The following is a 113,583-nucleotide window of genomic DNA, read 5'->3' as shown; positions in this document are numbered from 1 at the left end:
AGTGCGTGGCATCATCGCGGGCAGCGGGTTCGCCCCGCGCATCGCGGTCTACCCGCCCTGGTTCGCGCACGAGTAGTAGTCGGCGCGGTACACCGGCACCGTAGACTGGGCGACCCCAACCTTTGGAGGGCTTCATGGCCGCCATCTCCCGCTCCCGTCGCGCTGCTGCCGGCATCGCCTTCATCGTCGCGGGTGCCGCGATGCTGTTGATGGTTCTGCTGCCCTACGTGAACCTCTCGCTGCCGTTCCTGGCCGTGATCGCCTTCGCTGCGGTGGCCGCCGGGCTCGTGATCCTCGCACTGGGCGCGGTCAACAACACGCTCGCCAAGGTGGCACTCTTCGCGGGCGCCGTCGGATGGCTCATCCTCGCGATCGCGTCGGTCAGCGCCATCCTCCCCGCCGTTGCTGTCACGATCGGTGGATTCCTCGCAGCCCTCGGATTCCTCGTGGGCGCGATAGTTCTCTACACCGGTCGCGAGATCGTGCAGGTCTCGGGTGCGGCATTTGTCGCGTCGGCGATTCTCGCGGTTCTGTTGCTCCTGCCGCGTCTCGGCGTGGTGGCCCTCGCGGGCTTCGGCACCTTCTGGACGATCGCCCTGGGTGTGGCGCTCGTGATCACGGGCATCTACTTCCGCCGCACCGAGCGCACCCGGCGACGCTAGTCCTCGTCGAGCGCTTCCTCGAGGGTTTCGCCCGTCGGGTCCTGCGCGTCGTCGTCAATGAGATCGGATCCGCCGATCGGCGTGCCCTGCCACGCGAGGAGGTTCCATCCTGACTCGGGCGTGCCCTCGAGCTCGATGATTCCGGTGTTCTGAATGTCGTGCTCGCCCGCGTACGAGGGCGGAACGTTGATCGCGCTTCCAGCCACCCACACGCGGATCGCCGCACCGTGACTGACCACGACCGCGGTGCCGACGCCGGATGCCGCGACCTCAGCGATCGACGCATCGAAGCGTTCGAAGAACTCGTGGCCGTCCTCCCCACCGGGCATCCGTGGCGACCGGTCGCCGAGACCCCAGGCGAACACAGTCTCGAGATAGACGCGCACCGCCTCGTGGTCGCGGCGCATCTCGAGCTCGCCTGCGGCGATCTCGTGAAGGCCGGGGAGTTGCACCGGTTCGAGCCCGAGGGAGGCAGCAAGGGGGGCGGCTGTCAGGTGGGTTCTCACGAGCGTGGAGACCCAGATTCCGCCGATGTGCTCTGAGCTCAGGGCATCCGGAATCTCCGCAGCCTGACGATGTCCGAGCTCCGTGAGCCCGGGACCGGGCGCGGCGGTATCGAGCAAACCCTGGACGTTGCTCGGGGTCTGCCCGTGCCGGATCAGAAGCAGCCGCATCAGCGGGTGAGCAGCGAGGCGCGCTCGGGATGCGCTTCGAACCAGTCGGCAACGTACCAGCACATCGGCACGATGCGACGGGTGGAGTTCTTCTCCACATCGTCCACGGCGAACTCGACGACCTCCCCAGCGAGGCCGCGGCCGCGGAGGTTGGGCTGCGTGAACGTGTGGTGGAACGAGATCGCGTCCCCGCTGATCCGGTAGTCGGCCACGGCCGCGAGCTGGCCGTCGATCACCAGGGTGTAGCGGCTGGCGTCGGGCTCGTGGGTGAGCTGCTTACTCACGGGAGCGACTCCTCGATCACCGACACGATCTTGGGGTCGGTGGGAACGACATCGGGACGGAACCGGTGCACCTCACCGGCTGGCGTGATCACGAACTTCTCGAAGTTCCACTTCACCTTGCCGGCCTTGCCTGCCTCATCCGGGGTCTGGGTCAGCTCCTGGTAGAGCGGATGCGCCTTCTTGCCGTTGAGACGAACCTTCTCGAACATCGGGAACGTGACGCCCCACGTGGTCGAGCAGTACTCCTTGATGGCATCCTCGCTGCTGAGCTCCTGCAGGAACTGGTTACTGGGGAATCCGAGAACAGTGAATCCGCGGTCACCGTAGGTCTTCTGCAGCTCCTCGAGCTGGGCGTACTGGGGCGACAACCCGCAGCGAGAGGCGACATTGACCACCATCAGTACCTTGCCGTTGTACTCGGCGAGCGTCGTTGGCTCGCCATCGATGGTCGTGAGGGGGATCTCGTTGATTGTGGTCACGTCACCAATCTACGACCATCCGCTGGGGAATGGCCGGGCGTGGTTGGGTATCCTGAGCCGATGCCCGAAAGTCCTCTCGACCTGAGCCCCTACGAGGTGCTGGGGGTTGCGGCATCCGCCTCGCAGGAGGACCTGCGCAGGGCCTTCCGCAGGGCGCTTCGGGAGACGCACCCCGATACCGGCGGAGATCCGCATCGCTTCACGGCCGTGCAGCTCGCGTGGCAGCGCGTCGGAACCTCGGAAGCTCGAGCGGCGTACGACGCGGGCCGCCGAGCGGATCCGACGGCAACCTTCGGGGCGCGGACGAGTTCACCCCGCACGGACTCACGACCGAAGGCGCGATCGTACGGTCACCCCGGCGGATGGCGACGTGAACGCTACCTCGAACAGATCCGCGAATGGGCTGGCAGAGGGGTGACGCTCGACGACCCCTACGACGCTCGCCTGGTGAGGGATGCTCCGCAGCCCATCCGTCGCGCACTCGCGGACGCCCTGGCGGAGGAGCAGACCGCGCGCACGCTGAGCTCCCTCGGAATCGGATACACGATCTGGCACGACGTGGCCACCGGAACACCAGGAGGCAAGGTCGACCACGTCGTACTCGGCCCTACAGGCCTCTGGGCGATGATGTCCGAGGACTTCGGCGGCCCGGTGCGAGTTCGGCGCGGGGAACTCATCGGGGAGTCGCTCGCGGGCGAGCGGCCGGTCCACGAGCTCGCCGTGGGGGCGAAGGCGCTGTCACGTGCGTGGAAGGTGCGCTTCAACGGTCTGGTGATCGTGGCTCCCGATTCCGCGATTGAGGAGCCGAGCATCCAGCTCGGATCCATACGCGGAGCGCGAGTCGTCGTCACGCGCCAGTCGACGCTGTCGATGCTGTTGCGCACCGGCATCCCCGGCACAACACCCATCGGGGGCAACGAACTGTTCGATGTCCGCACGCGCATCGCCGCTGGCGTGCGCTACATCTAGGAGTTAGCCCGCAGTCTCGGTGTCCGGGTTCTCACCGAAGTCGGAGATGTCCAGGTCGGCGTCCTCGAACGGATTCTCCGGGGCCTTCTCGTCGCCTTTGCGGTGCTTTGGTGTTCCCGCGCCCGCTGCACTGTCGCTCATGGTGCCTCCTTCGATCGGACTTCAACGCTACCCCCGCTCCGTTCATGCGGCGTTAACCCGGCGACAGAACGTCAGCGCTAAGGTGCCGCTATGACCCCGGGCCCGACACTCGCCCGCCGACTCGGAACCGGGGATGCCACGGTCATCGGTCTCGGTTCCATGCTCGGTGCGGGGGTCTTCGCGGCGTTCACGCCGGCAGCCCAGGCGGCAGGGTCCGGTCTTCTCGTCGGTCTCGTCGTTGCAGCCGTCGTGGCACTCGGCAACGCGACGTCGACCGCGCAACTTGCAGCGGCCTACCCGAGCTCCGGCGGCGCATATCTCTATGGCCGCGAGCGTCTCGGGGCGTGGTGGGGTTTCGTCGCCGGATGGTCGTTCGTGATCGGAAAGATCGCGAGCTGCGCTGCCATGGCCCTCACCTTCGCGGCCTACGCAGCGCCGGAGGGGTGGGAGCGGCCCGTCGCCATCGTGGCCGTGGTGGCGCTCGTATCCATCAACCTGCTCGGGATCACACGGACGGCACTGGCGACCCGCGTCATCCTGATCGTCGTCCTTCTGACGCTCGCTGTCGTCGTGTCGTCGGGGGTTGCGTCTGGCCTCCCGCAACTCTCACAACCCCTGGATCTGCTCTCCGGTGGCCCGTACGGCATCCTGCAGTCGGCCGGACTGCTGTTCTTCGCCTTCGCTGGCTATGCCCGTGTTGCAACCCTGGGGGAGGAGGTGAAGGATCCGGCCCGGGTGATTCCCCGCGCAGTGGTCCTCGCTCTCGCGATCGCGATGGTGATCTACGCGGCGGTCGCCGTCACGCTTCTCGGGGTGCTGGGCCCGGCTGGACTGTCCACCAGCGCAGAACCGCTCAGTGAAGCGGCTGCTGCTGCTGGGTGGGGATGGGCAACGCCGCTCGTCCGTGTGGGGGCGGCCGCGGCATCCCTCGGCGCACTGCTCGCCCTCATCGCGGGTATCGGTCGTACGAGCCTGGCCATGGCCCGTCACGGCGACCTCCCGCGCTGGCTCGACGCGGTGCACCCGCGCGTGCACGTTCCACACCGCGCCGAGATCGCGGTGGGAATCGTCATCTGCGTCCTCGTCGCGCTCGTCGACCTGCGCTGCGCTGTCGGGTTCTCGTCCTTCGGGGTGCTCACCTACTACCTGGTCGCGAATGCGGCAGCTCTCAGCCAGCCCCGAGAACAACGACGATTCCCGAGGTTCCTCGCCGTGACGGGAGCCATCGGATGCGTCGTGCTCGTCGTGACGCTTCCGTGGTTGTCCATCGTGGCTGGCGTCGCCGTCGTCGCCAGTGGACTTGTCGTGCGATCCATCCGCGTCGCCGCGTCGAAGAACCATCGTGCGGACGCCTAGGCTGGTGTCCTGTTTTGGGAAGAGGTCTCGTCACCCGTGATTCGTGTCATCAGCTACAACCTTCGTAAGCACCGTGCAATCGGCGAACTCGCGGCCCTGGCTCAGACGCCCGACCTCGACGCGATCTGCGTGCAGGAGGTCATATCCTCCGACCTCCCCGCCGAGATCGGTGGCCTGACCCTTGCCGGGTCGACCCGCAACAACCGGCTCGGTCTTGCCGTCTACTACCGCAAGGAGCGGTACGACCATCTGGAGAGCCGCGCCTACGAGCTCAAGAAGTCGTTGCACGACCTGATCTTCTCCCCAACGCCGGAACGCCTCGTGGGGTCGCGCCTGGTCGACAGGGAGACTGGCCATGAGCTCGTGCTCGCGTCGTTCCACGCCGCTCCGCTCACAGCACTCAACTCGCTGCGGCGTGAGCAGATCAAGGCGGCCCACGAACTGCTCCAGGAGCTCGGCTCCGGCGCGCCGATCATCATGGTCGGGGACTACAACTACCCGCTGTTCAAGGACAACCTGGGGGAGCGCGTGGCCAAGACCGGCTACGACCTGTCCCTGAGCGACCGCATGACTTACACGGCGTACAAGTTCTTCCGCGGGCACTTCGACTTCGTGACATCCCAGGGCTTCACGATCGAGAGCGTCGAGACTCTGGCGCGCGGGTCCTCGGACCACATCCCGATCCTCGTGACGGCGACGTACGGCGACCCCGACTACAAGCGCGCAGGCAAAGAGCTCTAGCGGCGGCGCCGGCCCGGCCCCTGCAGCGGGTTGAGTAGCCGCGGCGAAGCCCGGCGTTATCGAAACCTCACCACCGTGACACGTCGGTGCGCGAAGGGGGACTTGACTCCCCACCGAGCCGCCAGCCCAACCTGCGGTTGGTCTGGACTGCGCGGCGTGGGCCCACGAAGAGTTCGCGCGCACCTACACGCTTAAACGACTGAAGGCGCCACCTTACGGTGACGCCTTCAGTCGTTTGTGCGCGAAGGGGGACTTGAACCCCCACGCCCTATACGGGCACTAGCACCTCAAGCTAGCGCGTCTGCCATTTCCGCCATCCGCGCGCAGGTCGTCCAGATCAGGACTACCGAGGTAAGACAATAGCACGCTGATAGCGTGGTCGGATGACCCAGCCCGACGAGCTCGACGCAACAGCTCGGATCGCCCAGGATCTCATCCGCTTCGATACCACGAACTACGGCGAGGGTCGCTCCAATGGCGAGACCGATGCCGCGGAGTATCTCGGCGCACATCTCGAGGCATTGGGTCTCACCACGGAGTACGTGGATGCCGCGACCGGCCGGACGAGCGTCTTCGCCCGTGTACCGGGCACCGACCCCACCAAGCCAGCCCTCGTGCTTCACGGGCACACGGACGTCGTTCCAGCCGATCCCACCAACTGGAGCGTCGATCCCTTCGGCGGCGTCATCCGGGACGGCATGCTCTGGGGCCGCGGCGCCGTGGACATGAAGAACATGGACGCGATGATCGTCGCGTCCCTCCAGGACATCCTGGGTTCAGGTCGGCAGCCGGCTCGCGACGTCGTGGTCGCGTTCTTCTCCGACGAGGAGAACGGGGGAGTGTTCGGGTCCCACTACGTCGTGGATAACCGCCCCGACATATTCGCAGGAGCCACGGAGGCGATCAGCGAAGTGGGCGGATACTCGGTCCATCTGAACGGTCAACGCTCGTACCTGCTCCAGACGGGCGAGAAGGCCCTCGTGTGGATCAGACTCATCGCCAGGGGCCCCGCGGCCCATGGCAGCCGGATCGTGCGCGACAACGCCGTCACGAAGCTCGCACGGGCCGTCGCCACCCTCGGTTCGCAGGAGTGGCCGCTGAGACTCACGGGCACCACGGAGTACCTCATCGCGGAGCTCGCGCGGATCATGGGGGTGGATGCAGAGCGGGTCGGCCCCGATGAGCTCGTGCTCTCCACGGGAACCGCGGCGGGTTTCATCCAGGCGACCCTCAGGACCACGAGCAACCCCACACTCCTGAAGGCCGGCTACAAGCACAATGTGATTCCCGACACCGCCGAGGCGCTCATCGACATCCGGACCCTCGCGGGCGACGAGGACGCCGTGCTGGCGGAGGTCCAGGCACTCGTCGGTGACGACATCGAGATCGTCGTCATGCACCGTGACATCGGCCTCGAGAACGCCTTCGAGGGCCCACTCGTGACCGCAATGGTCGACGCACTGGGCATCCACGACCCCGGAGCGCCCGTCCTGCCCTATTTGCTTTCGGGCGGAACCGACAACAAGGCGCTGTCCCTGCTCGGCATCAAGGGCTACGGGTTCGCGCCGCTGAAGCTGCCTGCCGACCTGAATTTTCCCGCGCTATTCCACGGCGTGGACGAGCGGGTGCCCCTCGACGCATTAGTCTTTGGCAGGCGGGTTCTGACCGACCTGCTTCTGACCTACTAGGGGGAGTCACGCATGGGTTTTCTCGAGGCCATCATCCTCGGGCTCATCCAGGGTCTGACCGAATTCCTCCCGATCTCCTCGAGCGCCCACCTGCGCATCGCGGGCGAATTCCTCCCCTCCGCGACGGACCCGGGCGCCACGTTCACCGCCATCACCCAGCTCGGGACCGAGCTCGCCGTACTGATCTACTTCCGCAAGGACATCGGTCGCATTCTCACCAAGTGGTTCCAGCAGTTCGGCCGCAGCAAGGGCGCCCACTCCGAACCGATCGACCGGCGCGACCCCGATGTGCGGCTGGGCTGGCTCATCATCATCGGCACGATCCCCATCGTGATTCTCGGCTACTTCGCGCAGGACTACATCCGCTCGACCTTCAGGTCGCTGTGGCTCGTGGCGATCGTGCTCATCGTCTTCGGCATCATCCTCGGACTCGCCGACCTCCTCTCCAAGCGCGTCCGCGAGATCGAACAGATGACCTACCGCGATGGCGTGATCATCGGACTCGCCCAGATGCTCGCCCTGATCCCCGGGGTATCCCGCTCAGGATCAACGATGACCGCAGGTCGGATCCTGGGCTACACGAGGCCAGCCGCCGCGCGATTCGGGTTCCTTCTCGCGGTGCCCGCCGTGTTCGGCAGCGGCCTCTACGAGCTCGTGCACAGCTTCGGCGAGCCCGAGGGCGCCTACGGGTATGCCGAGACCGCGGTGGCCACCGTGGTGGCCTTCGGAGTGGGCTACGCGGTCATCGCCTTCCTGATGCAGTACATCTCGAAGCACTCGTTCCTGCCGTTCGTGATCTACCGCATCCTGCTGGGAGGCACGCTCATCGTGCTCCTGGCACTCGGCATCCTCAACCCGCTGTAGCTCCGGGCTCTACTCCTTGCGCCAGGGCTCCTCGCCGGCCGAGCCGCCGTCCGGCTTGTCGCCGCGGCGAAGGTAGCGCTCGAACTCCTGGGCGATCGCCTCACCGCTCGCCTCGGGGGAGTCGACGGTGTCACGCGCCTGCTCAAGCTGCTCGATGTACGAGGCCATATCGTCGTCATCCCCGGCGAGCGCGTCGATCCCGCTCTCCCAGGCCGCGGCCTCGGTCACGAGGTCTCCGCGGGGAATGACCACGTCGATGACCTCCTCGAGCTTGTCGACGATCGCCAGGGTCGCCTTGGGCGATGGCGCGTTGTGCACGTAGTGGGGGACGGACGCCCAGATCGACATCGTCGGGATGCCGGCCTTCTCCGCCGCATCGGCAAGAACCGACAGGATGCCGACGGGCCCCTCGTATGAACTGCGCTCCATGCCGAACTCGGCTCGGACGGCAGCGTTTTCGCTGCTCGTGAAGATGGAGATCGGCCGGGAGTGCGGAACGTCGGCCAGCATCGCGCCGAGGAAGACGATGGCCCGGATGTCGTTGTCCTCCAGTACCTCGAATACCTCCCGCGTGAAGGTCTTCCACCCGCGGGAGGGCTCGGTCCCGAGCATGAGGAAGATATTGGCCTCGTTGGAGGCGCTGACCTCGAGTTCGGCGTCTGCGGCGATCGACACACCACGCCCCGCGTTCGGTCGTACCGGACCGTAGATCGTCACACCGGGCCAGAGCAGCATCCGGTTGCCGTCATCGCCGATCGCGACGGAGGGTCGATTGAACTGGTAGTCGAAGTAGTCCTCGGGATCGACCTCGGCCACCGGGTAGAGATCCAGAGCATCCTTGAGCGTGCGCACTGCGCCACTCGCCGCCTCACCGGCATCGTTCCAGCCCTCGAAAGCGACTACCAGGAGCCGCCCGGACGCAAAATTCGCTTGATCGGGCATCTTCCAAGGATAGAACTACGATGGTCGGTTGTGACCTCATCCTCTCCTGCCGCCGTTTTCTGGGACATGGACGGAACCCTCGTCAACACTGAGCCCTACTGGATGGCAGCCGAAACCGAGCTGATCGAGTCGTTCGGAGGGCAGTGGTCGCACGAGGAGGCCCTGGAGCTGGTGGGTGCCGGCCTATGGCACTCAGCGCGCATCATCCAGGCCAAGGGCGTGACTCTCTCCGAAGAGGAGGTCATCGATGCCCTCACCGACCGCGTCCTCGAGAAGCTCGACACCGAGGGGATCCCGTGGCGCCCGGGTGCACGCGAACTCCTCACCGAATTGCGTGACCAGAAGGTACCGACCGCTCTCGTGACGATGTCGATCGGCCGTATGGCTCACTTCGTCGTCGATCGGCTCGGGTTCGACGGGTTCGACCACGTGGTCTCGGGCGATGACGTCACGCATTCCAAGCCGCATCCCGAGCCCTACCTGCACGCGGCCGGGCTCCTGGACGTCGACCCGGCTCTCTCCGTCGCGATCGAGGACTCGCCCCCCGGAGTCGCCTCCGCAGTGGATGCAGGAATGGTCACGATCGGCGTCCCCTTCATCCTCGATCTCAGCGACTCCGCCGCAACTCACCTGTGGCCGACCCTCGAGGGCCGAACGGTCGCCGACCTCGCCGCACTCGTTCCCGGAGGCACCCCGTGACCCCTCGTCCGCGCAGCGGTCCCTTCTCCGCAGGGGACCGCGTACAGCTCACCGGCCCCAAGGGCCGCATGAACACGATCACGCTCAAGACGGGTGGGGAGTTCCACAGCCATCGCGGAGTGCTCAGTCACGAGCTCATCATTGGCCAGCCGGATGGTTCGGTCATCCAGTCCTCCGATGGCACCGAGTACCTCGCCCTGCGCCCCCTCCTGAGCGATTTCGCCCTCTCCATGCCGCGGGGGGCGGCGATCATCTACCCGAAGGACGCCGCGCAGATTCTTGCGCAGGCGGACATCTTCCCCGGCGCCACCGTCGTCGAGGCAGGGGTCGGCTCCGGCGCACTGTCCCTGTGGCTCCTGCGTGCGATCGGGCCGCAGGGCAGGCTGATGTCCTTCGAGCGTCGAGAGGAGTTCGCGGAGGTCGCCAAGGGCAACGTCGAGACGTTCCTCGGCGAGCTACCGGACACCTGGTCGGTGGGCATCGGTGATTTCCAGGATGCCCTTCCCAGCGCCGCGGAACCCGGCACCGTCGACCGCATCGTGCTCGACATGCTCGCGCCGTGGGAGTGCCTCGACGTCGCCGCGACCGCGCTGACCCCCGGAGGTGTGCTGCTCTGCTACATCGCCACCGTGACCCAGCTGTCCCGCGTCGCCGAGGCAATCCGGGCGACGGGGGAGTTCACCGAGCCGGTCTCGACCGAGACCCTCATCCGTGGCTGGCACGTCGAGGGCCTCGCCGTGCGCCCGGACCATCGGATGGTGGCCCACACGGGCTTCCTCCTGACCGCTCGGCGTCTTGCGCCCGGAACTGTCCTCCCCGCTCTCAAGCGCCGCGCGTCTAAGTCGGACTTCAGCGATGAGGACGTCGAGATCTGGACACCCGGCTCGGTCGGCGAGCGCCCGCTCAGCGAGAAAGGCCTCCGCCGCGCGGTTCGTGAGGCGCGCATCGCGGCCGATGCCGCGAGCGCCAGCCCAGAGGCTGGCGGGCAGTAGAGTGGTTGCGATTTCAATCCCCCCGAGGAGAACAGTGTCAGTGCGCAAGATCGCCAGCATCGCCGTATTCGGAGTCCTGCTGGTGTCGATTTCGGCCTGTTCGACGCCCGGAGCCAACTCCGCGTTGTGTGATGCCACGGGCAACGCGGACCTCGTGACCGCCGCTGGCGAGTTCGGTGCGAACCCGGATGTCACGTTCCCGACCCCGCTCGTCTCGCCGGATCTCGGTGTCACGGAGTCCATCACGGGAGACGGCAAGCCCGTACGTGCTGGCGGTGTTGTCGGTGGAACGCTCTTCATCTACGACGCGGAGACCGGCGATCCCATCGTCGCGGCGGATCAAGCGGTGCTGCTGCCTACCGAGAACTACGCTTTCCCCTTCACGAAGGTCCTCCAGTGCGGATCGGTGGGTTCACGCGTGATCGCGACGGGCACCGCTGATGAGCTCTTCGGTGACCGCGCGTCTCAGTTCCAGATCGAGCCGGAGCAGAGCCTTGTGCTCGTCGCCGACATCCTGCATGCCTTCCTCGGCCGGGCGGATGGCGCGGATCAGGTTGCACGGGCTGGCATGCCCGCGATCGTGACCGCACCCAGCGGCCAGCCCGGTTTCACCTTCCCGGATAGCGCCGCCCCCACGGAGTTGACCGTAGACCTGCTCAAGAAGGGGTCAGGATCAACGACCTCGGCAGGTGACCAGGTGATCGTGAACTTCTCCTCGATCAACTGGAAGGGCGAGCAACTCAAGGACACGACGTGGGAGACAGCCCCGGCAGCGGTTGTCCTCGATGAGAATGCGCAAGGTGCCAGCCTTCCCCCTGAGGTGATCACCTCACTGGTCGGACAGACCGTCGGATCGCAACTCCTCATCGCGGTTCCCGGAGACCAGACAGTCGTCTACGTTATTGACGTACTCGGCATCGCGGAGTAGCCAGAACACCAGCATCACGACACAGGCCGGATGTCGACGAGACCTAAGGATTGATTCGTGTCGAGTTCCCCACAGAGAGTTCCCGTCGAGGAGCGGCTGTTCAGCCTTGTGCTGGCCCTGCTCGCGACGGATAACGGGCTGACCAAGAACGAGATCCTCTCGACGGTCCAGGGCTATCGCCAGCGCTACTCCGCCTCCGGTGACAACGCGTCGCTCGAGCGGCAATTCGAGCGCGACAAGGACGACATCCGCGAGCTCGGCGTTCCGCTGGAGACCATCGAGACGCCAGGTGAGGCCGGCAACAACCAGAACCTGCGTTACCTCATCCCGCGCGGAACCTATGAATTACCCACCGATGTTCGTTTCTCCCCGGAGGAGAACACGCTCTTGTCACTGGCTGCGATGGTCTGGCGAGAGGGATCGCTGTCGGGGGAGTCGCGTCGTGCCATCCTGAAGCTCAAGGCACTGGGGGTCGCCACCACGGAACCAGTTCTCGGGTACGCACCGCGCGTCCGCGTTCGCGAGGCTGCGTTCGATCCTCTCGGTGAGGCTCTCGAACGCCACGTCATCGTGCGGTTCTCGTATCTCAAGCCGGGCGAAGCAGCTGCGCGAGTGCGGACCGTCGCGCCGCTTGCCCTCGTCCAGCACCAGGGACGGTGGCACCTCTTCGCCGACGAGCCGGAGTCCGGGGTCACCAAGACGTTCCTCCTTCGGCGGATCGTGAGTCCCGTCGAGCTCACCTCGAAGAGTTTCGAACCGCCAGTGGGCGACCAGAGCGCCCGCGCCCTCGCAGAACTCGACCGGGTCTGGGCCTCACGAGTTGCCGTCGTCGAGGTTGAACCCGGAACGGATGCCGCGATCCGCCTGAACAACCGCCGTGGGACGTCTCTCCTCCCCGACGGCTCGCTCCAACTCCACCACACCGACGCGAACATCCTCGCTGACGAACTAGCCGGTTTCGGTCCCGAGGTCCTCGTGATCTCCCCGCCGGAGCTGCGCGAGGCCGTCCGCTCGCGCCTGCAGAGAACGGCGGCAGATCATGGCTGAACGAGTTCCTTCGCAGAAGGCTCAACCCCAGCGCGCGCAGGACAAGCTGGCGTTCCTCCTCTCGCTCGTGCCGTACCTCATCGACCGTGATCGCGTGAGCGTTTCCGAGGTGGCGACGCATTTCGGGGTTCCCGAGCAGCAGATCCGCGACGCCGTACAGCTCCTCGCGGTCTCCGGCATTCCTGGGGAGACCAACTCGTACCAGCACGGTGACCTGTTCGACATCGCCTGGGATTCCTTCGAGGACGACGACGAGATCGTGCTCACGAACCTGGTCGCCATCGACGATTCACCGCGCTTCTCGGCACGCGAGGCCGCTGCCCTCATCGCCGGGCTCCAGTACCTCTCGTCGTTGCCGGAGCAGGCCGACCGGGCCGCGATCGCGAGCCTCATGTCGAAGCTCTCGCGCGGGGCATCCGCCGAACCGAGCGCCGTCGCTGTCGCGGCGAGCGAGACCGATGAGACCCTCCAGCTGGCACGGGACTCCGTCGAGCGCGGGGTGCAGCTCGAGTTCACCTACGTGGACTCACGCGGCGAGCTCGAGGATCGCAAGGTCGACCCGCTTCGCGTGGAATCGATCGACTCCGACTGGTACCTCAGGGGATGGTGTCACCTGCGCGAGGCCATCCGCACCTTCCGCATCGACAGGATCTCCCGCCCGCGAATCACCGACGAGCCCATCTCGCACGAACCCAGCGATGTCACGCTGCCCGAGACCCTCTTCGAGGGCTCTGACGATGATCTCTCCGTCACCATCGAGGTCGATTCCGCGGCGTTGCCCCTCCTCGCCGACTATGCACCGGAAACAGTCTCCGCGGACGCCTCGGACGGCAGGATGACGGTGAGCCTCCGTGTCTCGCACTACCACGGGCTCAAACGCCTCATCGCGAGCATGCCCGGCGCCGTGACCGTGCTCGCTCCCGCGGAGGCCCGCGCCGTAGTGCGCGAGTGGGCTTCGGCGGGTGCCGCGCGGTACGAGGCCTGATCGCCATGATGCCCTGGTGGAGTTGGGTGCTGATCTGGACCGGTCTCGTCGTGCTCCTGCTGGTCGTGCTCGGCCTGGCTGTGTGGTGGCTTTTCCGCAAGTTCCTTGTTCTGCTCGACGACGTGGCCTCGCTCGCGGATCGCGCCTCACTCATCGACCCGCCGGATGCCGAACTGGTGCGGCCGCAGCTCGCGATCCTCGCGGAGGTGAGCGCGATCCACGCCCGTGAGGATGCCCGCCGCACGCATCGTGCCCAGCGGCGCGAGAGTCGACGAGCGGCACGCCTGGCCAGGGCAGCGCGGATCACCGCAGTGGACGCATCCCGGGTCCAGTGGCCGGCCCGCTGGTACGCCAGACACACCTTCAAAGCCAAGTCATAGATGAGCGGGCTAGAATCGAGGCACCTTCCCGCACAGCATAAGGAGCAGCCATGTTCGGAAACCTGACCGGATGGCACCTCGTCGCCATCCTCGTGGTGGTCCTGGTCCTGTTCGGTGCACCCAAGCTCCCCGGTCTCGCGCGCAGCATCGGGCAGTCCATGCGGATCTTCCGCAGCGAGGTCAAGACGATGAAGGACGAGTCGTCGGCCGACGCTGAGTCGGACGCTGACGACGAGCCAGAGGCGGCCAATGAAGCCCCGTCGGCGAAGAAGTCCTCCGCCAAGGGCGCCAGCAAGCCGAAGTCCTAGGGACTATGGCCACCCGTTCAGGGCGGTGGCGCAACAAGAGCGACGAGCGCATGTCGCTCGGGGAGCACCTCCGCGAGCTTCGTAAGCGCCTGGTGATCTCGGCGGTCGCCATCCTCGTTGCCGCTGTCGCCGGTTTCTTCCTCTCGCCGTTCGTCATTGACGCCCTCCGCGTGCCGATCAACCAGATCGCCGAGGAACGCAACGCCGAGATCATCTACACGACGGTGACGGGCGCTTTCGACCTGCGTCTCGCGATCTCGCTCACGATCGCGATCGTGATCGCCAGCCCGGTGTGGTTGTTCCAGATCTTCGCCTTCCTGGTGCCTGGGCTCACGTCGAAGGAGAAGCGGTACACCTTCGGGTTCTTCTTCTCGGCCGTGCCGCTCTTCTTCCTGGGCGCGGCGGCCGGATGGTTCGTCTTCCCGCACATGGTCGAGCTCCTGACGTCCTTCTCCGCGCAGGAGGACGCCACCTATCTCGACGCGAAGATCTACTACGACTTCGTGATCAAGCTCGTCCTCGCGATCGGTATCGCGTTTGTGCTGCCGGTGTTCCTCGTGCTCCTGAACTTCGTCGGGGTGTTGTCTGCGGCATCCATCATCAAGGGATGGCGCGTGGCGATCCTCGTCATCGTGCTGTTCACTGCCATCGCGACCCCTGCCGCCGACGTCGTCTCGATGTTCCTTCTCGCGATCCCCATGGTGCTCCTCTACTTCGCCGCCTACGGGGTGGCCTGGGTCCACGATCGCCGGGCGGCCCGCCGTCAGGCCGAATTCGAGCCAGCCACCGCTTAGGCTTGAGGGGATGACAGATCAGCTGTCCCCGGCAGAGCGGTTCGCAGCATCCCGACGCCGTAGCGGGCACCCCGTGCTCGAGGCCTTCCGCGCGAGCCAGAGGTTCGATCTCGACGCGTTCCAGATCGAGGCGTGCACCCAGCTCGAGGATGGCAAGAGCGTTCTCGTGGCCGCCCCAACGGGTGCGGGCAAGACGATCGTCGCCGAGTTCGCGATCTTCCAGGCCATGCAGCGGCCGCGCGCTAAGGTCTTCTACACGACGCCCATGAAGGCGTTGAGCAACCAGAAGTTCCAGGAACTCACAGCCGAGTACGGCCCGGAATCGGTTGGTCTGCTCACGGGCGACAGCAACGTGAACTCGGGCGCCCGGATCGTCATCATGACGACCGAGGTCCTGCGCAACATGCTCTACGCCGACTCCGATCTGCTCCGCGACCTCGAGTACGTCGTGATGGACGAGGTGCATTTCCTCGCCGACCGCTTCCGGGGTGCGGTGTGGGAGGAGGTCATCATCCACCTGCCGCAGTCGGTGCGTATGGTGTCCCTGAGCGCCACGGTCTCCAATGCCGAGGAGTTCGGTGACTGGCTGCAGGCCGTGCGCGGCGACACCTCGGTGATCGTGTCCGAGGAGCGCCCCGTGCCCCTTGACCAGCACATTCTCATGCGCACCAAGCTCGTCGACCTCTTCGACTCTTCCGGCACGATCGGCACGAATCGGGTGAACCCGGAGCTCGTGCAGCTGTCTCGGTCCGGCTCGCGACCGAGCGGCGGCCGGGGCGGTGGTCGCGGGGGAGCGCGGCATCACTCGTATGGCGGGCGCCCCGAGACGCAGCGGATGCAACGCCCGGATGTGGTGCGCCTGCTCGAGTCGCGCAATCTCCTCCCCGCCATCTTCTTCATCTTCAGCAGGAACGGATGCGACCAGGCGGTCGCGCAGGTCCTCCGCGCCGGGCTCCGCTTCACGACGACGCAGGAGCGCGACGAGATCCGCGAGATCGTCGAGGAGCGCTGCCGCACCCTGCTCGACGAGGATCTCGCCGTGCTCGGGTACTGGGACTGGCTCTCCGGTCTCGAGCGCGGTGTCGCCGCGCATCACGCTGGCCTCCTGCCCGCCTTCAAGGAGGTTGTGGAGGAGCTCTTCCAGAAGAAGCTCGTGAAGGTCGTCTTCGCCACCGAGACCCTCGCGCTCGGCATCAACATGCCGGCCAGAACCGTGGTCCTCGAGAAGCTAGAGAAGTTCAACGGCGAATCCCGGGTGCCCATCACACCGGGGGAGTACACGCAGCTCACGGGTCGAGCCGGGCGTCGCGGTATCGACGTGGAGGGTCACTCGGTGATCCAGTGGGTCGATGGGCTCGACCCGCAAGCCGTGGCATCCCTCGCCTCGAGGCGCACGTACCCCCTGAACTCCAGCTTCCGGCCGACCTACAACATGGCGGTCAACCTCATCGAGCAGTTCGGGCGACAGCGCACCCGCGAGATCCTCGAGTCGAGCTTCGCCCAGTTCCAGGCCGACAGGGCCGTCGTCGATCTTGCCCGCAAGGTTCGATCGCAGGAGGAGTCGCTCGCGGGCTACAAGCAGTCGATGACCTGCCACCTCGGTGATTTCGGAGAGTACTCCGGCATCCGTCGCGAACTCACCGACCTCGAGCGCAAGGGCATCTCGAACACAGCCAGTCGGGCTGAGCGAGACAAACGTCAGCGCCACCTGGGTGACCTCCGCAGGCGCATGAAGCAGCACCCCTGCCACGCCTGTCAGGAGCGCGAAACTCACGCACGGTGGGCTGAGCGCTATTGGAAGCTCAAGCGCGAAACCGATCAGCTCTCCAGCCAGATCCGCAACCGCACCGGTGCCGTCGCCCGCATCTTCGACCGAGTCACCGAAGTTCTCGTCGAGCTCGGCTATCTCCACTCGACCGAGTCAGGCGAGTTCGAACTGAGCGAGACCGGTCGGATGCTGCGGCGCATCTACGGCGAGCGAGACCTCCTCGTTGCCGAGAGTCTCCGCCGCGGATACTGGAACGACCTCGACGCGCCCTCACTCGCCGCGATGGCCACGGCCCTCGTCTACGAGCCGCGGCGCGAGGAGGGCGAACTCGGCGACCGCCACCTGCCGCGAGGCCGGTTCCGCGAGGCGCTCGAGCTCACCGGCAACCTGTGGGCCGAGCTTGACGATATGGAGCACGCGCATCGACTGCCCGGCAGCCAGCCGCTCTCCACCGGTCTCGCCCTCGCCATGTGGCGGTGGACCAACGGCACGCCCCTCGACGCGGTGCTCCGCGAGGCGGACATGGCCGCAGGCGACTTCGTGCGCTGGTCCAAGCAGACGATCGACCTCCTCGACCAGCTTTCGGTCGTGGCGGACGGCGAGGTCGGCCGCACGGCGCGAGCGGCGCTCGACGGCATCCGTCGGGGCATCGTGGCGTACAGTTCCGTCGCATGATCCCCGCCTAAGCTCATACCGTGAAGCCCGTCTTGCCGCTCTGGGCGGCCGTCATCGTCGCGGCCGCGTCCGGCCCGGTGATGGATGCCGGCTTCCCTGACAAGTACCTCTGGCCGCTGGCTCTCGTGGGTGTCGCCCTGGTGCTCGTGACCCTCATCGGGCGGCGCATTGGGGGCGCCATCCTCGTCGGTTTCGTAGCCGGGATCACCTTCTACCTCACGCATATCCAGTGGGCGTCGCTCTTCCTCGGCCCTCTCCCGATGTCGGCCCTTGCTGTTCTTGAGTCGCTGTTCTTCGCGGCGGGCGCGGTCGCGATCACCCTTGCGTACCGGTGGGTGCCGCTGGCCTTCCCCACGCTGCTCGGGCGGCTGGGACTCCTGCCCGTGATCGTCGCCGGACTGTGGACGGCCCGGGAGGCCTGGGCGAGCGTGTGGCCGTACGGTGGTTTCGCATGGGGGCGCATCGGCATCTCCCAATCAGAAGGCCCTCTCGCCCCCCTGTACAGCTGGATCGGCATCTCGGGCATGTCGTTCGTGCTCGTGTTCCTCGTCGCGATCAGCATCGAAGCCATTCGCGTGGCAGAACTCCCGACCCTGGCGCGAATCGCTGCTCCCGTGGGTGTCGCGGCCGCACTGCTGGTGTTTCCGGCCTTCCCCGTTTCCGCCGACGGAACGATGACGGTCGCCGCCGTCCAGGGCAACGGCAAGGCGGGGTACTTCGACGGGTCGAGCGCCGACGACCTCCTGCAGGCCCAGCTGGATGCCAGCCTTCCACTCTTCGGGGAGGACGTCGACGTCGTCGTCTGGCCCGAGGGCACCACCTATCGCGATCCCCTGAAGGATCCGTACACCACGAGTGTGTTCGAGTACGTATCGAGCGAGATGGACGCACCTTTGGTGGCCCAGGGGGTGAGCGAACGCGACGGGCTGTTCCACAACACGGCGATCCTGTGGCAGGCGGGGGAGGGCGCGCTGGACTTCTACGACAAGAAGCATCCCGTGCCCTTCGGTGAATACATCCCCGATCGCGCATTCTGGCGACCGTTCGCGCCGGACCTCATCGACCTCATTCAGCGCGAATACACACCAGGGACCACTGACAACGTGTTCGATGTGAACGGCGTGATCGCCGGCATCAACATCTGCTTCGACATTGTGGACGACCAGATCCTGACGGAATCGGTGGAAGAGGGCGCCCAGATCATCTTCGCGTCGTCGAACAACGCGGACTTCGGGCGCACTGACGAGAGTGTTCAGCAGCTGGCCATCGCACGCGTCCGCGCGATGGAATTAGGTCGTACCATCGTGAACATTTCGACCGTGGGCACGAGCGCGATCATCGGGCCGGATGGGTCGACCATCGCCCAGCTTCCCTGGTACGAGCCCGGAGCCATGGTCGAAACGGTGCCGCTGGCATCGACGATCACCCCTGCAGTCGCCGCCGGCCGACAGGTCGAGTGGTTTGTTGCCGGGCTTGGTCTCGCCGGGCTGCTGATCGCGGGCACGGCTCTCCGCAGACGCAACCGCTGATCGGGTGGGGCAACTCGTCCCAGAAATGCGGGAAGCCCCGCAACCGTCATCCGGTAGCGGGGCTTCTCCACGTTCGAGTGGTCAGGCGCCGATCTTGTCCTGGCTGCCCTGTCCGCGACGCGCGCGGAGGTACTCGAGTCGCTCCTGGAGGAGTTCCTCCAGCTCGGGGCGGGTGCGCCGCTCGAGGAGCATGTCCCAGTGGCTTCGCGGAACCTTGGTCTCGGTCTCATCGAGCTCGACCGGTTCGCCATTGCTGCCGAGCAGCACGCCTTCCTGGCCTGACTTGGGTGACTCCCATACCTGGGGAATCTCAGCGTCCGCCGCAAACACCACATCAAACGTGGTGCCGTTGGAGGCGCGATATGTTCTCTTCACACGCGGGGAAAATTCGACGCCCTCTTCGCTCTGTAAGCTCTGGGTGCCCAATCTCATGCCGCGCAAGCTCCGGTCTGCCATCGTGTGGCCCTCCTTGTGTTCGCGGGGTTAGCTCACAGTTATAAACCCCCAAGCTGGGCAAAACCTTTCAGCCCTGCGAGCCTCACAGGTGGTTCACAGTAAATCCTCGGATCAGCGACGGTTCTTCACTATCTCCAGTGCGAGATCGGCGCGATCGGTGACGATTCCATCGACGCCGAGATCGAGCAATGACAGCATCACGCCGGGATCGTTGATCGTCCAGACATGCACTTCGACGCCCGCCCGGTGGAGGCGTTCGATCATCGGGGGAGTGGTCACCCGGAGCCCGAGCGCTTTCTGCGGCACCTGCACAGCATCGATCCCACGCAGCGCCCTCGACATGGCGAGCGGCGAGCCGACCTTCCCTGCGAGGAGGGCCGCGACGAACGGTCGGGCCGACGCCGATGTTGCTACCCCGGGCAGCTCAGCGATCGCCGCGCGACGCCTGCTCTCCCCGAAGGAGGTGACGAGAACTCGCCCGAGTGCGTTGAGCTTGCGGATCGCGTCGACAGCCGGGGCCACGACATCCGCCGATTTCAGGTCGATGTTGAAGCGGGTCTCGGGGAAGGCGTCCAGAGCCTCGGCAAGGGAGCAGAAGGTCTGGCCGAAGCCCAGGTCGATCCTTCGGAGTTCGGCAAGGGTGAGCTGATCGACGCGGATGTCACGCCCGGCGACCCGCGACAGGTCAGGGTCGTGGCACACCACCGCCGCGCCATCCAGGCTCGCGCGCACGTCGGTCTCGACGTAGTCGACGCCTACCGCGACGGCCTTGGCGAAGGCCAACATGGTGTTCTCGGGCGCCTCGATCGCCAGCCCGCGATGCGCGAAGACGCGCGGTCGTGGGGGAGCGAAGTACGAGGCGGCCGGACTACTTGGGCGCTGGACCCTTGCCACCGAGGAATCCCTCGCTGATGCCCTTGAGCGCCTCCGTCAACTCCGAGGGAATGATCCACATCTTGTTGGAGTCGCCCTCAGCGATCTTCGGCAGGGTCTGCAAGTACTGGTAGGCGAGAAGGTCCGCGGAGGGACCACCGGCGTGGATCGCCTGGAACACCGTGGTGATGGCCTCGGCTTCACCCTGCGCACGGAGCACCTGCGCTTTGGCGTCACCCTCGGCTGAGAGGATCGCGGCCTGGCGGGCGCCCTCCGCCGTGAGGATCGCGGATTGCTTGGTCCCCTCGGCGGTGAGGATGAGCGCACGGCGATCCCGCTCCGCGCGCATCTGCTTCTCCATCGAGTCCTGGATCGATACCGGCGGATCGATCGCCTTGAGCTCCACTCGTCCCACGCGGATACCCCACTTGCCGGTCGACTCGTCGAGTACGACGCGCAGCTGTCCGTTGATGTTGTCGCGGCTCGTGAGCGCCTCCTCCAGGTTCAGTCCACCGACCACGTTGCGGAGCGTGGTCGTCGTGAGCTGTTCGACGGCGCCGAGATAGTTGGCGATCTCGTAGGTCGCAGCACGAGCATCCGTCACCTGGAAGAAGACAACGGTGTCGATCGAGACGACAAGGTTGTCCTCGGTGATCACGGGCTGCGGGGGAAAGGACACGACCTGCTCGCGCATATCGATGAGCGGACGGAGACGGTCAATGAACGGCACGAGAATGTTGAGACCCGGCATGAGCGTCTTGTGGTACTTGCCCAGCCGCTCTACGATTCCTGCGCTCGCCTGCGGAATGATCCGGATGGAGCGGAACAGGATCACCAACACAAAGATGGCGATCACGGCGATCAGGATGACCAGGAACACCTGGCCGATGAGTCCTCCGTCGAACATGGGCTAGTTCCTTTCCACGGTCGAGACCACCGCGGTGGCCCCATCGATTGCGGCGACCACAACGGTGTCGCCTTCGAGCAGGGGAGAGCCATCGAGGTCCCGGGCTGTCCAGACATCCCCATTGGCGAGCTTGACATTGGTGGGGTTGCCCGCGAAGTCGGTGGTGACGACTCCCGAGAGCCCGATGAGGGCATCGACGTTGGTGGGGGCGTCGTGGGCACCTCGCCCGAGTGCGCGCAACAATGCGGGACGCACGATGAGGAGGAGGAGAAGGGAGAGGATGGCGGCGACGATGATCTGTGCCCACCACGGCAGGCCGAACAGGCCGGAGACGAGACCTCCGAGGCTGCCTACGGCGAGCATGAGGAACGTGAACTCCAGCGTCGTGACCTCGATGATCACGAAGATAAGGATGAGCGCGAGCCAGACAATCCAGGCGTAGCTCTCCAGGAATTCCAGCAGCATGAGCACGCACCTCTCGTGGTTCGGTTCGCTATCGAAGCTATCACCTGCCTCCGCTGCGCCACCGTGTTGGTAGTGTCGGATGCTGTGAGCGACACCCCCACTAACCCCCTTGCCCCCGGATCTCTCGCCGGCAAGCGCGTACTCGTAACTGGATCGTCCCGCGGCATCGGTGCCGACACGGTGACCTACTTCGCCGAAGCGGGCGCGCGGGTGGCGATCAACTACCGCAATAAGGAGGCGCGAGCCCTCAAGCTCGTCGACAAGCTCATCGCCGGCGGCGCTGAGGCCATCGCGGTGGGGGCCGACCTGACGGACCCCGAGTCCGTCGCGGCGCTCGTCGAAACCGTGCGAGCAGCCTTTGGCGGTCTTGACATCCTCGTGCTCAACGCGTCGGGGGGCATGGAGAGCGGCATGGAGGCCGACTACGCCATGAAGCTCAACCGGGACGCCCAGGTCAACTTCCTCGAGGCGGCTCGGCCGCTTCTTGAGGCAGGATCACGCGTGGTCTTCGTCACGAGTCACCAGGCGCACTTCATCAAGACCGTCGAGACGATGCCGGAGTACCTTCCGGTGGCACTGAGCAAGCGTGCCGGTGAGGATGCCCTCCGCGAACTCATCCCCGGGCTCGAGGCCGACGGCATCTCGTTTGTGGTCGTCTCCGGCGACATGATCGAGGGGACCATCACGGCCACCCTTCTCCAGCGCGCGAACCCCGGTGCGATCGAGGCCCGCAAGGAGGCCGCTGGTCGCCTGTACAACGTGGGGGAGTTCGCGGCCGAAGTGGCACTCGCCGCTGTGGAGCCGATCCCCGACGACAACACGCGATACGTCGGCGACGTCTCAGACTTCCTGAGCAAGTAGGCACTCCGTGACCGTGAAGGGTGTGCATCGGCTCACGAGCCGCGTGCTGCTCTTCGACAGGGAGAACCGCATTCTGCTGTTCCTCACGAAGGCGCCAGACACGAGCGGGATCGCGCGTTGGCTGACGCCAGGCGGGGGAGTGGACCCGGGCGAGACCCAGCACGACGCCGCAGTCCGGGAACTCTACGAGGAGACCGGGCTGAGGATCGACGATCTGGGGGAGCCAGTGTGGTCGCACGACTTCGATGTGGTCTGGGATGACGCGGACCACGACACCGGTCATGCCGAGTTCTACACCGCCGTTGTCGACACCTTCGAGCCGTCGAGCGAACACTGGACCGAGGAGGAACACGTGGACGTTCTCGCCCACAAATGGTGGACGCTCAGCGAGCTGATCGGCACCGACGAGCCCTACGAGCCGAAGGAGCTGGTGAATCTCGTGCGTCGCCAGTTGCCGTCCTGCTGATGACCGAGCTTCCCGTATTCACCATCGAGGACATCGAGCCGCTCACGCGGATCGATGTCGGATTCTTCGGCACGGACGATGCGCTCGACCTCGGGTTGGCGGCCGTGGAGATCATCACGGAACGCGAACTCGATCTGGCCGTCGATATCGTGCTGCGCGGATACCTCGTGTTCCGCGTGCGCCTGGGGTCGACGGGACGGGACAACGATTCCTGGTTGCAGGGCAAGGCCGCAGTAGCACTTCATTTTGAAGAACCATCACTTTTGGTGCGACGTCGGCTCGAGGCATCCGGTCAGTCACTCGCAGATCTCGGACTCGATCCAGAGCTGTACAAGGCGCACGGCGGATCGATTCCGATTCGTGCATCCGGAGAGATCGTCGGGACGATCACCGTGTCAGGTGAACCCGACGTGGTCGACCACGAGGTGGCCGCCGAGGCGCTCAGGCGCTTCCTGGACGACTGAGCCGTAGGGCCAAGCCCTACGCGGTCGCATTGCTGTATCCGATAATGCACATTATGTCAGTATTTCCGGAAACGCCTCCTCGCTGATTCGTGGCGCTGATGAGCCAGCTCCCCTCGCGTGCGGGCAACCGCGCCTCGGCTTTAGCGGTATTGTCTGGTGAAACACCTTCGATCTCGCAACGCATCATCGGTACGGGATCGTCGGACCTCACGATCTCAGATCACACCCGGGGGGAAACAGTGGTTGCCGATTCGTCTGCCCAGAATGTCGTTCGTCACGAAATGCGGCCCGATCAGCGGGCTCGCCGCAGCTGGGCAATCCTGACCCTCATTGCGCTCGTCGGCGCGTCGGTCTTCGCGGGTTCCGCGCTGGCCACCGCAGCGTCGGCGGATCGCGTCCCGTGCGCACCGTTCGTCCAGCCCTACGCTGGCGATGCGTCCTACGCGAAGGGCGACAAGGTCACCTTTGCCGGGAAGATCTACGAGTCGACCTTCTCCCCCAACTGGTGGTCACCTGCCGCGGTGCCGCAGTACTGGAAGGAATCGACGTGCTCAACGCCAACGCCGACGCCGACGGCAACTCCCACAGCCACGCCCCAGCCAACCCCGAGCCCCACTCCGACGACGACCCCCGCCACCTGCCCTCAGTACAAGCAGCCCTACGCGGGTGACCCGGCGTACGTCAGAGGCGACAAAGTCCTGTTCAACGGCATTGCTTACGAATCGACGTTCGCTCCGAACTGGTGGTCCCCCAGTGCCGCTCCTCAGTACTGGACCGTGACGTCCTGCGACAACGCAACCCCCACGCCGACGCCGACCCCTACCCCGTCTCCCACTCCCCCGGGCGACGACGGTGACCCGGGCGAGACGGGCACAGCCTCCGGACTCGTGTTCAGTCCCTACAAGGACATCGCCCAGGCCATGTACTGGAGCACCGGATACAAGATGGGCACGAGCGCAATCACGGGACACCAGTCGCCGCTCGTCGGCACCGGTGTGACGCTGCAATCGACACTCCCGAGCCTCGACACCATCACACTCGCCTTCGCGACTGGTGAATGCGGCCGGGAGAACTGGGCCGGCATTCCCGGGGCCGACTTTGCCCGTGACAATATCGCCGGTCTCGACTCCGCTGACTACGACTACATCCTGGGGACCGGAGGCGCGGCAGGCAGCTTCACCTGCTCGTCGGCCTCCGGCATGCGCAGCTTCATCGAGCGATACGCCAGCGACAACCTGATCGGGGTGGACTTCGATATCGAGCGCGGGCAGTCCATTGCGGAGATCACACAGCAAGTCGCTTCCGCCGCGGCCGTCCAGGACGACTATCCGGGGCTGCGCTTCTCCTTCACCATCGCGACACTCGGCGCTTCGGACGGAAGCTACGGCGGCGTCAATTCCACCGGTGACGCGGTCATCAAGGCGGTGCTGGCCTCGGGTATCCGCAACTACACGATCAACCTCATGGTCATGGACTACGGGCCGGCGTCGAACCACGTCTGCGTGATGTCCGGCAGCATCTGCGACATGGGAAAGTCCGCAGTCCAGGCAGTCAAGAACCTTCGACACACCTACCCTGCCGTGCCTCTGGCCAAGATCGAGCTCACTCCCATGATCTCGCTCAACGACATTCCCGACGAGATCACAACCCTGGAGGACATCGATGAGATGACCGCCTACGCGGTGCAGAACGGCCTCGCGGGCCTCCACTACTGGTCACTGGACAGGGACGTACCGTGCGGGTCGAAAGCGCTGTCGAACACGTGCAACTCAAGCCCCCTCACCCCGTCTCTTGCCTACACGAAGCGATTCCTGACCGGTCTGGGGAGGCTGTAGCCCAAGCCGCTCAGACCGCGGGCGCCCGGAGCGGGATCGACATCCTGCGAATGCTGAGCACGATGTCGACGAAGAGCAATATCACGAGTGCAGCGAGGCACAGTTTGGTCACGCTGTCAGTGGTGGGCGAAACGAAGATCGGACCGAGTGCGAGCCACGCAATGAGCAGGATGAGCCCTCCGACCGCCGAGAGAAGCTCGATGAGACGCGTGGTGCGCGACCAGCGCCCCGAGACGAGCAACGCTATCCCCAAACCCAGGCTCACCGCCCAGAAAGCGAGGACCCACGGAGCGCGCCACGCCAGGAACCCTGCGTCGAACTCGAAAGCACCGATCAACGGGGCCGGAAGGGCACTCCCCCAGACTGCGAGCGACGGTAGCGCGAGCACGATGGTCGCGCCCAGCAGCCCCAGCGCGATGTACACCACGATGAAGCCTCGCCTGACTTTGTCGCGATCGAGCTCCGCCAGGCGCGGAGCGTTCGAATCCCGCATCTCGCGCCGCGCCGCCACCGCCCCGGCGATGATGCTGAGCGACACCAGCAATCCCGGCCACCAGAACGCCCCGAGCCCCCACGTAACCCACCAGCTGCCCAACAGGCTGAGCCACTCGACACCCTCCGGTCGCGCGGCGAAGGTGGCCACCAGGGATGCCACCCACTGGAGCACCACTCCGCCGAGAGCGATCCTCGCAAACTGGGGTGCATCCGCTGGCTTGATCACCGTGAACCCCGCGGGACGGTAGCGATCGGCCACATCCGCTGGCCTGCCGAAATCCGCAAGCAGCTGGACTGCGAGTTGCGCGTCGGGCTCGCGACCGGATGTCTCGGCCCTCCCCCGGAGCTCCTCCTCCAGCAGCGCACGCAATTCGTAGCCCACATCACGACGGACCTTGCGTGGCAAACGCAGGACGACATCACGAACGTAGTTCTCCAGCAGGTCATCGGTCGTCATTCGTTCGTTCCTTTCACGAGCTGCGTCATCACGGCAGCGAGGGAGTCCCACGAGGTGGTGAGCGATCGGAAGAGTTCGGTCCCGCCCGGGCTGAGTCGGTAATAGCGTCGCGGCGGCCCCCCATCAACCCGCCACTCGGATTCGAGCAGCCCCTGCGACTCGAGCCGTCGCAGCAAGGGATAGAGCGTGCCCTCTTCGATGGGCATCCCCTGCTCTGAGAGCGCCTGCCGGAGCGAGTATCCGTATTGGCTCGACCGCAGCTGCGACAGAACCGCGAGAACCAGAACACCCTTGCGGAGATCCTGCTCGTACTTCGACGCATCCGGAGTTACCATGCCGGACACATTACATAGCGCAGCACAGTAGCGCAATAGAGGCTTGGCACTGCATGCGTGGTCACGAGGGAAAGGGAACCGATCGACGAGTCGCGACATTCTCTTAACGTGAGCATCACTACACCCGACGATGAGTCCGCGAGATGGGATGCGGCTCGAGGAGGCGATCCGGCAGCATTCGGCGCAATCTTCGACCTGCACCGCAATCGCGTCTTCCATCAGGCACAGCGGATGTCGCCCACGATCCACGACGCTGAGGATGTCACCGCGGCGACGTTCCTCGAAGCGTGGAGGCGGCGCGAATCCGTGCGGGTGGTGGACGGTTCGGTTATCGGCTGGCTCCTCGTCACGGCGAATTACCTCGCCAGGAACCTCGAGCGCTCCCGCCGCCGGTATCGAGCCCTCCTCGAGCAGATGCGGGAGTTCGAGGAGAGTCCAGATCCAGCCGACGACGTGGCACGTCGGCTCGATTCTCAGTCGATGGCTGCGCGAGTGCATGACGCTCTCGCGCGGCTGTCGAAACGCGATCAGGACATCATCACGCTCTGCGTCATCCAGCAACTGTCGACAGCCGATGCAGCGGCAGTGCTCGCGGTGCCGCCCGGGACCGTCAAATCTCGGCTGTCTCGCGCGAAACAGCGGCTCGCGGCCGACGTGCTCACGGCCCTCAACAACGAAACCGCACACAACGGAGGTTCTCGATGACTAGACAGGATCTCAACCCAGAGCTCTCAGCGGCCATGCGGCGGATGATCGTCGGTCACGTTAAGACTCGACAGCGGAGTGCATCCGCTCTCCGGCAGGTCGTGCCAGCGCTTGCGGGTGTCGGAATTGTCGCACTCATCGGCTTCGCTGCTTCGACGGGCTCGTTCTGGCCGTCTCCCCCAGCTGGCACACCTCCGCTGGCACCCTCACCTTCTGGATCGTCAGCTCCTCCCACGTCGTCGCCGACTCCCTCAACTCCCCCGGTCACGGAGAACGAGACGGTCAATGGCTACGACGCACGCGCCGTGTATCAGCTCTGTGTTGACGCCACGCCCGACATCACCGGGTTCGAGGTCGAGCCACAGGCCTCGGAGTATTCGTCCGAGAGTGTTCGGCCCGGTGTGGACGCCTACACGCGGGAATCGGTGCCCGAGTCAGACTGGGCCTCCGTCGCGACCGTCAACGTCGAGTGGGTCACTGGATCGTCCCCTGTCGCCCAGGTCATCTCACTCTGCATAGTCTCCGGAAGCGCCGAGGAGCCTGTGGTGACCTTCGTTCGCACGCTGTCCTGAGGCCCAGCCGCCGCACGAGTCTTAGCGCGGGAGTTGAACGCTAGTCGGTACCGCTGTCGAACGCTGAGCCCTCGGACGCGGCATCCGTCGCCCGGTCGAGCGCCTCCTCGGCGCCGGTGTGAGGCGTCACCGAGTCGAGGATGTCGGCGGATGCCCCGGACTCCAGTTCGCCGACCAGCTCCGCGGTCGGTCCACCGATCAGACCGGCCGCTGCGTACTGCTCGAGGCGCGAACGCGAGTCGGCGATGTCGAGGTTGCGCATGGTCAGCTGGCCGATGCGGTCGCCTGGACCGAACGCGGCATCCCCGACGCGCTCCATGGAGAGCTTCTCGGGGTGGTAGCTGAGGTGCGGGCCCGTGGTGTCGAGGATCGTGTAGTCGTCGCCGCGGCGCAGGCGCAGGGTAACCTCCCCGGTGATTGCCGAGCCGACCCAGCGCTGCAGCGATTCACGCAGCATGAGCGACTGCGGGTCGAGCCAGCGACCCTCGTACATGAGGCGCCCGAGGCGGCGTCCCTCAGCGTGGTAGTTCGCGACGGTGTCCTCGTTGTGGATCGCGTTGAGCAGGCGCTCGTAGGTGATGTGGAGCAAGGCCATGCCCGGTGCCTCGTAGATTCCACGGCTCTTGGCCTCGATGATGCGGTTCTCGATCTGGTCGGAGACGCCGAGCCCGTGGCGGCCGCCAATGGCGTTCGCTTCGAGCACGAGTGCGACGGGGTCCGTGTACTCGACGCCGTTGATCGCGACGGGGCGGCCTGCCTCGTAGCGGACGGTGACGATCTCTGTCTCAATCTCGACGTCGTCACGCCAGGCGGCGACGCCCATGATCGGGTCAACGATGTCGAGGCCCGAGCTCAGCTCCTCGAGGTTCTTCGCCTCGTGGGTGGCACCCCAGATGTTGGCGTCCGTGCTGTAGGCCTTCTCGGTGGCATCGCGATAGGGGAATCCACGCGCCACCAGCCACTCACTCATCTCGGTGCGACCACCGAGTTCGCCAACGAAGGCGGCGTCGAGCCACGGCTTGTAGATGCGCAGGCGCGGATTGGCGAGCAGCCCGTAGCGGTAGAACCGCTCGATGTCGTTGCCCTTGTAGGTTGAGCCGTCGCCCCAGATGTCGACGCCGTCCTCCTTCATGGCGCGCACGAGCATCGTGCCCGTCGCGACACGCCCGAGCGGCGTCGTGTTGAAGTAGGTCTTGCCGCCCGACCGAATGTGGAAGGCGCCGCACTGCAGGGCAACGAGGCCCTCTTCGACGAGTGCAGTCTTCGCGTCGACGAGACGGGCGATCTCCGCACCGTACTCGAGTGCGCGCGCGGGAACCTCGCCGATGTTCGGCTCGTCGTACTGTCCGATGTCCGCGGTGTAGGTGCAGGGCACTGCACCCTTCTCGCGCATCCATGCAACGGCGCAGGAGGTGTCGAGCCCTCCCGAGAAAGCGATGCCGACACGTTCGCCGACGGGAAGACTGGAGAGAACCTTGGACATGCCCACAAGCCTAGAGCGCGACAGGGGTGTCGATTTGCCGAGACTAGGGTGTCAGGATGCGTTGTCCCTGCGGCTCCGGGCTCCCCTACGACGAATGCTGCGGCCCGCTCCACGCCGGCGCCGCCTCGGCCCCCACCGCCGAGCGGCTGATGCGCTCCCGCTTCAGTGCGTTCGCCGTGGGCGACGCGGGCTACCTGCTCCGCACGTGGCATCCCTCGACGCGGCCTGCGGAGCTGGAGACGGATGGCGACGTGCGCTGGTATCGGCTCGACATTGAGCGGCGCACCGCGGGTGGCCCCTTCGACACCGAGGGCACTGTGACCTTCACCGCTTGGTTCCGGTCGCCCGAGGGGGCGGGGTCACTCCACGAGCGCAGTCGATTCCGTCGGGAGGATGGCGCGTGGTTCTACCTCGACGGAGTTGTGACGGAGTCCCGATAGTGTCGATGAGCATCACGACGGTGCCATGCCCCACGAAGGAGTGCGTATGAGCGGCTACGTTCTCGCGATCGACCAGGGAACGACGAGCACGCGGGCCATCGTCTTCGATCACGGCGGAACGGTGGTCTCCGTCGGACAGCTCGAGCACCGGCAGCTGTTCCCGTGGGCGGGTTGGGTCGAGCACGATCCCGCGGAGATCTGGAACAACACGCGCGAGGTGATCGGGACAGCACTGTCCAAGGCCGACATCACGCGTCACGATATCGCGGCCATTGGTATCACGAACCAACGAGAGACCGCGGTGGTGTGGGACAGGACCACCGGAAGGCCCGTCTACAATGCCATCGTCTGGCAGGACACCCGCACGCAGGACATCGTCGATCGCATCGCTGACGGTGACCTCGACCGGTTCCGCGAGCGAGTGGGGCTCCCCCTCGCCACCTACTTCTCCGCAACGAAGATCGTGTGGATCCTCGACAACGTCGAGGGCGCTCGCGCGAAGGCCGAGGCCGGCGATCTGCTCTTCGGCACGACGGACAGTTGGGTCCTCTGGAACCTCACGGGCGGCACCCGTGGCGGCGAGCACGCGACGGATGTCACGAACGCCAGCCGCACGATGCTCATGGACCTCGCCACCTGCCAGTGGGACGAGGAGATCACGGCGGAGTTCGGGATTCCGATGTCGATGCTGCCGAGCATCCGGAGTTCCTCCGACGCGTTCGGGGTCGCCGAGGACTCGTCGCTCCTCAGAGAAGTGCCGGTCACGGGCATACTCGGCGATCAGCAGGCCGCGACGTTCGGGCAGACGGCGTTCGACGCCGGCGAGTCGAAAAACACCTACGGCACGGGCAACTTCCTGATCGTCAACACGGGAACCGACATCGTGCGTTCGTCGAACGGGCTCCTCTCCACCGTCGCCTATCGCCTCGAGGGCGAGGAGACTCGATACGCCCTCGAGGGGTCGATCGCCGTCACGGGATCGCTCGTCCAGTGGCTCCGCGACAACCTCGGCATCCTGGAGAAGGCGTCCGACATCGAGGCGCTCGCCGCATCGGTCGACGACAACGGCGGCGTGTACTTCGTCCCGGCGTTCTCGGGGCTGTTCGCTCCCCACTGGCGACCGGATGCCCGGGGCGCGATCCTCGGACTCACTCGTTTTGCCAACAAAGGCCACATCGCCCGAGCCGCGCTCGAGGCCACGGCGTTCCAGACCCGGGATGTGCTCCTGGCGGCCGCCGCCGACCTTGGCATGCCCCTCACGGAGCTGAGGGTGGACGGCGGGATGGTCGCCAACGAGTACCTGATGCAGTTCCAGTCGGACATCCTCGACATCCCCGTCGTCCGACCGGTCGTCGCGGAGACCACCGCCCTCGGCGCCGCCTACGCGGCGGGACTTTCGGTCGGATACTGGGAGGGGCTCCAGGAACTCCGTGACAACTGGAAGGAGGGGTCGCGCTGGCTGCCGGACATGCCGGATGCGGAACGCCAGCAGCGCACGGCCCAGTGGAGTAAGGCGATCACCAAGTCACTCGACTGGGTGTGAACCCCGTCGCTATCGCTGAGTCGCCGCGACCCACTCGTCAAGCTTCGCGAGGGCGGCCCCTGAGTCGACGACGGATGCCGCGCGCTCGAACTGGCCCTTGAGCCGGTCGACGATCGGTTCGGTGATGAGCTCCGGGTCGCGAGAGAGCTCCCACGACACGAGGCCCGCGGCAGCGTTCAGCAGCACGATGTCGCGCACGTGGCCAGGCTCCCCCGCCAGCATCGTGCGTGCAATGGCCGCATTGTGCTCGGGCTGGCCGCCGAGGATGGCCTCGATCGGGGCCCTCGGAATCCCTAGCTCGGCAGGGTCGAGGTCATGCTCCGCGACGAACCCGCGGCTGACCTCCCAGATGTGGCTGTGTCCGGTCGTCGTGAGCTTGTCGATGCCGTCATCGCCCCGGTAGACGAGTGCTGTGGCGCCACGCGTCTGGAACACACCGACCATGAGGGGAACCCGCTCGAGGCTCGCGACTCCCACAGCAGAGGCGTTGGGTCGCGCGGGATTGCACAATGGCCCGAGGATGTTGAAGAGCGTCGGAATGCCCAGTTCCTTGCGGACAGGGCCCGCGTGGCGGAATCCGGGGTGGAAAGATGCCGCGAAGGCGAACGTGATGCCCACCTCGTCAAGAATCTCGGCCGCACGTTCTGGACCGATGTCGAGGTTGAGGCCGAGTGCGGACAGGACATCGGATGCTCCGGACGCCGAACTCGCCCCGCGGTTACCGTGTTTGACCACCGGAACACCGGCCGCCGCAGCGATCACCGACGCTATCGACGAGATGTTGAGGACGGCACCGAACGGGTCTCCCCCGGTGCCGACGATGTCGAGGACGTCGGGCGTGACGGCCAGCGGGAGGGCGTTCGCAAGTACTGCATCCCGGAATCCCACGATCTCGTCGACCGTCTCACCCTTGACCCGCAGCGCCACCAGCAGACCGGCCAGCTGGGCGGGCGTCGCCTCCCCCGCCATCACGGACTGCATGGCCCACTCCGCGTCACCGATCGACATGTCCCTGCCCTCGACCAGTGCAGAAAGGATGCTGGGCCACGTTCTCTGGTTCGCCATGCCGAAATCCTAACGAGGCTGGCACGACTGGCAGCCCCAATGACAAAACCGCCGACGGAAATCGACCATAATGGGAGGGTGACTACAGCCTCACTACCCCGCACGGTCGGGGCCCCAGCCGTCCAGCGCCCCAACGTCGTTGCCGTAGGAACGATCGTGTGGCTGGGCAGCGAGGTCATGTTCTTCGCTGGCCTGTTCGCGATCTACTTCACGCTCAAGGCGACCTCCCCCGGACTGTGGGAGGAGCAGACGGCCAAGCTCAACGTCACGTTTGCGGCGATCAACACCACGATCCTCGTGCTCTCGTCGTTCACTGCCCAGGCCGGTGTTTTCGCGGCCGAGCGTCTTCAGCCCCACCGCACGGGCGGCCTCTTCAACTTCCGTAAGTGGGGAATGGTCGAGTGGTTCTTCCTGACCTACGCGATGGGCGCCACCTTCGTGGTCGGCCAGATCTACGAGTACGCACTTCTCGTGAGCGAACACGTGAGCCTGTCGAGCGACTCCTACGGGTCGGCCTTCTACATCACGACCGGATTCCACGGTCTCCACGTGACGGGAGGACTCATCGCCTTCCTGCTCGTGATCGGTCGAGCCTTCGCGGTCAAGGCCTTCGGGCACAAGGAGGCGACGACGGCCGTCGTCGTCTCGTACTACTGGCACTTCGTTGATGTCGTCTGGATCGGCCTGTTCCTGATCATCTACGTCCTCAAATGAGAATCGGAACCCACAGCACCATGGCGAAGAAGAAAGCAACCGGACGTCGACACCCTCTCGCGAGCGTCGCACTCCTGCTCGTCGGTCTCATCGCGACCGGAGGCGTGTACGCGTTGGCCACTTCCAGCGCGACCGCGGAGACCGAGGCATCCCAGGCTGCACTCATCGAAGAGGGCGGCAAGCTGTTCGCCGCGAACTGCGCCACCTGCCACGGAATGGCGCTCCAGGGAACGTCCCAGGCCCCGAGTCTGATCGGCGTGGGAGCGGCAGCAGTGGACTTCCAGGTCGGAACGGGCCGCATGCCGATGGCTGCCACCGGACCCCAGGCCGAGGTCAAGCCACCCCAGTTCACGGCAGAGCAGACGGCAGCCCTCGCGGCGTACGTCGCCTCCCGCGCTCCCGGCCCGGCCATTCCCGACGAGAGCCTCCTTCAGGGTGACGGCGATGCGGCGGTCGGTGCCGAGCTCTTCCGCATCAACTGCGCCATGTGTCACAACGTCGCCGGTGCCGGTGGCGCGCTGACCGAGGGCAAGTACGCTCCCCCGCTCGTCGGAGTGGAAGCCGCCTACGTCTATGAGGCCATGATCACGGGTCCGCAGAACATGCCCGTCTTCAACGACCACAACATTTCGCCTGAGAACAAGGCGGACATCATCACGTACTTGAAGTTCCTCGAGGACAACCCCGAGCCCGGTGGCTTCGGACTCGGCAACATCGGACCAGTGTCCGAGGGCCTGTTCATCTGGATCTTCGGACTCGGCGCGATCGTCGCGATCACCGTGTGGCTCACCGCCAAGTCCAACTAGTACGCGTCACAGACGGTTGAAGGGATAAGAATGTCGAAGGACCACGGCGGAGACAGCAGCGAAGCTGCGGGCTCGGCGGTCGAGAAGCACGGTGGAGTAGAGCCGTCCCCCGGTACCGGTGTCGTGATTGCTGACAGGGTCGAGAACCCCGGCTTTCCGCCCGAGCGACCGCGTGTCACGGATCTCGACCCCAAGGTCGAGAAGCAGCAGGAGCGTCGTGTGGGCGCCCTGTTCATCGTCTCCATCGTCGGCAGCGTCCTCGCGATCGCCGCGTACATCGCCTTCCCGATCACCGAGGGCAACCTGGGCACGGTACGTCTCAACAACCTGTTCCTCGGGCTCGGCATCACTCTCGCTCTTCTCGGCATCGGTCTCGGCGCGGTCCACTGGGCGAAGGCGCTCATGGACGGCCACGACCTCGTCGAACAGCGCCACGGAACTCGCGGCAGCGATGAGACCCGCGCCAAGGCCGTCGAGGTCTTCGCGCTCGGCAACAAGGAATCCGGTTTCACCCGTCGCAAGCTGATCCGTAACTCGCTCATCGGCGCGCTTGTCGTCAGCCCGCTGCCCGCAGTCGTGCTGTTCCGCGACCTCGCTCCGGCCGAGGACCCGGTTCCGCTGCTCAAGCACACGATGTGGGCGAAGGGAACGCGCCTGACGCGCGATCCGTTCGGCACTCCGATCCGTGCATCCGACGTCACTCTCGGCTCGGCCTTCCACGTCATCCCCGAGGGTCTGAACGAGTCCAGCCACCGACTCGAGGAGAAGGCAAAGGCTGCAGTTCTCCTCATGCGTCTCAAGCCGGAGGACCTCAACGTCTCCCCCGGTCGTGAGGACTGGAACTACGACGGCATCGTTGCGTACTCCAAGATCTGCACCCACGTCGGATGCCCCGTGGCACTGTACGAGCAGCAGACCCATCACCTGCTCTGCCCGTGCCACCAGTCGCAGTTCGACATCAAGGACGAGGCCAAGGTCATCTTCGGGCCGGCAAGCCGGGCACTGCCCCAGCTGCCCATCACCGTGGACGATGAGGGCTACTTGGTCGCTCGCAGCGACTTCACCGAGCCCGTCGGGCCGAGCTTCTGGGAGCGTGAGCTGTGACCACCACGACCGCCACACCCGAGACGGTAACGGAGGCTCCTGTCGAGAAGTCGACGGGTGCCCGCTTCACCGGTTGGGCAGCGAACTACATCGACGAGCGCACCAGCCTGTCGGGCCTCGTCAAGGAGCTCGGTCGCAAGATCTTCCCGGACCACTGGTCCTTCATGCTTGGCGAAGTCGCGCTCTACAGCTTCGTCGTCATCCTGCTGTCGGGAACGTTCCTGACGTTCTTCTTCCAGGCGTCGATGGTCCCCGTCATCTACGAGGGCGCCTGGGTTCCGCTCAAGGGAATCGAGATGTCGGCCGCCATGGCGTCGACCCTCGACCTGTCGTTCGACATTCGCGGCGGGCTCCTGATGCGCCAGGTGCACCACTGGGCTGCGCTTCTGTTCGTGGCATCCATCGGACTGCACATGCTCCGTGTGTTCTTCACGGGTGCGTTCCGCAAGCCGCGTGAGATCAACTGGATCGTCGGCTTCCTGCTCTTCATCCTCGCGATGGCTGAGGGCTTCACGGGATACTCGCTCCCCGACGACCTCCTCTCGGGTAACGGTCTCCGCATCATCGATGGAATGGTCAAGGGCATCCCGATCGTCGGAACGTGGATCTCCTACCTGCTCTTCGGCGGAGAGTTCCCGGGCTTCGACATCGTGGGTCGCCTCTACGTTCTGCACATCCTGCTGCTGCCCGCGATCCTCGTCGCGGCGCTCGGCGTGCACCTCGTGCTCCTCATCGTCAACAAGCACACGCAGTTCGCCGCGCCCGGCAACACCAACGACAACGTCGTCGGCGCGCCGATCATGCCGGTATTCGCAGCGAAGGCCGGTGGATTCTTCTTCATCGTCTTCGGCGTGATCGTGCTGATCGCCTCGCTTGTGCAGATCAACCCCGTTTGGGTCTACGGACCGTACGACCCCTCCCCCGTGTCGGCCGGAACTCAACCGGACTGGTACATCGGCTTCGCCGACGGAATGCTGCGTCTCATCCCGCCGCACCTCGAGAGCGTCCTGTTCGGGTACACGTTCACGTGGTACATCATGATCCCGCTTGTGGTCATTGGGCTCTTCCTCGTCGTCGTGGCGCTCTACCCCTTCATCGAGGCATGGGTCACCGGCGACAAGCGCGAGCACCACATCGCCGATCGTCCGCGCAACGCGCCTACCCGTACCGCGATCGGTGCGGCCGGCGTGACGTTCTACGCGGTCATGTGGGCTGCGGCGAGTTCGGACCTCATTGCGACGCACTTCCGTCTCACGATCGAGGGCGTCATCCACGTCTGCCAGGCGCTGCTCATCCTCGGGCCGATCATCGCCTACTTCGTCGCCAAGCGGATCTGCCTCGCACTCCAGAAGAAGGACCGCGAGATCGCGCTCCACGGCTACGAGTCCGGCCGCATCGTTCGACTGCCGGGCGGTGAGTACATCGAGGTGCACGAGCAGCTGGACGAGTACCAGCGCTGGAAGCTCGTGAGCTACGAGGACTACAAGCCGCTGATGATCCGTCCGGACACGCGCGGGCGTATCACTGCTCGCCAGCGTGTGCGCGCGGCGCTCTCGCGCTGGTTCTTCGAGGACCGCATCGAGCCCGTCACCCGCAAGGAGCTCGACGCCGGCCACGGCGACAGCCACTAGTTCGCACGCAAGAGGAGCCCCCGCCACCCGGAAGGACGGCGGGGGCTCCTCTTCGCTGTGCCCTTCGACGATGACCGTGGCACGAGGCAGGAGATGCCCGGCCTTCCGACGTCAGAGGTGGGTCCCGAGCAGCATCGGTGCTCAATCGATTCGTGAACCAGAGCTCCGGCTTTGTCTGCGAACCACTCGCTGCCGGTCGGCCACATGTGCCCCGCGCAGCACCGCTAGCGGGCGGTTGATCGTCGCGGTTCCGGGGTTCACGATGCAGACCCACCCGTATGGCCCATAGAGAGGATGAGGGAGAAACGTGTCGCTGGTGCTGTAGTCGACACTGGAGCCCTCACTCCGCTCTGGTGGGTATCCGAGGAGCTCTGTGAAGACGGCCGTTCCTACGTGAATGTTCAGTCGCCACCGCCGACCCTCGTCGAGACGAGACCCAGCGTCATCCGGGTAGTCCTTGGTCACGATCGTGGCGTAGGGCTGCCGGTTGCGTGGCACCCGCCCGTCCGGGGCATAGTAGAAAAAGTAGTCGCCCCATGAGATCTCCGGGTGTTCGCTTCCGGGCAGGGGCGCGAGCTCGAGTACCCCGTCGTAGTTTCGGACTTCTGCCAGAATCAGTTCGATAGTCATGCTTCAAGTGTCAGCTTGAAGCGCTGATGGAGGGTTGCGCACGATGATGGCTGCTGCTCGCAGCTCCCAGCGCTACACGACAAGTGGTCTCGCCGCCGTCTCCGGTTACTCAGTTCAGCAAGTTCGAGATCTCGAACACCTCCGCGTGATTCCAGCCGCGATTCGACAGTCCAACGGATACCGACAATTCACCAGCATCCACGTGGCCGCTCTTCGCGCGTACCGTTACCTGGCGTTTGCGGTCGGTCCGGTGATCGCGCGTGCGACGATGCGCGAGATACGTGATCTGCCCGGCGACGAGGCCATCGCCCGTATCGTCACACTGCACGTCGAACTCGCCCGCTCCCGCGACGACACGATCGCCGCGCTCCACGCTCTCGACGGCATCGTGGAAGAACGGAGCCACGACGCGCCCCCAGCACCGGCAGACGTGATGAGCATCTCCGAACTCTCCGCAGCGCTCGGCGTACGCTCATCCACCCTCCGCTTCTGGGAGCACCAGGGACTGCTTACCCCCGACCGAGAAGAACCACTCGCCGCGCGACGCTATCCGCCCGATGCCGTCAGAGATGCCCGAATCGTCGCAGCGCTCCGTGCGGGAGGGTACCGAATCCCGGCAGTCCAGAGCGTCATGACATCGCTACGTGCACTCGGCGACACAGGCAACGCGCGCGAGGCACTTCGCGACCGACTCCAGACGATTGCGTCCCGTTCCGCTGCGCTCCTGCGGGCGGGTACGGACATCGTCGAGATGCTGAAAACACTCGATCCGCATGATGCCATGAATAGCGACCACTAGGCCGCCAATATCCGCTCCAGCGGACTGGGAGCCGTTCTAACGGGCGAAGTAGCCGCGGTAGTACTCGTAGACCCAGCCGACGATCGCGACGAGCAGGAGGCCGACACCGATGAACGAGAGCCAGGGTCCGATCGCGAGCCCAAGAACGACGATCGCAGCCGAGAAGGCGAGAACAATCGGCCACCAGCTCCAGGGGCTGAAGTGGCCCTGCTCTGCGTCACCGTCGTCGATGTCCGCGTCCAAGCGGTCCTCCGGCAGTTCGCCACCCTGGGAACGGACGACGAGACCGAGATAGAAAGCGATCAGGATCGCCAGGGCCCCCGAGAGCAGAATGGCGATGGAGCCAACCCATTCGATCTTGTTGAACCACTCGACATCCTGATGGTTGGCCAGAATCGACCACCCCGTGTACAGCGCGGCCGCGAAGAGGAAGAACCCGGCGAGAATCCAGAACAACCGGACATTGGTACCCATGGGTTACTTCACCTTCTCATCGGCAGCATCGTAGACGGGAGCCTCCGGGGCGTCCTTCAGCGGCCCGATGCCTACTGGAATTCCGGCCTCGGGGTGGTTCAGATCGAACGCAGGAGACTCCGAACGGATTCGTGGGATTGACGTGAAGTTGTGACGCGGGGGCGGGCAACTCGTGGCCCACTCGAGCGAACGCGCATAACCCCACGGGTCGTTCACGGTGACCTTCGGCGCCTTGCGAGCCGTGATGTAGACGTTGTAGAAGAACGGCAGCATCGAGATCGCGAGAATGGCTGCACCAATCGTCGAGACCTGGTTCATCCACGTCACACCATCCTCTTCGAGGTAGGTGCGGTAACGACGCGGAAGGCCCACGACGCCGATCCAGTGCTGGATCAGGAACGTCGTGTGGAATCCGATGAACAGAAGCCAGAAGTGGATCTTGCCGAGGCGATCGTTGAGCATCTTGCCGGTCCACTTCGGCCACCAGAAGTAGAAGCCAGCGAACATCGCGAACACCACGGTACCGAAGACGACGTAGTGGAAGTGGGCAACGACGAAGTAGCTGTCCGAGACGTGGAAGTCGAGGGGCGGCGAAGCGAGGATGACACCGGTCAGTCCGCCGAACGTGAACGTGATGAGGAAGCCGATGGCCCAGAGCATCGGCGACTCGAATGTCACGGAACCGCGCCACATCGTTCCGACCCAGTTGAAGATCTTCACACCGGTGGGGACCGCGATGAGCATCGTCAGGAGCGCGAAGAACGGCAGAAGTACCGATCCTGTGACGTACATGTGGTGAGCCCACACAGTGATCGACAGTGCCGCGATAGCAATCGTCGCAAATACGAGGGTCTTGTAGCCGAAGATCGGCTTGCGGCTGAACACCGGGAAGATCTCCGAGACGATGCCGAAGAACGGCAGCGCGATGATGTAGACCTCCGGATGCCCGAAGAACCAGAACAGATGCTGCCAGAGGATCACACCACCATTGGCGGGATCGTAGATGTGCGCATCGAAGACGCGGTCCGCGCCGAGGCCGAACAGCGCTGCTGCAAGCACGGGGAACGCCATCAGCACGAGCAGCGAGGTCACGAGGGTGTTCCACGTGAAGATCGGCATGCGCCACATCGTCATACCGGGAGCGCGCATCGTGATGATCGTGGTGATGAAGTTGACCGCACCGAGGATCGTTCCGAAACCGCTCAGGGCCAGACCGAAGACCCACAGGTTTCCGCCGAAACCGGGCGAGAAGGTCGTGCTCGACAGCGGCGCGTAGGCGAACCAGCCGAAGGAGGCCGCACCCTGGGGGGTGAGGAAGCCCGCGACCGCGATGAGGCTACCGAAGTTGAAGAGCCAGTAGGCGAACGCGTTCAGACGGGGGAACGCGACATCCGGGGCACCGATCTGGAGCGGCATGAGCACGTTGGCGAAGCCCGCGAAGAGCGGCGTCGCGAACATGAGCAGCATGATCGTGCCGTGCATCGTGAAGAGCTGGTTGTACTGCTCCCCCGTCGCTACGACGGAGATGCCCGGAGCGAAGAGCTGAGCGCGGATGACGAGCGCCATCACGCCGCCAAGAAGGAAGTAGAAGAACGACGTGATCAGGTAGAGATACCCGATCGTCTTGTGGTCAGTGGAGGTGATCCACTTGACGAGTACGTTGCCCTTGCGCTCGGCCGAAGTCGAGATGCCCGGAGTTGCAATGGTTGCTGTGGTCATCGTCGTTAGTCCTCGGTGCCCTCGGTGCCGCTGCCCTCGTTGCCCGGCAGGTTCTGGTTCACGTTGTAGTCGGCGCCGATCTGGCCCTCGCCGCCATAGGGAGCGAAGTCGCCAGCCTTGAGGCGCTCGATGTAGGCGTCGTAGTCCTCCTGCGAGACGACCTCGACGCTGAAGAGCATGAGCGAGTGGTACTCGCCGCACAGCTCGGCACACTTGCCGGCGTACGTGCCGATCTTCGTCGGCGTGAAGTACATGTAGTTGCTCTTGCCGGGAATCATGTCCTTCTTGTAGAGGAAGTCGACGACCCAGAAGGAGTGGATGACATCACGGGACTCGATCTTGACCTCGACGGTCTTGTCCACGGGAAGGACCAGCACCGGAAGCGTCCGCGTGTCGATCGAACCGTCCGGAAGGAAGTCCGCCTGGACACCCGAGTAGTAGGCGTCATCGGTGACGTAGTTGAAGTCCCAGGCCCAGCGCTTGCCGAAGACCTCGATCTGCACGTCGGGATTCGCAGTCGGCTCCTCGATGGCTGCCTGGTCGCGGGCCGTAAAGGCGAAGAACCCGAGCACGAGGATGAGCGGCACGACAGTGTAGAAGATCTCCACCGGCAGGTTGTAGCGCAGCTGCACGGGAAGGCCGGTCTGGCCCTTGCGGCGACGGTACACGACTGCGGCCCAGAGGATGAGGGCCCAGGTCACGAGACCCACCACGAGCAGCACGATCCAGGACGTCACCCAGAGCCCGATGATGCGCGATGTGTGGTTTGTGGTGTCGGGATCACCGGGGAGCCAGCCCTGAAGCTGCTCCTGGGTGCACCCGGCAAGAATGATTGCAACGGCAATGCCAATTGGCACGGCCGCCCATCGAAGATGCTGTTTAGAGCGCACCTGTGACCTCTCGCAGAACTCGGACTTCACTCCCGCCCAGTCTATAACCGCGACGGGCTCCCCCGAACGCACGGCGACCCGTGGACACGCGAAACGGAAGCGAAAAACGCGCCCCGAAGGGCGCGTTTTCGTGGAGAACTGGCGGCGACTCAGCGCCGGGAAGAATCAGTGGAAGCTGTCTCCGCAGGCGCAGGACCCTTCCGCGTTGGGGTTGTCGATCGTGAACCCCTGCTTCTGGATCGTGTCCTCGAAATCGATGGTCGCTCCATCGAGGTACGGCACGCTCATCTTGTCGACGACGACCTCGACACCATCCGCAAACTCGGCGATGGCATCGCCGTCGAGCGCCCGCTCGTCGAAGTAGAGCTGGTAGATCAGGCCGGAGCATCCGCCCGGCTGAACCGCAAGCCGCAGGCGGAGGTCATCGCGACCCTCCTGCTCAAGCAGGCTGCGAACCTTGCTCGCAGCGGCGTCTGTGAGGCCCACGCCGTGGGTGGAGATGGCGGTATCTGTCATGTCCACCATTCTACGCCCGCCCCTCGAGCTTTGCGAGTAGTACGGCCTCGGTGAGAATCGCGCGCCGGAAGACTCCGAGATGCAGGGACTCATTGGGGCTGTGGGCCCGCGAATCGGGGTCCTCGACTCCCGTCACGAGAATCTGGGCTTCGGGAAACACGTCGACCAGGTCGGAGATGAACGGGATGCTGCCACCGATGCCCGTTTCCCTCGCTGGGCGCCCCCACGCCTGGCGCATGGCATCCTCGGCCTCCGCGACGGCCCACCCACTCGTGTCGACGAGAAACGGATTGCCCAAGTCGACGTCGTCGATTGTCACGGTCGCGCCGAAGGGAGCGTTCGCTGCGATGTGTCGCTCGATCGCCTCGAAGGCAGCCCTGGCGACCTGGCCGGGGGCGACACGAGCACTGACCTTCACCGTCACCGACGGGAGGAGTGTGTTGGATGCCTGCTCCACAGTCGGCGCGTCGATGCCGGTGATCGTGATCGCGGGTTGGTTCCACATTCGGCTCAGCACGCTGCCGTGACCGACGGGACGCACCCCGGGCAGGAAGGCTGCTTCTTCTGCCAGGCGCCCCTCCGAGTACTCCGGAGTCGTGGCATCCCGCGAGGTGAGTCCGTCGACGGCGACCGACCCGTCCTCCGCATGGAAGGTCGACAGGAGACGAACCATCGCGAGCATCGCGTCCGGGGCCGCTCCCCCGAACATCCCAGAGTGACTCGCATGGTCGAGAGTCGAAACGGTGAGCTTGAAAGCGACCATGCCCCTCAACGCGACGGTGAGAGATGGGGTGTCGACGTCCCAGTTGTCCGAATCCGCCACGACGATCACATCGGCTGCGAGTTCATCGCGGTGCTGGGTGATGAAGTTGGCGAACGAGCGGGAGCCGAACTCCTCCTCGCCCTCGATGAAGAGGGCGAGACCCAGGTCGAAGTCTGGGCCCACGGTCGCTACGAAGGCACGAAGGGCTGCCACGTGAGCCATGACGCCGGCCTTGTCATCCGCCGCCCCGCGCCCGTACAGCCGATCCCCCCGGACAGTCGGCTCGAAGGGAGCTGACTCCCAGTCCTCGTCCTTGCCAGGAGGCTGCACATCGTGGTGCGCGTACAGGAGGATGGTCGGCCTGCCGTTGCGGGCCGCCCGAGTCGCCAAGACCGCCGGATGCCCGTTCCGCTCGTCGTCGATCGGAGCGGTGGAGACCTGGACGTTCTCGAAGATCTCGAGACCGTCGACGAGCGCCCGGATTGCCTCGGCGCTTGCCGCCACGTGGGCCGGGTCGAATCCATCCCACGACACGGAGGGGATCCTGACCAGCGACCCGAGATCGGATACCGCGCTCGGCAGGCCGGATCTCACCGCCTCATCAAGGGCCGGGAAGAGGGCGTGCTGATCGATTTCGGTCATGCGAGTAATCTTAAGCAGACTCAAGAGGCGAGGATCATCGTGGCCAAGACACCTTCCAGCACACCGTCGACCGTCGAGACTGCTTCCGAGCAGCCCACGGTGGGTAAGGGGCGCCCCACGCCGACCCGTCGCGAGAAGGAGGAGGCGCGCAAGCGACCCCTCGTCTCGAACGACCGTGCTGAGGCCCGGCGCAAGGCACGCGCCGATGCCCAGCTGCAGCGCGACAAGGCGCGCATCGGCATGGCCAACGGTGATGAGCGTTACCTGCCGATCCGTGACCGCGGGCCCCAGAAGCGATACGTGCGCGACTACGTCGATGCGCGCTTCAGCTTCGGCGAGATTCTCATCCCGCTGATGTTCGTGGTGATCATCCTCACGTTCCTCCCCGACCCCAACGTTCAGGCCATCGGCCTCATCGCGCTGTGGGCGTTCTTCATCGTCGCGGCAGCCGACGCGGTATTGCTCGGCTTCCAGGTCACGCGCAAGCTCAAGGCGAAGTTCGGAGAGGACCGCGTGGAGAAGGTGCGATGGTACGCAGCGATGCGCGCCCTTCAGTTGCGGATGATGCGCCTCCCCAAGCCGCAGGTGCGACGCGGCGCTTACCCCGAGTAGCCACTACTCCGCCGGAGCCGTTCAGAGCGACTTCGCGAGCCCTCGGTTGATCGAGCGTGCCCACAGCGGGCCGAGGTAGAGGAACGCCGTGTAGCCCTGGACCAGGGTCGCGCCGGCATTCAGGCGGGCGCGAACGTCTTCAGCCGTTTCGATGCCGCCCACGGAGATCACGCAGAAGTCCTCCGGCACGATCGACCGGATGAGGCGGAGCAGTTCGAGGGACCGCGCCGCGAGCGGGGCACCCGAGAGTCCCCCAGCGCCTGCGGCCTCGACAACGGCCCTCTCGGTCGCGAGACCCTCCCTGGACAGGGTCGTGTTGGTCGCGATGATGCCGTCGACGAGCTCGACCGCGAGATTCGCTATGGTGCCGACCTCCCCGTCGCTGAGATCCGGGGCGATCTTGACGAGCACAGGGGTCTCCCCCGCTGCTGCCTTCACTGCCTCGAGCAGGGGGCGCAGCTTCTCGAGTTCCTGGAGTCCTCGCAGGCCGGGCGTATTGGGAGAACTGACGTTGACCACGAGGTAGTCCGCAAGAGGGGCCAGGGCCCGCGCGCTCACGAGGTAGTCGTCGGTCGCGGCATCCACATCGACTACACGCGACTTGCCGATGTTGATGCCGATAACGGGCCGGTCCGCTCGCCCCGCTGCCTTGGCGATGACCTCGCGCGCGGTCGCTGCGCCGTGATTGTTGAAGCCCATGCGGTTGATGACCGCGCGGTCGGCAACGAGCCGGAACAGCCTCGGACGAGGGTTGCCCGGTTGCGCCTGAGCCGTGATGGTCCCGACCTCGATGTGCCCGAAACCCAGGTCTCCCAAGCCCCTGATGCCCGAACCCTCCTTGTCGAAACCGGCTGCCAGCCCAAACGGGGACGGGAAGGTCAACCCGAGCGCCCTCACCTCCAGGCGACGGTCAGGACGCGTGAATCGAGCGACGAGACGGCCCAGGCCGAGAGTGGGAAGGGCACGGATGACGGCGAATGCGAGGCCGTGTGCCCGCTCCGGATCCATGCGCGAGAGAACGAGGGTGAAGAGGAGTCGATACATGCTGCTGCAAGGGTATCGGTCAGCGGCCGACTGGATCGGTCAGGAGGTCGTCTCGCTCGACTCGTGGTCGACACGCAGCAGCGTGATCGCCGCCTCGAAATCGTCGAGCGAGTCGAACCCCTGGTAAACACTCGCGAACCGCAGGTAGGCGACCTCATCGAGCTCGCGCAGGGGTGTCAGGATGGCAAGACCGATGTCGTTCGCTTCGATCTGCGCGGCGCCCGTGGCACGGATCGTCTCCTCGACGCGCTGGGCGAGAACCGCGAGATCGGTATCCGTGACGGGACGACCCTGGCAAGCCTTGCGCACGCCCGAGACGATCTTCTCGCGACTGAAGGGTTCGACGACACCATTCCGCTTGATCACACTGAGACTCGCAGTCTCGGTGGTCGAGAAGCGTCGCCCGCATTCCGGGCACTGCCGCCGCCGCCGGATCGAGAGCCCGTCATCGCTCGTTCGTGAGTCGATAACGCGGCTGTCAGGATGGCGGCAGAACGGGCAGAACATGGTGCCTCAAGGATACGCCCTCACCGGGCAGTAAGCCGGGACAGCTCACTGCTCGGGGAATCGTGCGGTGACGGCTGCGCCGTGAGCGGGAAGATCCTCGGCCGAGCTGAGCGCGACGATCCGCTGTTCGACCTGCTGGAGTGCGTCCCTGTCGTACTCGATGACCTGTTGCGGGCGAAGAAAGGTGTACGCACCGAGCCCCGACGAGAAACGCGACTGGCCGCCCGTCGGAAGAACGTGGTTGGACCCCGCGAGATAGTCACCGAGGCTCACCGGCGAGTACGCGCCGAGGAAGATGGCGCCGGCGTTGTCGATCTGGTCGAGGAGCGCCCCAGAATCACGCACCTGGAGTTCCAGATGCTCCGGGCCGTAGGCGTTGCTGAACGCCGCGGCCGCAGCAAGATCCGAGACCAGGACGACAGCCGACTGTTCGCCGCGGAGGGAGATGGCTACCCGGTCGGCGTGCGCAGTCTGCTGCGCCAGCCGGGCAACCTCCGCCATGACGGCGGTTGCGAGCTCCTCGGAGTCGGTGACGAGAACTGCTGCGGCGAGTTCGTCGTGTTCGGCCTGGCTCACGAGGTCGGCGGCCACGAGCGTGGCATCCGCGCTGGCATCCGCGATGACCAGGATCTCCGTGGGGCCCGCCTCGGAGTCGATTCCGACAACGCCACGAACCAGCCGCTTCGCGGCGGCCACGTAGACATTCCCCGGCCCGGTGATGACATCGACGGGCTCGAGCGAGAGGTCGGGCACGCCGTACGCGAGTGCGCCGATGGCGCCCGCACCACCCATGGCGTAAACCTCGTCGATACCGAGAAGTCCAGCGGCACCGAGGATCGTCGGATGCACGGCACCGTCGAATCCGCGCTGGGGTGGCGAGGCGATCGCGAGCGATGACACTCCGGCAACCTGGGCGGGAACGACATTCATCACCACGCTCGACGGGTATACCGCCTTTCCGCCCGGCACATAGAGCCCGACGCGAGTGACCGGCTGCCATCTCTGGATGATTCGGGCTCCGGGCGCCACGTCTGTGACAGCCCCCGCGGGCACCTGGGCCTCCGACACGAGACGGACTCGATCGATGGCCGCCTCGAGCGCCTCGCGCACCTCCGGTCTGAGTCCTCGCACGGCAGCCGAGATCTCGTCCGCGTGAACCCGGATGCGCGGCGGACGGACCCCATCGAGGCGCTCGGCTTGCTCGAGAAGCGCCAGCTCCCCGTTCATCCGTACCTCGTTGATGAGATCGTGGGCCGTGCTCGTGGCGACGGAGACGTCGACGCTCGCTCGGGGCACCAACTCCCCGAGTTCGGACCGGGTTGGTTGGAGCTCGCGGAGATCAAGTGTGCGCATCATGGCGTGTCCATGTTAGTTCGTGGCGATTCGACGGATCGCGTGGGCAGGGGCGGCTAGCCGAGGCAGGACGGGCCGAGGAGGCTCTTGAGTTCGCCATAGAGATCGGCGGAGACCGTGACCGGGTACGGCACTTCGAAAACACGGGCACTGTCGCCGCGGATGAGTCTCAGCCTCACCTCGTTCTCGCCGCGGTGCCTGATCAGCACGTCATTGAGTGCCGTGATCACCTCAGTGGTGGCCCGCTGCTCCTGAACGGAGATCACCAGTGGCCCGGAACCGAGGCTCGCACCGGTGTCCGGGGTGAACATGCTCACCGCGTGGAGGTTCATCCCGTCGTCGCGCACACTCACTCGCCCACGAACCACCACAATCGCATCGTTGGTGAGGGCCGGCGAGAACTCCTGATAGGTCTTTCCGAGGAACATGACGCTGATCTCACCGGCGAAGTCCTCGATCGTCGCGATGCCGTACTGGTTGCCCGAATTCCGGGCAACCCGATGCTGCACGCTCGTGATGAGTCCGGCGATCGTGACGTGCTCGCCGTCCTGCGCGACATCACCCCCGAGTATCTCGGTGATGGTCGAACTCGCGTGCTTCGCAAGCTGCACCTCGAGGCCAGCGAGTGGGTGGTCGGACACGTAGAGTCCGAGCATCTCGCGTTCGTAGGCGAGTTTGTCACGCTTGGCCCACTCCGGACGTTGTGGCACGTGGTCAACGGCTTCCGGTTCATCCCAGAGGCTGTCGAAATCGAACCCGACCTGACCGTTCGCTTCATTGCGCTTGACACTCACCGCAGAATCCACGGCATCCTCGTGGATCTCCAGCAGAGCGCGCCTCGTAGCACCCAACGAGTCGAACGCACCCGCCTTGATGAGGGATTCGACCGTGCGCTTGTTCGCGACCTGGATGGGCACCTTGCGCAGGAAGTCGTGGAAGGACGTGAAAGCACCCTTCTCGGTGCGCGCTGCTCGGATCTGTTCGACGACTGAGAAACCGACGTTGCGCACCGCACCAAGCCCGAAGCGGATGTCGTCGCCGACTGCCGCAAAGAATCCGATCGACTCATTGACATCGGGGGGTAGCACGTTGATCTTCATGCGGCGACACTCGTTCAGGTACAGGGCGAGCTTGTCCTTCGCATCGCCGACGCTCGTGAGGAGCGCGGCCATGTACTCGGCGGGATAGTGCGCCTTGAGGTAGGCAGTCCAGTACGAGATCACACCGTACGCGGCGGAGTGAGCCTTGTTGAACGCGTAGTCGGAGAAGGGCAGCAGGATGTCCCAGAGCGTCTTGATCGCGGCATCCGAGAAGCCGTTCGACTTCATGCCAGCTTCGAAACCCTCGTACTGCTTGTCGAGTTCGGACTTCTTCTTCTTACCCATGGCGCGGCGGAGGATGTCGGCCTGGCCGAGCGAGAATCCGGCCACGCGCTGGGCGATCGCCATCACCTGCTCCTGGTAGATGATGAGGCCGTAGGTGGTGTCGAGGATGTCGGCCAGTGGCGCTTCGAGCTCGGGGTGGATGGGCGTGATCGGCTGCAGACCGTTCTTGCGCAGCGCGTAGTTCGTGTGGGAGTTCGCACCCATGGGGCCAGGGCGGTACAGAGCGATGACGGCCGAGATGTCCTCGAAGTTATCGGGCTTCATGAGCTTGAGAAGCGAGCGCATCGGCCCACCATCCAGCTGGAACACGCCAAGAGTATCGCCGCGACCGAGTAGCTCATACGCGGCCGGGTCATCGAGTTCGAGGTCTTCGAGGACGGGGCGGTGCCCGCGGTTGGACTCTATGTTGTCGAGCGCGTCGTCGATGATCGTGAGGTTGCGCAGCCCCAGGAAGTCCATCTTGATGAGACCAAGAGCCTCAGCCGCCGGGTAGTCGAACTGGGTGACGATCTGGCCGTCCTGTTCGCGACGCATGATCGGGATGATGTCGATGAGGGGGTCGGACGACATGATGACGCCTGCCGCGTGCACACCCCACTGGCGCTTCAGGTTCTCGATGCCGAGGGCGGTGTCGAAGACCTTCTTGGCCTCCATGTCCGTGTCGATGACGCCGCGGAAGTCAGCCGCTTCCTTGTAGCGCTCGTGCGTCTTGTCCAGAATGCCCGACAGGGGCATGTCCTTGCCCATGATGGGCGGCGGCATTGCCTTCGTGAGCTTCTCGCCCATGCCGAAGGGGAAGCCGAGCACACGCGAGGAGTCCTTGAGCGCCTGCTTGGCCTTGATCGTTCCGTACGTGACGATCTGGGCCACGCGCTCGTCCCCGTACTTCTCGGTCACGTAGCGGATGACCTCGCCGCGGCGACGGTCGTCGAAGTCGACGTCGAAGTCGGGCATGGAGACACGGTCGGGATTGAGGAAGCGCTCGAAGAGCAACCCGTGAACGAGAGGATCGAGGTCTGTGATGCCCATGGCATAGGCGGCCATCGAGCCTGCTCCCGAACCACGACCGGGACCGACACGGATGCCGTTCTTCTTCGACCACCCGATGAAGTCGGCGACGACGAGGAAGTAACCGGGGAACCCCATCTGCGTGATGACGCCAGCCTCGTAATCGGCCCGCGCACGCACCTCGTCGGAGATGCCGTTCGGATACCGGCGCTCAAGGCCGCGCTCGACCTCCTCGAGGAACCAACTCGCCTCTGTATGCCCATCCGGCACGGGATAGCGCGGCATGAAGTTCGCCGACTCATTGAACGCGACATTGCAGCGCTCGGCGATGAGGAGGGTGTTGTCGCACGCCTCGGGGTGGTCCCTGAAGAGTGAACGCATCTCCGACGCCGACTTGAGATAGAACTCGTCCGAGTCGAATTTGAAGCGATTGGGGTCGTCGAGAGTCGACGCTGACTGGACGCACAGGAGCGCGGCGTGGGCGGTGGCGTCATGGGCGTGCGTGTAATGGAGATCGTTGGTCGCGACGAGCGGCATCCCGAGCTCCTTGGCGAGCTGGAGCAGCTCGGTCATGGTGCGGCGCTCGATGTCGATGCCGTGGTCCATGATCTCGGCGAAGAAGTTCTCCTTGCCGAAGATGTCCTGGAACTCTCCCGCGGCCTTGCGCGCCTCGGCGTACTGTCCGAGCCGGAGTCTTGTCTGGACCTCTCCACCGACGCATCCGGTGGTCGCGATGACGCCTCTGGAGTACCTCTGCAGCAGCTCGCGATCCATGCGCGGCTTGAAGTAGTAGCCCTCGATCGACGCGAGCGACGACAACCGGAAGAGGTTGTGCATGCCCTCGTTGGTCTCGGAGAGCAGAGTCATGTGCGTGTAGGCACCGGACCCACCTACGTCGTCCTGGGTCTGGTGCTGCCCACCCCAACGCACGCGCGTCTTGTCGCTTCGATGGGTGCCCGGTGTGATGTAGGCCTCGGTACCGATGATGGGCTTGAGGCCCGCCGCAGTCGCCTGCTTCCAGAAATCGTAGGCGCCGAACATGTTGCCGTGGTCGGTGACAGCGATGGCCGGCATCCCCTGCTCGGCAGCAGCCTTGGTGAGCGGGCCGACGCGGGCCGCACCGTCGAGCATGGAGTACTCGCTGTGGACGTGCAGATGCACGAACGAGTCGCTGGAAGAGGGCACTGACATCTTTCGGATCGGTGACGGGAATCCAGACTAAGCCCGCCCGCCGACGGCTTCACCTCGGACGCGCCCTACTCGCCGCGAAGCACCTCAAGCGCCGCTTGAAGGTCGGGTGAGTACGGCGATTCGAACGACACGTACTCCCCCGACGACGGGTGAACGAAGCCCAGCCGGTGAGCATGAAGCCACTGCCTCGTGAGGCCGAGCTTCGCCGACAACGTCGGGTCGGCGCCGTACATGGTGTCTCCAACACACGGATGGCGCTGGGCCGCCATGTGGACTCGGATCTGGTGGGTTCGACCGGTCTCAAGCTCTATCTCGAGAAGTGTCGCGGCGAGGAACGCCTCCAGCGTCTCGTAGTGCGTCACGCTGGGTTTGCCATCGGTGACGACAGCGAACTTCCAGCTCGATCCGGGATGCCGCCCCAAGGGAGCATCAATGGTCCCGGCCGTGGGGTCCGGATGGCCCTGCACGATGGCGTGATAGATCTTGTCGACCTCGCGATCGTGGAATGCTCGCTTGAGCTCCGAGTAGGCGCGCTCACTCTTCGCGACCACCATCAAGCCACTCGTTCCGACGTCGAGTCGATGGACGATGCCCCTGCGTTCGGCCGCTCCGGACGTCGCAATCGTGAAGCCAGCCCCGGCGAGGGCACCCAGCACGGTCGGACCGTCCCACCCGATGCTCGGGTGCGCCGCGACACCAGCCGGCTTATCGATCACCACGATGTCATCGTCGTCGTAGACGATTCCCAGGTCAGCCACGATGACTGGCACGATCTCCGGGGCGGCCTTGGATTCCCATTCGACCTCGAGCCAGCCGCCAGCGACCAACCGATCAGACTTGCCCAGGACCCGACCATCGAGGGTCACGCCGTTCGCGGAGACGATCTCCGCAGCGAAGGTACGGGAGAAACCGAGGAGGCGCGCGAGGGCGGCGTCTGCTCGTTCACCGGCGAGCCCGTCGGGCACCGGCATGCTGCGTGACTCCACCGTCGTCATCTCTCTCGTCGTGAGTTCTGGCCGTGCAACAGAAACGGCGGCGAGGTCACCACGTGCCGAAGGGCTCGCAGTGGACCTCGCCGCCGCCTGAGTGCTAGTTGTTGACGAATCCGCCCGGGTAGTCCGTGGGCTGCGCAGCAGGCTGTGCAGGGTACTGGGCCGGAGCCTCGTACTGCGGTGCGTCGTACGTGGGTGCCTCGTACTGCGGAGCGGCGAACTGCTGTGCCGGCGCCGCGTACTGGGGTGCCGCGGGTGCGGGCTCTGCAGCTGGCGCAGCCGGTGCGGCAGCCGCTGCAGGAGCGGGTGCGGCCGCGAGCTCATTCGATGCGTCGAGGTCACGCAGCTGGCCCTCGATGTATCCGCGCAGCTTCTGGCGGTACTCGCGCTCGAAGGTACGAAGCTCCTCGATGCGGTTCTCCAGGGTGGTGCGCTCCTGCTCGAGCGTGCTGAGCTCCGCCCGCTGGCGGGCCTCAGCCTCGGCGACGACGCGTGCAGCTGCAGCGTGTCCCTCGGCGATGAGCGCGTCGCGCTTCTCCACACCCTCACGCACGTGCTCCTCGTGGAGGCGGCGCGCGAGCTGAAGAAGGTTGTTCGTGTTGCCCGGGTCCATTGCCGCGGCGTCGGCCTGCGGGAAGGCGGGGGCGGGTGCTGCGACCGGAGCAACCACCGGAGCGGCTGCAACGGGCTCCGGCTGTGCGAAGCCGCCACCCTGCTGAGCCTGTCGCTGCAGCTCATTGATGCGCGAGTCGCTGGCGATGAGACGCTGGCGAAGTTCTTCGTTCTCCTGGTTCAGGCGCCGAAGTTCCACGACGACCTCGTCGAGGAAGTCATCCACCTCATCCTGGTCGTAGCCCTCGCGGAACTTGGTGGGCTGGAACCGCTTGTTGACCACATCTTCTGGAGTCAGGGCCATCGTTGTCACCTCAGGAACTTTCTTTCAACGTCAACTTAACGTTTAGCTAAGTATCACTCTACCCGGACCCGGTCGGGGGGTGCCGTGAGTTATCCAGAGTAGCGCGGAGCGCGCTAATTCATGAACCCCAGCGTGACCGACATGAGGATGATCACGACGAGCATCACGATGCTCCACGCGAAATCCAGAGCCGCGCCACCCACACGAAGGGGCGGGATGACGCGTCGCACCAACTTGATCGGTGGATCCGTCACGGTATAGGTAAACTCCGCGAGCACGAGGGCGAACCCGCGCGGGCGCCACTGGCGAGCGAGCATCCTCGCAAGATCGAGGACGAACCGAGCCCACATCAGAATGAAGAAAATGACAAGAGCGACGTACACGATCGTCGCGACGATGGAGACCAGGGAAGACACTTCGACAGACTAGCTGGCCCGATGGGGGCAGACGTTCAGGGCGAGCCCAGCGGGCGCTCCGGGTCTTAGCTCTGAGCGAAGAAGGAGGCGTCGACGTCGGTCTCGACCTCGGAGTGGTCGCCACGCACCTCGACGTAGGACGGCGAGAGCAGGAACACCTTGTTCGTCACTCGCTCGATCTTGCCGTAGAGACCCTGCGACAGGCCGCTCGCGAAGTCGATCAGGCGGCGAGCGTCCTGCTCGCTCATCTGGGTGAGGTCGATGATGACCGGGATGCCTTCACGATAGTTCTCGGCGATGACCTGCGCGTCCTTGTAGGCGCGGGGGCGAACGGTGAGGATCTCGTTCATCTCGGGACCGGCATTTCGTGCTGAGGGGCGGCGGAGGGGCGTGACCTGGGCACGACCAGCGGACTGGCTGCTCGCCGGCGCCAGAGGCGCGGCGGGGGCCGCAGGGCCGTCCTGCTCGTACTCATAGTCCTCGTCAGCGAGGCCGAGGTAGACCATGGTCTTGCGCAGTGGATTTGCCATCGTGATCCTCCGAATGTCGAACTCTTCGTTTGAAGGTTAACCAAGGGTTGGTCGGTTCCCCGTGATTGCGGTGCCAATCCGAAGGTGTGTCGCGCCTTCTGCGATGGCTTCCTCGAAGTCGCCCGACATGCCCATCGAGAGCGCGGATGCCTCGGGGATGTCACGTCGCAGCGTCTCGGAGAGTGCTCGCACGGTCGCGAACGCCCGCCGCGGCTCCTCGCCGAGCGGCGCCACGGTCATCAGTCCCTTGAGGTGAAGGCCGGGTGTGGACTGGATCCGCGCTGCAAGACCCTGGACATCGTGCGGTTGCGCCCCACCCCGATCGGGATCGTCGGTGAGGTTAACCTGAAGGAAGACGTCGACAGGGCGGCCGGCGCCACCGAGGGAGGCTACGAGCGACTCCCTGTCCACCGCATGGATGACGTCCGCATACTCGCGCACGTGCCGGGCCTTCTTCGACTGCAGCTGACCGATGAAGTGCCACGTCGCGCCCACCGATGCGAAGTCAGTGCCAGCGAGTTCCGCCACTTTGGCCTGGGCTTCCTGGTGGCGGCTTTCGCCGAAGTTCGTGACGCCCAGCTCCGCGAGCTCGCGGATCAGGCTGACCGGATGGAACTTGGTGACGACAATCGTCGTGATGTCGCCGGGCGAGCGCCCTGCAGAGCGCGCAGCATCAGCAACGCGACCTGCGACACCAGCCAATCTCTCGGCGAGGTCCGGAGACGCACCGGTATCCACGGGCGCTACTTGAGGAAGTCGGGGATGTCCAGGTCGGCGTCGTCGTCGTCGAAGCCACCCCGATCGATCGGGGCGGTGTGGACGAGACTCGGCTCCTGGCTCCAGGCAGCCTCCTCGACCGGCTCTCCAGCGGCTTCTGCCGAGACGGGCTGGTCGTCGGGCGCGACGTAGTTCGCCCGGCGGTTCTCACGGGGCTTGGGTGCGGGCTCGCCCCCGTCGAAACCGGCAGCGATGACCGTGACACGCACCTCATCGCCGAGGGTGTCATCGATGACGGCACCGAAGATGATGTTGGCTTCGGGGTGCACAGCCTCCTGCACGAGCTTCGCCGCGTCGTTGATCTCGAAGATCCCGAGATTCGAACCACCCTGAATCGAGAGCAGGACACCGTGTGCCCCATCGATCGAGGCCTCGAGCAGGGGCGAGGCGACAGCAATCTCCGCAGCCTTGATGGCCCGGTCCGCTCCCCTGGCCGATCCGATGCCCATGAGGGCGGAACCCGCGCCGAGCATGACGGACTTCACGTCGGCGAAGTCGAGGTTGATGAGGCCGGGAGTGGTGATGAGGTCGGTTATCCCCTGGACGCCGGCGAGGAGAACCTGGTCGGCGGTCGAGAAAGCCTCGAGCATGCTGATCCCACGATCGCTGATCTCGAGGAGCCGGTCATTGGGAACGACGATGAGCGTGTCGACCTCGTTCTTGAGGTTGGAGACGCCGAGCTCAGCCTGGGCCGAGCGACGCTTGCCCTCGAAGCCGAAGGGCTTGGTAACCACACCGATGGTCAGCGCGCCGATCGACTTGGCGATACGGGCAACAACGGGAGCACCACCGGTGCCCGTTCCTCCGCCCTCACCAGCGGTGACGAAGACCATGTCGGCTCCGGCGAGAGCCTCCTCGATCTCCTCGGCGTGATCCTCGGCTGCACGCCGACCGACCTCGGGGTCCGCACCGGCACCGAGTCCGCGCGTCAGTTCACGACCGACATCGAGCTTGACGTCTGCGTCGCTCATGAGGAGCGCCTGGGCATCCGTGTTGATCGCGATGAACTCGACACCGCGCAGGCCGAGTTCGATCATGCGGTTCACGGCGTTCACGCCGCCACCGCCGATGCCGACGACCTTGATTACCGCGAGGTAGTTCTGGTTTGACGTCACGTCGGGCCTCCGCTGCCACTTGCCTTCTCACCGTGCCTTCTGCACCGTGAATACTGGGGAAAACCTTCAACCTCTACTTGAAGATCAAAGTTTTACTCAGTATGCTGATCTGGTTCGAGGCTAAGTCGGCGTGCCCGGAGCGGGCCGCACGCCATGCCGCGTGTCGCAAATGCGCGCCTACGCTGGGCGGAAAATTCCGTTCGTGGGGGCAGAGACATCGAACTCCCCCGGTTGCGCCGGATCGGTCACGGCGATGAGCGCCGACAGCAACGCGGCCTTCTTCGCCGAGTCATCCGCCGCACCCCAGGTGACACGCTGCCCCACACCCGCGAGCACGAGAGTGACATCGTCCTGAGTGTGCGCCGTCACCGACTGCACCTGCGCGAGCAGCTCGGGCGGCAGCGAGAGCAGCACCTCGACGGCAGCACCGAACGCCGGTGAGTCGGTGGCGGCACCAGCCAGATCGATGAAGGGCACCCCGGCGATGGGCTCGGCGGACTCCTGCAGGACGATGCCTGCCGGGTCGACCAACGAGAATCCCGTCGGTGTTGCCACGGATGCCACGGGCTGCCGTTCAACAATCGTGACGACCAGCGTGCCCGGCGGTACCGTCTGCGTCGCATAGCTGCGGATCAGAGGGAACGCGGCCAGCTGGGTCTCGATGGTTCCCGCATCGAGGAGTGCGAGCGGCGTTCCCATCTGGCTTCCGAGCGCGTCCTGCACCTCCTGGGCGTTAATGCGGGAGGTGCCCTCGATACGCACCTCCCGCAAGGCGAGAATGGGCGAGTACACGGCCGTCAGGACGATCCCGATGAGGGTGAGGATCACGCCCGCCACGGCGATGAGTGCTACACGACGATTGCGCGTCCGGCGCGTGAACCGCCTGACCTCGGCGCGTTCGGCCTTGCGGCGCTCACGAGCGGCCCGCTTCAGTTCCGCCCGGGAACCCGCATCCGGGCGCGGCTGACGCGAGGGACGGGGGATGCGCTCCGTCGGGGCCGACGCCGGGACACGTGACTCCTTCGCGAGGGTGCTGCTCTGCTGCCTCGTGGCAGGCGTGCGAACGGGCTTCTTCTGCTTGCGCTGCTGAGGTGGTTCAGCCTTGGGTGGATCGAACCCTTCTGGCCGTTTCACGTCACGCGTCCGCTGGCGCCCCGAGCGCCTCCAGGACCTGCGGCACTATGCGATACACGTCGCCACACGAGAGGGTCATGATGATGTCCCCCGGCCGCGCCACCTCGGCCGCGCGGTCGGCGGCTGCCTGCCAGTCGGGCAGGAAATCAACGCGGCTTGCATCGCTGAAGCGGTCTGCCACGAGAGCACCCGTCACGCCGGGCACCGGATCCTCGCGTGCACCGTAGACATCGAGCACAATCGTGTGATCTGCGAGCTCCTCGTAGGTCTGCGCAAACTCGCCAGCCATCGCTTGCGTTCGGCTGTAGAGGTGCGGCTGGTGAATCGCGATGATCCTGCCCTCCCCCACCACGCTGCGCGCACCCGAGAGTGCCGCGGCGACCTCGGTCGGGTGGTGGGCGTAGTCGTCGTAGACGCTGACACCCCGCACGATCCCATGGAGTTCGAACCTGCGCTCCGTACCGCCGAAGGCGGTGATCGCCGCAAGGGACGCCTCAGGGTCGAGGCCGAGGCCGACGAGCACCGCGAACGCCCCGGCCGCGTTGATGGCATTGTGGCGACCGGGAACCCTCAGAGTCGCAGCGTATGACCGCCCCTCGTAGGTGATCACGAAATCCACGGGCCCCTCGGAACCGATGTCGCCCACCCTCACGTCCGCGTTTTCGCTCTCCCCGAAGGTCACCACGCGCGGGTGGTCCAGACGCGCACGCACCCGGCGCGCACCAGCGTCGTCAGCGGAGATGACGACGAGTTCGGATGCCCTGCTCGCGAACTCCACGAACGCCGCATCGAACGCGTCGTGGTCGCCGTAGTGGTCGAGGTGATCGGCGTCGACATTGGTGATGAGGGCGACCGCCGTGTCGTAGAGGAGGAACGAGCCATCCGACTCATCCGCCTCCACCACGAACAGCTCTCCCGAACCGAATCCTGAACTCACGCCGAGGGACTGGATGACGCCTCCATTGACGAAGCTCGGATCCTGCCCCAGCCCGATCAGGGCGGTCACGATCATGCCCGTGGATGTCGTCTTGCCGTGTGCTCCGGCGACCGCGACGAGTCGCGAGCGGTTGATGAGCCAGGCGAGAGCCTGGGACCGGTGCAGCACGGGAATTCCCCGAGCGACGGCCGCGAGGTATTCGGGATTGTCAGGCCAGAGCGCTCCGGTGTAGACGAGGGTGTCGGCATCCGCGAGCCCCGGGTTGTCCGCCGAGTGCCCGATCGAGACGACCGCGCCGAGGTCGCGGAGCTGCTCCGTGTTGTGGTTCTCCGACCGATCCGAACCGGTCACGCGGTGCCCCGCGGCAAGGAAGAGTCGTGCAATGCCGCTCATGCCGGAGCCGCCGACGCCCACGAAATGGACGGCGCCGACATCGTCGGGAAGAGGGAGGGAAAGGTCAGGCTTGATCATCTCGGTCGATGCTACCCGTCGGCTCGCGTGGACCCGGAGACGAGCGCCTCGTGGATGAGCGTCACCATGCGATCCGTTCCATCGATCGCCCCCACCGTGGCGATGCGCGCGGCCATATCCGCGATACGCGCACGGCTGCGGAGCAGCGGGATGAGCCCGTACTCCACCCACTCCGGAGTGAAATCCGCATCGCGCACGACGATCGCACCACCGGCATCCACCGACTCGCGGGCGTTGAGGCGCTGCTCGCCGTTCCCCGCAGCGTAGGGAACGAACACCGCGGGGATGCCGAGTGCCGTGAGCTCGGCGACCGTCGAGGTTCCGGCGCGGGAGAGTGAGAGGTCTGCCGCCGCCAGGGCGAGGTCCATCCGGTCGCAGTACTTGAGGAGGTGGTACCCCGGGATACCCGGATCGTCGATCGCGTCGCGGTACTCCCCCGTGACGTGGATGACCTGCCATCCGGCGCCGAGGATGAGCGTTATCGACTGCGAGATGGTCTCGTTGATCCGGCGAGCTCCGGAGGATCCACCCGTCACGAGGAGCGTCGGGCGTTCGTCGAGGCCGAAGAACTCGCGTGCCGCGGGGCGAGCCGAGAATCGGTCGAGCCTCTCGATCTCCTTGCGCAGCGGCATCCCGACCCACGTCGCGCCTCTCAGCGGCGTGCCACGGAAAGCGACGCCCACCGCGTCGGCAACCCTGGCGCCGAGCCGGTTGGCGATGCCAGGACGGGCGTTCGCCTCGTGAAGGGCCAAGGGCACGCCCTCTGCCCTGGCCGCGAGATAGGCGGGCGCGGCAGCGTAGCCGCCGAACCCCACTACGACGTCAACGTCGCGCGTCCGGATGATCTCCCGAACGTCAGCCACCGCCGCACGAAGGCCAGCGGGAAATCGCAGCGCAGCACGGTTGGGGCGCCGGGGAAACGGCAGCCGCGCGATCGTGAGGAGCTCGTAGCCGCGCTCCGGCACGAGTCGCGCCTCGAGGCCCTCCCGCGTGCCGAGCACGAGGATCGTGGATTCCGGCTCGGACTCGCGAAGCCGATCGGCAACCGCGAGCAGAGGGTTCACATGGCCAGCGGTACCTCCGCCAGCCAGGAGATACGTAGTCATGCCCTGCGCAGCCCCTCGCCGGGAATGAACCGGCCACCGAAGGCCGGCTCCACGAGATCGGGCTCCTTGTCGCGGTCCTGATGGCGGGCGAAGGACAGGACGATACCCACGCCCAGCAGGTTAGCGACGAGCGCGGATCCTCCAGCGGAGATCAGCGGGAGCGGCACCCCGAGAACCGGGAGCACGCCGAGCACGACGGCGATATTGACGAAGGCCTGACCGATGACCCACACCATGACACCCGCGGTCGTGATGCGGGCGAAGGGATCGCGAGTGCCGCGGATGACGCGGACGAAGGCGATCGCGAGCACAACGAAGAGGGCGAGCACGACGGTAGCACCGATAAGCCCGAGTTCCTCGCCGATGATCGCGAAGATGAAGTCACTCTCGGCGTGCGGAAGCCAGTTCCACGTTGCCTTCGAGTGTCCTAGGCCGACGCCGGTCAGCCCGCCGTTGGCCAGCGCCCACGTGCCGTGGAGGACCTGCCAGCAGCTTCCGGAATAGTCCTGGTCGGAGCATCCGTTCAGCCAAGTACTAATGCGGGAACTGCGCGACGAGCTCGCCATCGCGAACAGGGCCCCCATGACGGCGATTCCGACGACCGCGACCGCCAGGAAACGAAGCTTCACGCCAGCGAAAAAGAGCGTGCCGAGCACGATGAGAACCATGATCATCGCCGTGCCGAGGTCGTTTCCGATGAGGACGAACATGATCGCGATGCCGGCAACGGGAGCGATGGGGAGCGCGACGTGCTTCCAGTTGTCGAGCAAGTCTTGTTTCGTGGAAAGCACCCAGGCGATCCAGACGATCAGGGCGATCTTCACGAACTCTGAAGGCTGGGCGTTGAAGCCAGCGATCGAGATCCAGTTCTGGTTTCCGCCGTAGCCCCAGCCGATTCCGGGGATGAAGACGAGCAGCTGGAGCGCGCCACCGATGAGCAGGGCCGGCCAGGCCCACCGCTTCCAGAAGCGTGGGCGCATCCTGGACGCCACGAGCATGAGGGGAATACCGATGATCGCGTAGAGCGACTGGCGCAGGAACACGCCGAAGGGGCTCGCGTCCGCCGAGATCTCGACGACGAACGACGCTGACAGGACCATGACGAGTCCGAACAGCACGAGGAACAGGGTGGTGCCGAGAAGAAGGATGTAGTTGCGGTTCTCGGCCGTGAACAGCTTCGCGATCGGCACTCGCACGGTGGCCGGACGACCGCCCTCGGAACGCGGTGGCTGCCCGGAGACTCCGCCGCGGTCAGCCGGCTGCCTGACGCCCTTCGCCGGGTTGCGGGTCGTGGTCATCTCCCGCACCTCCCAGGTGATCTTTCACGGCCGACGCGAATCGCGTGCCCCGGTCTGCATAGTCGGTGAACTGGTCCATTGATGCTGCAGCCGGCGCAAGAAGAACGACATCTCCGTCTCGCGCGGCGGCAGCGGCCAATCGAACCGCTTCCGGCATTACCTGCCTAGTGTCATCCGCGGTCACCTCGAACAGCGGCACGTCTGGCGCGTGTCGCGCGAATGCGGCGAGCACCTCCCCGCGGTCGGCTCCGATGACGATGGCCGACCGCAGCCGGGCCGCATGCGTCGAGACGAGCTCGGACACATCGACACCCTTGAGGAGACCGCCCACGATCCAGACAACGGAAGGGAATGAGGTGAGGGATGCATTCGCCGCATGCGGATTGGTGGCCTTCGAGTCGTCCACCCAGACGATCCCCTCCGCCATGGCGATCGTCTCCGTGCGGTGATGATCGATCTCGAAGGTCGCGAGCCCCGAGTGGACGTCGGCTGGGCTGAGTCCGGCAGCACGAACGAGGCCGGCCGCCGCCAGCACGTTCGACGCCATGTGCCGGGATGCCAGACCCACGGCGCGTAGCTCGTCGATCGTCGCGAGTTCGAATGCCGAGCGATGCCGGTCATCGTGGAAGGCCCTGTCGACGAGGATGCCGTCGACGACGCCCAGGTCGCTCGGTCCGGGCGACCCGAGACCGAAACCGACTGCTCGGCAGCCGTCCTCGACCTCAGCCTCCTCCACGAGGTGCATGGTCCGCTCGTCGGCGAGGTTGTAGATGCACGCGACCTTCGTGTTGAAGTACACCGTGCCCTTGGCCTCGGCATACGCCGCGGGGGAACCGTGCCAGTCGAGATGGTCGTCGGCGATGTTGAGACAGACGGAGGCCAGCGGATGCACCGCCCCGGGGCCGGATCGTGGCATCCAGTGCAGCTGGAAGCTCGAGAGCTCGACGACGAGCACGTCGAAGCCTGCCGGATACCGGATGGCGTCCAGGACCGGAATACCGATGTTGCCGACGGCGGCCGCTCGTGTGCCCGCACTCGTGAGAAGGTGCGTGGCGAGTCCTGTCGTCGTCGTCTTGCCGTTGGTCCCCGTCACGAGCAGCCATTCGGCAGGAGGAGAGACCTTGTCCCTCAGTCGCCATGCAAGCTCGATGTCGCCCCAGATCGCCAGAGACCTCCCACGAGCCCACAGGAGAATCGCGTGGTCGGGACGGTAGCCGGGCGAGACGATGACGAGCTCGGGGTCGAAGTCCACCAGTGCAGTGGGTACCACGGTCGCATCCGGCTCGACGATGAGACGGCCGCCGATCACGTCGAGCAGCTCCGCGCGCTCGCCATCACCGGATGCCGCGATCACAACAACATCACTGCCGAGTTCGATGAGGGTGTCAGCGACGGAGAAGCCGGTGACGCCGAGCCCGAGCACCGCCACGCGAAGCCCGGCCCATTCGGCGGTCCAACTGGTCAGGGAGTCCAGGTCACGCACTTACTGGTTGACCCATTCGAGGTAGAAGAGGCCAACGCCCACGGCGACGAACAACGCGGAGATGATCCAGAACCGCACGACAACGGTGATCTCCGCCCATCCCTTGAGTTCGAAGTGGTGGTGCAGCGGGCTCATGAGGAAGATCCTCTTGCCGCCCGTGATCTTGAAGTACGCCCGCTGGAGGATCACCGACCCGGTCACGACCAGGAAGAGTCCGCCGATCAGGACGAGCAGCAGTTCCGTGCGGCTGAGGATCGCGAGCCCGGCGAGTGCGCCGCCGATTCCAAGGGAGCCCGTGTCGCCCATGAAGATCTGGGCAGGCGAGGTGTTCCACCAGAGGAATCCGATCAACGCGCCCACGATTGCCGCAGCGATCACGGCGAGATCGAGCGGGTCTCGCACTTCGTAGCACTTGTACAGGACGTCGGGATCGATCGTCGCGTTGCTGCACGACTGGTTGAACTGCCAGAAGCCGATGAAAATGTACGAGGAGATCGCGAAGATGGCCGCGCCCGAGGCGAGACCGTCCAGGCCGTCTGCGACGTTGACGCCGTTCGACGCGCTCACAATGATGAGCGTCACCCAGATGGCGAAGAGGATGCCACCGACAACCGTGCCGAACACCGCGAGGTCGAGCCAATGGATGTCACGAATCACCGAGATCATCGTCGACGCCGGGGTGACACCGTCCGCGTCGGGGAAGTTGAGCGCCAGGGCGGCAAAGCCACCGGCGACGATCACCTGGCCGAGGACTTTCGACCACCCACCGAGTCCGAGACTGCGCTGCTTACGGGTCTTGAGGAAATCATCGATGAAGCCGATGAGTCCGAGACCGACCATGAGGTAGATGACAAGGAGCCCCGAGATACCGGGTGCTTCACCGAGCACCCAATGCCCGACGAAGTACCCGAGGGTCGCACCGATGATGAAGACGATGCCGCCCATCGTGGGCGTCCCACGCTTCGTGTGGTGCGATTGCGGACCGTCATCGCGGATGAACTGTCCCCATTTGAGGCGGATGAAGAGCTTGACGAAGAGGGGCGTGAGCAGAAGGGTGAACGCCATGGCGAAGGCGCCAGCGACGAGGAGGGAGATCATTCGGTCACCCCCGCGACTCGATCACCGAGGAAGCGGAGACCCGCGGAACCCGAGGACTTCACGAGCACGACGTCGCCCCGCTGCAGTTCCTCACGGAGCACATCGTAAGCCTCGTCCGCATCCGCGACGAGAACCGACTCTCCGTCCCACGAACCTTCGAGACCAGCAGCATTGTGGATGTGGCGCGCGGCGTGGCCCACCACCACGAGCTTTCGGATGTTCAGCCTCACGACGAGACGGCCGATGCGGTCGTGCTCCTCGTCCGCGTACTCCCCCAGCTCGGCCATCTCGCCCAGCACGGCGACCGAGCGCTGGTCGGGGGCGGTGACCTGCGCAAGGGTCTTGAGGGCAGCAGCCATCGAATCGGGGCTCGCATTGTAGGCATCGTTGATAATGACGACGCCGTCCTCACGCGACTGCACTTCCATCCGCCAGCGGGCGGCGCGAGGCAGGTCGGCCACGGCTGCCGCGGAGCGCTCGACGGGGATTCCGAGAGCCCTCGTCGCGGTAATAGCGGCGAGGGCGTTCATGACATGGTGTTCGCCGAGGATGCGGAGCTCGACACGAATATTCGCGCCATCCGCTTCAAGGGTGAATGCCGTGCCGGACGCACTCGCGGTGACATCGCTGCCACGCACCTCGGCATCGGCGCCGAGTCCGAACCAGGAGACGGACGCTCGAGTCAGCGAGGCCATCTTCGCCACTCGCGCGTCGTCGATGTTCAGGATGGCGACAGCCGTCTCGGGAAGGTCTGTCACCATCTCGGACTTCGCTCGCTCCACGGCATCCGGCCCCCCGAACTCACCGACGTGGGCGAGTCCGACCTTGAGCACGATTCCCACGTCGGGCATGACGATGCCGATGAGGGAGGCGATCTCGCCGATGGCGCTCGCGCCCATCTCCACGACCAGGTAGCGAGTGTCCTCGTCGATGCCGAGCATCGAGATGGGAGCGCCCACATGGTTGTTGAAGGAGCCGAAGGGCGCGACGGTGGCACCCTCGCGTTCGAGGATCGCGCGCAACATGTTCTTCGTCGTCGTCTTGCCATTCGACCCGGTCACCGCGACCACGCGCAGCTTCCCGAGCGCCCGAACCCTGGCAACCACCTCTCGCGCCAGGGAGGCGAGGGCCACGACGCCATCGTCCACCACGACCTGGCTGATCGGCAGGTCGGTCTGGCGCTCGACGATCGCGAGCACGGCGCCGTTGTCGACAGCGCTGTCGAGGAAGAGGTGCCCATCGGTCACCTCACCCGGCAACGCGAAGAACAGCGCGCCGCTGGAGACCTTGCGTGAATCCGTGTGCACGTCGCCCGAGACAGACGTCTCGACGGTATCGGCACCGCCGAGAACCAGGGCGCCCCCGGTGATATCGGCGACCTCTCGCAGCGTCAGGGCGATCACGACCAGCCAGCCTCTCGGAGCGCGAGACGCGCCTCGTCGCGAGCACTGAACGGCAGCTTCTCGCCGCGCACATCGATGTGGTCCTCGTGGCCAGGTCCTGCCCACAGGATCGCGTCGCCCTCGCGGGCAAGGGATACCGCCAGCCTGATGGCCTCGCGCTGCGAAACCACCTCGTGAATCTCTGCAGGATGCTCTGCAGCGGCCGCGCCGGCGAGAAGTGCCGTGCGGATCGAGGCCGGATCCTCGAATCGAGGGTTGTAGTCGGTCACGATGAGAATGTCTGAGTCCTCCGATGCGATGCGGCCCATCTCGCCACGCTTACCCGAATCCCGGTCGCCGTCCGCACCGAAGACCATGATGAGGCGGCCCTCGGTCACTCGTCGAACCGCGGCGAGGGTGACGCTGAACGCATCCGGGCTGTGGCCGTAGTCGACGAAGAGGGCCGGACCACGCTCACCGGAGACCCTCTCGACGCGTCCGGGAATTCTCGTGGTGATCTCCCCATCGCGATCGAGAACGTGCCCGATCGCCTCGAGGTCGAACTCCGCCTCGACCAGCATCACGATGGCGAGGGCCGCATTGGCCGCCATGTGGTGTCCGATGACGCCAACAGAGGTCGTGAGGGAACGCCCGCCGGGGCCAGTGAGACGGAAGACCGTGGCATCCACCCGCTCCTCAAGGACCTCGACGAACCAGTCGGCCTCGAGACCGCTCAAGGACGTGATGGTCGTGACCGGAATGTGGCACTCGTCAACGACTCGCTGGCCCCACTCCGTGTCGAGGGAGACGACAGCACGGCGCGCGCGATCCGGGGAGAAGAGCGGCAGCTTCGCGGCGAAGTACTCCTCCATCGTCGCGTAGTCGTCGAGATGGTCGCGGCTGAGATTGAGGAACCCGACGACGTCGAACACGAGACCGTCCACCCGGCGATGGGTGAGTGCCTGGGCGCTCACCTCAAGGGTGACTGCACGAACTTCACTCTCGCGCATTCGCGCCAGCAGCCCGTGGATCTCCGTCGCTTCAGGGGTGGTGAGCTCGCTCGTGATGGCGACCGAACCGATGGCACGCTCGGCCGTCGTGGAGAGACCCGCGACGAGTCCGAGCTGGCTCAGGATGCCGTGAAGGAGGTAGGAGACACTCGTCTTGCCGTTGGTGCCGGTGACGGCAAGCATGAGCGGCGGAGCCTCCGTCGTGCGGTAGACCCAGGCCGAGATATCCCCCAGCGCTTCGCGGGGCGACTCGACGATGATGGTCGGCAGTCCGGAGTCGGCAGCCCGGGAGGCGCCTTCCCGGTCTGTCAAAAGGGCAACCGCGCCGTTCTCCCGCGCCACGGCGGCGAGGTCCGCCCCGTGACGGTGGGCACCACGGAGTCCTACGAAGATGTCGCCAGGGACGACGCGACGGGTGTCCAGGGAGATTCCGGTGATCTCGACGCCATCGAGGTCACCCGTGGTCTCCAGGCCGAACTCATCCACGAGCGTGGAGAGGGGCCGTGCGATCAGGTGCTCGGGACGGAGGATCGAACTGTCACCGTCCTGCACTCGATCCTCCTGTGTTCTTGTCGCGCCTCACCAGGTCAGTGGGAGCGACGGCGACGGCTGTCCCGATGGTGCCACGCGGAACGTGGTCAGTGTCTGGGCCATAACGTCGTGGAAAGTTCCCGCGATGTTCGTCGAGCTATACATGCTACTGGGGATGCCAGCGCTCACGGCAACCACGTACTGCGGAGCCTCGGCGGGCGCGAGCCCCGCGTAGGAGATCACGGCCTTGTCCCCGTACACACCGTTCTCCGCCACCTCCGCTGTTCCACTCTTGGCGGCGATCCTGTACCCCGGAATCTGCAGGGTGCCCGCGTTCGGACCCACCGAGACGAGGCTCTCCATCATGTCGAGCGTCTGCCGTGCAGCGCTCTCGGAGACCACGCGACGCGACTCGCCTTCCGGCAGGTCGGTGACCGTCCCATCCGCGTGCTCACAACCCTCGACGAGCGCAACGGGAAGCCGGACTCCCCCATTACCGATGGCCTGATAGGCGCTGGCGAGCTGCACAGCGGTGAGGGTGAGACCCTGTCCGAACTGCACGGTGTAATTGGTCCGCTCGTCCCACTCGGAAGTCGGATGCACGACACCTTCGGATTCAGACAGGAAGCCGACCTCGGTCGCCTGGTTGAGGCCGAAGGCGAGCATGTAGTTGCGTCGAGTCTCGGCATCGACGCTCTGCGACAGCAGCGAGAACGCGGTGTTCGAGGAGTCGACGAGAGCACCCGTGAGGGTGTACCTCGTGTCATCGTGGGCCCATGCATCCTTGATGAAGCCACCGTCGGAGAGGTAGATGCGTCCGGGTGCGACCACCTGCGTGTACGGGTCGGCCGCGCCCTGGTCGATCAGTGTTGCGGCCGTCAAGGTCTTCATCGTGGATCCGGGCTCGTACGCCCAGCTGAAGGCGCGCGAACCGAGCGCGTCGCGGCGGGCGTCGCCCGGGTTGTTCGGGTCCACGGTCGGATAGTCGACCACGGACATGAGGTGCCCGTCGCTGACGCGCATGACGACAGCGGTCACCCACTCCGCCCCGAGCTCGTTGTAGGTCTGCGCCATGCGCTGCTGCACGAAGAACTGCAGGTCACGGTCGATCGTGAGCCGGAGCGTTCCGCCGTCCTTAGGTTCCTTGGTGGTGACGAGGCTGTCGGGAAGACGTGTTCCGTCCTCGCCCTTCTCATACGTGGCGCTGCCGTTGGTGGCGGCGAGGCAGTCATCCTCGCTCAATTCGAGACCGGCCTGGGGGCCATCCGTGCCAATGAAACCGGTGAGGTTGCCGGCCAGCTCCCCATTCGGATAGGTGCGACTCTGCCTCAGCTCGAAATAGACCCAGGGAATGTCGAGATCGCGCACCGCGCGGAACACGTCGAGGGTGACACCCTGCTTGAGGTAGACGAAGTCGGACTCCGGGTCCGCGGACAGCGTCGCAAGGAGCGCGGCCGGATCCTGGCCGGTGAGCTCGGCGATCGACGCGAGTGCCGTTGAGGCCCTCGCGGTGGCGTCGTGCCCAGCAAGTGCACTCTTCGGGGATGCCGTGATGTCGTAGCGTTCGACGGTGCTCGCGAGCACCGCTCCGTTCGTGTCGACGATCGAGCCCCTGGTGCCGTACGTGACGAGTTCCTGGGCGCGCTTGGTGAGCGCTGCGGCATTGAGTTCCTGAGCCTGGACGATCTGGATGTCCACAAGCCGCACCACGAAAACGGAGACGACCGCGAAGATCGCCAGCACGGCGACGGTGATCCGCAGTCGACTGCGTCGAGTTCTCACGAGTGTCAGTCCTGTCAGTACGTCACGGGCGCGGGGATCGCGTCCACCGGGGCTTGCGGCGTCTCGGGCGTCACAGGTGACGTCGTTCCCGCCTCAGCACCCAGTGTCGCTGCAGGGGCCTCCGGTGAGACGAGCGGCATGCCGGTGAGCAGCGAGTTCGTCACGAGGTTGCAGGCGCCGCCGCATCCCTTGTCCACCGAGCCGGGGGCGGCAGCGACCCCGCCCGTACTCAGGTCGAGGAACAGCGGGCTGCTGCCGGGCACCATGCCGAGGTGTGCGGCGTTCGCTGAGAGATTCTGGGTGGAACCGAGCAAGTTCAACTTCTCGGCGAGGGCGTCCTTCTGGCGCACCAGTTCCTTCTGTTCGGCCTGAAGCGCCGAGATCTGGTAGGTGCTGTCGGTGACCGCGATGCTCAGGAGCAGCTGCGCCGCAAAAATCGCTGCGAGGCTGACGACCGTGATCACCGCATAGGTGGCCCGGGGGCGCGACCGGCGGTCGGGGCGATCGACCGGACGCGGTGCGGGCGTCGGTACTGGGGTCGGTGCTGGCGCGATACCGGGAACATCCGGACGCGAGATCGGGCGTGCGTACGCGACAGAGCTGCTCACTGTGCACTCCTGACTCGTTCGGCTGCGCGCAACCGAACCGATGCTGAACGTGAGTTGATGACCTTCTCCTCGTCGGATGCCACTTCGGCTCCGCGGGTGAGGAGGCGAAACTCCGCCCGGTGCTCCGGCAGCTCGACCGGAAGGCCTGCCGGGGCCGTCGACCGGGTGCGGGATTGCAGGGCGCGCTTGACGATGCGGTCCTCGAGCGACTGGTACGACATGACGACGACGCGCCCGCCCAGGGCAAGCGAGTCGAGCGCCGCCGGAATCGCGCGCTCGAGGACGGAAAGCTCCTGGTTCACCTCGATGCGAAGCGCCTGGAAGACACGCTTCGCGGGATGTCCTGCCCGCTGAGCCGCGGCGGGAGTTGCCTCAATGATGAGGTCGACGAGCTCCGCCGAGGTTGACAACGGCTTCTGTTCCCTGCGCTGGACGATGCGGCTCGCATAGCGCGGAGCGAGTTTCTCGTCGCCGTACTCGTAGAAGATCCTGCGCAGCTCGGACTCGCTGTAGGTGAGGAGCACGTCGGCGGCGGTAGTGCCGGCCGTGGCATCCATGCGCATGTCGAGCGGGGCATCCTTCGAGTAGGCGAAGCCTCGCTCGCTGCGATCGAGCTGCAGTGACGAGACACCCAGGTCGAACAGGATGCCGTTGACCTCGTCGATCCCGAGGGAGTCGATCACTTCGGGGATCTGGTCGTAGACCGAGTGCACGAGGTCGATGCGGTCCTCAAACGGAGCGAGCCGCTCGCCCGCTAGCGCCAGAGCCTCGGTGTCCCGATCGATGCCCACCAGGTGCAGGTCGGGGAAACGCTCGAGCAGGGCCTCGGAGTGCCCCGCAATTCCGAGGGTGGCGTCGATCACCACGGCGCCCGGCTCCGCGAGGGAGGGCGCGAGCAACTCGACGCACCGCTCGAGGAGTACTGGGGTGTGGATCGTGTTCTCTGCCATGGGAGGTGGGCCTCGTTCCCTGAAACTGATCCCCATCCGGTACGACCTGGCGTCGGGGAAGTACGTCAGGGCTTGCCGGCTGGGAGTCAGCGACAGGGACTCAGAACAGGCCGGGGATCACCTCCTCAGTGGTGTTGACGAAGTCGGATTCTGCGGCGGCGTAGTACTCGTTCCACGCCTCGGTGTCCCAGATCTCCGCGCGGTTGCCCGCGCCGATGACCGTGAGCTCACGGTTGAGGCCCGCGTACTCGCGGAGCGAGGCAGGCAGCGTCATCCGGTGCTGCTTGTCCGGGGTCTCCTGGTTCGCGCCGGAGAGGAAGAGACGGAGGAAGTCACGGGCCTGCTTGCTCGTGACCGGCGCCTGCCGGATCTTCTCGTGGAGCGATTCGAACTCGCGCTGGCTGAAGACGTAGAGGCAACGCTCCTGACCGCGAGTGACGACGACTCCGGACGCGAGTTCGTCCCGGAACTTGGCCGGAAGGATGATGCGCCCCTTGTCGTCGAGCTTCGGGGAATAGGTGCCAAGAAACATGCAGGCACTCCCCTCTTTCTCCGGCCCGGATTCAGGTTGGCTCCACTTTACTCCACAACACTCCACAAATCTACGGATTTGGTGGCATTCTCCCTGGATAGACGCAAACAGCCCAGTAAAACAGCGGCCACCGACAGTGGAGGAAGGTGGAGGGAAAATCCACGATCTGGGGCTCGTGAGGGCACAAAAAAAGCCAGCCGGAGGGCTGGCTTTTAGTGGAGAACCTGAACTGGCGTTTAGCCGTTACCGTCCTGGCGACGGTCCCAACGATCGTTCAGAGAGTCCATGAAGCTCGGTCCGCGCTGGCGACTGGACGAACGCGGTGCCGAGGGCGCTTCCGCACCGGCCGCGCGACGGGGAGGGGCGACGGCGAGAAGGACTCCGACGAACATGATCGCGAAGCCGAGGATTCCCACCAGAGGCTGCTGGATGATGACACCGGTCACCAGGGTTGCGACACCGAGCACGGCAACGAGAACGCCGACGGCAACGAAGCGGTAGTTGGTGCGACCGCGACCGGGACGAGCCGTCGCCACGAAGTCGGCGTCGTTCTGATAAAGGCTCCGCTCCATCTCTTCAAGAAGGCGCTGCTCTTGCTCAGAGAGTGGCATCGTGAGTCCCTTCTGTCTCGGGATGGACCGCTAAGGCCTCCATAGTACGCCCGCCCGCGTGGCTAGGCTAGACGAATGGCTGAGAGTACCCGGTTGGTTGACCTGATTCAGCTGAGAATTGACGAGTTCCTCTCCGCGCGCCGAGCGGAGCTCGCTGGCATCTCGGACGAGCTCAACCCCGTGATGGATCTGGCCGCCAACTACCTTTCCGGGGGCAAGCGATTCCGCGGTCTGTTCTGCTACTGGGGATGGCAGGCGGTGGCGGGATCAGCCAGCCCGGATCCCTTCGCGGTGGAGGATGCCTCGGCCGAACTCCCCGGGATCGTGCTTGCGGCTTCCGCCCTCGAGGTCTTCCACGCGGCCGCGCTGGTCCACGACGACATCATGGACAACTCCGACACCCGCCGCGGCTCCCCCGCGGCACATAAGCAGTTCGAGACGATCCACCGTGATAGCCGATGGACCGGCTCCGCCGACGCCTTCGGCCGCTCAGCTGCGTTGCTCCTCGGCGATCTCCTGCTCGGATGGAGCGACGACCTCTTCGACGCCGCCGGGGGGCTTGTGCCGCGAGAGGCCGAACTCGCCGGCCGAGCGGAGTTCGCCAGGATGCGGACAGAGGTGTCGGCCGGTCAGTACCTCGACATCCTCGAGGAGAACGCGTGGGTATCCCACCCCGACTCCACCGCGCTGGCACGCGCTCATCGAGTCATCGTCTACAAATCGGCGAAGTACACGATCGAAGCCCCGCTCGCCATCGGCGCGTCCCTGGGCGGCGGATCGACCGCCCAGGTGGAGAGCCTTCGGGCGTTCGGCCTGCCGCTCGGCGTGGCCTACCAATTGCGAGACGACCTGCTGGGAGTGTTCGGCGACCCTGCAGTGACGGGCAAGCCAGCTGGCGACGACCTCCGGGAGGGAAAGCGAACGGTTCTGATCGCACTCGCCCGCCAGCGCCTCTCCGCCAGTACGCGCGAACTGCTCGATGAGCTGCTCGGCGATCCGCAACTCGACGACGAGCAGGTCGCCATGATCAGATCAGCGCTCCGCGAGTGCGGTGCCGTCGACGAGGTGGAGCGCATCATCGCCCACAACGTGGACCTCGCGACCCGCGCCCTGGCGGACGCGCCCCTGTCAGCTGGCGCGCGCAGCAGTCTTCACGACCTGGCGATCACCGTCACTCGCCGCGCGTCGTAGACAGGGCGGCAGCTCCTAGAAACCGAGGGCCTGAGCGATTCTCCGCACTTCGGCCTTGCGTCCCGCGAGAAGTGCGGCGATGGGGCTCACACCGAGGCTCTCCTCGGGTGACAGCAGCCAGTGCATGGCCTCTTCATCGCTGAAGCCCGCGTCCGCGAGCACCACAAGGGTGCCTTTGAGCTCATGCATGGGCTCGCCATTGACGATGAAGAGGTCCGGAACCTTCCACACGCCGTCGATACGGCTAGCGAGCAGGGAACGGTCCTCGATCAGCCGTCGCACCTGGCTGACCTTCAGGCCGAGCATTTCTGTGAGGTCGGGGATGGTCAACCATGTGACCTCGGGGGTTTCTGACACGCATCAAGAGTGCCACGCCCTCGCGTCGTCATGGCGACAGCCGCAGCATCCTCAAATGTTTCGATCATGTAAATTCAAATCACATCCGTCTCACTAATTGACAGTGATTAACATTTGTGACACGTTGGTGACGATGCCAGCGGACTGGCGAAACTCCTCGGCCGGGAGAAGGGTAGGACATGACGGAAACTGCGGGTCACGACGCCCAACTGGTAGCACGGCGCGTGTTCGACGGACTTGCCGGCGAGCCTGCCACTCCCCTCGTCTCGCCCTCCCGCGCGCGCCTGGCCCAGACCGCGCGCCAGACGATGCCCATCCTCCTCGCAGGGTCGATGGCCGCCATGACGCTCAACCTGACCGGTCCGCTTCTGCCCGCCGATGCTCCCGACACCGCCCGCGACAACGCCCTAGCCCGCAAGGACCTCGGCGCACGAGGTTCCTTCGGCCAGGCAGAACGTGAGACGGTCACGGAGGCCGTCGCAGACGCAGCTCCGGCGCCGGATGCCGCGGCATCCGCCCCCGCGTCGGTGTCGACTCCGCCCACCTACGCCGTGGAACCCGGCGACACCATCAGCGATATCGCGGGCCGTTTCGGCCTCGCGACCGCGTCAGTTCTCGCGCTGAACGGCCTGAGCTGGTCGTCGCTGATCTTCCCCGGGCAGGTCCTCAAGCTTACGAACGGCGCACCATTGCCGGAGCCGGTGGCCGCCGAGGTGGCACCCCAGCACGACAGGTACACGATCGCCGCAGGAGACACCATCAGCGCGATCGCGGACCGATTCGGCATAACCGCGGCCGCGATCCTCACAGCCAACGGACTGAGCTGGTCCAGCATCATCTATCCCGGGCAGACACTCGCGATTCCCGTCGCCTACTCGGCGGATGGATCGGAAGCGGTCGTCGACGAGGCACCGCTCCCCTCAGCCCCCGTCACGGATGCGCCGGTCACCGAGGTTTCGGTGGACCCCGTCGCTCCGGACCCGACAGCCGTCGGAGGCCGGTACACCGTCGTAGCCGGCGACACGATCTCCGGTATCGCCGCGCGGCAGGGTGTCGACGTTCAGTCGCTCCTCGCCGCAAACGGTCTCTCACTCGACAGTCTCATCTTCACGGGCGACGAACTGATCATTCCCGGGATCTCCACCGCGTCGGTGAGCGAGACGACGACGTCATCCACCGACGAATCGCGCACCTACGCCGCCGTCATCGTGCAGGTCGGGCGTGAACTGGGGGTATCTGACTACGGCATCGTGATCGCTCTCGCGACGGCGATGCAGGAATCGACACTGCGCAATCTGGACTGGGGCGACCGCGACTCGGTTGGCCTCTTCCAGCAGCGACCGAGTTCCGGCTGGGGAACGCCCCAGCAACTCATGACTCCGTCCTATGCCGCGCGACTGTTCTACGGCGGCCCGAGCAACCCGAACGCCGGATTCACCCGTGGTCTGCTCGACATCGACGGGTGGGAGTCCATGCCGTTGACGGTTGCCGCCCAAGCGGTCCAGATCTCCGGCCACCCCGATGCGTACGCCAAGTGGGAATCGGCGGCTTGGTCGCTTCTTGCGGAACTCTCCTAAGTGACGTGTCTAGCGGCCGACTCGCAGGGGGCCAACTTTAGACTTGGCCGGTGAGCGTCAACAGCACCGACCCGATGATCGGTCGTCTTCTCGACGGCAGGTATCAGGTCCGCTCACGAATCGCCCGCGGCGGGATGGCGACGGTGTACGTCGCGACAGACCTGCGACTCGAGCGTCGCGTGGCCATCAAGATCATGCACGGGCACTTGGCCGACGACAGCCAGTTCAAGGAGCGCTTCATCCAGGAGGCCCGCTCTGCCGCGCGTCTCGCGCACCCCAACGTGGTCAATGTCTTCGACCAGGGCCAGGACAGCGACATGGCCTACCTCGTCATGGAGTACCTCCCGGGCATCACCCTGCGCGAGTTGCTGCAGGAGCACCGGATCCTCACGACTGAGCAGACCCTCGACATCATGGAGGCGGTGCTCGCGGGACTGGCCGCTGCGCACAAGGCCGGCATCGTCCACCGGGACCTGAAGCCCGAGAACGTGCTCCTTGCCGACGACGGTCGAATCAAGATCGGCGACTTCGGCCTCGCCCGTGCCGCCAGCGCCAACACCGCCACCGGCGCCGCTCTGATGGGCACGATCGCCTACCTCTCCCCCGAACTCGTGACGCGCGGCATCGCCGACACACGCAGTGACCTCTATGCGGTGGGCATCATGATGTACGAGATGCTCGTGGGCGAGCAGCCGTTCCGAGGCGAACAGCCGATGCAGATCGCCTACCAGCACGCGAACGGCACCGTTCCGGCCCCCAGCATCCGTAATGCGAGCGTGCCGGTGGAACTCGACGAGCTCGTGCTGTGGGCGACCCAGCGCGATCCCGAGAACCGGCCCAGGGATGCCAGGGCCATGCTCGATCGCCTGTTCGAGACCCACAGCGCGATGATGACGGCGCAGCCCTCGAGCGGCGCACCCACGCAGCGCACGATGGTGCTCCCCGGTGCGACGCCCGCGGTCCACACGACGGCGGAGACCACCGTCCTGGGGTCACGCCGCCCGCAGACAGAACCCGTTCCCGACGCTGCTGTGGCCCTCGCCGAGAAGGCCGCGTCGAAGCGCAAGCGGGGATGGTGGATCTTCGGCGCCATTGTGGCGCTGGCAGCCATCGCGGGCACCGTGGGGTGGTACTTCGGATTCGGGCCGGGTTCGCGCGTCGTCATCCCCGACTCCCTGGCCGGAATGTCGGTCGAGGAGGCAACGGATGCCCTCACCGCACTGGGCCTCACGGTCAATCCGGAGAACGGCTCGATCCCGTCGGTCGACATCCCTAAGGATGCGGTGGCCGAAACGGATCCGGCGCTTGGCTCCTCCGTGCCGCCTGGTGCGGAGATCCAGTTGCTGATCTCGTCGGGTCCGAGGCTCATCGATGTTCCCCCATTCGCCGGCATGACGGAGGACGACGCCAAGGCGGCAATCGCCGCAGCCCCCTTCACGCTCGCCGACCCGATCATCCGGCAGTTCGACGACACGGTCATCGCGGGCACGATCATCGATGCCTGGGATGCCAGCGGCGCCAGCCTCACGGGAGTCGCACAGTACCCCGAGCGTCAACCCGTCACGCTCATCGTCTCCGCTGGGCCGCTACCCGACGTCACGGGACAGAACACGGACCAGGTGCGGGCCACACTCGAGGGTGTTGGCCTCACGCTGGGCACCATCAGCGAGGACGAGTTCTCGGACACGGTGCCGCAGGGCGCGGCTCTCAGAATCCGATCCTCTGACGGCGAGTCACCGGTGCGCGTCGGCGACACCGTCGACATCATCGCCTCGAAGGGCGTGGAGCAGATTGTCATCCCCGACGTCGTCGGGCAGTCCTGGGCCGATGCGAAGCCGCAGCTCGAGGAGGCCGGCTTCGACCTCAACTACAACGGCGTCGCCGATCTCCTGCCGGGCACCTTCATCGTCAGTCAGCTGACGCCCGGCGGCGGCACGAGCGCCCCCAAGGGAAGCACCGTTAAGGTCAACTTCAGTAGCTGACCCAGGGCCGCCGCCTGGGCGTCAGAACGCCGTGAGTTCTTCGGCCACCAGGAAGGCGAGCTCGAGCGACTGCATGTGGTTCAGGCGCGGGTCGCACAGGGACTCGTAGCGCGTCGCCAGGGTCTCCTCATCGATCTGCTCCGAACCACCGAGGCACTCGGTGACGTCGTCGCCCGTGAGTTCGACGTGGATGCCGCCCGGGTATGTTCCCGCAGCCTTGTGCGCCTCGAAGAACCCCTTGACCTCGTCCACCACGTCATCGAAGCGACGCGTCTTGTAGCCGTTCGGTGTGGTCAGTCCGTTCCCGTGCATCGGGTCGGTCACCCACAGCGGGGTCGCGTCGACGGTCTTGATGGCCTCGAGGAGGGGTGGGAGTGCATCCCGGATCTTGCCGGCACCCATCCTCGTGATGAAGGTGAGGCGTCCGGGCTCGCGATCCGGGTCGAGCTTGTCGATGAGGCGCTTCATGTCGTCGGCCGACGTGCTCGGGCCGAGCTTGACGCCGATCGGGTTGCGGACGCGCGAGAAGTAGTCGATGTGTGCACCGTCGAGGTCGCGTGTGCGCTCACCGATCCAGAGGAAGTGGGCGCTCGTGTTGTACGGCGTGCCGGTGCGCGAATCGATCCGCGTCATCGGGCGCTCGTAGTCCATCAGCAGACCCTCGTGGCTCGAGTAGAACTCGACTCGCTTCAGCTCGTCGAAGTCCGCGCCCGCGGCCTCCATGAACTTGATGGCGCGGTCGATCTCGGTCGCCACCTTCTCGTAGCGGTGGTTGGCGGGGTTCGATGCGAAACCCTTGTTCCATGAGTGCACCTGGCGCAGGTCCGCGAAACCGCCCTGCGTGAAGGCGCGGACGAGATTCAGCGTCGACGCGGCCATGTGGTAGCCCTCGACCAAGCGTGACGGGTCGGCACGACGGGACTCCGGCGTGAAGTCGTAGCCGTTCACGATGTCGCCGCGGTAGGCGGGAAGCGTGACATCCCCGCGAGTCTCCGTGTCGCTGGAACGCGGCTTCGCGAACTGGCCGGCCATGCGGCCCATCTTGACGATGGGCTTGGATGCGCCGTACGTGAGAACGACGGCCATCTGCAGGATGGTCTTCACCCGGTCCCGGATCTGCTGGGCCGTGGCACCGGCGAACGTCTCGGCGCAGTCACCACCCTGCAGGAGGAAGGCATCCCCGCTCGCGGCGCGCGCGAGACGGTCCCGAAGCACGTCGACCTCGCCCGCGAACACGAGCGGAGGAAGTGTGGCGATCTTTGCCGAGGCCTCGCCAACCGCATCCGGATCCGGCCATTGCGGCTGCTGCTTGATCGGCAGGGTCCGCCAATAGTCGAGACCGGCGACCACAGCGGGATCAGCAAGCACGACGGGTTCGGACGGATCTACCACGGCAGGTTCCTTGGGTATCGAGGGTTTCGGGCGGGGTTGCCCCGGGGATTGAGCTTAGCGTCGGGCGGGAGCGGGACTCGTCAGCGGCGAGCGGTCTGCTTCTCACGCACCGACGACGCATACACGTCCACATACTCCTGGCCACTGATGCGGTTCAGTTCGTACATGATCTCGTCGGTGATGGAGCGAAGGATGAAACGGTCACCCTCGAGCCCCTCGAAGCGCGAGAAGTCGAGCGGCTCACCGAAGACGATTCCGATGCGGCGGACCTTGGGGAGCTTGCTGCCGATGGGCATGACCTTCTCGGTGTCGACCATCGCGACGGGGACCACGGGAACGTGTGCCTCGAGGATCATGCGGGCGACGCCAGTGCGGCCGCGGTAGAGCCGAGCGTCAGGGCTACGAGTGCCCTCGGGGTAGATGCCGAGCACATCGCCCTTGGCCAGCACGCCGAGACCCGTGTTGAGGGACGCCTCCGATGCTTTTCCGCCCGAGCGGTCGATGGGAAGCATCCCCGTCCCCAGCAGGAAGTGCTTGATCAGCCAACCCTTGAGGTCCTTGCCCACGAAGTAGTCGCTCTTGGCGAGGAAGTAGATGCGCCGGTCGACGACAAGCGGAAGGATCACCGAGTCGATGACGGAGAGGTGGTTGCTCGCGAGGATCACTCCCCCGGTCTTCGGGATGTTCTCGACCCCGGTGACCCACGGGCGGAAGACCGTCTTCAACAAGGGTCCCGCTACGAGGTTCTTCATGAACCAGTAGAACATCGCACTCCCTGCCGAATGAAAGTGTCAGTCTATCGCGCCGTGGCGTGGATCCGGGCAAGGTCGGCCGCGCCCACCATGCCAGCATCGTTGACCAGTTCCGCAATGACGAACTCCGGTTCAGGATGGAAGCCACGCGCGGGCAGATGCTGATGGAAGGCCTCGCGCACCGGGTTCAGGAGAAGATCGCCGGATGCCGCGACCCCACCGCCGAACACGAAGAGCTCCGGGTCGAGCACAGCACTGAGACTCGCACACGCCTGGCCGAGCCAGTGACCGAGTTGCTCGAGCGCGTGCAGCGCGCCGGGGTCACCGGCAGCGATGAGATCACCGACGATATGCCCGTCGAGGACTCCGTCGTTCGCGAGACGGGCTTCCGCAAGGGCGAGACCAACGCCGCCGACATCTGCTATCTCGTTGGCCATGCGCAGGAGCGCACGCCCCGAACCGTACTGTTCGATGCAGCCACGCGCACCGCACCCGCACGGCAACCCCTCCGGGACGACACGAAGGTGGCCGAGCTCTGCTCCGGCCCCGAAACCACCGCGGAAGAGGCGACCGCCCGTCACGATGGCTCCGCCCACGCCGGTCCCGATGGTGAGCATGGTCATGTCGCGTCCGCCCCGGCCAACGCCGAATCGGAATTCCGCCCACCCGGCCGCGTTCGCATCGTTGTCGATGGTCACGTCGATGCCGAGGCGGTCGCTGAGACGACTCTGGAGGGGCTCATTGCGCCAATTGATGTTCGGTGCGTAGTACACCGTCGACTGGGCGGAGTCGATGAACCCTGGCGCCGCGACACCGGCGGCGATGATCTCGCGACCGACGGAGAGGCGCTGGACCATCTCCACGACCGCATCGATGATCGCGTTGGGCTTGCCCGCCTCTGTGGCAATGCGTTCCTCGGCGAGGATCTCGCCAGCCTCGTCGACGACCGCGCCGGCGATCTTCGTCCCGCCGATATCAATTCCAATGGCATGCACGGATGACGAGCCTAGCGTCCAGCGAAGCCTCGGTTTCGCCGGAACCCCCCGGTTAGACTGAGGTGAATGACCCTGACCGGTACCAAAGGAGTTGCCGTGAAACAGTTCGACGTTCCAGCACTAGTTGAAGCCGATCCTGAAGCCAATGTCACCGACCTGCTCATCGACAGGGTCAAGGCGACACCCGATCGGGCGCTCTTCGCACTTCCCACCGATGACGGCGGATGGCGGGATGTCACGAGCTCCGAGTTCCTCCGCCAGGTGACCGCGCTCGCGAAGGGCCTCGTGGCCGCTGGCATCGAGCCCGGCGACAAGATCGGCCTCATGGCCAAGACCCGTTACGAGTGGACGCTCATCGACTTCGCGACGTGGTTCGCGGGAGCCGTCCTGGTACCCGTGTACGAGACATCCGCCCCGGCGCAGATCCTGTGGAACCTCACCGATTCCGGCGCAGTAGCGATGATCACGGAGACCGCGGACCACTTCGCACGATTCGACGAGATCCGTCCTGATGTCCCTGCCATCCGCAACTCGTGGCAGATCGACCTCGGAGACCTCGACAAACTGGCGGCGTCCGGCACTGCCGTGACCGACGAGGAGATCGAGCGGCGCCGCAACCTGGCGAAGGGCTCCGATCTCGCGACCCTCATCTACACCTCGGGCACCACCGGCAAGCCCAAGGGCTGCATCATCACGCACTCCAACTTCGTCGAGCTCGCGCGGAATGCCCAGCGGCGTATCCCGGAGGTCGTCAACCCGGAGTCCAGCACCCTGCTGTTCATCACGCTCGCGCACATCTTCGCGCGCTACATCTCGATCCTCGCCGTCGAGGGAGGAGTCAAGGTCGGCCACCAGCCGGACACCAAGCTGCTCGTGCCCTCGATGGGCTCGTTCAAGCCCACCTTCCTCCTCGCCGTGCCCAGGGTCTTCGAGAAGGTCTACAACTCCTCAGAGCAGAAGGCAGAGGCCGGTGGCAAGGGCAAGATCTTCCGCCGGGCCGCGGATGTCGCGATCGCCCACTCCAAGGCGCTCGATGCCGGGCACGTTCCGCTCGGCCTCAAGATCCAGTTCGCCATCTTCGACCGTCTGGTCCTCAGCAAGATCCGCGCTGCCCTGGGCGGTCGCGCCCAGTACGCGGTGTCGGGATCGGCGCCGCTCGGTCTTCGACTCGGTCACTTCTACCGCAGCCTCGGCCTGACGATCCTCGAGGGCTACGGCCTGACCGAGACCACGGCACCCGTGTCGGTCAACGTCCCATCGCACTTCAAGATTGGCAAGGTCGGGCCGCCCCTGCCCGGCAACTCGGTGCGTATTGCTCCCGATGGTGAGATCCAGGTCAAGGGCGTCTGCGTCTTCGACGGCTACTGGAACAACGAGGCCGCCACCAAGGACGTCTTCGAGGACGGCTGGTTCAAGACGGGCGACCTCGGCGAGATCGACGATGAGGGCTACCTCCAGATCACCGGACGCAAGAAGGAGATCATCGTCACGGCCGGCGGCAAGAACGTTGCTCCCGCTGTTCTCGAGGATCCGATCCGCGCCAACCCGATCATCGGACAGGTCATCGTTGTGGGCGATCAGAAGCCGTTCATCTCGGCCCTCATCACCCTCGACGAGGAGATGTTGCCGGTCTGGCTCGCCAACAACCAGCTCGACGCCCAGATGAGCGTCGCGGAGGCCGCGAAGCATCCTGCCGTTCTCGCGGAGGTGCAGAGCGCGGTGGATGCCGCGAACGGCGCCGTCTCGCGTGCGGAGTCGATCCGCAAGTTCCAGATCCTCGAGTCCGACTTGACGGAGGCGAGCGGTCACCTCACGCCGAAGCTCAGCATCAAGCGCAATGTCATCCTCGTGGACTTCGCCGATGTCATCGAGGGTATCTACACGGGAGCACCCACCGAGGGCATTTCGGTCTCCCAGTAGCGCGCAGCAGTTCCGGCGGGCGCCCTAGTACCAGGGTGCCTGCCGGATCGCACGCATCGCCTCGCGCTTCGCTTCGGGCTCGAGTCCCTCGATGTAGAGGTGCCCGTCGAGGTGGTCGACTTCGTGCTGGAGCGCCTGTGCCATGAGGCCCTCCCCACTGATCTCCACGACGTTGCCGTCGAGGTCAACGCCCCGCACCCGCGCGAACGGGTACCGCCGCCGCGGGAAGTAGAAACCGGGCACGGAGAGGCAACCCTCCTCCACCAGTTCCGGTTCACCAGAGACCTCGACGAGCTCTGGATTGATCACGTACCCGACGTCACCATCGATGTTGTAACTGAACGCACGGAGACCCACACCGATCTGGTTCGCCGCGAGGCCGGCGCGCCCCGGGATCCTCACATTCTCGAGCAGATCCGCGACGAGGGGTGCAGCACGCGGGTCACCCACGGGGATGACGTCGCATCGCGATCGCAGGACGGGGTCGCCGAAGAGGCGAATCGGTCGTTCGGCCATGTCAGTTCGCCATCTGCGCGGGGAGCGCCTCGATCTCGAGCAGCAGGTCACCGGCGTCGACCTGCTGCGTCTTCAGTATTGCCAGACGCTTGACAACGCCGGAGACTGCGGCGGTGATCGCGGCCTCCATCTTCATCGCCTCGATCGTCGCCACCGCCTGGCCAGCGGAGACGACATCGCCCGGATTCACCTGCAGTGTCACAACACCCGAGAAGGGCGCCGGCACGTGGCCCGGCGTACCCGGATCGGCCTTCTCCGTTGATGCTGAGTCAACCGAGATGCTGTGGTCGCGCACGAACACCGGGCGGAGCTGACCGTTGAGTGTCGCCATCACGGTGCGCATGCCCTTGTCGTCAGCCTCGCCGATCGCCTCGAGCCCGACGAAGAGGCTCACCCCCTTGTCGAGCGTGGCGATGTGCTCCTGGCCCTGGTGGAGGCCGTAGAGGTAGTCCGGCGTCTCGAGCACGGAGAGGTCACCGTAGGTTTCCCGCACCTGCTCGAATGCCTTCGTCGGACCCGGGAACAGGAGCCGGTTGAGTGCCGAACGACGTTGCACGGAGTCGCCGTCGAGGGCAGCGGCATCCTCAGCGCTCAGGGGTTCGACACCGATCTTCACGGTGCGTCCCTCGAGAACCTTCGTGCGGAACGGCTCGGGCCAACCGCCCGGAAGCTCGCCGAGTTCGCCAGCCATGAAACCTATGACGGAGTCAGGGATGTCGTAGCGCTCGGGGTTCTGTTCGAAATCGTCGGGATCGGCATTCGCTGCCGCGAGGGCAAGAGCGAGATCGCCGACGACCTTCGACGATGGGGTGACCTTCGGAGGGCGACCGAGGATGCGATTGGCCGCCGCGTACCAGTCCTCTACCTTCTCGAACTGGTCGCCGAGCCCCAGCGCGATCGCCTGCTGACGAAGGTTCGAGAGCTGGCCGCCGGGAATCTCGTGGTGATAGACGCGCCCCGTGGGCCCGGGAAGTCCCGACTCGAATGGCTTGTAGACCTGTCGTACGGCCTCCCAGTACGGCTCGAGATCTGAGACCGCTTGCAGCGACAATCCGGTATCGCGCTCGGTGTGGGCGAGCGCCGCCACGAGGGCGGAAGCGGAGGGCTGGCTGGTCGTGCCGGCCATCGGCGCGCTCGCGACGTCGACCGCATCTGCGCCCGCCCGGGACGCGGCAAGGAGCGTGGCCAGCTGGCCGCCTGCCGTGTCGTGGGTGTGGACATGGACAGGAACATCGAATCGGGATCTGAGCGCGCTCACGAGCTCGTACGCCGCCTCTGCGCGGAGCAGTCCGGCCATGTCCTTCACGGCAAGTATGTGAGCGCCGGCGTCGACCATCTGCTCGGCGAGACGGAGGTAGTAGTCGAGGGTGTAGAGCTTCTCTGCGGGGTCCAGGAGATCGCCCGTGTAGCAGACGGCGACCTCCGCGACAGCGGTGCCCGTCTCGAGCACCGCGTCGATCGCCGGACGCATCTGAGACACGTCGTTGAGAGCATCGAAGATGCGGAAGATGTCCACTCCGGTGGCCGCCGCCTCACGCACGAAGGCGTCGGTGACCTCGGTCGGGTACGGCGTGTAGCCGACAGTGTTGCGGCCGCGCAGCAGCATCTGGACGGCGATGTTGGGAACCGCGTCGCGCACGGCTGCCAGACGCTCCCAGGGGTCCTCCCCGAGGAAGCGAAGGGCTACATCGTAGGTGGCACCGCCCCACGCCTCGACGGAGAGCAGTCCTGGCGTCAGGCGAGCGACATGAGGAAGCACGGCGACGAGATCGCGGGTTCTCACGCGCGTCGCCAACAGGGACTGGTGGGCGTCCCGGAACGTGGTCTCCGTCACGGCGAGAGCCGTCTGCGCACGGAGCGACGACGCGAAGCCCACGGGCCCGAGTTCGAGAAGCCGCTGCCGAGAACCCGCAGGCGCCGGCGCGTCCAGGTCCACGGACGGGAGCTTGAGGCTCGGGTTGATGCGGCCCGCCCCGTTGCCGTTCGGCTGGTTGACGGTGACATCGGCGAGCCAGTTGAGCACCTTGGTGCCACGATCCTTCGACGACCTTCCCCGCACCAACCAGGGTCGTTCCTCAATGAACGACGTACTGAGGTCACCGGCGACGAAGTCAGGATCGTCGAGGACAGCCTGGAGAAACGGGATGTTCGTGGTGACGCCCCGAAGGCGGAACTCGGCGAGCCCCCGGCGCGCACGCAGCACCGCAGCGCGGAAGTCGCGGCCGCGGCACGTCATCTTCACGAGCATCGAATCGAAGTGGGGGGAGATCTGCGCACCGGAGGCGACGGTGCCTCCATCGAGACGGATGCCAGCGCCGCCGGGTGACCGGTAGGTCGTGATCTTGCCCGTGTCCGGGCGGAATCCGGCTGCGGGATCCTCAGTGGTGATGCGGCACTGCAGGGCGGCACCGCGCAGCTGCAGGTTGTGTTGCTGGAGTCCGAGCTCGGCGAGGGTCTGACCGTACGCGATGCGCATCTGCGATTGGACGAGGTCCACGTCAGTGACCTCCTCCGTCACCGTGTGCTCGACCTGGATGCGGGGGTTCATCTCAATGAAGACGTGCTCGCCGGCGCGCTCCCCCGCGGTATCGAGCAGGAACTCCACGGTTCCCGCGTTGACGTAGCCGATCGAGCGAGCGAAGGCGATGGCATCCCGATACATGGCCTGTCGGATGCCCTCATCGAGGTTCGGCGCCGGTGCGATCTCCACGACCTTCTGGTGACGGCGCTGCACCGAGCAGTCTCGCTCGAAGAGGTGGACGGTCTCGCCGCCGGAATCGGCGAGGATCTGCACCTCGATGTGACGAGGACGCACGACGGCCTGCTCGACGAACATCGTCGGGTCGCCGAACGCGCTGTCGGCTTCGCGCATCGCGGCCTCGAGGGCCTCTCTGAGGTCCTCCCTCTTGTCCACGCGCCTCATCCCGCGGCCGCCCCCGCCCGCGACAGCCTTGGCAAACACGGGGAATCCGATCTCGTCGGCTCCGGCGATCAGCTCATCGATGTCTTTCGAGGCTGGCGTCGATTTGAGCACCGGAACTCCCGCGCTGATGGCGTGTTCCTTGGCCGTCACCTTGTTGCCCGCCATTTCGAGCACCTTGGTGGGCGGCCCGATGAACGTGATGCCAGCATCCGCCGCCGCCTGGGCGAGGTCGGGATTCTCGGAGAGGAAGCCGTAGCCGGGGTAGATCGCATCAGCTCCCGATTCCAGGGCGACCCGGATGATCTCGCTCACGTCGAGATAGGCGCGCACCGGATGGCCAACCTCACCGATCTGGTAGGCCTCGTCAGCCTTGAGGCGGTGCATGGAGTTCCGGTCCTCGTAGGGGAAGACCGCGACAGTCTTCGCGCCCAGTTCGAATGCGGCGCGGAATGCGCGAATCGCGATCTCGCCTCGGTTCGCCACGAGGATCTTCTTGAACATCCGGTCCCTTCGGTGAAGACCAGCCCTCAGAGCCTGAGAACTCTGGCAATTGGCCCAACGGACGGCCCCAAAGTGCCTCCGTTTTAGGTTCTTAACAGTAGTGAAGGTATCGTCGTTGTTCGTGCATGTACTCAGTGTCAGCTCTCTCAAGGGAGGCGTGGGAAAGACCACGGTGACGCTCGGGCTTGCCTCAGCGGCTTTCGCGCGTGGCCTCCGGACCCTCGTCGTCGACCTCGACCCGCAGTCGGATGTGTCGACCGGAATGGACATCGACGTCTCCGGTCACCTCAACATCGCAGACGTCCTGGCCTCGCCCAAGGAGAAGATCGTTCGCGCTGCGATCGCTCCGAGCGGATGGACCAAGGGCCGCCCGGGCAAGATCGACGTTCTCATCGGTTCCCCCTCCGCCATCAACTTCGACGGCCCGCATCCGAGCATCCGCGACATCTGGAAGCTCGAGGAGGCCCTCGCCAATGTCGAGGCCGACTACGACCTCGTTCTCATCGACTGCGCACCCTCGCTCAACGCACTCACCCGCACGGCCTGGGCCGCCAGTGACCGCGTCACCATCGTCACCGAGCCGGGGCTCTTCTCCGTCGCCGCCGCCGATCGCGCGCTCCGGGCCATCGAGGAGATCCGTCGTGGGCTCTCCCCTCGTCTCCAGCCCCTCGGCATCATCGTGAACCGACTCCGTTCGCAGTCGCTGGAGCACCAGTTCCGCATCAAGGAGCTGCGCGACATGTTCGGCCCGCTCGTGCTGAGTCCGCAGTTGCCGGAGCGTACGTCACTCCAACAGGCCCAGGGCGCTGCCAAGCCCCTTCACGTCTGGCCCGGCGAGAGCGCACAGGAGATGTCGCGCAACTTCGACCAGTTGCTCGAGCGTGTGATGCGCGCAGCCAGGATCGGCGAATTCGCCGAGGAGCCTGTCTAGGCCCTCGCGCTACCGACGACTGTCCCGTCGTCATCATCACGAGCGCAGCGAGGCTGACGCCCGCCTCGTCGCGACTCCGCTGCGTTAGGAAGCGGCGCGGGCGGCGCGACGACGGGCGAGCTCGTCCATCGGGTCCTCAGCCGGGGTGGAGTCGAGCTCCACGAGATCCTGCTCGACCTCACGCAGGACCTTGCCCACGGCGATGCCGAAAACGCCCTGGCCACGGCTCACGAGGTCGATGACCTCGTCGTTCGACGTGCACAGGTAGACGCTGGCACCGTCGCTCATGAGAGTCGTCTGGGCGAGGTCGTTGATGCCGGCTTCGCGCAGCTGGTTGACCGCCACGCGAATCTGCTGCAGCGAGATCCCGGTGTCGAGAAGACGCTTGACGAGCTTGAGAACAAGGATGTCGCGGAAGCCGTAGAGTCGCTGGGAACCGGAACCGGCCGCACCGCGAACGGTGGGCTCGACGAGCTGGGTGCGAGCCCAGTAGTCGAGCTGACGGTAGCTGATGCCCGCCGCGCGAGCCGCAATGGCACCGCGGTAGCCCGCTGCGTCGTCGAGCTCCGGGAGCCCATCGGTGAAGAGCAGACCGAGGTCGTAGCGAGTCTCCTCGTTACGGCTGAGTTCAGTCATGTCCGGGCTCCTTCTGGCTAGCCAAACCCTCATCTTGAGGTTGACGCTTAATGTCTTGCGGCTCCCCACGGTACTCACCGCGAGGGCGGATCGCCGACACTAGCCGGGCGTGTCGGATTGATTCGACGCTACTACGAATCAAGTCGTGTCAGGGCAGATCGGATGAGACTGCTCCGAACAATTTCGAGCTGCCCTGCGATCTCGCGCGCCATCTCGGCCGCCCGCGCCCTGCTCGCGGCATCCTTGCGGCGTGCGACGGGCATGAGAGCGTTCTCGATGAGGCCCAGTTCACGCTCGGCCGCTGCGCGGAAGCCCCGAAGGTGACGCGGCTCGATTCCGGATCTCTGCAACTCCACGAGGGCCTTGAGCACGTAGAGGGCGTCCTCCCCGAAGACCTCACCCGGAACGATGAGAGACGCCGAGATCGCATCGCCGAGGAGCATCGCGTTCGCGCCGGCCTCACGAATCAACTCATCCTTCGTGAGCTTCCGCTCAGAGGAGAGCATTGAAGGCGCTGCAACAGCGCCGCCGGGCAACTCCGGGGTTCGACCGGCATCGAGGTCCTCGAGGAATCCCCGGATGACCTTGAGCGGGAGGTAGTGGTCACGCTGCATCGTGAGTACGAAGCGGAGCCGATCCATGTCAGCGGCCGAGAACTTGCGGTAGCCGGACTCGGTTCGCGCCGGGGAGACGAGTTGTCGTTCCTCGAGGAACCGCAGCTTGGACGGCGACAGGTCGGGAAACTCCGGGTTGAGCTTGGCGAGCACCTGGCCAATGCTCAATAGCGAGGAACTCCCAGACGCGCGCGTCTGGGCCGCACTGCGCGGCACTACGAACCAGCCAGGTGAGCGAGATCCAGCCGTGACGCATAGAACGTCAGTCGGAACTTGCCCACTTGCACCTCTGCACCGTCGCTGAGGAGCGCGGTGTCGATGCGAACACCGTCGAAGTACGTGCCGTTCAGCGAACCGAGGTCCTTGACCTGGAACGTCGTTCCGTGACGCAGGAATTCAGCGTGACGACGCGACACGGTCACGTCGTCGAGGAAGATGTCCGCGTCGGGATGGCGACCGACGGTCGTGACATCCCCGTCCAACAGGAAGCGAGCACCGACGTTGGGCCCGCGCCTCACGATGAGGAGAGCAGATCCGGAGGGAAGAGCGGCAATCGCGTCGACCTCTTCACCGGAAACTCCACCATCGAGCGCCGCCAGCTGTGCCGCGAATTCATCACCGTAGTGAACGGTGGTGTCGTCGCTTGAGGGCACCCTACCGGCGGTGTCATCCTGACCAGCGGAATCAACCATCGGAAACCCTCCTTGTTCTAGCCACCCAGCGTATCGGATTTCGCACGGTCCTCGACCCTCGTCATCCGAACCACCCTGACCGCCTCGATGAGGTACACGGCCCCAGCCCACCAGTAGAGGAAGGCGCCCCAGATCGCGAAGGCCCATCCCAACGGATCGGCGATCCACGCGACATCCGGGAAGGCCTGGCCCAGCATGAGGATGGGCAGTGCATAGAACAGGCAGAGGGTTGCGACCTTGCCGAGGTGATGAACCGGGAGCGGACCGAACCCGAAGTTTGCGAGGACGATGCCAATGCCGAGGAGCATCACGTCGCGCCCGACGATGATGACCAGCAGCCACCACGGAATCACCTCGCGCACGGCCAGTCCGATAAGCGCAGCGAAGATGAAGAGCCGGTCAGCGGCCGGATCGAGAAGCTGTCCCAGCCTTGAGATCTGGCGGAACGTTCGCGCAATGAGCCCGTCGAGGAAGTCTGTGACGCTCGAGATCACGAGGACGAGAAGGGCGAGGGCATCATTGCCCTGGATGATGAGCGAAAGGAACACGGGCACGAGAAGGAGCCGCAGGAAGCTCAGCAGGTTGGGTACGGTCAGCACCCTGCTACTGACGTCACTCGCCCTGGTCGATCCCACGACTGGAGTCTAGCGAGGCGACGGTGACCGCGATCCGACGCAGCAGTAGGATGCGGTCATGTCTCCGCTCGTCACCGTCATCCTCATCGCGGCAGCAGTGTGCGCCTTCACCTGGATCATGTCCCTCATCACGAAGGAACACTCCTGGGTCGATCGTCTGTGGTCGATCGTTCCGGTGATCTACGTGTGGGTCTTCGCCGCGTACGCGGGGCTCGCCGACACCCGCCTCAACGTCATGGCCGTGCTTGTGACGCTCTGGGGGGCCCGGCTCACCTTCAACTTCGCGAGGAAGGGCGGCTACTCGGGCACCGAGGACTACCGCTGGCCGATCCTTCGTGCTCGCATGAAGGGGTGGCAGTTCGAGATCTTCAATCTGCTCTTCATCGTGCTGTACCAGAACACGATCCTCGTGCTCATCACGCTCCCGACCCTCACGGCGTTCGAGCACCGCGACACTCCATTCGGAGTTCTCGACGTCGCTGTGACGGTGCTCTTCCTCGCGTTGCTGGCCGGCGAGACGATCGCCGACCAGCAGCAGTGGAATTTCCACCAGCAGAAGAAGGCCGGCGGGGCCGACTTCCGTCCGCGATTCCTGCAGACGGGACTGTGGAAGTACTCGCGGCATCCCAATTTCTTCTTCGAGCAGGCGCAGTGGTGGGCGCTCTTCCTCTTCGGCGCGATTGCGGCCGGCTCGCTCCTGCAGTGGACGGTTCTCGGCGCACTCCTGCTCACCGGCCTGTTCATCGGCTCGACGATCTTCACCGAGTCGATCACCAAGTCGCGCTACCCGGAGTACGCGGACTACCAGGCGACCACCTCCCCCGTAGTTCCGCTGCCGCCGCGTCGCGCCGCTCGTCGAGTCACGGCCTAGCGGCGTTGCTCCCTCCGCTCCGAACACAAGGCGGCTAACGTACCCGCATGTCGTGCATCAGGTTCAACACTCCCGCGCAGCGCGCGCAGATGAAGGCCCAGGCTCCCGCGATGCTGACCGCGGAAGAGGCGGCCGCCCTGCATCCCGCGCCACCGGTGACCGCATCGAAGATCGCCCGTCTGCGACTTCTCGCCGAGGATCCGAACCCACGCATCCGCGAGCGGGCCGCGCTCGACTACCACCTCCCCGAGGAGGTCTTTGAGAAGCTCGCTCGCGACCCGGATCCTGAGGTCCGCGCCTGCGTCGCGCGAAACGAGACGACGCCCTGCGACGTCCTGCGGTCGTTGGCGACGGATCCCTCCGAGCGGGTCCGTGGATTCCTCGCGGTCAATTTCTTCGTGCCATCGGATGCCATGGAAGTGCTCGCCGCGGACCCCAGCCCCGTCGTGAGGGATCTCGTCCGCTGGAAATCAGAGCTCGCCACGGCCTGACGCTCGTCCAGTAACACCAGTCACACGGTTCACTTTCGTCACAGGAGTGTCTACCCTAGAACCATGAGCTCCCGAGCGAGGCGATTCGGCGCGCTGTCCGGCGCGCTCGCACTCGCGCTGGTGGCCGGATCTGTGGCATCCGCCTCTGCCGTCGACTACCCGACGTGGGACGAGGTCGAAGCCGCACGCAACAACGAGGCGGCAACGGCGGCCACGGTTGCCAACATCAGCAGCCTGCTCGATGGACTCCAGGCGGAAGCCGCTCGACTCGGCGACACCGCTGCGGCCCGCGAGGCCGAGGCCGCAGCCGCCCGGTCCGCACTGGAACGAATCACTGCCTCGGCCGCTGCCCTCGCGGACCAGTCGGACGCTGCAGCGGCACGGGCCACAGCATCCGCAGAGGAAGCGGGGCAACTCGCCGCCGCGCTCTACCGGTCGAGCGGTGGGGATCTCACCACCGTCCTCCTCGTCTCGGGCAGCGACGACTCCGATGATCTTCTCTACCGGCTCGGGGCACTGGGTCGCGTTGGCGGGCAGGTGGGCGACGCCTTGGCCCAGGCCGAGCAGGATCGCAACCAGGCACAGTCACTCGCCGACCAGGCCGAGGTCGCGAGGCAGGAACGCGACCGGCTCTCCGTAACGGCCACACAGGCCTCGGATGCCGCCACGGCCGCAGCCAACGCAGCCGACGCGGCCGTAGCCGAGCAGCAGTCCAGGCTCACGCAACTCTACGAACAACTCGCCAGCCTGAAGGGCACGACGGTACGTCTCGAGCAGGAGTACCGCATCGGGCTCGAGGCAAACGGCGGACCGGACTCCGGCGGCCCCGGAGCAGGCGGGTCCTACGACGGTGGGGGCGGTTTCACCGTGCCGGGCAACGAGGTCAACAACGTTGCTGCGGCCCAGGCCTTCGCGATGGGTCAACTCGCGGCGATGGGCTTCGGCGCGGACCAGGGCAATTGCCTGATCTGGCTGTGGAACCGCGAATCGGGATGGCGCACCAACGCGTACAACGCATCGAGCGGTGCGTACGGCATCCCCCAGTCGCTTCCGGGCAGCAAAATGGCGAACTATGGTGCCGACTGGCGAACCAACTACGAGACGCAGATCATGTGGGGCCTGATCTACATCCAGGGTCGTTACGGCTCACCGTGTGGTGCCTGGGCGCACTCCGAAGCGTACAACTGGTACTAAATGGCAGCCGGAACCGTGCGCGTCGACAGCTGGCTCTGGGCTGTGCGCATCTACAAGACACGCTCCGCAGCGACGACTGGCTGCCGAGCGGGGCACGTCAAGGTCAACGGGGAGCGTGCCAAGGCCGCGCAGGCGATCAAGCGGGGCGATGAGGTTCGCGTGCGCATTGCAGGGTTCGACCGGATCCTCAGTGTGAACGAACTGCTCGTCAAGCGTGTGTCACCGGCCATCGCCGCCACAGCCTACGTGGACAACTCCCCGCCGTTGCCAGCCCCCGAGGAGACGGCCTTCATCCCTCGGCGGGACCGTGGCGCCGGGCGACCCACCAAGCGGGAGCGGCGCGATATCGACCGCCTGCTGGGGCGCTCCTAGGACTTGGATCAGGCCTTGGGTTCGACCGAACCATCGGCCTTCGCCGACTTCGCAGCTCTCCGACGGGCCGTGCTCGACCCGCCGGCCAGTCCTTCTCCGATCGCCTGGCCGGTCACTCGACCCGTCACGATGTCGCCGAGATCGATTCCCACGAGGTCCTTGAGGATCTGGGTCACGGTCGTGAGCTGGCTGGCCACGTTCTGACCGACCTGCTCGGTGCCCTTGCCGTCCGAGGAGATGACGGTCATGGTTCCGATCGAGCCGAGCGGCTCCGATGCGGCGCGGACGATCTCGGGCAGCTGGTCGATGATCTGCTGACGGAGGAGGTCTCCAGCACGCTCAGCGAGGGCCTCCGCCTTGAGCTTGGTCGCCTCGGCTTCTGCGTTACCGCGAACGCGAATGGCCACTGCCTCGGCCTCACCCTCGGCCTGAAGTGCCTCGGATGCCGCGATACGGCGGTTCTTCTCGGCGATACCTTCGGCCTCCACAGCTTCCGCCGCGCTGCGACGACGGTTCCGCTCGGCAACACCCTCAGCCTCGATGGCCTCCGCTGCGGAGCGACGCGCGTCGCGATCGGCGTTGGCGTTCGCGACGGCGGCGAGGGCGTTGGCCTCGGCGTTCTTGGCGATGGCGTAGGCCTCGGCATCCGCGACCGCGCGGATCTCGGCATCCAACTCCTGCTTGCGGAGTCCGACGCGCTTGCCCGCGGTAACCTCCTGCTGGGCCACGACCTCCTGCTGGGCGATCGCCTCGGCGAGCGGGGCGGCGGCGGCGGCTTCCGCCCGAGCCTTGTCGGTCTCCTTCTGGATCTCGGCGTTGCGCAGGTCGAGCTTGCGCTGGGACTCGGCGACAGCCTGGTCGGCGGCGATGCGGGCCTCTTCCGAGGCCTGGCGCGAGACGGACTCGGCGATCTCGGCCACCTGCTTCACGCGAGCTGCTTCGGCGCGGCCCAGATCCTTGATGTAACCGTTGTCGTCGTCGATCTCCTTGATCTGCAGAGTGTCGATCGTCAGACCCTGCACATCGAGCGATTCGCGAACGGCCTCGAGCACCTGCCCCTGCAGGGCGCTGCGGTTGGTGATGATCTCGGTGACCGTGAGCTGTCCGACGATCGAGCGGACGGAACCGCTCAGCACCTCTTCGGTCGACGTTTCGATCTGGTCCTGCTGGTTGAGGAATCGCTGGGCGGCGGCCCGAACCATCGACTCGGAACCACCGACCTTGACGACGGCAACCGCGTTGACGCGGATGGTGATCGCATCCCGCGTCTGGGCCGTTGCCTGCACGTTGAGCTGCCGGCTTCGCAGGCTGAGCTTGAAGTACGCCTCGACGATCGGCTTGACGAAGACACGAGATCCGAAAACGACCCGTTGCCCGGCGTTCTCCGTCTCTACCTGTCCGCTCTTCAGCGCCTTCTGGCGCGAGGTGACGATGATCGCCTCGTCGGGCTTCGCGACCTTGATGCCGCGGAGCAGCACGATGAGCACGATCAGGACGACGAGCACGACTGCGCCAATGGCGATGAGGTTCACGAGGGGGTCGAGGCTGAAGGAGAACATAACCTCAGACTATCGGGGCAGGCGCGGTGCGCCAGCCTCTGAGATTGCCGCTAGCTGAACACCGGCTTGCGACGGGACACCCAGATGACCCCCGCTGCGACAAGTCCGATCGTCGCCGCGATGAGCACGATGTAGAAGGCCACCGAGAGGTACCCGTTGTGCGAGATGTACGGGTTGAGGAAAGGGTACGGATACCAGTAGGAGGTACCCGCAAGCTCGTTGGGTGTGAAGGGCCCACGGACCATCGTGTACACCACCCAGACGACCGGGAAGACAAGAAACTTCCAGAGCTGGTTCCACTCGATGGGGAGGCGGCCGGGCGTGAAGATCCAGTCGAGCAGCATGACGATGGGGATCGCGACGTGGAGGATCTCATTGGACCACTCGAGGGTGGTGCCCTGCGGCAGCTGGATGCCACGCAGCAGCAGGTTGTAGACGATGCCCGTGATGATCATGTAGGTGGCGACCGATGCTCGCAGCAGGTTGTACCACGAGGGGTCACCAGCTTTGCGGGTGAAGAGCAGGTACCCGCCGATGAGCATCACGATGATGGCTCCGACATTGGAGAGGATCGTGAAGAAGCTGAAGAAGTTCACCAGGGCGAGTGGAACATTGGTGACGTCATTCTTGGCCCAGTAGTCGAGGCTCGTGATCAGCTGGCCGACGATCGCGGCGATACCCGCGCCAGCGGCAAGGAGGCGGAAGATTCCGAAGGCTGGTCTCATGGGGTCCTCGTGATTGCGGTCTGCGCTGACTCGGGTCAGCTGACCACATGCTAGCTGCGCGGAAGTGGGTAGGTACGGATCAACTCGGCGACGTCGGGATGACGCTGAGCCAGGGCATCCGCGTCTCCGAGTTCAACGTCCTCGGGCACCACACCCGGCCACTCCGTCGAGCCGCCGAGGAACCAGTCACCCGCCACGCGCGCCGTGTGGAAGGTCCCTCCCGGAATCAGCAGTTGCACCTCGTGCCCGGCGAGGATGTCCGGCCCGATCGTGTGGCGCTGGCTCGTGCCATCCGCCATGAGAAGCAAGAGCTCGAGTGGGTCCCCGGAGTAGTAGTGGTAGAGCTGGTCGTTGCGTATGCGGTGGAGCTTCACCGGCGCCTCAGGGGCGACGAGGAAGTAGAGCGCGGTGCCGAGCGGCCGCGCCGACTGGAACGGCTCAGGCAGGACACCCTCCGCTAGGCGGACATCGTTCGCATAGCTCACACGCACGTATCCGCACGTCTGCGCCGGCGCCAGATCGAGCGCCTCGATGATCTGTTGGGCTGTAGGCCGCGTCATCGTCGCCCCAGGACCAGCCGTGAGTGCAGGATGTGCACGAGCCCGATTCCGATCACCGCGAACCCGACACACACCAGGACGGAGCTGAGGTACTCGGCCGGCAGGGGCACGAGGATGAGGAACGAGCTGGCGATCGGTACGACGAGCACGAGAATCAGCCCGAGCACCATCGCGGCGACGATCGCACCCTTGATCCAGGTGAACGGCAGCGACTTCGACACGAGCACGGCGAGGCCCGCGAGGGCGATGGCGATCGTTGCGCCCGTGCGCTCCTCCGCAACGGTGACCTGCTGTGCGTTCGCGATGAGGGCGATCGCCGTGATCATGAGCGCGATCACGATTCCCGCGGGGATGGCGAAGGCCAGAGATCGGCGGAGGAAGCCAGGTTCGTAGCGTCGCGCGTTCGGCAGCAGGGCGAGGAAGAAGGCCGGGATGCCGATCGTCAGTCCATCGGTGACCGACAGCTGCCTCGGAAGGAACGGGAACTCCATGAGAAAAACGCCGAAGATCAGGGCAAGCGCGACGGCGTAGGCAGTTTTCGAGAGGAAGAGCATCGAGACACGCTCGACGTTCGCAATGACCTGCCTCCCCTCCCTTACCACACCGGGCAGGTGCGAGAACTTGCCGTCGAGGAGGATGAGTCTGGCCACAGCCTTCGTCGCGGCCGAGCCCGATTCCATCGCGATGCCGATGTCCGCATCCTTGATCGCGAGGGCATCGTTGACACCGTCTCCCGTCATGGCGACGGTGTGTCCCGCAGCCTTGAGGGAGAGCACGATTGCGCGCTTCTGCTCGGGGGTCACTCGACCGAATACCTGGTTCTTCTCGAGGACGGACCGCAGTTCCTTTTCGTCCTCTGGCAGGTCACGAGCGTCATAGCCCTGGGCAGACTCAAGGCCCACCTCGCGCGCGATCGCCGCGACCGTGTGCGGGTTGTCCCCCGAGATGATGCGGACGTCGACGCCCTGCTCGGCGAAGTAGTCGAGCGTCTTGCGAGCATCGGGACGGATGCTCTCCCGAAACGTCAGGAGGGCCAGGGGCACGAGGCCCTCGGGGCGCTTTTCGGCCTCCGCGTCCGCCGCGGTCAGCTTCGCGGGAGCCTGGGCCAGCACGAGGGTCCTCTTGCCGGACCCAGCGAGTTGCGCTGCCCGGGCCAGAAGTGGCTCGTGCTGGGGTGCATCCGCGAACACCATCTCCGGGCCACCCAGGACCCAAGCGCCCGACGGCCCGGTCGCAAAGGACACGGCACTCCATTTGCGAGCGGACGAGAACGGGATCCGATGGGTGGCCTCGATCGCTTCCTGCACGGGAAACTCCGGCGCGAGACACCGTGCGGTCGCGTTGGCATCGGGTTCTGCGCCGTTCCACGCGAGCACGCGCTTCCAGTCGTCACTGCTGTCATTGCCGAGCGGATGAGCTTCGTCGAAGACAATGTCGCCCGCCGTCAGAGTGCCGGTCTTGTCCAGGCAGATGATGTCGACCCTGGCGAGGCCCTCGACTGCGGCGAGTTCCTGCACGAGCACCTTGCGGGCCGAGAGCTTCACCGCACCCACCGCAAACGCGATGCTCGTCATCAGAACCAGCCCGAGCGGAATCATCGCAACGACCGCAGCGATAGTGTCCACCGCGGCCGAGCGCCAGTCGCCCGATTCGATGGCGACCGCCCACCCGCCCTCGGTCACCATCTGGGCATTGAGCACGAGGAGAGTGAGGGGGCCGATCGCCCAAGTCAGCCATTTCAGCACGCGGTTGATCGAGGAGCGCAACTCCGACGCGACGAGTGAGAAGCGCTTCGCCTGGCTCGCGAGCTGGTTGGCGAAGGAATCGGCACCCACCCGGTCGACTCGGGCGGCACCCTCACCGGCCACGATGACGGAACCTGAGAGCAAACGGTCGTCCGGATCCTTGTCCACGGGGTCGGACTCCCCCGTGAGCATCGACTCGTCGACCTGCAGGCGAGCGGATGCCACGACCACGGCGTCCGCCGGAATCTGCTCGCCCGGCCGCAACTCGAGCAGGTCATCCAGCACCACGTCGGCGACCGGAACCTGCTGCTCGAGTCCGTCGCGTCGGACCCTCGCCAGCGGCGCGTTGAGGAGTGCGAGCTTGTCGAGCGCGAGCTTCGCCCTGTACTCCTGCACCGTGCCGATAATCGCGTTCGCGAGGGCGCTCAGTCCGAACAGCGCGTCCTGCCAGTGCCCGATCGCCAGCAGAACGATGAAACAGCCCGCGATGATCCCGTTGAACAGCGTGAGCACGTTCGCGCGCAGGATCGCTCCGAGGCTGCGGCTGGAGGGCGGGGAGAAGTCGTTGGTCCTGCCATCCGCGTGGCGTTCCGCCACCTCGGCGGAGGTGAGTCCCGCTTCCTGCGTCCCCGCCGGCCCCGCGTCGCCCCTCAGCATGGTGCTGATCCTAGCGACGGACCTTCGTCAGCGTCAGGAGTCGGATGCGGCGAGCTGCCCGCAGGCCCCGTCGATGTCCTTGCCGCGAGTGTCGCGCAGCGTCGTGGGGATGCCCGCGGCCTCGATCCGGCGAACGAACTCGCGCATCACGTCGGGCTCCGACGAGGTCCAGATCGAGCCGGGAGTCGGATTCAGCGGGATCGGGTTGACGTGGACCCACCCCTTGCCGCGCTCGTTGAGTTTTGCGGCAAGGAGGTCGGCGCGCCATCCGTGGTCGTTCATGTCCTTGATGAGTGCGTACTCGATCGAGACGCGGCGACCGGTCGCCTCGAAGTAGGAGCGGGCGGCATCCAGCGCCTCGTCGACCTTCCAGCGGGAGTTGACGGGGATGAGCTCGTCGCGGAGCTCGTCGTCGGGCGCGTGGAGCGAGAGCGCGAAGGTGACCGGGATCTTCTCCTCGGCGAGCTTGAGGATGGCGGGCACGAGGCCGACCGTCGACACGGTGATGTGCCGAGCAGACATACCGAGCCCTTCGGGCTGCGGTGCCGTCATGATGCGCACAGCATCGACAACGCGCTTGTAGTTGGCGAGGGGCTCGCCCATGCCCATGAAGACGATGTTGGTGACGCGTTCGCCGCCCTCGCCTCGCACGGGGCCACCTAGCTCCCCCGCGGCGATGGCCTTGTTGGCGCGCACGATCTGGTCGATGATCTCGGCGGTCGACATGTTGCGGGTGAGGCCCGCCTGCCCGGTCGCGCAGAAGGGGCAGTTCATGCCGCAGCCGGCCTGCGACGAGACGCACAGCGTGATCCTGCCGGGGTAGCGCATGAGCACGGACTCGACGAGCGCGCCATCGTGCAGCTTCCAGAGGAACTTGATCGTGTCGCCCTTGTCCGTCTCGAGGCGACGCACCTCGGTGAGCAGAGGCGGGAGCATTCCGGCGACGAGCTCCTCGCGACCCGAGGCGGGCAAGTCCGTCATGTCGGACGCCACATCGGTGTAGTGGGAGAAGTAGTGGGTCGAGAGTTGGGCCGCACGGTAGGCGGGCATCCCGAGCTCCTTGAGCCGCTCGCGGCGCGCTTCCGGCGTGAGGTCGGCGAGATGCACGGGCGGCTTGCCGCGCTTCGGCGAGGCGAACTGGAGGGCGGGTCGCCCATCCGGACCCATGGCCTGCTTCCACCCCTCGGGGGTCGGTCGCACCTGGGGTCGGGCGTCCCGCACAATCTTGTCCATGTATTGAGGGTAACTTGCTGCGGCCTGCTCTCTCCGGAGGGCTACGGAACGGTGAGGTACTTCGCCAGCTCGCGCTCCAGGGCTGCACGCGGTTTCGCGCCGACGAGCGTGCGGTCCAGACGACCGTCGACGAAGACCTTGAGCGTCGGGAGGGAGAGCGCGCCGTACTCGATCGTCCGCTCGGGGTTGGCGTCGGCATCCATCTTCACGATCGTGATCTCCGGATGCTCTGAGGCCAGCTGCTCGAGAACGGGCTCGAGATGCTTGCAGGGCGGGCACCATTCGGCCCAGAAGTCGACGATGACGACCCCGGATGCCGCGAGCACAGCGCTCTCGAAGGTGTCATCCGTCACGGCACCCAAGGTGCCCATCACGCCGCCCCGCACGTCGAGCAACCGGAAGCACGTTCCAGAAGCTCCGCGAGAGCAGCCCGCCGGCGGGTCAGCTCCTCGATGCTGGAGTCAAGCTCGGCGAGCGCCGCGCGGTACGCCTCGAGCGACTCAGGACAGTCGTGTCCACGCTCGTTGCCCGCCACCAGGCACTCCACAAAAGGCCGCGCCTGCTCGGCACGCACTCCGAGCGCGACGAGCCCGTTGATCTCCCGCACGAGGGAGACGTCGCGGTCGTCGAAGTCCCGGTACCCGTTCTCGAGTCGCGGCGCGGACAGCAGCCCGAGGGACTCGTAGTAGCGCACGGCTTTGGTGCTCACCCCGGCCCGTTCGGCCAGCTCCCCGATTCTCATGGCCCCACGGTAAACCCTGCCCCGTGGGGCAAGGTCAAGTCGGTGTGCCACGACTTCTCGACTACGCTGCGGCACTATGAAACGCATCGGTTTCCTCTCCTTCGGACACTGGCAGGCCGTGCCGGGATCGCTCGTGCACACCGGCCAGGACGCACTGCTGCAGACCATCGAGCTGGCCGTCGCGGCCGAGGAACTGGGCGTGGATGGCGCGTACGTGCGAGTGCACCACTTCGCCCGCCAGCTGGCCTCTCCGTATCCGCTCCTCGCGGCCATGGCCGCACGCACGTCGCGCATCGAGATCGGCACCGGCGTCATCGACATGAGGTACGAAAACCCGTTGTACGCGGCAGAGGAGGCGTCGATCACCGACCTCATCAGCAACGGTCGCCTCCAGCTCGGCATCAGCCGCGGGTCACCGGAGACCGCACTGAACGGCTATGAGTCCTTCGGGTACGTTCCAGCCGACGGCGAGACCGATGCGGACATGGCGCGGACCCACACCGAGGTCTTCCGGGCCGCCATCGCGGGGGCGGGCGTCGCGCTCAGCAACCCGAAGATGACCGGGTCGAGCGCACCGCTCTCCATCCAGCCCCAGTCCCCCGGCCTCGCCGACCGCATCTGGTGGGGCTCCGGCACTCGTGCCACAGCGACGTGGACCGCGGAGCAGGGCATGAACCTCATGAGCTCGACCCTCCTCACGGAGGACACCGGAGTTCCGTTCGATGAGTTGCAGGCGGAGCAGATCGCGCTCTTCCGTTCCGCCTGGGCGGAGGCGGGGTGGGAACGCGAGCCCCGCGTGTCGGTGAGCCGCAGCATCCTGCCCATCATCGACGACGAGACCCGCCACTACTTCGGGCTGCGTGCCCAGGCAGATGCCAAGGACCAGGTCGGGATGCTCGACGGCGCGCTCTCACGCTTCGGGCGCAGCTACATCGGCGAGCCCGACGCAATCGCCGCGGAACTGGCGCAGGATGCCGCGGTCGCGGCCGCCGACACCGTGCTCGTGACGGTGCCGAACCAGCTCGGCGTCGAGTTCAACGCGAGGATCCTCGAGTCGATCGTCAGCGACGTGTCCTCAGCTGCAGGGTGGCGCTAGCGGAGCCGCTCTTTCTGCGGGTCGCGAGAACAGGTTGACGAGATTGCCGTCGGGGTCGCCGAAGATGGTGGAGCGATTGCCCCACGGCATGGTGGTGGGCTCGAGGACAATGTCATCGAGCCGGCCTCGGAGCCGCGCGAATTCGGAATCCACGTCATCGACCTGGAATTCGACGATCAGGGCACGGTTGGATCCCGCTTGAGGTGCGCGCGCTCCTAGCATCGCGACCGTAGCCGGACTCGCGATCGCGAGCGTGCCAACTTCTGTGCGGAACTCGGCGAAGACGGGCGCTGGTCGCGTGGCGACGGCGCCCGTAACGAGCTCGTAGAAGGCGGCGAGACGATCGACGTCATCAGTGATGATCCGAACCGAGGAGAAATTCATGGTGTCCTTTCGTGCGGACCACTCGGCCCGCCGGGTCCATCCTGTGTTCCTCCCGCGACAACGTTGTGTCGGTGTTTAAGAAGATTCCCGATCTGTTTCTATCCCTCGAAGAGTTCCGAATCGGATGTCGAGGTCATCGGCACTGAGCGCCCTCCGAGTCGACCGCTCACCGGTGGGCTCGACCGCGACTATTCGGTCCCCACGGAAAGCGCGGACGCCATTGCTAAGGCGACACCAGGCGATCAGGTACCAATCGTTGCCTTTCCCGACGTAGCCCATGGGCTCCACCTCGCGGGCAGTCTCGTCGCCGACGCGATCCCGGTAGGTCAGCAGAAGCACACTCCCCGTGCTGACAGCTCCCGCGATCGCTGGCGACAGCGACCGCCCGTCGTCGAGAAGGAGTATCCGCTCAGCCTGCCTTGCGCTCTCGCGGAGCGTGCGTTCATCCATGACGGCGGTGACCTTGCGCAGCGCGGACGCCGACGCCGCATGAAATGGGCTCTGCGCGAGCATGGTGAGGGCGAGGGAAACCGCCAGCGCCTCGTCGCCGGTTAAACCCAGCGGTGCGAGAGTGTGTGAGGGATCGATGCAATAGCCGCCCGTGCGACCAGGCTCTGCGTAGATCGGCACCCCCGCCTGCTGGAGCGCTGAAAGGTCGCGCTCGATGGTTCGCGAGCTCACGAAGAACCTTGCCGCGAGCCACCGGGCACTTCGGGGGCGAGGGGCGACCGCGCGCAGCTCCTCGACTAGCGCATAGAGACGGTCCGTCCGATTCATTCCGACACTGTATCGAGAGCCCGCGCGAGCCTCGATGAGTCCTATTCTCGGAAGAACGCACCGATACCGGGAGAAGCATGACCACCTCTTCACTTCACAAAGCCTCGCTCCTCACGGGCGAGAAAGCGTTCGAGAACGAGCACGGGTCGATCACCCAGCTCACCTCCGCATCCCTCCCGATCCTCGCGGGGATCTCGATCAAGCGGATCGTCCTGGCACCCGGTGGCATCCGCGAACCGCAGTGGAACGTGAACGCGAACCAGATTGCGTACGTGACCAGGGGCACTGTGCTCGTGTCGATGCTCGGCAACGCCGACGAGTTCTCGCACTTTGTCGTGAAGCCCGGCCAGATGTACCACGTGGAATCCGGTGCGGTGTATCACATCGAGAACATCGGGGACGATGAGGCGGAGATCATCGCGGGCCTTCGCAGCGACCGGCCCGCCCACTTCTCGCTGCGCAACGGTTTCAACGCGATGACGAACGCCGTGCTCGGTAACACCTACGACATGCCCGCCTCGGCCTTCGAGGTGTTCGACCGCGAGAACGCGTCGCAGATCGTCCGACGTGAGGGTCCGGCGCGGGTGCCGGACTCGGCGGGCTATCCCAATGCGCACCTCTTCGACGTTGAGGGCGAGATCGCGCCCCTTCAATACGACTACGGGTACGCCAAGTTCGCGCGCAAGCAGTACTGGGCGGCCCTCGAGGACCTCTCGATGTACTCGCTGGGCGTCGGCGGTGCCGGCATGCGCGAGCCGCACTGGCATCCCGTGACGGGAGAGATGGGTTACGTCCACAAGGGCCACGGCCGGATGACGGTGCTCAGCCCAGACGGATCCCTCGAGACCTACGAACTGGACCCGGGTGACACCTACTTCATCCCGCGCGCGTACCCGCACCACATCGAGTCCCTCACCGACGACGGCATCCACTTCCTCATCTTCTTCGACCAGCCCATGCCCGGAGACATCGGATATCGGGCGACAGCGTCGGCGTTCTCGCGAGAAGTGCTGGCCGCCGCGTTCGAGGTGCCAGAAGCAAACCTGCCGGATTTTCCGGAGACACCGATCGACCCGCTCATCGTCCCCCGGATCAACCCGCGCGACCCTGTGCTGTAGGCGCAACCGTCGGTGTCATTCGGGGTGCTCCAGCCTCGATACGGTAGAGGGATGCGCGAGCCCACACCCACTGAAACCCTGAAACTCGTCGGGCGTTACGAAGCCGGGCAAGAGATACCCGAACACATGCGTGCTGAAGTGCGCCTGCTCGGAGAGCTGCTGGGGCGCGTGCTCCGCGAAAGTGGCTCCCCCGGACTCTACGAGGACGTCGAACGCCTGCGCATCGCAACGATCCAGGCTTACACGGATTCGGGCCCGGAGGCGTTCGCCCGCGCGGTCGAGGTGGCAGAGTCCTTCGACCTGGCCCGCGCCGGGGAAGTGGCTCGCGCCTTCACCGCGTACTTCCACCTCGTGAACCTCGCCGAGGAGCACCAGCGCGTGCGCGTTCTCCGCGAGCGTGCCGCGAGCGACACCGAGCCGGGCAACGACTCCGTCGACGGTGCCTTCGCGCAGCTGAGCGCCGAGATCGGTGGTGACGCGGCACTCGAACGCCTGCGCGCCCTGCGCTTCCACCCCGTCTTCACGGCGCACCCGACAGAAGCACGACGCCGTGCGGTGTCGGACTGCATCCGTCGCTTGGCCACCCTCGTGCGTGAGAATGACGCGTCGCCCGTTGGCCCGGAGGGTGACCGGATCAAGCGCGCCATGCTCGCCGAGATCGACACCCTGTGGCGCACCGCGCCGTTGCGCGCCGAGAAGCCGACGCCCACCGACGAGGTGCGCTCGATCATGGCCGTCTTCGACGAGACGCTCTACACGTCGATCCCGGCCGTCTACCGACGCATCGACGACGCGCTGCAGGGCGGGTCGGCAGGATGGACGCAGCCCGTCGTCGAGCCGTTCGTGCGACTTGGCACGTGGGTGGGAGGAGACCGCGACGGAAACCCGTTCGTCACGGCATCCGTGACCAGGAATGCCGCCGCGATCGCGAGCGAGCACGTGCTCATCGGCCTCGAGCGCACGACGGCGCGCGTGGGCCGCGAACTGACGCTGGATGCCACGACCACCCCGCCGTCCGACGAGCTGCTCGCTCTCTGGCAGATGCTGCGCTCCGCCGACGAAGCCACGGCCGGCGAGGTCGCCAAGCGCTCCCCCAACGAAACGCATCGCCGCGTGCTGCTGATGATCGCGCGGCGCGTTGCCGCCACCCGGACCCGTGACGCTGACCTCGCGTACCGCGAGCCTGCCGAGCTGCTCGAGCACCTCCGCACGGTGCAGTCATCCCTCGTCGCGGCCTCGGCACCTCGCCAGGCATACGGCGCGCTCCAGGAGCTCATCTGGCAGGTGCAGACGTTCGGGTTCCACCTCGCCGAACTCGAGGTGCGGCAGCACTCCGCCGTGCACGCCAAGGTGCTCGCCGAGGTCGAGGCCGGCGGCGAGCTGAGCGAGCAGGCGCAGGAGGTGCTCGAGGTCATCCGTGTCATCGCGCAGATCCAGACGCGCTACGGACCGCGCGCCGCGGGCCGCTACATCGTGTCGTTCACGCAGTCGGCCGAGGACCTCGCGACCGTCCACCGCCTCGCTCGCGCTGCGGTCGGCCCGCAGGGCACACCGCCCGTGCTCGACGTCATCCCGCTCTTCGAGACGTTCGCCGACCTTCAGGCGGCCCCGGCGATCCTCGCTGAGATCGTCGACCACCCCGAGTTCGCCGCCCGGCTGGATGCCACGGGCCGCAAGCTCGAGGTCATGCTCGGCTATTCCGACTCCTCGAAGGACGTCGGTCCCGTCGCCGCGACCCTCGCCCTCTACGAGGCACAGGAGAAGATCGCGACGTGGGCTCGCGAGCAGAACATCGAGCTGACGCTCTTCCACGGGCGCGGTGGCGCGCTCGGCCGTGGCGGTGGGCCCGCCAACTCAGCCATCCTCGGCCAGCCGCCGCACTCCGTCGACGGACGCTTCAAGGTCACCGAACAGGGCGAGGTCATCTTCGCCCGCTACGGCGACCCCGAGATCGCTATGCGTCACGTCGACCAGGTCGCAGCGGCGACGCTGCTGGCGTCCGCCCCCTCGATCGAGAAGCGCAACGACGGGGCCGCGACGCGGTTCGCTGACGTTGCCGCGACGATGGATGCGGCATCCCGGGCCCGTTTCTTCGAGCTCGTGAAGGCGCCGGGCTTCGCCCCCTGGTTCGCCACCGTGACACCCATGGAGGAGATCGGACTGCTGGCCCTCGGCTCGCGGCCCGCACGTCGCGGCCTCTCGGTCGAGTCGCTTGAAGACCTCCGCGCCATCCCGTGGGTGTTCTCCTGGACCCAGGCCCGCATCAACCTGACCGGATGGTTCGGTCTTGGCTCCGCTCTCGAGGCCGTCGGTGACGCGGATGAGCTCGAACTCGCCTACGCGGAGTGGCCGATCTTCCGCACGATGATCGACAACGTGGCCATGAGCCTCGCGAAGGCCGACGAACGCATCGCTCAGCGCTACCTTGAGCTCGGGGATCGCGACGACCTCGCCGACCTCGTGAACGATGAGATGGCCCTTACGCGCGACTGGGTGATCCGGCTCACTGGCGGCGACGAACTGCTCGCCAACAAGCCGGTCCTGCAGCGGGCCGTCAAGATGCGGAGCCCCTACGTCGATGCGCTGTCGCTGCTTCAGCTACGCGCTCTGCGCGAGCTGCGCGCTACGCCCCAGAACGCCGAGCCCGATCCCGAGCTGCAGCGCCTCCTGCTGCTCTCGGTGAGCGGGGTTGCGGCTGGGCTGCAGAACACCGGGTAGAAGGTCTGGGAGGACCACCGTGAGTACCGAGAAATCGCCAACGCTGCGCCTCTCCTCGGGAGTCGTGCGTGGAATCGCGGAGAACGGGGTCCTGCGATTTTTGGGGATTCCTTATGGTGAGCCGCCGGTGGGAGATCTTCGGTTCGCCAATCCCGTTCCCGCACAAGCGTGGAGTGGCGTGCGAGACGCTACCGAGTTCGGTCCCACCGCGCCTCAGAGCCAGTACCCACACCCGATGTCCGACTTGCTTCGCACCGTCGCGATCGCAGGCGAGGGCATCCTGACGGTAAATGTCTGGACCCCCGAGAACGCTGCTTCTGCACCCATCGTCGTGTGGGTCCATGGTGGAGCGTTCGAGCGCGGCACCTCGGCACTTCCCGGCTACGACGGCAGCACGTTCGCTCGCGACGGCGTGGTCTTCGTCTCCCTCAACTATCGCCTCGGCGCGGAGGGCTTCTCCGTCCTCGACGGCGCACCACTCAACCTCGGCTTGCGGGATGCCGCGCTCGCACTCGAATGGGTGCACCGTGAGGCGCCCGCCTTCGGGGGCGACCCGTCGCGCATCACGCTCATGGGCGAGTCGGCTGGCGGCGCGATCGTGGCATCGCTGCTGTCGCGCCCGGACAGCCTGGCGCTCGTCTCGGGAGCAATCATCCAGTCCGGCCCTCTCGACGCACCTGACACCGACCATGCGGGGCGTGTGACCCGGGCACTGGCCAAGCACTTCGGCATCGCGCCGACCAGAGAGGCGTTCCTTGAGGTCAGCCCCAGTGAACTTGTGAAGGCGCGCACCCTCATGGCGGCGAACTCGTCACCGCTCGCGGGAGCACCCAGCCACTCGGTCGCCGTCGACTCCGACTCTCTGCCTCTCTCGCCGCGTTTCGCGCTCCGCGATGTGGCGGTGCCGGTTCTCATCGGCACCAACACCGACGAGTACCGCCTGTGGCTGAGCCCCGACACGATCGCCTCCATCGGACCCGTGAAGGGGTTCATCGCCAGCCTGGTCGCACGGATGCCGCGGCGAGCCCTGCGGGAGGTGCGGGCCGCACTCCCCCACTCTTCGCCCGGCGAAGTACTCGGACAGGTGCTGACCGACCGCATCCTGCGCGCCCCAGCGACGGACGTCGCGAACAGCCGCGCTGCACCGACCTACCTCTACGAATTCGCGTGGCGAAGCCCAGTCCGCGACCTTCGGGCCGCCCACGCGGTGGAGATGGCCTTCACGTTCGACGGAGTCGACTCTGCTGACGCTCTTGCCCTCTCCGGGCCGGGTGCACCGCAGCAGCTCGCCACCGAGATGCACGACGGTTGGGTACGGTTCATCACAACGGGTGATCCGGGTTGGCCTGCGTTCGACAGCGTGAGACTCACCCGCGTGTACGACACCGAGTCGCGAACGCTCCCGCAGCGTCGCGCAGGAGTGGTTGACGCGCTTCTCACTGGAGTCTGACCGCTAGGGCACCGCTCACGTCAGACGCGATGCTTGTCTGCCAACCTCGCGCGGCGACGGAGAACGGCGAGGAGCACTGCTCCCGCCAGTACGAGCAGTGCCGCGGCGGGCGCCATCGGCGCGACTTCCTGGCCGGTGGCGGCAAGCGCCGGCGCGCTGTCGCCACCACAGCCGCCGGTTGGTGGCGTGCCCTGGATCTCACCCCACGCCCTACCGCTCACGGCCTGCCCGTCGATCGTTCCGGTGTAGGAGAACAGTCCCTCGTACACCGCGCGCCCGAGTACGTCGATCTCCTGGAACGGGTGGTCGACCGCGCTGAAGACAACGTCCACGGCGGGTCTGCCCTCGCCCGCCGCGAGCGTGACGTGATCAGCGAGCGTGTAGACGTAGCAGCTCTGGGGAGAGGTCCACTCGCTCCCCGGGACCGCCTCGACCTCGATCGCAGATTGCGACCAGTTTGCGGTCGGGACGAGGGTGCCGTTCACGTTCTGCGTGGAGCCCTCGCCAGCGAGCATGGCGTAGTAGAGGTCTCCGACGTCGGCCTGGCTCGTCTTCGCGACCAGGAGGCCCTGCCCCGTCTCGGGCATCATCATGGAGAACTCGGTCCACTGGTACCCGTTGCGCACAATGTAGTTGGCGGTCTCGTTGTAGGTCTCGGTGAGGTTATCGAACCACAGCGTCCCAGAGGTGCCACCGACGGATAACCCGCCTCGAGTGATCGACCACTCGTCCACGTGCAGAACGGGCATCGAGTAGTACTGCGACCCCTGCCCTGTCATCGGGTCGTTAGTGGCCGCGAGGTAGGCGCCGATGTCGCCGCCGTAATCGTTCGTGATGGGGCCGCGCTGATCATCCGTCGGGATGCCACCAACTGGCGTGCCATCGAACATCCAGAGCGGAAAGAAATCGTTCGGCCCGTAGCCCCATTGGACGATTCCGGTGGGATCCGTCACCAGTGCCTCAAACGTTGTGGGCTCGGTCACGCCGCTGCCCGCGTACCCCGTCGTGAGGGCAGCGGTGAGCAGGTAGCTTGTCCCGACCGCGCCGGGCGCACCGGTGATGGCTGTCATGGAGATCCACTCCACCTCGCTGCCGGTGGTTCCGAGCACATCGATACTCCACGGCTCGTAGTCGATGGATATGTCGGCAGTGGCCGTGGTGGGTGGCAGGTCCGGCAGCGCGAGACCGTCGACGCCGCCGATGATCGGGCCGGCGTTCTCGCCGAGTCGGTTGAAGATGAATCCGGCCTCCTCAACCGTGATTGGTATCGGGAGGCTCGGGTCGAGCCACGACAGCGGATTGCCCTGCGACATCATCGCGACTGAGTTCGTGCTGCCGTCGCTGCCGACGAGCTCGCCGAAGAATTCGAAGGACTGCGAGTCGTACTGAGGCAGACCGGTGGACAGATAGGCGCGAAAGCCCGTGCAGTCCACGCCCTGCGCGAGTGGGATCGCCGAGTACTGTGCGATGTCACCGAAGTCGGTCGCCGGGATGCCCGGATCAACGCTGCTCGAGACGCACGCGGGCGGAACCGCCAAGGCGGAAGCCTCGCGGCCGTGAGCGGCGGTCGCAGTACCGTCACCGCCGACGGCCGCGACGACCACTGTGCCGAACAGGACTGTGGACACAGCGGCGCGCAAGAGCATGGGAGCATGCTATCGGGCATGGACTCATCGGCTCCATCGCGACCACGCGAAGACATATCGGGTTGCTCAGTTCGCTGACAGGATGAGGCGAATATCGCCCTCGGGGGCCCATCCGACGATGTGCTGTCGCTTCTGCAACTGCGCGGCCCGCGAGAGTTGTGGGCGTCTGTCCGGTCGAGGATGCCGGCTCCGGTAGTGTCGATGCCAGTGACACGGGGTGCCCATCGGGCTGAGATCACACCCGTCGAACCTGATCTAGTTCGTACTAGCGAAGGGATGTCGCACATGTTGCGCACGCCATTAACCCTGCTCACCGCAAGCTCAACTGCCCTCGGGGAGGTGAGAGCGGCTGGGCCCCTTGTGCAGTGCCTCACCAATGTCGTGACGGTCAACTTTGTCGCCAACACACTCCTCGCGCTCGGTGCTTCCCCCGCGATGGTCGACATCCCCGGGGAGGCCGGGCCCATGGTCGGCGCTGCATCCGCCGTGCTCATCAACCTGGGCACGCCAGCGGCCGGGCAGCGCGACGCCATGATCGAGGCTGCTGAGGCGTGCGCCCAGCTGGGGCGCCCGTGGGTGCTCGACCCTGTCGCCGTCGGCGCCCTGCCGGTGCGCACCGAACTCGCAGACGCTCTTCTCGCCTTGCGCCCCACGGTGATCAGGGGCAACGCGTCGGAGATTCGCGCCCTCGCCGGCGCTAGCGCTGGCGGGCGCGGTGTCGACTCCTCCGACGGTGTCGACGAGTCCCTCGAGGATGCCCGTTCGCTTGCTCTCTCAACAGGCGGCGTCGTTGCGGTCTCCGGGCCCGTCGACCTCGTGACCGACGGGCACGCCGTGGTGAGAATCGCGAACGGAAGCCCGCTGCTGACTCGCGTCACGGGAGGGGGGTGCGCGCTCGGAGGTGTCGTCGCTGCGTTCGTCGGCTCCCACGACGACACCCTCGAGGCCGTCGTTTCCGCGTGCACGGCGTACGCGGTTGCCGCCGAGCACGCGGCGGCCGCAGCTCACGGGCCCGGCAGTTTCTCGGTCGCGTTTCTCGACGCCCTCGCGAACCTGTCCGGCAACGACGTGCTCACGTCGGGCAACCTCTCGTGAACCTCTCCCTCTACCTTGTGACCGACACGGATGCCGCGGCGCGAGCCGGACGTACCGTGCTCGAAACGGTTGCCCTCGCCGTTGACGGAGGGGTCACCGCGGTGCAGGTGCGCGACAAACGCGCGGATGCCCGGAGCCTGCTCGCCCTCGTCACCGCCGTGGGCCGCACCGTACCCCCAGGGGTGAGCGTCATCGTCAATGATCGGGTTGATGTGTACTTGGCCGCGAAGCGCGAGAGTTCCCAGGTTGCGGGAGTACACCTCGGGCAGAGCGACCTTCCGGCAGAGCGCGTGCGGGAAATCGTGGGCCCGCACGCCGTGATCGGGGTGACCGCGTCATCCGATGAGCAGATTCGTGCGGCCGCGGTATCGCGTGGCCGCGTTGACTACGTGGGCCTCGGCGTCGTGCGCGAGACGTCGACCAAGACCGACGCGCCACCCGCCCTCGGCGTCGACGGCATCGTGAGGCGAGCCTCGCGCTGCCCCCTGCCCGCCGTGGCCATTGGCGGAATCGTCCTCGACGATGTGGCCGCACTGCGCGCAGGAGGGCTCGCTGGAGTCGCCGTGGCGTCAGCGATCGGTGGCGCGCGCGACCCGGAAGCGGCCGCGCGGGACTTCGCACGGGCGTGGGGTGCGGCATGATTCCCCGCGTGCTGAGCATCGCGGGCACCGATCCGACCGGGGGTGCTGGCATCCACGCCGATCTCAAGAGCATCGCCGCGAACGGCGGCTATGGCATGGCCGTGGTCACCGCGCTCGTCGCACAGAACACGCGAGGAGTGCGAAGCATCCACGTGCCACCTGTGGATTTTCTTGCCGAGCAGTTGCGAACTGTGAGCGACGACGTCGAGATCGACGCCGTGAAGATCGGGATGCTCTTCGACGAGAACATCATCGCAACGGTTCGCGCGTGGCTTGCCCGCACTGCGCCGCCCGTTGTCGTGCTCGACCCTGTGATGGTGGCCACGAGTGGTGACAGGCTCCTCTCGTCACGCGCCGAGGACGCCGTGAGGTACCTCCTCACCGACGTCGACCTCGTCACTCCCAACCGACGCGAACTCGCCGTGCTCGTGGGCACCCGCGACGCCTCGACCTGGGATGAAGCCCTGGAGCAGGCGCAGGTACTGGCCAGCGAGTACGGAGTCTCCGTTCTGGCCAAGGGGGGTCACTTCGAGACCCCGATCACCATGGATGCCTACATCGATGGCGCAACGGGCACAGTGACCGAGTTCAGCGCGACTCGGGTAGCCACGAAGAACACCCACGGCACGGGATGTTCGCTCTCCTCCGCCGTCGCAACTCTCCGTGTGCGACACGGAGCATGGGAGCCCGCGATCGACGAGGCGAAGACCTGGCTCACCGACAGCCTGAGCGCAGCCGACGACCTCCAGGTCGGGCAGGGCAATGGACCGATCTCCCATTTCGCGGCACTGTGGCGGCAGTCCGCTCCTCCGCTCCCTGCGAGCCGCGTGGCCGAGGAATGGTGGACGGATATCGCCCCGATCCGGGAGTCGACAGACGCCCTGCCCTTTGTTCGTGGCCTGGTGGACGGCAGCCTCGAGCGAGGTGACTTCACCTGGTACCTCCAACAGGACGCCCTCTACCTGCGGGATTACTCGCGAGCTCTCGCCCACGCGAGCGCTCTCGCCCCCACCCGCGAGGAGCAGGCCTTCTGGGCGACGAGCGCCCATAGTGCGATCGCCGCGGAGCTCGATCTGCACACCCACTGGCTCGACACCGATGAGCTGTTCGTCGCGGAACCCAGCGCGACCACGACCGCCTACGTCGATCACCTGCTCGCACTCGCCGCGCGCGGAGACTACGGCGAACTCATCGCTGGTCTACTCCCCTGCTTCTGGATGTACGTCGACATCGGCGAACGGATGCTCAGCCACGCGGCATCCGAGAACCCCTACCGTCAGTGGCTCACCACCTATGCCGACCCCGCGTTCCGTGATGCCACGACCCGCGCCATCGAGTACGTGACCTCTCACGCTGGGCATGCGCTTCCCGAGCACAGGCGACGGATGCAACGGGCCTTTCGCACATCGGCACGCCACGAGCACGACTTCTTCACGGCGCCTTCCGGGCGAAACACGGACTCGGACGCACGGGACGCTGTCGCGTGGGACCCTCATGGAGCCGCTTGACGACCCCCCAATCTGGTCGTGCAGAGCAGGGTTGCGGAGATCATGCGAGAGCCTGCCCGGCAACGAGGGCAAGCACCGTTGTGGTCATGCTCCTTCGTGAGGTGTGGGGCCGGCGGATTGCGGCGCTCCGCGAAGCGCCACGATGTCGAGACGGGAAATCCGGTTGTTGTCTACGTGGACGACGTGGGCGAACGTGCCCCCGGAGATTCTCCTCCCACCTATCGAGCGAACAACCTGGTCGACGTGCACTGCTAGGACGGACTCGGAAAGATGGGCAATGGGGCCAACCGTATCGGTCGTTCGAGTGCGGACCCATTGTTCTCGCCAGTACTCGGTGACTGCGGCTCTACCGTGGAGACGCCGGCCGTCACCTTCGGGCCAATCGACGTCGTCGGTGATCAGCGACATGAGGCGGTGAAGATCCTGAGCGTTGTAGGCGTCGTACGCGCTCCGGAGTTGTTGGGCGTCCACGTCTGATTCACCGACGCCCGGACAGAGCTTGGATCTGCTCCACTATCAAGTCAGGACGGGTGATGAACGGATGGTGACCGGTGGGAAGTTCGACAGATCGCGTTGCCCTTCCCGCATGGAGCCGCTGGAGCTCGACTGACGTGCTGCGGTCCCGACTGCAGATGATGTAGGTCGAATCCACATCTTCCCATCCGGCAACGCTGGTCGGAGTCGTGAACGCGCTGGCGGCCTGCCTGGTCACGCGGGCCCATGCTTCGCGCTGCGTCTCGTCGTCGGCATCCTGGAGGAACCGTGCCCCGAAGGTGCTGGCGTCGTAGCCGTTTGCGCTCAAGGTGCCATCGCCATTGTCGCCGATGCTGACCGGATCGGTCTCGCCGCTCATGATCATGCCCTGCGTCTGTCCGACGGCAGGCAGGTAGGACGATACAAAGAGAAGGTGCTGGACCGCGGGATGCGATCCGCTCTCGGCGATGACGGTACCGCCGTAGGAGTGTCCGACCACGATGGCTGAATCCCCCACCTCGTCAAGAGCAGCCCGCAGCGCCGCAGCGTCGGCAATGAGGCCTCCTTCCTCCCTGGCTTCGCCGCACGAGGGCAGCGCCACAGCACGGCTGTGAATCCCTGTCGTTCTCCTCAACAGGTCGGCGGTCTCCCGCCACCACCACTCGCCATCCCGCACTAGCGCGCCATGCACGAATATCAGCTCCACGGAATCTCCTTCTCTTCTGGGTACTATCTACGATAGACGTAGCAATAACTACGCGAAAAGGAGTGGGATGGGTCGGCGGAAGCAACCGGAGATCGCCAGCGACCTCCTTGATCGATGCACCGACTACTCGTTGGCGAACGGGCTGCCCGATCGACTCGAACCTCTCGCGCGGGCGGCTGGCGCGTCTGCGCGCATGCTGCTGTACCACTTCGGGACCCGAGACGCCTTGCTGAAGGCGATTCTCCAGCGGGCACGCCAGCGCCAGGTCGCCAGCTTCACCGACTGGCTGCGCGCCCGAACCAATGAGGCTTACACCGACACCCTGGCGCGGGCATGGACCGAGATGACCGGCCCCAACGGGCAACCGTTCGTGCGCATGTTCAATCAACTTCGGGAGAGTGCGGAGCAATCACTCTGGCCCGATTTCAGACGCATCGCGACAACCGATTGGCTGGAGCCACTGGAAGTGGGACTCGGCACTATCAATCGGCCGGAGCTGGCGACCCTCGTCCTCGCCGTGATACGCGGCCTGCTGATGGATCGCGAAGCCACCGGAGACACCGCACGAACCGATCGGGCCTTCTTCGAGTTCCTCGGCAGCCTTGGTGACGGCGCGACGGGGAATAGTGGCTAGACGCACCTGAGCCTCCCCGAAAAAGTGGTACTTCCTTCACTTCCACCGTCCGGCGCGCTACTGTCAGGCATGGCCTTCAGAATGAATCGACGGATCAAGATCGCAAAGGGGCTTAGTCTCAACGTCTCGAAGAGCGGCGTCTCCACCTCGGCAAAAGTTGGCCGCGTCACCGTCAACTCCCGCCGCGGTGCGACCGTCAACATTGCCAAGGGTGTCTCGTACAACACCGGCTCGGGCTCAGCCGCTCGCCGCGGCAGGGCCGCACCCGTGGCGCTCGGCGCGGTTGCGGTGACGCCTGCCGGACCTCGAACCTACCGACGACCGTTCGGACGTATTCGAGGCTGGGTGTTCTGGACTGGAGGCATCTTCGCTGCCCTGCTACTCGGTGCTATCCCAGCGATCGGCCCGTTTCTCCTGCTGTCGGTGATTGCAGGTCTCGTCGCAGTGTGGCTCACGACCCCGAAGCAGATCGCGGGCGACCGGTCCGCGCCCGCGACGGTCGGAGGGACATCGGTCGAGCCGCCCGAGTCCGTCTAGCTTCTCCTCCCACGATCGTTGGCACTCACCGGCCCGATCAGTCCGAGGCGCGCCTGACGCCGTGGTGGCGTCTGCGCACGGACGGCGGCGGCGATGGCTGCAGAATTCCCGCGAAAGCGCGTAGAACGGCTATCTGCAACGAGCCGTGCAAGACAAGGAAAGGCCCCATCTCCGGTCTAGTGGAGATGGGGTCTGTCGTTTCGACTTTCCGCGGAAGTTGCTCCCACGGAGATCTTGTCGGGCTGCGTCCCACCGGCACGGCCGTCACATCGCGGTAGTGGGAACGCGCTGGCCGCGCAGGGTGCGATGCGCCGGAACCGGCGTAGCGGGGCCCATCTGTGTCGCGCGATCGAACGACTGAGGGGCCGTCCGCAATGGACGGCCCCTCAGTCGTTGAGTCGGGCTGACAGGATTTGAACCTGCGACCCCTTGACCCCCAGTCAAGTGCGCTACCAAGCTGCGCCACAGCCCGTGACAAACAACTGGAATAGCTTAGCGTGTTCGCGCGTTGCCAACTGCACACCTCCGGTATGCCCAAATGTCAGAGGGATGGTGCACAATGTTGACAACGTGAACTTCCCGCGGGCACCTCTGCCCGCGGTCTGCACCTCTGGCCTCCACCACGACAGGAAATCTGTGACCGAACGCACCATCCCCAGTAACAACGAGATCGACCCTGCTGGCCTCGAGGCTGGCGTTCCTCAAGCTGCCAGTGGAGAGGTCATGGATGCGCAACACGAGACGCACGTAGTAACGAGTTCGACTCCAGCCGTCGATACGCCCGATCACTCACGACGCAACACGGTCGTGATTGCCCTCATGCTGGCCGCAACGTTCGTGGTGTTTCTCAACGAGACGATCATCGGCGTCGCGCTCCCCCGCCTCATGGAGGATCTGCGCATCGAGCCAAGCACCGCGCAGTGGCTCTCCACTGCGTTCATGCTCACCATGGCGATCGTGATCCCGGTAACCGGTTTCCTCATGCAGCGCCTCAACACGCGCACGGTGTTCATTCTCGCGATGAGTCTGTTCAGTGCGGGAACGGCGATTGCTGCGGTGGCACCTGGCTTCGAGCTGCTGCTCGCGGGGCGCATCGTGCAGGCCGCGGGAACCGCGATCATGCTCCCGCTGCTCATGACGACCGTGATGACCCTCGTGCCACCCCACTCTCGTGGGCGCGTCATGGGAAACATTTCGATCGTCATGTCAGTGGCGCCGGCCGTGGGGCCCGCAATCGGTGGC

The 113,583-nt window shown here is 65.7% G+C and carries 114 protein-coding genes, 2 tRNA genes and 1 riboswitch (2 of these 117 only partly in view); of the genes, 50 read left to right on the top strand and 66 right to left on the bottom strand.

The genetic code is table 11. The features are described 5' to 3' along the window. A protein-coding gene (locus HDC94_RS09155) for a DUF4433 domain-containing protein (RefSeq protein WP_308495685.1) crosses the window boundary here: on the top strand, positions 1–76 show its final stretch. Its footprint begins 626 nt before the window's first position; 76 of the gene's 702 nt are visible here — the last part of the coding sequence; its start codon lies off the left edge, out of view; the stop codon is at positions 74–76. A gap of 58 nt (positions 77–134) precedes the next feature. After that, the gene (locus HDC94_RS09150) at positions 135–662 is read left to right on the top strand and encodes a hypothetical protein (protein WP_179496853.1); all 528 of its coding nucleotides are present in this window, start codon (positions 135–137) and stop codon (positions 660–662) included. Here the strand turns inward: HDC94_RS09150 and HDC94_RS09145 are convergent. The 3 genes from HDC94_RS09145 to HDC94_RS09135 are packed head-to-tail and all read right to left on the bottom strand — an operon-like array spanning position 659 to position 2,099. Next, complete coding sequence (locus HDC94_RS09145) at positions 659–1,336, bottom strand: histidine phosphatase family protein (RefSeq protein WP_179496851.1); 678 nt, start codon at positions 1,334–1,336, stop codon at positions 659–661. The genes HDC94_RS09150 and HDC94_RS09145 overlap by 4 nt on opposite strands. Further along, positions 1,336–1,620, bottom strand: coding sequence for a GNAT family N-acetyltransferase (locus HDC94_RS09140; RefSeq protein WP_179496849.1), 285 nt, complete (start codon positions 1,618–1,620; stop codon positions 1,336–1,338). Before HDC94_RS09140 ends, HDC94_RS09145 begins: the two co-directional genes overlap by 1 nt. After that, positions 1,617–2,099, bottom strand: coding sequence for a glutathione peroxidase (locus HDC94_RS09135; protein ID WP_179496847.1), 483 nt, complete (start codon positions 2,097–2,099; stop codon positions 1,617–1,619). The genes HDC94_RS09140 and HDC94_RS09135 overlap by 4 nt, the downstream gene beginning before the upstream one ends. Positions 2,100–2,159: 60 nt before the next feature. Between HDC94_RS09135 and HDC94_RS09130 the strand changes: the two genes are divergently transcribed. Next, positions 2,160–3,068, top strand: a complete 909-nt coding sequence (locus HDC94_RS09130) for a DnaJ domain-containing protein (RefSeq protein WP_179496845.1) — start codon at positions 2,160–2,162, stop codon at positions 3,066–3,068. A gap of 3 nt (positions 3,069–3,071) precedes the next feature. Here the strand turns inward: HDC94_RS09130 and HDC94_RS09125 are convergent, their stop codons facing one another. Next, a complete protein-coding gene (locus tag HDC94_RS09125; protein ID WP_179496843.1) occupies positions 3,072–3,209 on the bottom strand; it encodes a hypothetical protein in 138 nt (45 codons plus the stop codon). Between the two features lie 90 nt (positions 3,210–3,299). Here HDC94_RS09125 and HDC94_RS09120 point away from each other — a divergent pair, with 90 nt between their 5' ends. Continuing rightward, on the top strand, positions 3,300–4,565 hold the full coding sequence (locus tag HDC94_RS09120; RefSeq protein WP_179496841.1) for an APC family permease: 1,266 nt from the start codon (positions 3,300–3,302) through the stop codon (positions 4,563–4,565). Between the two features lie 39 nt (positions 4,566–4,604). After that, complete coding sequence (locus HDC94_RS09115; protein ID WP_179498982.1) at positions 4,605–5,306, top strand: endonuclease/exonuclease/phosphatase family protein; 702 nt, start codon at positions 4,605–4,607, stop codon at positions 5,304–5,306. Positions 5,307–5,544: 238 nt separating this feature from the next. On the opposite strand, the gene HDC94_RS09110 is transcribed toward HDC94_RS09115, so the two are convergent. Continuing rightward, a tRNA-Leu gene (locus HDC94_RS09110) sits at positions 5,545–5,629 on the bottom strand. Between the two features lie 60 nt (positions 5,630–5,689). Here HDC94_RS09110 and HDC94_RS09105 point away from each other — a divergent pair. Next, on the top strand, positions 5,690–6,994 hold the full coding sequence (locus HDC94_RS09105; protein WP_179496839.1) for a M20/M25/M40 family metallo-hydrolase: 1,305 nt from the start codon (positions 5,690–5,692) through the stop codon (positions 6,992–6,994). Between the two features lie 12 nt (positions 6,995–7,006). Beyond that, positions 7,007–7,858, top strand: coding sequence for an undecaprenyl-diphosphate phosphatase (locus HDC94_RS09100; RefSeq protein WP_179496837.1), 852 nt, complete (start codon positions 7,007–7,009; stop codon positions 7,856–7,858). A 9-nt stretch (positions 7,859–7,867) separates the two neighbouring features. Here the strand turns inward: HDC94_RS09100 and HDC94_RS09095 are convergent, their stop codons facing one another. After that, positions 7,868–8,800, bottom strand: coding sequence for a proteasome assembly chaperone family protein (locus tag HDC94_RS09095; protein WP_179496835.1), 933 nt, complete (start codon positions 8,798–8,800; stop codon positions 7,868–7,870). 30 nt (positions 8,801–8,830) lie between these two features. On the opposite strand from HDC94_RS09095, the gene HDC94_RS09090 reads away from it, so the two are divergent. The 10 genes from HDC94_RS09090 to lnt are packed head-to-tail and all read left to right on the top strand — an operon-like array spanning position 8,831 to position 18,905. Then, on the top strand, positions 8,831–9,499 hold the full coding sequence (locus tag HDC94_RS09090) for an HAD family phosphatase (RefSeq protein ID WP_179496833.1): 669 nt from the start codon (positions 8,831–8,833) through the stop codon (positions 9,497–9,499). Further along, positions 9,496–10,491, top strand: coding sequence for a tRNA (adenine-N1)-methyltransferase (locus tag HDC94_RS09085; RefSeq protein WP_179496831.1), 996 nt, complete (start codon positions 9,496–9,498; stop codon positions 10,489–10,491). The genes HDC94_RS09090 and HDC94_RS09085 overlap by 4 nt, the downstream gene beginning before the upstream one ends. 34 nt (positions 10,492–10,525) lie before the next feature. Next, the gene (locus HDC94_RS09080; RefSeq protein WP_179496829.1) at positions 10,526–11,419 is read left to right on the top strand and encodes a hypothetical protein; all 894 of its coding nucleotides are present in this window, start codon (positions 10,526–10,528) and stop codon (positions 11,417–11,419) included. Between the two features lie 57 nt (positions 11,420–11,476). Next, on the top strand, positions 11,477–12,466 hold the full coding sequence (locus HDC94_RS09075) for a YafY family protein (RefSeq protein WP_179496827.1): 990 nt from the start codon (positions 11,477–11,479) through the stop codon (positions 12,464–12,466). Continuing rightward, positions 12,459–13,451: a YafY family protein gene (locus HDC94_RS09070; protein WP_179496825.1), complete on the top strand. Its 993-nt coding sequence runs from the start codon at positions 12,459–12,461 to the stop codon at positions 13,449–13,451. The genes HDC94_RS09075 and HDC94_RS09070 overlap by 8 nt, the downstream gene beginning before the upstream one ends. Positions 13,452–13,456: 5 nt before the next feature. After that, positions 13,457–13,831, top strand: coding sequence for a hypothetical protein (locus HDC94_RS09065; RefSeq protein ID WP_179496823.1), 375 nt, complete (start codon positions 13,457–13,459; stop codon positions 13,829–13,831). A gap of 50 nt (positions 13,832–13,881) precedes the next feature. Then, the gene (gene tatA / locus HDC94_RS09060) at positions 13,882–14,139 is read left to right on the top strand and encodes a Sec-independent protein translocase subunit TatA (protein ID WP_179496821.1); all 258 of its coding nucleotides are present in this window, start codon (positions 13,882–13,884) and stop codon (positions 14,137–14,139) included. Positions 14,140–14,189: 50 nt separating this feature from the next. Beyond that, positions 14,190–14,933: a twin-arginine translocase subunit TatC gene (gene tatC / locus HDC94_RS09055; protein ID WP_179498981.1), complete on the top strand. Its 744-nt coding sequence runs from the start codon at positions 14,190–14,192 to the stop codon at positions 14,931–14,933. Positions 14,934–14,943: 10 nt separating this feature from the next. Next, positions 14,944–17,376 carry an RNA helicase gene (locus tag HDC94_RS09050; RefSeq protein WP_179496819.1) on the top strand — a complete coding sequence of 811 codons (2,433 nt, stop codon included), beginning with the start codon at positions 14,944–14,946 and terminating at the stop codon, positions 17,374–17,376. A gap of 20 nt (positions 17,377–17,396) precedes the next feature. Then, positions 17,397–18,905, top strand: coding sequence for an apolipoprotein N-acyltransferase (lnt, locus tag HDC94_RS09045; RefSeq protein WP_308495684.1), 1,509 nt, complete (start codon positions 17,397–17,399; stop codon positions 18,903–18,905). Between the two features lie 81 nt (positions 18,906–18,986). On the opposite strand, the gene HDC94_RS09040 is transcribed toward lnt, so the two are convergent. The 4 genes from HDC94_RS09040 to HDC94_RS09025 all read right to left on the bottom strand — a co-directional run bounded on the left by HDC94_RS09040 (position 18,987) and on the right by HDC94_RS09025 (position 21,606). Continuing rightward, a complete protein-coding gene (locus HDC94_RS09040; RefSeq protein ID WP_179496817.1) occupies positions 18,987–19,361 on the bottom strand; it encodes an RNA polymerase-binding protein RbpA in 375 nt (124 codons plus the stop codon). Positions 19,362–19,472: 111 nt separating this feature from the next. Continuing rightward, positions 19,473–20,255 (bottom strand): glycerophosphodiester phosphodiesterase, encoded by a 783-nt coding sequence (locus HDC94_RS09035; protein WP_179496815.1) that lies wholly within the window; start codon positions 20,253–20,255, stop codon positions 19,473–19,475. Next, positions 20,230–21,141, bottom strand: a complete 912-nt coding sequence (locus HDC94_RS09030; protein ID WP_179496813.1) for an SPFH domain-containing protein — start codon at positions 21,139–21,141, stop codon at positions 20,230–20,232. The genes HDC94_RS09035 and HDC94_RS09030 overlap by 26 nt, the downstream gene beginning before the upstream one ends. A gap of 3 nt (positions 21,142–21,144) precedes the next feature. Then, positions 21,145–21,606, bottom strand: a complete 462-nt coding sequence (locus HDC94_RS09025; RefSeq protein WP_179496811.1) for an NfeD family protein — start codon at positions 21,604–21,606, stop codon at positions 21,145–21,147. 84 nt (positions 21,607–21,690) lie between these two features. Between HDC94_RS09025 and HDC94_RS09020 the strand changes: the two genes are divergently transcribed. The 4 genes from HDC94_RS09020 to HDC94_RS09005 all read left to right on the top strand — a co-directional run bounded on the left by HDC94_RS09020 (position 21,691) and on the right by HDC94_RS09005 (position 25,232). Beyond that, positions 21,691–22,467 carry an SDR family oxidoreductase gene (locus HDC94_RS09020; protein ID WP_179496809.1) on the top strand — a complete coding sequence of 259 codons (777 nt, stop codon included), beginning with the start codon at positions 21,691–21,693 and terminating at the stop codon, positions 22,465–22,467. Between the two features lie 7 nt (positions 22,468–22,474). Continuing rightward, complete coding sequence (locus HDC94_RS09015) at positions 22,475–22,933, top strand: NUDIX hydrolase (RefSeq protein ID WP_179496807.1); 459 nt, start codon at positions 22,475–22,477, stop codon at positions 22,931–22,933. Further along, on the top strand, positions 22,933–23,397 hold the full coding sequence (locus tag HDC94_RS09010) for a heme-binding protein (protein ID WP_179496805.1): 465 nt from the start codon (positions 22,933–22,935) through the stop codon (positions 23,395–23,397). The genes HDC94_RS09015 and HDC94_RS09010 overlap by 1 nt, the downstream gene beginning before the upstream one ends. Positions 23,398–23,678: 281 nt before the next feature. Further along, positions 23,679–25,232 (top strand): carbohydrate-binding protein, encoded by a 1,554-nt coding sequence (locus HDC94_RS09005; RefSeq protein ID WP_179496803.1) that lies wholly within the window; start codon positions 23,679–23,681, stop codon positions 25,230–25,232. Positions 25,233–25,242: 10 nt separating this feature from the next. On the opposite strand, the gene HDC94_RS09000 is transcribed toward HDC94_RS09005, so the two are convergent. Continuing rightward, positions 25,243–26,184: a hypothetical protein gene (locus HDC94_RS09000; RefSeq protein WP_179496801.1), complete on the bottom strand. Its 942-nt coding sequence runs from the start codon at positions 26,182–26,184 to the stop codon at positions 25,243–25,245. Next, positions 26,181–26,519, bottom strand: coding sequence for a PadR family transcriptional regulator (locus HDC94_RS08995; RefSeq protein ID WP_179496800.1), 339 nt, complete (start codon positions 26,517–26,519; stop codon positions 26,181–26,183). Before HDC94_RS08995 ends, HDC94_RS09000 begins: the two co-directional genes overlap by 4 nt. Before the next feature lie 108 nt (positions 26,520–26,627). Between HDC94_RS08995 and HDC94_RS08990 the strand changes: the two genes are divergently transcribed. Both HDC94_RS08990 and HDC94_RS08985 read left to right on the top strand, forming a co-directional pair. Further along, complete coding sequence (locus tag HDC94_RS08990) at positions 26,628–27,224, top strand: RNA polymerase sigma factor (RefSeq protein ID WP_308495683.1); 597 nt, start codon at positions 26,628–26,630, stop codon at positions 27,222–27,224. Further along, the gene (locus HDC94_RS08985; protein ID WP_179496799.1) at positions 27,221–27,796 is read left to right on the top strand and encodes a hypothetical protein; all 576 of its coding nucleotides are present in this window, start codon (positions 27,221–27,223) and stop codon (positions 27,794–27,796) included. The genes HDC94_RS08990 and HDC94_RS08985 overlap by 4 nt, the downstream gene beginning before the upstream one ends. A gap of 40 nt (positions 27,797–27,836) precedes the next feature. Here the strand turns inward: HDC94_RS08985 and argG are convergent, their stop codons facing one another. Further along, the gene (argG, locus tag HDC94_RS08980; RefSeq protein ID WP_179496798.1) at positions 27,837–29,279 is read right to left on the bottom strand and encodes an argininosuccinate synthase; all 1,443 of its coding nucleotides are present in this window, start codon (positions 29,277–29,279) and stop codon (positions 27,837–27,839) included. Between the two features lie 56 nt (positions 29,280–29,335). Here argG and HDC94_RS08975 point away from each other — a divergent pair, with 56 nt between their 5' ends. After that, positions 29,336–29,719, top strand: a complete 384-nt coding sequence (locus HDC94_RS08975) for a YchJ family protein (RefSeq protein ID WP_179496797.1) — start codon at positions 29,336–29,338, stop codon at positions 29,717–29,719. A 46-nt stretch (positions 29,720–29,765) separates the two neighbouring features. Beyond that, entirely contained in the window at positions 29,766–31,262 is a 1,497-nt protein-coding gene (gene glpK, locus HDC94_RS08970; RefSeq protein ID WP_179496796.1) for a glycerol kinase GlpK, read from the top strand. Positions 31,263–31,271: 9 nt separating this feature from the next. Here glpK and trpD read toward each other — a convergent pair whose 3' ends face one another. Then, positions 31,272–32,327 carry an anthranilate phosphoribosyltransferase gene (gene trpD, locus HDC94_RS08965; RefSeq protein WP_179496795.1) on the bottom strand — a complete coding sequence of 352 codons (1,056 nt, stop codon included), beginning with the start codon at positions 32,325–32,327 and terminating at the stop codon, positions 31,272–31,274. Positions 32,328–32,366: 39 nt separating this feature from the next. Here trpD and HDC94_RS08960 point away from each other — a divergent pair, with 39 nt between their 5' ends. From HDC94_RS08960 to HDC94_RS08945, 4 genes are read left to right on the top strand one after another with little or no spacing between them, the layout of a single operon-like run. Beyond that, positions 32,367–33,041: a heme-copper oxidase subunit III gene (locus HDC94_RS08960; protein ID WP_179496794.1), complete on the top strand. Its 675-nt coding sequence runs from the start codon at positions 32,367–32,369 to the stop codon at positions 33,039–33,041. 20 nt (positions 33,042–33,061) lie between these two features. After that, a complete protein-coding gene (locus HDC94_RS08955; RefSeq protein WP_179496793.1) occupies positions 33,062–33,847 on the top strand; it encodes a cytochrome c in 786 nt (261 codons plus the stop codon). 30 nt (positions 33,848–33,877) lie between these two features. Beyond that, on the top strand, positions 33,878–34,951 hold the full coding sequence (locus HDC94_RS08950; RefSeq protein ID WP_179496792.1) for a ubiquinol-cytochrome c reductase iron-sulfur subunit: 1,074 nt from the start codon (positions 33,878–33,880) through the stop codon (positions 34,949–34,951). Next, entirely contained in the window at positions 34,948–36,582 is a 1,635-nt protein-coding gene (locus HDC94_RS08945; RefSeq protein WP_179496790.1) for a ubiquinol-cytochrome c reductase cytochrome b subunit, read from the top strand. The genes HDC94_RS08950 and HDC94_RS08945 overlap by 4 nt, the downstream gene beginning before the upstream one ends. A gap of 141 nt (positions 36,583–36,723) precedes the next feature. On the opposite strand, the gene HDC94_RS08940 is transcribed toward HDC94_RS08945, so the two are convergent. After that, on the bottom strand, positions 36,724–37,212 hold the full coding sequence (locus tag HDC94_RS08940) for a DUF6194 family protein (RefSeq protein ID WP_179496788.1): 489 nt from the start codon (positions 37,210–37,212) through the stop codon (positions 36,724–36,726). Between the two features lie 202 nt (positions 37,213–37,414). Here HDC94_RS08940 and HDC94_RS08935 point away from each other — a divergent pair, with 202 nt between their 5' ends. Next, positions 37,415–38,011, top strand: a complete 597-nt coding sequence (locus HDC94_RS08935; RefSeq protein WP_308495681.1) for a MerR family transcriptional regulator — start codon at positions 37,415–37,417, stop codon at positions 38,009–38,011. Between the two features lie 36 nt (positions 38,012–38,047). On the opposite strand, the gene HDC94_RS08930 is transcribed toward HDC94_RS08935, so the two are convergent. The 5 genes from HDC94_RS08930 to HDC94_RS08910 all read right to left on the bottom strand — a co-directional run bounded on the left by HDC94_RS08930 (position 38,048) and on the right by HDC94_RS08910 (position 43,015). Continuing rightward, positions 38,048–38,485, bottom strand: a complete 438-nt coding sequence (locus tag HDC94_RS08930; protein ID WP_179496786.1) for a cytochrome c oxidase subunit 4 — start codon at positions 38,483–38,485, stop codon at positions 38,048–38,050. 3 nt (positions 38,486–38,488) lie between these two features. Further along, positions 38,489–40,204 carry a cytochrome c oxidase subunit I gene (gene ctaD / locus HDC94_RS08925; RefSeq protein WP_179496784.1) on the bottom strand — a complete coding sequence of 572 codons (1,716 nt, stop codon included), beginning with the start codon at positions 40,202–40,204 and terminating at the stop codon, positions 38,489–38,491. Between the two features lie 5 nt (positions 40,205–40,209). Further along, positions 40,210–41,094: a cytochrome c oxidase subunit II gene (gene coxB, locus HDC94_RS08920; protein WP_179498973.1), complete on the bottom strand. Its 885-nt coding sequence runs from the start codon at positions 41,092–41,094 to the stop codon at positions 40,210–40,212. 165 nt (positions 41,095–41,259) lie between these two features. After that, positions 41,260–41,610 carry an iron-sulfur cluster assembly accessory protein gene (locus HDC94_RS08915; RefSeq protein WP_179496782.1) on the bottom strand — a complete coding sequence of 117 codons (351 nt, stop codon included), beginning with the start codon at positions 41,608–41,610 and terminating at the stop codon, positions 41,260–41,262. 10 nt (positions 41,611–41,620) lie between these two features. Continuing rightward, entirely contained in the window at positions 41,621–43,015 is a 1,395-nt protein-coding gene (locus HDC94_RS08910; protein ID WP_179496780.1) for a dipeptidase, read from the bottom strand. A gap of 39 nt (positions 43,016–43,054) precedes the next feature. Here HDC94_RS08910 and HDC94_RS08905 point away from each other — a divergent pair, with 39 nt between their 5' ends. Next, a complete protein-coding gene (locus HDC94_RS08905; protein WP_308495680.1) occupies positions 43,055–43,627 on the top strand; it encodes a DUF3043 domain-containing protein in 573 nt (190 codons plus the stop codon). A 21-nt stretch (positions 43,628–43,648) separates the two neighbouring features. Here the strand turns inward: HDC94_RS08905 and HDC94_RS08900 are convergent, their stop codons facing one another. From HDC94_RS08900 to HDC94_RS08790, 23 genes are all read right to left on the bottom strand, one after another. After that, positions 43,649–44,671 carry a quinone-dependent dihydroorotate dehydrogenase gene (locus tag HDC94_RS08900; RefSeq protein WP_179496778.1) on the bottom strand — a complete coding sequence of 341 codons (1,023 nt, stop codon included), beginning with the start codon at positions 44,669–44,671 and terminating at the stop codon, positions 43,649–43,651. A gap of 39 nt (positions 44,672–44,710) precedes the next feature. Further along, the gene (nrdR, locus tag HDC94_RS08895; RefSeq protein ID WP_179496776.1) at positions 44,711–45,178 is read right to left on the bottom strand and encodes a transcriptional regulator NrdR; all 468 of its coding nucleotides are present in this window, start codon (positions 45,176–45,178) and stop codon (positions 44,711–44,713) included. A gap of 45 nt (positions 45,179–45,223) precedes the next feature. Further along, complete coding sequence (gene hisD / locus HDC94_RS08890; RefSeq protein ID WP_179496774.1) at positions 45,224–46,534, bottom strand: histidinol dehydrogenase; 1,311 nt, start codon at positions 46,532–46,534, stop codon at positions 45,224–45,226. 53 nt (positions 46,535–46,587) lie between these two features. Continuing rightward, positions 46,588–50,055: a DNA polymerase III subunit alpha gene (gene dnaE / locus HDC94_RS08885; RefSeq protein ID WP_374757282.1), complete on the bottom strand. Its 3,468-nt coding sequence runs from the start codon at positions 50,053–50,055 to the stop codon at positions 46,588–46,590. Between the two features lie 125 nt (positions 50,056–50,180). Then, positions 50,181–51,101, bottom strand: a complete 921-nt coding sequence (locus tag HDC94_RS08880) for an RluA family pseudouridine synthase (protein ID WP_179498969.1) — start codon at positions 51,099–51,101, stop codon at positions 50,181–50,183. Positions 51,102–51,204: 103 nt separating this feature from the next. Further along, a complete protein-coding gene (locus HDC94_RS08875) occupies positions 51,205–52,023 on the bottom strand; it encodes a DivIVA domain-containing protein (RefSeq protein WP_179496770.1) in 819 nt (272 codons plus the stop codon). Positions 52,024–52,136: 113 nt separating this feature from the next. Further along, entirely contained in the window at positions 52,137–52,439 is a 303-nt protein-coding gene (locus HDC94_RS08870; RefSeq protein ID WP_308495679.1) for a YggT family protein, read from the bottom strand. 65 nt (positions 52,440–52,504) lie between these two features. Then, the gene (locus tag HDC94_RS08865; RefSeq protein ID WP_179496768.1) at positions 52,505–52,969 is read right to left on the bottom strand and encodes a cell division protein SepF; all 465 of its coding nucleotides are present in this window, start codon (positions 52,967–52,969) and stop codon (positions 52,505–52,507) included. A 36-nt stretch (positions 52,970–53,005) separates the two neighbouring features. Next, positions 53,006–53,707: a YggS family pyridoxal phosphate-dependent enzyme gene (locus HDC94_RS08860; RefSeq protein ID WP_179496766.1), complete on the bottom strand. Its 702-nt coding sequence runs from the start codon at positions 53,705–53,707 to the stop codon at positions 53,006–53,008. Positions 53,708–53,712: 5 nt separating this feature from the next. Then, positions 53,713–54,861, bottom strand: a complete 1,149-nt coding sequence (gene ftsZ / locus HDC94_RS08855) for a cell division protein FtsZ (protein ID WP_179496764.1) — start codon at positions 54,859–54,861, stop codon at positions 53,713–53,715. Positions 54,862–55,038: 177 nt separating this feature from the next. Then, positions 55,039–55,995 (bottom strand): FtsQ-type POTRA domain-containing protein, encoded by a 957-nt coding sequence (locus HDC94_RS14895; protein WP_308495678.1) that lies wholly within the window; start codon positions 55,993–55,995, stop codon positions 55,039–55,041. 1 nt (position 55,996) lies between these two features. Continuing rightward, on the bottom strand, positions 55,997–57,403 hold the full coding sequence (murC, locus tag HDC94_RS08845; protein WP_179496762.1) for a UDP-N-acetylmuramate--L-alanine ligase: 1,407 nt from the start codon (positions 57,401–57,403) through the stop codon (positions 55,997–55,999). 11 nt (positions 57,404–57,414) lie between these two features. Continuing rightward, positions 57,415–58,509 carry an undecaprenyldiphospho-muramoylpentapeptide beta-N-acetylglucosaminyltransferase gene (gene murG, locus HDC94_RS08840; RefSeq protein ID WP_179496760.1) on the bottom strand — a complete coding sequence of 365 codons (1,095 nt, stop codon included), beginning with the start codon at positions 58,507–58,509 and terminating at the stop codon, positions 57,415–57,417. Next, on the bottom strand, positions 58,506–59,807 hold the full coding sequence (gene ftsW, locus HDC94_RS08835; protein ID WP_179496758.1) for a putative lipid II flippase FtsW: 1,302 nt from the start codon (positions 59,805–59,807) through the stop codon (positions 58,506–58,508). Before ftsW ends, murG begins: the two co-directional genes overlap by 4 nt. Then, positions 59,761–61,290 carry a UDP-N-acetylmuramoyl-L-alanine--D-glutamate ligase gene (murD, locus tag HDC94_RS08830; protein ID WP_179496757.1) on the bottom strand — a complete coding sequence of 510 codons (1,530 nt, stop codon included), beginning with the start codon at positions 61,288–61,290 and terminating at the stop codon, positions 59,761–59,763. The genes ftsW and murD overlap by 47 nt, the downstream gene beginning before the upstream one ends. Further along, entirely contained in the window at positions 61,291–62,388 is a 1,098-nt protein-coding gene (gene mraY, locus HDC94_RS08825) for a phospho-N-acetylmuramoyl-pentapeptide-transferase (protein WP_179496756.1), read from the bottom strand. Next, on the bottom strand, positions 62,385–63,791 hold the full coding sequence (gene murF, locus HDC94_RS08820) for a UDP-N-acetylmuramoyl-tripeptide--D-alanyl-D-alanine ligase (protein WP_179496755.1): 1,407 nt from the start codon (positions 63,789–63,791) through the stop codon (positions 62,385–62,387). The genes mraY and murF overlap by 4 nt, the downstream gene beginning before the upstream one ends. Beyond that, positions 63,788–65,332 carry a Mur ligase family protein gene (locus HDC94_RS08815; RefSeq protein ID WP_179496754.1) on the bottom strand — a complete coding sequence of 515 codons (1,545 nt, stop codon included), beginning with the start codon at positions 65,330–65,332 and terminating at the stop codon, positions 63,788–63,790. Before HDC94_RS08815 ends, murF begins: the two co-directional genes overlap by 4 nt. Positions 65,333–65,359: 27 nt before the next feature. Then, complete coding sequence (locus tag HDC94_RS08810; RefSeq protein ID WP_179496753.1) at positions 65,360–67,093, bottom strand: penicillin-binding protein 2; 1,734 nt, start codon at positions 67,091–67,093, stop codon at positions 65,360–65,362. A 14-nt stretch (positions 67,094–67,107) separates the two neighbouring features. Beyond that, positions 67,108–67,701, bottom strand: coding sequence for a hypothetical protein (locus HDC94_RS08805; RefSeq protein WP_179496752.1), 594 nt, complete (start codon positions 67,699–67,701; stop codon positions 67,108–67,110). Further along, entirely contained in the window at positions 67,698–68,651 is a 954-nt protein-coding gene (gene rsmH, locus HDC94_RS08800) for a 16S rRNA (cytosine(1402)-N(4))-methyltransferase RsmH (RefSeq protein ID WP_179496750.1), read from the bottom strand. Before rsmH ends, HDC94_RS08805 begins: the two co-directional genes overlap by 4 nt. Positions 68,652–68,751: 100 nt before the next feature. After that, entirely contained in the window at positions 68,752–69,183 is a 432-nt protein-coding gene (gene mraZ / locus HDC94_RS08795) for a division/cell wall cluster transcriptional repressor MraZ (protein WP_179496748.1), read from the bottom strand. A 236-nt stretch (positions 69,184–69,419) separates the two neighbouring features. Further along, a complete protein-coding gene (locus HDC94_RS08790) occupies positions 69,420–69,794 on the bottom strand; it encodes a DUF3040 domain-containing protein (protein WP_179496746.1) in 375 nt (124 codons plus the stop codon). Between the two features lie 75 nt (positions 69,795–69,869). On the opposite strand from HDC94_RS08790, the gene HDC94_RS08785 reads away from it, so the two are divergent. Continuing rightward, complete coding sequence (locus HDC94_RS08785; protein WP_179496744.1) at positions 69,870–70,985, top strand: polyprenyl synthetase family protein; 1,116 nt, start codon at positions 69,870–69,872, stop codon at positions 70,983–70,985. Between the two features lie 15 nt (positions 70,986–71,000). Here the strand turns inward: HDC94_RS08785 and HDC94_RS08780 are convergent, their stop codons facing one another. After that, a complete protein-coding gene (locus HDC94_RS08780) occupies positions 71,001–71,342 on the bottom strand; it encodes an Rv2175c family DNA-binding protein (RefSeq protein ID WP_308495677.1) in 342 nt (113 codons plus the stop codon). 179 nt (positions 71,343–71,521) lie between these two features. Between HDC94_RS08780 and HDC94_RS08775 the strand changes: the two genes are divergently transcribed. Both HDC94_RS08775 and pknB read left to right on the top strand, forming a co-directional pair. Beyond that, entirely contained in the window at positions 71,522–72,919 is a 1,398-nt protein-coding gene (locus HDC94_RS08775) for a LysM peptidoglycan-binding domain-containing protein (protein ID WP_179496742.1), read from the top strand. Between the two features lie 50 nt (positions 72,920–72,969). Next, positions 72,970–74,901 carry a Stk1 family PASTA domain-containing Ser/Thr kinase gene (gene pknB, locus HDC94_RS08770; protein ID WP_179496740.1) on the top strand — a complete coding sequence of 644 codons (1,932 nt, stop codon included), beginning with the start codon at positions 72,970–72,972 and terminating at the stop codon, positions 74,899–74,901. Between the two features lie 21 nt (positions 74,902–74,922). Here the strand turns inward: pknB and HDC94_RS08765 are convergent, their stop codons facing one another. The 3 genes from HDC94_RS08765 to HDC94_RS08755 all read right to left on the bottom strand — a co-directional run bounded on the left by HDC94_RS08765 (position 74,923) and on the right by HDC94_RS08755 (position 78,040). Continuing rightward, positions 74,923–76,293, bottom strand: coding sequence for a class II 3-deoxy-7-phosphoheptulonate synthase (locus HDC94_RS08765; protein ID WP_374757269.1), 1,371 nt, complete (start codon positions 76,291–76,293; stop codon positions 74,923–74,925). A gap of 80 nt (positions 76,294–76,373) precedes the next feature. Further along, entirely contained in the window at positions 76,374–77,060 is a 687-nt protein-coding gene (locus HDC94_RS08760; protein ID WP_179496738.1) for a 1-acyl-sn-glycerol-3-phosphate acyltransferase, read from the bottom strand. A 29-nt stretch (positions 77,061–77,089) separates the two neighbouring features. Then, entirely contained in the window at positions 77,090–78,040 is a 951-nt protein-coding gene (locus tag HDC94_RS08755) for an ROK family glucokinase (protein ID WP_179496736.1), read from the bottom strand. A 96-nt stretch (positions 78,041–78,136) separates the two neighbouring features. Here HDC94_RS08755 and HDC94_RS08750 point away from each other — a divergent pair, with 96 nt between their 5' ends. Further along, positions 78,137–79,960 carry a long-chain fatty acid--CoA ligase gene (locus HDC94_RS08750; protein ID WP_179498961.1) on the top strand — a complete coding sequence of 608 codons (1,824 nt, stop codon included), beginning with the start codon at positions 78,137–78,139 and terminating at the stop codon, positions 79,958–79,960. Positions 79,961–79,984: 24 nt separating this feature from the next. On the opposite strand, the gene HDC94_RS08745 is transcribed toward HDC94_RS08750, so the two are convergent. Both HDC94_RS08745 and HDC94_RS08740 read right to left on the bottom strand, forming a co-directional pair. Further along, positions 79,985–80,476: a peptide deformylase gene (locus HDC94_RS08745; RefSeq protein WP_179496734.1), complete on the bottom strand. Its 492-nt coding sequence runs from the start codon at positions 80,474–80,476 to the stop codon at positions 79,985–79,987. A gap of 1 nt (position 80,477) precedes the next feature. Next, a complete protein-coding gene (locus tag HDC94_RS08740) occupies positions 80,478–83,900 on the bottom strand; it encodes a pyruvate carboxylase (RefSeq protein ID WP_179496732.1) in 3,423 nt (1,140 codons plus the stop codon). A gap of 121 nt (positions 83,901–84,021) precedes the next feature. Between HDC94_RS08740 and HDC94_RS08735 the strand changes: the two genes are divergently transcribed. Next, the gene (locus HDC94_RS08735; RefSeq protein WP_179496730.1) at positions 84,022–84,831 is read left to right on the top strand and encodes a ParA family protein; all 810 of its coding nucleotides are present in this window, start codon (positions 84,022–84,024) and stop codon (positions 84,829–84,831) included. An 84-nt stretch (positions 84,832–84,915) separates the two neighbouring features. Here HDC94_RS08735 and HDC94_RS08730 read toward each other — a convergent pair whose 3' ends face one another. The 4 genes from HDC94_RS08730 to HDC94_RS08715 form a co-directional block, all read right to left on the bottom strand. Beyond that, entirely contained in the window at positions 84,916–85,467 is a 552-nt protein-coding gene (locus HDC94_RS08730) for a MerR family transcriptional regulator (RefSeq protein WP_179496728.1), read from the bottom strand. A gap of 131 nt (positions 85,468–85,598) precedes the next feature. Further along, the gene (locus tag HDC94_RS08725; RefSeq protein ID WP_179496726.1) at positions 85,599–86,297 is read right to left on the bottom strand and encodes a MerR family transcriptional regulator; all 699 of its coding nucleotides are present in this window, start codon (positions 86,295–86,297) and stop codon (positions 85,599–85,601) included. Further along, positions 86,297–86,773: an FHA domain-containing protein gene (locus HDC94_RS08720; protein WP_179496724.1), complete on the bottom strand. Its 477-nt coding sequence runs from the start codon at positions 86,771–86,773 to the stop codon at positions 86,297–86,299. Before HDC94_RS08720 ends, HDC94_RS08725 begins: the two co-directional genes overlap by 1 nt. 17 nt (positions 86,774–86,790) lie before the next feature. Then, the gene (locus HDC94_RS08715; RefSeq protein ID WP_179496721.1) at positions 86,791–87,408 is read right to left on the bottom strand and encodes a CDP-alcohol phosphatidyltransferase family protein; all 618 of its coding nucleotides are present in this window, start codon (positions 87,406–87,408) and stop codon (positions 86,791–86,793) included. 58 nt (positions 87,409–87,466) lie between these two features. Between HDC94_RS08715 and HDC94_RS08710 the strand changes: the two genes are divergently transcribed. The 4 genes from HDC94_RS08710 to HDC94_RS08695 all read left to right on the top strand — a co-directional run bounded on the left by HDC94_RS08710 (position 87,467) and on the right by HDC94_RS08695 (position 90,336). Further along, positions 87,467–88,279 (top strand): DUF1295 domain-containing protein, encoded by an 813-nt coding sequence (locus HDC94_RS08710; RefSeq protein WP_179496719.1) that lies wholly within the window; start codon positions 87,467–87,469, stop codon positions 88,277–88,279. 47 nt (positions 88,280–88,326) lie between these two features. Next, positions 88,327–88,770, top strand: coding sequence for a hypothetical protein (locus tag HDC94_RS08705; RefSeq protein WP_179496717.1), 444 nt, complete (start codon positions 88,327–88,329; stop codon positions 88,768–88,770). A 63-nt stretch (positions 88,771–88,833) separates the two neighbouring features. Next, positions 88,834–89,964, top strand: coding sequence for a hypothetical protein (locus HDC94_RS08700; RefSeq protein WP_179496715.1), 1,131 nt, complete (start codon positions 88,834–88,836; stop codon positions 89,962–89,964). After that, positions 89,965–90,336, top strand: a complete 372-nt coding sequence (locus HDC94_RS08695; RefSeq protein ID WP_179496713.1) for an RNA-binding S4 domain-containing protein — start codon at positions 89,965–89,967, stop codon at positions 90,334–90,336. An 8-nt stretch (positions 90,337–90,344) separates the two neighbouring features. Here the strand turns inward: HDC94_RS08695 and HDC94_RS08690 are convergent, their stop codons facing one another. From HDC94_RS08690 to HDC94_RS08660, 7 genes are read right to left on the bottom strand one after another with little or no spacing between them, the layout of a single operon-like run. Next, positions 90,345–91,895, bottom strand: a complete 1,551-nt coding sequence (locus HDC94_RS08690) for a flotillin family protein (protein WP_179496711.1) — start codon at positions 91,893–91,895, stop codon at positions 90,345–90,347. 50 nt (positions 91,896–91,945) lie between these two features. Beyond that, the gene (locus HDC94_RS08685) at positions 91,946–92,620 is read right to left on the bottom strand and encodes a Pr6Pr family membrane protein (protein WP_179496709.1); all 675 of its coding nucleotides are present in this window, start codon (positions 92,618–92,620) and stop codon (positions 91,946–91,948) included. Positions 92,621–92,670: 50 nt separating this feature from the next. Further along, positions 92,671–93,180, bottom strand: a complete 510-nt coding sequence (locus tag HDC94_RS08680; RefSeq protein ID WP_179496707.1) for a cupin domain-containing protein — start codon at positions 93,178–93,180, stop codon at positions 92,671–92,673. Further along, positions 93,177–95,582 carry an HAD-IC family P-type ATPase gene (locus tag HDC94_RS08675; RefSeq protein WP_179496705.1) on the bottom strand — a complete coding sequence of 802 codons (2,406 nt, stop codon included), beginning with the start codon at positions 95,580–95,582 and terminating at the stop codon, positions 93,177–93,179. The genes HDC94_RS08680 and HDC94_RS08675 overlap by 4 nt, the downstream gene beginning before the upstream one ends. 33 nt (positions 95,583–95,615) lie before the next feature. After that, positions 95,616–96,815 (bottom strand): 23S rRNA (adenine(2503)-C(2))-methyltransferase RlmN, encoded by a 1,200-nt coding sequence (rlmN, locus tag HDC94_RS08670; protein ID WP_179496703.1) that lies wholly within the window; start codon positions 96,813–96,815, stop codon positions 95,616–95,618. A gap of 41 nt (positions 96,816–96,856) precedes the next feature. Continuing rightward, complete coding sequence (locus tag HDC94_RS08665) at positions 96,857–97,186, bottom strand: co-chaperone YbbN (protein WP_179496701.1); 330 nt, start codon at positions 97,184–97,186, stop codon at positions 96,857–96,859. After that, a complete protein-coding gene (locus HDC94_RS08660; RefSeq protein WP_179496699.1) occupies positions 97,186–97,557 on the bottom strand; it encodes a MerR family transcriptional regulator in 372 nt (123 codons plus the stop codon). The genes HDC94_RS08665 and HDC94_RS08660 overlap by 1 nt, the downstream gene beginning before the upstream one ends. Before the next feature lie 76 nt (positions 97,558–97,633). Here HDC94_RS08660 and HDC94_RS08655 point away from each other — a divergent pair, with 76 nt between their 5' ends. Then, complete coding sequence (locus HDC94_RS08655; protein WP_179496698.1) at positions 97,634–98,653, top strand: LLM class flavin-dependent oxidoreductase; 1,020 nt, start codon at positions 97,634–97,636, stop codon at positions 98,651–98,653. On the opposite strand, the gene HDC94_RS08650 is transcribed toward HDC94_RS08655, so the two are convergent. Both HDC94_RS08650 and HDC94_RS08645 read right to left on the bottom strand, forming a co-directional pair. Continuing rightward, positions 98,633–99,037, bottom strand: coding sequence for a VOC family protein (locus HDC94_RS08650; protein ID WP_179496697.1), 405 nt, complete (start codon positions 99,035–99,037; stop codon positions 98,633–98,635). The genes HDC94_RS08655 and HDC94_RS08650 overlap by 21 nt on opposite strands. A gap of 75 nt (positions 99,038–99,112) precedes the next feature. Beyond that, positions 99,113–99,814: a YafY family protein gene (locus HDC94_RS08645; RefSeq protein ID WP_179496696.1), complete on the bottom strand. Its 702-nt coding sequence runs from the start codon at positions 99,812–99,814 to the stop codon at positions 99,113–99,115. 77 nt (positions 99,815–99,891) lie between these two features. Between HDC94_RS08645 and HDC94_RS08640 the strand changes: the two genes are divergently transcribed. The 3 genes from HDC94_RS08640 to HDC94_RS08630 are packed head-to-tail and all read left to right on the top strand — an operon-like array spanning position 99,892 to position 105,100. Next, positions 99,892–100,932: a cupin domain-containing protein gene (locus HDC94_RS08640; RefSeq protein WP_179496695.1), complete on the top strand. Its 1,041-nt coding sequence runs from the start codon at positions 99,892–99,894 to the stop codon at positions 100,930–100,932. A 51-nt stretch (positions 100,933–100,983) separates the two neighbouring features. Continuing rightward, positions 100,984–103,650 (top strand): phosphoenolpyruvate carboxylase, encoded by a 2,667-nt coding sequence (locus HDC94_RS08635; protein WP_179496694.1) that lies wholly within the window; start codon positions 100,984–100,986, stop codon positions 103,648–103,650. A 19-nt stretch (positions 103,651–103,669) separates the two neighbouring features. Then, entirely contained in the window at positions 103,670–105,100 is a 1,431-nt protein-coding gene (locus HDC94_RS08630; RefSeq protein WP_179496693.1) for a carboxylesterase/lipase family protein, read from the top strand. A 20-nt stretch (positions 105,101–105,120) separates the two neighbouring features. Here HDC94_RS08630 and HDC94_RS08625 read toward each other — a convergent pair whose 3' ends face one another. Next, complete coding sequence (locus tag HDC94_RS08625) at positions 105,121–106,746, bottom strand: hypothetical protein (RefSeq protein WP_179496692.1); 1,626 nt, start codon at positions 106,744–106,746, stop codon at positions 105,121–105,123. A gap of 203 nt (positions 106,747–106,949) precedes the next feature. Then, positions 106,950–107,040, top strand: a riboswitch (TPP riboswitch). On the opposite strand from HDC94_RS08625, the gene thiM reads away from it, so the two are divergent. From thiM to HDC94_RS08610, 3 genes are all read left to right on the top strand, one after another. Then, complete coding sequence (gene thiM / locus HDC94_RS08620) at positions 107,032–107,841, top strand: hydroxyethylthiazole kinase (protein ID WP_179496691.1); 810 nt, start codon at positions 107,032–107,034, stop codon at positions 107,839–107,841. (Overlaps the previous riboswitch by 9 nt.) Beyond that, positions 107,838–108,482 carry a thiamine phosphate synthase gene (gene thiE / locus HDC94_RS08615; RefSeq protein WP_179496689.1) on the top strand — a complete coding sequence of 215 codons (645 nt, stop codon included), beginning with the start codon at positions 107,838–107,840 and terminating at the stop codon, positions 108,480–108,482. Before thiM ends, thiE begins: the two co-directional genes overlap by 4 nt. Continuing rightward, positions 108,479–109,990: a bifunctional hydroxymethylpyrimidine kinase/phosphomethylpyrimidine kinase gene (locus HDC94_RS08610; RefSeq protein WP_218870525.1), complete on the top strand. Its 1,512-nt coding sequence runs from the start codon at positions 108,479–108,481 to the stop codon at positions 109,988–109,990. The genes thiE and HDC94_RS08610 overlap by 4 nt, the downstream gene beginning before the upstream one ends. An 84-nt stretch (positions 109,991–110,074) precedes the next feature. Here HDC94_RS08610 and HDC94_RS14955 read toward each other — a convergent pair whose 3' ends face one another. Continuing rightward, positions 110,075–110,461 carry a nuclear transport factor 2 family protein gene (locus HDC94_RS14955; protein ID WP_179496687.1) on the bottom strand — a complete coding sequence of 129 codons (387 nt, stop codon included), beginning with the start codon at positions 110,459–110,461 and terminating at the stop codon, positions 110,075–110,077. Positions 110,462–110,468: 7 nt separating this feature from the next. Further along, complete coding sequence (locus HDC94_RS08600; protein WP_179496685.1) at positions 110,469–111,170, bottom strand: alpha/beta hydrolase; 702 nt, start codon at positions 111,168–111,170, stop codon at positions 110,469–110,471. 67 nt (positions 111,171–111,237) lie between these two features. Here HDC94_RS08600 and HDC94_RS08595 point away from each other — a divergent pair, with 67 nt between their 5' ends. Next, on the top strand, positions 111,238–111,804 hold the full coding sequence (locus HDC94_RS08595) for a TetR/AcrR family transcriptional regulator (protein ID WP_179496683.1): 567 nt from the start codon (positions 111,238–111,240) through the stop codon (positions 111,802–111,804). A gap of 69 nt (positions 111,805–111,873) precedes the next feature. Then, positions 111,874–112,341 carry a DUF4236 domain-containing protein gene (locus tag HDC94_RS08590; protein WP_179496681.1) on the top strand — a complete coding sequence of 156 codons (468 nt, stop codon included), beginning with the start codon at positions 111,874–111,876 and terminating at the stop codon, positions 112,339–112,341. Positions 112,342–112,739: 398 nt separating this feature from the next. Here the strand turns inward: HDC94_RS08590 and HDC94_RS08585 are convergent. Continuing rightward, a tRNA-Pro gene (locus HDC94_RS08585) sits at positions 112,740–112,813 on the bottom strand. Between the two features lie 251 nt (positions 112,814–113,064). Here HDC94_RS08585 and HDC94_RS08580 point away from each other — a divergent pair. Next, on the top strand, positions 113,065–113,583 hold the 5' portion of the coding sequence (locus tag HDC94_RS08580; protein WP_179498957.1) for a DHA2 family efflux MFS transporter permease subunit. 972 nt of this gene lie beyond the right edge of the window; only the first 519 of its 1,491 coding nucleotides appear in the window; the start codon lies at positions 113,065–113,067; its stop codon lies off the right edge, out of view.

Origin of the sequence: Leifsonia sp. AK011 (assembly GCF_013410945.1) — a bacterium.
GTDB lineage: Bacteria > Actinomycetota > Actinomycetes > Actinomycetales > Microbacteriaceae > Rhodoglobus.
The sequence above is the reverse complement of the archived record's forward strand: the minus strand, read 5'-3'. Positions and strand labels throughout refer to the sequence as shown.

Coding starts and splice junctions, on each gene's coding strand:
- HDC94_RS09150 (WP_179496853.1), top strand. CDS start 135: ATGGCCGCCATCTCCCGCTCCCGTCGCGCTGCTGCCGGCATCGCCTTC.
- HDC94_RS09145 (WP_179496851.1), bottom strand. CDS start 1,336: ATGCGGCTGCTTCTGATCCGGCACGGGCAGACCCCGAGCAACGTCCAG.
- HDC94_RS09130 (WP_179496845.1), top strand. CDS start 2,160: ATGCCCGAAAGTCCTCTCGACCTGAGCCCCTACGAGGTGCTGGGGGTT.
- HDC94_RS09125 (WP_179496843.1), bottom strand. CDS start 3,209: ATGAGCGACAGTGCAGCGGGCGCGGGAACACCAAAGCACCGCAAAGGC.
- HDC94_RS09120 (WP_179496841.1), top strand. CDS start 3,300: ATGACCCCGGGCCCGACACTCGCCCGCCGACTCGGAACCGGGGATGCC.
- HDC94_RS09105 (WP_179496839.1), top strand. CDS start 5,690: ATGACCCAGCCCGACGAGCTCGACGCAACAGCTCGGATCGCCCAGGAT.
- HDC94_RS09100 (WP_179496837.1), top strand. CDS start 7,007: ATGGGTTTTCTCGAGGCCATCATCCTCGGGCTCATCCAGGGTCTGACC.
- HDC94_RS09095 (WP_179496835.1), bottom strand. CDS start 8,800: ATGCCCGATCAAGCGAATTTTGCGTCCGGGCGGCTCCTGGTAGTCGCT.
- HDC94_RS09070 (WP_179496825.1), top strand. CDS start 12,459: ATGGCTGAACGAGTTCCTTCGCAGAAGGCTCAACCCCAGCGCGCGCAG.
- HDC94_RS09065 (WP_179496823.1), top strand. CDS start 13,457: ATGATGCCCTGGTGGAGTTGGGTGCTGATCTGGACCGGTCTCGTCGTG.
- tatA (WP_179496821.1), top strand. CDS start 13,882: ATGTTCGGAAACCTGACCGGATGGCACCTCGTCGCCATCCTCGTGGTG.
- tatC (WP_179498981.1), top strand. CDS start 14,190: ATGTCGCTCGGGGAGCACCTCCGCGAGCTTCGTAAGCGCCTGGTGATC.
- HDC94_RS09050 (WP_179496819.1), top strand. CDS start 14,944: ATGACAGATCAGCTGTCCCCGGCAGAGCGGTTCGCAGCATCCCGACGC.
- HDC94_RS09040 (WP_179496817.1), bottom strand. CDS start 19,361: ATGGCAGACCGGAGCTTGCGCGGCATGAGATTGGGCACCCAGAGCTTA.
- HDC94_RS09030 (WP_179496813.1), bottom strand. CDS start 21,141: ATGTTCGACGGAGGACTCATCGGCCAGGTGTTCCTGGTCATCCTGATC.
- HDC94_RS09025 (WP_179496811.1), bottom strand. CDS start 21,606: ATGCTGCTGGAATTCCTGGAGAGCTACGCCTGGATTGTCTGGCTCGCG.
- HDC94_RS09010 (WP_179496805.1), top strand. CDS start 22,933: ATGACCGAGCTTCCCGTATTCACCATCGAGGACATCGAGCCGCTCACG.
- HDC94_RS09005 (WP_179496803.1), top strand. CDS start 23,679: ATGCGGCCCGATCAGCGGGCTCGCCGCAGCTGGGCAATCCTGACCCTC.
- HDC94_RS09000 (WP_179496801.1), bottom strand. CDS start 26,184: ATGACGACCGATGACCTGCTGGAGAACTACGTTCGTGATGTCGTCCTG.
- HDC94_RS08995 (WP_179496800.1), bottom strand. CDS start 26,519: ATGGTAACTCCGGATGCGTCGAAGTACGAGCAGGATCTCCGCAAGGGT.
- HDC94_RS08985 (WP_179496799.1), top strand. CDS start 27,221: ATGACTAGACAGGATCTCAACCCAGAGCTCTCAGCGGCCATGCGGCGG.
- argG (WP_179496798.1), bottom strand. CDS start 29,279: ATGTCCAAGGTTCTCTCCAGTCTTCCCGTCGGCGAACGTGTCGGCATC.
- HDC94_RS08975 (WP_179496797.1), top strand. CDS start 29,336: ATGCGTTGTCCCTGCGGCTCCGGGCTCCCCTACGACGAATGCTGCGGC.
- glpK (WP_179496796.1), top strand. CDS start 29,766: ATGAGCGGCTACGTTCTCGCGATCGACCAGGGAACGACGAGCACGCGG.
- trpD (WP_179496795.1), bottom strand. CDS start 32,327: ATGGCGAACCAGAGAACGTGGCCCAGCATCCTTTCTGCACTGGTCGAG.
- HDC94_RS08960 (WP_179496794.1), top strand. CDS start 32,367: ATGACAAAACCGCCGACGGAAATCGACCATAATGGGAGGGTGACTACA.
- HDC94_RS08955 (WP_179496793.1), top strand. CDS start 33,062: ATGGCGAAGAAGAAAGCAACCGGACGTCGACACCCTCTCGCGAGCGTC.
- HDC94_RS08950 (WP_179496792.1), top strand. CDS start 33,878: ATGTCGAAGGACCACGGCGGAGACAGCAGCGAAGCTGCGGGCTCGGCG.
- HDC94_RS08940 (WP_179496788.1), bottom strand. CDS start 37,212: ATGACTATCGAACTGATTCTGGCAGAAGTCCGAAACTACGACGGGGTA.
- HDC94_RS08930 (WP_179496786.1), bottom strand. CDS start 38,485: ATGGGTACCAATGTCCGGTTGTTCTGGATTCTCGCCGGGTTCTTCCTC.
- ctaD (WP_179496784.1), bottom strand. CDS start 40,204: ATGACCACAGCAACCATTGCAACTCCGGGCATCTCGACTTCGGCCGAG.
- HDC94_RS08915 (WP_179496782.1), bottom strand. CDS start 41,610: ATGACAGATACCGCCATCTCCACCCACGGCGTGGGCCTCACAGACGCC.
- HDC94_RS08910 (WP_179496780.1), bottom strand. CDS start 43,015: ATGACCGAAATCGATCAGCACGCCCTCTTCCCGGCCCTTGATGAGGCG.
- HDC94_RS08900 (WP_179496778.1), bottom strand. CDS start 44,671: ATGTATCGACTCCTCTTCACCCTCGTTCTCTCGCGCATGGATCCGGAG.
- nrdR (WP_179496776.1), bottom strand. CDS start 45,178: ATGTTCTGCCCGTTCTGCCGCCATCCTGACAGCCGCGTTATCGACTCA.
- hisD (WP_179496774.1), bottom strand. CDS start 46,534: ATGATGCGCACACTTGATCTCCGCGAGCTCCAACCAACCCGGTCCGAA.
- dnaE (WP_374757282.1), bottom strand. CDS start 50,055: ATGCTCGACGGTGCGGCCCGCGTCGGCCCGCTCACCAAGGCTGCTGCC.
- HDC94_RS08875 (WP_179496770.1), bottom strand. CDS start 52,023: ATGGCCCTGACTCCAGAAGATGTGGTCAACAAGCGGTTCCAGCCCACC.
- HDC94_RS08865 (WP_179496768.1), bottom strand. CDS start 52,969: ATGGCAAATCCACTGCGCAAGACCATGGTCTACCTCGGCCTCGCTGAC.
- murC (WP_179496762.1), bottom strand. CDS start 57,403: ATGATCAAGCCTGACCTTTCCCTCCCTCTTCCCGACGATGTCGGCGCC.
- murG (WP_179496760.1), bottom strand. CDS start 58,509: ATGACTACGTATCTCCTGGCTGGCGGAGGTACCGCTGGCCATGTGAAC.
- ftsW (WP_179496758.1), bottom strand. CDS start 59,807: ATGACCACGACCCGCAACCCGGCGAAGGGCGTCAGGCAGCCGGCTGAC.
- mraY (WP_179496756.1), bottom strand. CDS start 62,388: ATGATCTCCCTCCTCGTCGCTGGCGCCTTCGCCATGGCGTTCACCCTT.
- rsmH (WP_179496750.1), bottom strand. CDS start 68,651: ATGGCAGAGAACACGATCCACACCCCAGTACTCCTCGAGCGGTGCGTC.
- mraZ (WP_179496748.1), bottom strand. CDS start 69,183: ATGTTTCTTGGCACCTATTCCCCGAAGCTCGACGACAAGGGGCGCATC.
- HDC94_RS08790 (WP_179496746.1), bottom strand. CDS start 69,794: ATGCCACTCTCTGAGCAAGAGCAGCGCCTTCTTGAAGAGATGGAGCGG.
- HDC94_RS08785 (WP_179496744.1), top strand. CDS start 69,870: ATGGCTGAGAGTACCCGGTTGGTTGACCTGATTCAGCTGAGAATTGAC.
- HDC94_RS08775 (WP_179496742.1), top strand. CDS start 71,522: ATGACGGAAACTGCGGGTCACGACGCCCAACTGGTAGCACGGCGCGTG.
- HDC94_RS08760 (WP_179496738.1), bottom strand. CDS start 77,060: ATGTTCTACTGGTTCATGAAGAACCTCGTAGCGGGACCCTTGTTGAAG.
- HDC94_RS08745 (WP_179496734.1), bottom strand. CDS start 80,476: ATGGCCGAACGACCGATTCGCCTCTTCGGCGACCCCGTCCTGCGATCG.
- HDC94_RS08740 (WP_179496732.1), bottom strand. CDS start 83,900: ATGTTCAAGAAGATCCTCGTGGCGAACCGAGGCGAGATCGCGATTCGC.
- HDC94_RS08730 (WP_179496728.1), bottom strand. CDS start 85,467: ATGACTGAACTCAGCCGTAACGAGGAGACTCGCTACGACCTCGGTCTG.
- HDC94_RS08720 (WP_179496724.1), bottom strand. CDS start 86,773: ATGGTTGATTCCGCTGGTCAGGATGACACCGCCGGTAGGGTGCCCTCA.
- HDC94_RS08710 (WP_179496719.1), top strand. CDS start 87,467: ATGTCTCCGCTCGTCACCGTCATCCTCATCGCGGCAGCAGTGTGCGCC.
- HDC94_RS08705 (WP_179496717.1), top strand. CDS start 88,327: ATGTCGTGCATCAGGTTCAACACTCCCGCGCAGCGCGCGCAGATGAAG.
- HDC94_RS08700 (WP_179496715.1), top strand. CDS start 88,834: ATGAGCTCCCGAGCGAGGCGATTCGGCGCGCTGTCCGGCGCGCTCGCA.
- HDC94_RS08695 (WP_179496713.1), top strand. CDS start 89,965: ATGGCAGCCGGAACCGTGCGCGTCGACAGCTGGCTCTGGGCTGTGCGC.
- HDC94_RS08690 (WP_179496711.1), bottom strand. CDS start 91,895: ATGTTCTCCTTCAGCCTCGACCCCCTCGTGAACCTCATCGCCATTGGC.
- HDC94_RS08685 (WP_179496709.1), bottom strand. CDS start 92,620: ATGAGACCAGCCTTCGGAATCTTCCGCCTCCTTGCCGCTGGCGCGGGT.
- HDC94_RS08680 (WP_179496707.1), bottom strand. CDS start 93,180: ATGACGCGGCCTACAGCCCAACAGATCATCGAGGCGCTCGATCTGGCG.
- HDC94_RS08675 (WP_179496705.1), bottom strand. CDS start 95,582: ATGCTGAGGGGCGACGCGGGGCCGGCGGGGACGCAGGAAGCGGGACTC.
- rlmN (WP_179496703.1), bottom strand. CDS start 96,815: ATGGACAAGATTGTGCGGGACGCCCGACCCCAGGTGCGACCGACCCCC.
- HDC94_RS08665 (WP_179496701.1), bottom strand. CDS start 97,186: ATGGGCACCTTGGGTGCCGTGACGGATGACACCTTCGAGAGCGCTGTG.
- HDC94_RS08660 (WP_179496699.1), bottom strand. CDS start 97,557: ATGAGAATCGGGGAGCTGGCCGAACGGGCCGGGGTGAGCACCAAAGCC.
- HDC94_RS08655 (WP_179496698.1), top strand. CDS start 97,634: ATGAAACGCATCGGTTTCCTCTCCTTCGGACACTGGCAGGCCGTGCCG.
- HDC94_RS08650 (WP_179496697.1), bottom strand. CDS start 99,037: ATGAATTTCTCCTCGGTTCGGATCATCACTGATGACGTCGATCGTCTC.
- HDC94_RS08645 (WP_179496696.1), bottom strand. CDS start 99,814: ATGAATCGGACGGACCGTCTCTATGCGCTAGTCGAGGAGCTGCGCGCG.
- HDC94_RS08640 (WP_179496695.1), top strand. CDS start 99,892: ATGACCACCTCTTCACTTCACAAAGCCTCGCTCCTCACGGGCGAGAAA.
- HDC94_RS08635 (WP_179496694.1), top strand. CDS start 100,984: ATGCGCGAGCCCACACCCACTGAAACCCTGAAACTCGTCGGGCGTTAC.
- HDC94_RS08625 (WP_179496692.1), bottom strand. CDS start 106,746: ATGCTCTTGCGCGCCGCTGTGTCCACAGTCCTGTTCGGCACAGTGGTC.
- thiM (WP_179496691.1), top strand. CDS start 107,032: ATGTTGCGCACGCCATTAACCCTGCTCACCGCAAGCTCAACTGCCCTC.
- HDC94_RS08610 (WP_218870525.1), top strand. CDS start 108,479: ATGATTCCCCGCGTGCTGAGCATCGCGGGCACCGATCCGACCGGGGGT.
- HDC94_RS08595 (WP_179496683.1), top strand. CDS start 111,238: ATGGGTCGGCGGAAGCAACCGGAGATCGCCAGCGACCTCCTTGATCGA.
- HDC94_RS08590 (WP_179496681.1), top strand. CDS start 111,874: ATGGCCTTCAGAATGAATCGACGGATCAAGATCGCAAAGGGGCTTAGT.